The organism is Pseudomonas resinovorans NBRC 106553 (assembly GCF_000412695.1).
Lineage (GTDB): Bacteria > Pseudomonadota > Gammaproteobacteria > Pseudomonadales > Pseudomonadaceae > Metapseudomonas > Metapseudomonas resinovorans_A.
This window is the reverse complement of record NC_021499.1, coordinates 2,430,429-2,545,771: the sequence shown is the minus strand read 5'-3', so window position 1 is coordinate 2,545,771 and position 115,343 is coordinate 2,430,429. Positions and strand designations below refer to the sequence as shown.

Below are 115,343 nucleotides of genomic sequence, written 5' to 3'. Positions count from 1 at the left end.
TCCACACCCGGCAGAACGAAGAACTCAAGGCGGAGCTCGGCCCACTACTGGTGGAGCGCGCCTGCAGCCTTGCCAGCGACTTCCTCGGCAACCGCACCGACGCCGCCTGAGATGATGCCCCGGCGCCTGCGCTCAGGCGTAGGCACCGCCTCGTTGGGAGGGTTGCCGGACGAAATGACGCTTGTACAACGAGGAGAAATGGCTGGAGCCGTAGAAGCCGAGTTCGAGCGCCAGGTCGGTGATGTTCTGCTGCGGCTCCTGCTTGAGCCGACGGTGCGCCTCGGCCAGGCGCAGGCTGAGGAAGAACTGGTGCGGCGAGGTCTGGCACATCTGGCGGAAGCAGTAGTGCAGCGTGCGCTGGCTGGTATTCAGGCGCTTGCAGAGCTCCGGCAGCGACAGCGGATTGGCGAGGTCCGCCTGCATCCGCTCGATGGCGGCCAGCACCAGACGCCGCCTTTGCGGCAGGGAGCGCGGCAGGGCAAGCGCATCGCCAGGGACATCGTCGATTGCCTGCATCACCTGCCCCAGGGCGGACAGCGTGGCGTCCCTGGCCTGGCGCTGGTCGTCGGTTTGCCAATGGCCCCGCTCGAAGGCAGCGAGCGTCCCGCAGAGGTTGTCCCGCAGTAGCTGCGCAGCCTGTGGCGACAAGTGCAATAGGCCGTTGTCCAGGGCGCGCTCGAAGCTTTCCTGGTCCTGCTCGCCGAGCATTTCGCGGAGCAGCCCTCTGCCGAGGCCCAGGCCGATGGTGCGGAACTCGCCCGGCGCACAGATCTCCGCTTCCTCACCGCCCCGCAACAGCACCAGCGAGTCCAGGGTCATCGGCCGGCCGTTGTACAAAGGCTCGGCGGCGACGCCAAGCGGGATGGCCACGATCACCTGGTCCAACGGCGGGGCCATGGTCTCGTGCAAGTGCAGGTTGGATCGCTCGTAGATCAGCGAGGCTTCGGGAAGGGTCAGCTGCAGCAGCTCCGCCTGCAGACGGCCGCGGCCGATCTGGGTATAGGCCTGGCTCCAGCCGGCAAGGGCATCGGCCAACTCATCCGAGTCACAGGCCTGGTAGCGGGCAATGGCGGTCATGCGGTTCTTGTTCTCTCAGGCGGACTCGATGCGTGCGCGGCGGCCAGTATACCTGCGCAGGCGCCCGGCCGAACCGCCCCACGAGCCGTCGAACGAGGGTGCCGTCCGGTGGCCGACGAATGACCGGGAGCCCCCGTGTGCCATATCCGTTGGTTCGAACGGGGCCAGGGCCTGAGGCTGACGCGACTCCGAGATCTCAGCGTCTCGCCAGGGAAGAACTAGAACTGCCGGAAGAGAGCCGCCGCCAGTACGCCCGCCGCAATGGCCGGTAGCGGCTTCTTCAGCAGCAGCATGGTTGCCGCCGTGGTCAGGAGCGCCAGTCGCGCGGCGTTGTCGCCCTGCAACGCCATCGGGGCCAGAAGCGCCACCAGCACCGAACCCGACATGGCGCCGATGAACTGCCTGACCCGGTAGCCGATGGGCACGAAGGACATCACGTAGACACCGCCCCAGCGTGTCACCAAGGTCACGAACGCCATGATCAGCACCAATGCCAGGGCGCCCAGGCCTGTCGTCTCAATGCTCATGCTTGCTCTCCGTCCAGATCGTCCCGGCGATGCCACCGGCCACCGCACCCACGACCACGTGGCTGTTCTCGGGCAAGAATCGGTAGGCCAGGAGCGACGCACAGGCGGCGACGATCCAGATCACCAGCAGCCGCAGGTTCTTGTCCCCGCCAACCACCATGGCCAGCAGGAAACAGCCCATCACCATGTCCAGGCCCAGTGCCTTGGGACTCTGGATGGCACCACCGGAAAGGACCCCGAGCCAGGTGCCGATCACCCAGGACAACCAGATCGCAAGCCCTCCCCCCAGCAGCAGCCCGATACCGGGCTGACGGCTGCCGAATGCCTGCATGGATAGCGCCCAGTTGGCGTCCGACGCGACCAGCATCACGCCGTAGCGCTTGGCCAACGGGAGATGCTGCAACCACGGATAGAGCGTGGCCCCCATCAGCAAGTGCCGTGCGTTGATGGCGAATACGGTGATGACCAGGGTGATGAGCGAAACGTCCGGCCCCCACAGTTCCAGTGCGGCGAACTGCGACGCGCCGGCGAACACCAGGGTGCTCATCGCGACGATGACGGTGTCGCTCAGCCCCGCCTGGGTGGCCGCCAGCCCGAAGGCGGCGCCAAACACCGCCACGAACAGCGAGATAGGCGCCAGTTTGGCGAAGCCGACCCACACCATGTGGCGGTCGAACTCATGCAGCTTGTTGTCGACATCGATCATGTCGTGCTCGCTCCCGGGCTCCGTTCTGTTTCGATTTCAGTTGCCTGGTGCTGCATCGCGATGCGCGACGGTACCCGACCTGCCGGACACTATGCCTGCCCGGTCTTCTCGAGAAAATCGCATAAAACAGCGATAAGCTATCCGCTAATCGAATGACCGAGGCACGACCATGACCTTCCAGGACCTGCAGATCGATTGGCTGAAATGCTTCGTCGCGGTGGTGGATGCCGGATCGCTTTCCGGGGCCGCCCCTGAGGTACATCGGTCGCAGTCGGCGGTGAGCATGCAGATCAAGAAGCTGGAGGCGGCCCTGGCCTGCCAACTCCTGGTTCGCGGCCCGCGCCAGCACCAGCTCACGCCCCAGGGCCAATTGTTGCTGGGCTATGCGCGGCGAATGCTCGATCTGCATGCCGAAACCCAGGCAGCCTTTCATGGTGAGGAGTTGACGGGGCGGATTCGCCTTGGCGTCCCCGATGACTATGCCGCACGCTACCTGACCCCCGTGCTCAAGCGGTTCGCCCCGAATTTCGGTGCGGTGGAAATAGAGCTCAACTGTGAGCAGTCGACTTCCCTGATCCCCAGGGTGAAAAGCGGCGACCTGGATCTGGCCCTGGTTTCCCGCGACAGTCCTCGCCACGGAACCCTGTTGTTCCACGAGCCCATGGTATGGGTGGGCGACGCCCAGTTTCAGGTGTGGCGGCGCGACCCCCTGCCCATTGCCGTCTACGAAGATGCCAGCCTCGCCAAGCGCAGCGCCTTGCACTCGCTGGCGCTCCAGGGGCGCCGGTTCAAGGTGGTGTACAACAGCTCCAGCCTGGCGGGCCAGATCGCCGCCGTCGAAAGTGGACTGGCGGTGGCGGTGCTCACCCAGTGCAGCGCGCCACCCCACCTGAAGATCCTCGGGAGCGAGCAAGGCCTCGGCCCGCTGGAGCCGATGGAGGTCGCCGTGTTCCGCAGCCGGGCCTCTCGCGGCTCGAAAGCCGTCGACAGCCTCCATGACCTGTTGCTCAGGACGCTGCGACTTTCCGCGTCCCCTTGAAAAGACCGGCGGCCGGGCGCTGAACCCTGCCGCGCTACCCAACTTCGATCCTGGCGGTCACTTGTGCAGGGCCAGGCCCTTGATCGCCTTGTCCACCGCCTTCTTCGGGCCGCGCAAGGCCAAACCCACCAGGTCCATGTTCTCGGGGTCTTCGGCCAGGAATACCGCGCGATTGGCCTCGTCGTGATAGGTGGAGAACATCGCGGAGACGTAGGGAAGGATCGTCAAATCACGCGCGATGCCGGCATGCCGTGCCTTCTGCAAGCCGGCGATATCGCCCTCGAAGATCAGCATGGGTTGCCCGGAAAGCTTGCCGTACTGGTGGCCGGCCGCATCGACATAGGGTGCCCCCATGATCTCCGGGGCCTCCGTGGCAATGCCGGTGGCGAGGAACGCGACCACATTCAGGCGCTGCCAGGTCGGCAGGTCGTCGCGGACGATGAAAGCTACTTTGGTGTCGAACATCGGAATCTCCTTTCAGTGCTGAAGGGCCATGATTGGAGATGGCGGCAGCTCAGTCTGTAAGGTTCGTGCACTGCCGCTGATAGGCAGCGGGCGTGAGCCGATAGGCGCGGCGGAACCAGACACCCAGGTGGCTCTGGTCGGAGAAGCCCACCTCGGCCGCCACCTGCGAGGGCGCCATGCCCGTCGCGAGCAGTGCCCGAGCGGTGCGCAGACGAAGCCGCACGAGGTAAGCGTGGGGCGACTGACCGAAGGCTTTCTTGAATTGCCGCGTGAGCCTGAAGCGGTCGATTCCCGAGTAGGTGGCCAGTTCTTCCAGGCCGATGTCATCGGCCATCCGCGCATGGAGAAAGTCCCGCGCGCGGTGCATTTCCGCATCTGAGTCGCGCTTGAGGGATGGCGCCCTCAGGCACAGGTGCCGGGAGAGCAGTCCCAGCAGGTGATCCAGGCTCTGGTCACGGGCCAACCGGCCTTCGCCGTTGTGGATGGCCAGGAAGGCCTGATGTATAGCGCCGATCAACTGGGCATCGTCGCTCAGCGTGTGCTGGAAGGCCGCCTGGAGATTGGACGCATCACCCAGGCCCAGGCGCTCAGTCATACCGGAGACGTATGCCTGGGGGATGTAGAGCATCCCGTAGGTGAAGCCCTCCTCGTCCGGCGCATGCCCATCGTGCAACGCCCCCGGCTCGATGAGCATCGCGCTGCCCGGTGTGCTGGTATGCACGGCCTTGTGGCAATTGAACTGCTGCACGCCCTGGAAGGTGACCCCCACCAGCAGCTCGTCGTGATCGTGCGGGTCATAGGCATGGCCCTGGAAATGCGCATGCAGGCTCTCGATACCGGTGTCCTGGTCACGGCGAACATGAATCCAGTCGGAGCCAGAAGTGTCATTCAGTTCAAGCGTCATGGGTGAAACCAGCGGTCGGTCTCGGAGGGGCATCGAGCGCGGTAGCCGCCTGCTCGGCGAGGTTGCTCCTGAAAAAATACATCCCGTAATCTGCTTGCTCAAGCCGCGTCGATGAACGTCACAGGACAGGAGGACACATGATGGAAGCTGCAAGCGGAGCCAAACCGCTCTACCTGGACGACCTCGCGGTGGGCGACGTTTTCATCAGCGATACCCACCCACTGGATGCCCAGCAGATCGTCCAGTTCGCCTCGCAGTTCGACCCGCAACCGTTCCACCTGGACGCCGACGCGGCACAAGACACCTTTTTCCAGGGCCTGGCCGCGAGCGGCTGGCACACGACGGCGATCACCATGCGGCTCATCGTGCAGAGCCTGCCCCTTGCCAGAGGCGTGATCGGCGCCGGCGCCGAAGTGTCCTGGCCACAACCCACCCGTCCCGGTGATGTGCTCCAGGTCACCAGCCGGATAATCGAGATCATCCCGTCTCGTTCCAAGCCTGACCGTGGACTCATCGTCGTCGAGTGCATCACCTCGAACCAGGCCGGCCAGGTGCTGCAGCGCATGGTTACCAAGGTGCTGTGTTTCCGAAAGGAAGGCTGAGGAATCGAGGCAGCCATGACCCGCCGCGAGGGCGCGGTTCGAGCCGGCGTAGGTTGGCGTAGAGCGCAGCGAAACCCAACATGCGGTCTGCAACGCCCGCTGCTCGCCACGCCCGAAGCCCGCTTCAGATCTTCACCCTGGCACACCTCGACGCACCGCCACCCGAGCCCCTCAAGAGTCAGGTTCTACAAATGGTGGTGGACTACTTCCCCTGACGGTGAATCCGGGTCATCGGACACCGCCTAGAGCTTGAGGTTGAGCGACACGTAGGCGGTGCGGCCCGGCGCCGGCGAGAACATGGGTTGGTCGTCGCCGCCCCAGAAGAAGTTGTCGTACCAGACGTACTCGTACTCGCGGTCGGTCAGGTTCTTCACCTGGAGGTCCACGCTGGCGGCCGGCGAGAGGGTGTATTCCACGCTCGCGTCCAGCACCGCGAAGCCACCGAACTTGCCCTGCTCATTCAGCTCGTCGATGTAGTAGTCGCCCTGGGCCCGGGCCTGGAGGCCGAAGCGCCAGGCCTGGTCGAACTGGTAGTCGGTGCCGAGGTTGGAAATGTGCCGCGGGGTGGCAAAAACCTCGTTGCCGGCCAGGGACTGGCCGCCGGCGGTGAAGGCGCTCCTCACCTTGGCTTCCTGGTAGGCGTGGGAGGCCCAGACGCTCCAGCGTTCGTTGATCCGCGAAGCGACCTGCAGGTCGACCCCGCGCCGCCGGGTTTCCCCGAGGCCCACGGTGGTGCCGGTGCTGGGCATGTTCGCCACTTCGTCGGTGGCGTCCTGCTGCCACACGGCGATGCGCGCCTCGGTGCCGTCCACCGGCGTGAACTTGATGCCCACTTCCTTGCCGGTGTTGATGGAGGGGTCGAAGCTGGCCTGCCCGGGGGTCATGTAGGCCGGCGCCGTGGAGCCGGTGAGGATCTGGAAGGTGCGGCCCCAGTTGGCGTAGAGGCTGATCTCCGGGGTCAGGCTGTACACCACGCTGAGCTTGGGCTGCAGGATCGAACCGTAGTCCTGCAGGTCGGCCTCGACGCCGTTCGGCAGCTCGGTCTCGCCGTAGAAGCGGTCCACGCGGTAGGCCGGAATGATCTTCAGCGACTCGATGGGCTCGATCACCGCCTGCACATAGGCGCCGACGTTGTCGAGGGTGTAGGCGTCGTCGTTCTGGACGCGCGCCGGCGTGACGTCGAAGTCGGTCGGTACGCTGTAGTTGTAGCGAAAGCGGCGGTACTCGTTGTCCTGATGCTCGACGTTCAGGCCGCCTTCCAGGGTCAGCCAGTCGCTGGTGAGCCAGGCGAGGCTGCCGAGCATGCCGGTCTGGCGCTCGTCCCACTGGCGGCGCTGGCGCGGGGCGTTGCCCACCGGGTAGCTCGTGAAGGTCACCTTCCGGTCGTCTTCATAGCTGTTGTAGTAGAACTTGTTGCTCAGGCTCAGGTCGTCGCGCATCTGCCAGTCGAAGTGCACCGCCACCTGCTTCATGTCGCGGTCGTCGCCGTCGTTGGCGTTCTTCGGGTCGGAGCGGGTGCGGCTGGCGGCGAGTTCCTCGCGGGTCAGGAAGCCGGGCTCGTCTGCCTCGTGGTGATAGAGGCGGGTCACCAGGCCCAGTTTCATCAGGCCCTCGTCGTCGGTGTAGAACCACTTGCCGCCAAGCGAGTACTTGTCGGACTCGTCGTGCTCGCGATAACCATCGGAATACTGCTTGGCGAGGAAGTAGTTCTGCGCGAAGTTGCCCGATTCGCGGCCCACCGCCAGTTGCACCTCGCGGGTGTTGAAGCTGCCATAGGTCAGGCGGCTGTCGGTGTAGTTGCCGCCCTGGCGGGTGACGAAATTGATGTTGCCGGCGATGTTGTGCAGGCCGTAGCGCGGATCGTTGGTACCGCGCACCACCTCGATGTATTCGAGATCGAGGGGGAACACCATGTCGATGAAGCGCTGGTTGCCGCTGTTGACGTTGCTCGGCACGCCATCGATCAGCGTCTTGATGCCATTGATGTAGCCCTCGCCATTGAAGGCCCGGAAGGTGGCCTTGCCGGACTCGGCGCCCTGGCGGGTCTCGGTGAGCTGGATGCCGGGCATCTGGCCCAGCAGTTCCCAGCTGTTGCGCACGTTTTGCCTTTCGATCCTGTCGGCGCCGAGAACATCCACCGAGGTCAGGACGCTGCTGCTGCCGGCCTGCAGCCGTTGACCTGCGCTACCGTCCACCTGGACCTCGCCGAGGGTGATGGTGGATTCACCGTTCTCTTCAGCGTGGCTGCCCGTGCTGGCGAGCGCGGCCAATACCGCCAGGGGAACGAGTTCGTACTTCATCCTGTGTCCTTGCATGTCTGTCGAGGTGATCCGGGGAGTGCTGCGAAGCGGCTGGAGCGGTCAGCTCCGCAAGCAGCGGAGTACTGCGCGAAGCTGGCAGTCGGATGGCGTGATACGTAATAATATTACATTACCTATTCCAACAGTAGTTTTCCATGACGGAGACAGCTTCCTCCCGACTGCACTCCATCGATGCCCTTCGCGGCCTGGTGATCCTCTTCATGCTGCTCGACCACGTCCGCGAGACCTTCTACCTGCACATGCAGGTGAGCGATCCGATGGACGTGGGCCAGACCGAACCCGCTCTGTTCTTCAGTCGCACCCTGGCGCACCTGTGCGCGCCGGCCTTCGTCTTCCTCACCGGCCTCTCGGCGTTCCTCTATGGGGAGAAGCACGAAGGCCGGGCGGCGGTCTCGAGCTTTCTCTTCAAGCGCGGGCTGTTCCTGGTGGCGCTGGAAATCACCCTGGTGAACTTCGCCTGGACCTTTCAGCTGCCGCCCAGCGTCCTCTACCTGCAGGTGATCTGGGTCATCGGCCTGAGCATGCTGGCGCTCTCGGTGCTGGCCTGGCTGCCGCGCGCCGTACTGGCGGGCCTCGGCCTGTTGCTGGTGGCAGGTCACAACCTGCTGGATGGTTTGCACTTCATGCCGGGCGACTGGGCGTACGTTCCCTGGGCGATCCTGCATGACCGTGGCTGGATCGAAGTCGGTGACGTCCTGCGTTTGCGAACCTCCTACCCGTTGCTGCCATGGATCGGCGTTATCGCGCTGGGCTATGCCGCCGGTCCCTGGTTCGGCCGAATGGCGGACGCCACCCAACGCCGGCGCAACCTGCTGCTCTGTGCCGCCACCGGGCTGGGTGGCTTCGTGCTGCTGAGGCTGTTCAATGGCTACGGCGAAAAGCCCTGGACCATGGGGGAGACTGCGCTGCAGACCGTGATGGGTTTCCTGAACATCACCAAGTACCCGCCGTCGCTGCTCTTCCTGGCGCTGACCCTGGGCATCGGCCTCCTGCTGCTGGTGTTCTTCGAACGTCGTGGCGAGCGTCCCCTGGTACGCCTGCTGGCCGTGTTCGGCGCGGCGCCGATGTTCTTCTACCTGCTGCACCTCTATGTGCTGAAGCTGCTGTATCTCGCCTGCGTGGCGACCTGGGGGCTGAACCACGGGCAGCATTTCGGCTTCGACTCGATGGGAGCCATCTGGCTGTGTTCGTTGCTGTTGATCGTCGCGCTCTACCCGCCCGTACGCTGGTTCGCCCGGCTCAAGGCACGTCGCCGCGACATCGCCTGGCTGAAATACCTCTGAGCCGGGAACGCTTGACGTTGATGTATGCGATGTCCCTGCAGATCCCTTTCCTCGAACTGCGCCAGGCCTTTGCCGACCGGCGTTTCGTCGGCGCCCTGCTCCTGGCCAACTTCGTGCTGCTGGCCCCTACCCTGGGCGCCTTCAGCGCCCGACTGTTCGGGCTGGCCGCGCCCGCCGCCCGGGCGGTGGCGTTCAGTTCGGCCACGCGCAATTCCCTGGCGGTGCTGCCGCTGGCCCTGGCGCTGCCGGAGTCCATTCGCGGGCTCGCGGCGGCGGCGGTGATCACCCAGACCCTGGTGGAGCTGGTGGGTGAGCTGATCTACCTGCGGGCCATTCCGGCCCTGGTGCATGGCCGCCGGGAAAACACCCGGTCCGGCCGCGTTCAATCCGGCAGGAAGCTCATCTCGCGGCTTTCCCCCAGGAGGAACGCGCGATTGTGCTCGGCGCTGTCGCGCAGGTACTCCGCCGCCAGGGCGATGCGTTTCAGCTTGCGCAGGTCTTCCCGGTAGTACATCCAGAACTGCCGGGTGACCTCCACCTGCCCCGGCAGCACTTCCACCAGGCGCGGATCGGGTCCGGCGAGGAAGCACGGCAGGATGGCCATGGCGCGGCCCTGCAGGGCCGCGTGGTACTGGGCGATCACGCTGGTGCTGCGCAGGTGGGTGACGGCGCCGGGGATCACGTCCTCCAGGTAGAGCAGCTCAGGGCTGAAGGCCAGGTCATCCACGTAGGTGATGAAGGCGCGCCCGGCCAGGTCCTCGCGGCGTTCCACCGGCCCCTGGCGCTCCAGGTAGCCGGGGGTGGCGTAGAGCCGCAATCGGTAGTCGCACAGCCGCGAGCAGACATAGGGGCCGCGCTCGGGGCGTTCCAGGGCGATGGCGATATCCGCGTCGCGGCGCGACAGGCTGATGAAGTGCGGCACCGGCAGGATGTCCACCGAGATATGCGGGTAGCGGTCCTGGAAGCGGCTCATCTGCGCCGTCACGAAATAGGAGCCGAAACCCTCGGTGGCACCGATGCGCAGGTGCCCCGACAGCGCCAGGCTGGTGCCCGACACCTGCTCGCAGGCCGCCTGCAGGGTGCTCTCCAGGGATTCGGCGTAGCTCAACAGGCGCTGCCCTTCCGGCGTCAGCACGAATCCGGCATTGCGTGACTTCTCGAACAACAGCGCGCCCATGCCCTGCTCCAGGGCGCGGATTCGCCGCGATACGGTGGTGTAGTCCACGTCCAGGCGCCGGGCGGCGGTGCTGGCGGTGCGGGTACGCGCCACTTCGAGGAAGTACTTGAGGTCGTCCCAGTTCAGGCGGCCCACTGAGTTAGGAGTTTTTTGCATATCCAACCGGCTTTTTTGGCTGTTCCATAGTGAAATTCTGCCTATCTATACTCGCTCAAACGCCCCCTGGCCAGATCCGGGGAGCAGCCGCCAGACAACAACAAAGGAACGGCGAGCATGAGCGACACCCTGCACCCCTTCGTAGCTGCCCGAGACTTCCTGCTGGCTCACCGTACCGACTACGACACCGCGGTACGCCACTTCAAATGGCCGGAGCTCGGTTCGTTCAACTGGGCGCTGGATTACTTCGATGTCATGGCCAGGGGCAACGATGCCCCGGCGCTCTGGATAGTCGGCGACCAGGGCCGCGAACAGCGCTTCAGCTTCCAGGACCTGTCCACCCGTTCCAACCGCGTGGCCAACCACCTGCGCCAGCTTGGCGTGAAGCGCGGCGAGCGCATCCTGCTGATGCTCGGCAACGAGGTGGCGCTGTGGGACATCATGCTCGCCGCCTTCAAGCTCGGCGCCGTGCTGATCCCGGCCACCGCCCTGCTCACCGCCGACGACCTGCGCGACCGCCTGGAGCGCGGCCGGGTCAGCCATGTGATCGCCGGCAGCGCCAGCACCGGCAAGTTCGACGGCCTGGCCGACAGCCTGGGCCGCATCGCCGTCGGCGAGCAGGTCGCAGGCTGGGCCAGCCACGCCGATGCGCTGGCCTGCTCCGACGAGTTCGTCGCCGATGGCCCGACGCAGGCCAGCGACCCGCTGCTGCTCTACTTCACCTCCGGCACCACCTCCAAGCCCAAGCTGGTACTGCACAGCCACCAGAGCTACCCGGTGGGCCACCTCTCCACCCTCTACTGGATCGGCCTGCAACCCGGCGACGTGCACCTGAACATCTCCTCCCCCGGCTGGGCCAAGCACGCCTGGAGCTGCTTCTTCGCCCCCTGGAACGCCGGCGCCTGCGTGTTCATCTACGACGTCCCGCGCTTCTCCGCCAAGGGCCTGCTGGAAACCCTGGCCAGCCACCGCGTCACCAGCCTCTGCGCGCCGCCCACGGTGTGGCGCATGCTGGTGCAGGAAGACCTCGCCGCGTACCGGTCGCGCCTGTCCCTGCGGGAACTGGTGGGCGCCGGCGAGCCGATGAACCCGGAAATCATCGAACACATCCGCGAGGCCTGGGGCCTGGACCTGCGCGACGGCTTCGGCCAGACCGAAACCACCGCGCAGATCGGCAACACGCCGGGGCAGGCGCTCAAGCCCGGCTCCATGGGCCGCCCCCTGCCCGGCTACCGCGTGGTGCTGCTGGACGGCGACGGCAACCCCCGCGAGGAAGGCGAAGTGGCCCTGCAACTGGCGCCGCGTCCCCTGGGCCTGATGACCTGCTACGAAGACAGCCCGGAGAAGACCGCCGAGGTCACCCGTGGCGGCCACTACCGCACCGGCGATACCGCCATCCGCGACGCCGACGGCTACATCACCTTCGTCGGTCGCGCCGACGACGTGTTCAAGTCCTCGGACTACCGCATCAGCCCCTTCGAGCTGGAGAGCGCGCTGATCGAGCATGAAGCGGTGATGGAAGTGGCCATCGTGCCCAGCCCCGACCCGGTGCGCCTGGCGGTGCCCAAGGCGTTCCTCATCCTCGCGCCGGGCCATGCGCCCAGCGCCGAACTGGCCGCCGCGCTGCTCGCCTTCGCCCGCGAACACCTGGCGCCCTACAAGCGGGTGCGGCGCCTGGAGTTCGTCAGCGAACTGCCCAAGACCATTTCCGGAAAGATCCGCCGCGTGGAGCTGCGCCGGATCGAGCTGCAGCGCAGCCAGGAAAAGACCCGGGTCGAGCTGGAGTTCTTCGAGGAAGACTTCCCGGCCCTGCGTGGCGACACCGCCCGCTGAATCCATTGTTCATAAACCGGGGGCGCCTGCGCCCTGACATCACTCGAGACAGGACCCACTCCATGAGCCAGAACACCTCCACCCCCACCGTCAAGCTGCTGATCGGCGGCGAGCTGGTCGAGTCCCGCAGCAGCCAATGGCGCGACGTGGTCAACCCGGCCACCCAGGAAGTCCTGGCCCGCGTGCCCTTCGCCACCGAGGACGAGATGAACGCCGCCGTGGCCAGCGCCAGGGAAGCCTTCAAGACCTGGCGCAAGACCCCCATCGGCGCCCGCGCCCGGGTCTTCCTCAAGTACCAGCAACTGATCCGCGAGAACATGAAGGAGCTGGCGGCGCTGCTCACCGCCGAACAGGGCAAGACCCTGCCGGACGCTGAGGGCGACATCTTCCGAGGCCTGGAGGTGGTGGAGCACGCCGCCAACATCGGCACCCTGCAGATGGGCGAGCTTGCCAACAACGTCGCCAGCGGCGTCGACACCTACACCCTCAACCAGCCCCTGGGCGTCTGCGCGGGCATCACCCCGTTCAACTTCCCGGCGATGATCCCGCTGTGGATGTTCCCCATGGCGATCGCCACCGGCAACACCTTCGTCCTCAAGCCCTCCGAGCAGGACCCGATGGTGACCATGCGCCTGGCCGAACTGGCCATGGAAGCCGGCGTTCCGCCGGGCGTGCTCAACGTCATCCACGGCGGCGCCGACGCGGTGAACCTGCTCTGCGACCACCCGGATATCAAGGCCGTGTCCTTCGTCGGTTCGACCAAGGTAGGCACCCATGTCTACAACCGCGCCACCGCCAACGGCAAACGCGCGCAATGCATGATGGGCGCGAAGAACCACGCCATCGTCCTGCCCGACGCGCACAAGCAACAGACCCTCAACAACCTCGCCGGTGCCGCCTTCGGTGCGGCCGGCCAGCGCTGCATGGCGCTCTCGGTGGTGATCCTGGTGGGTGAGGCGCAGAACTGGCTGCCGGAGCTGGTGGAGAAGGCCAAGAGCCTGAAGATCGGCGCCGGTGTCGAAGCCGGTACCGATGTCGGCCCGGTGGTCTCCTGCGCCGCGCTGGATCGCGTCAGCAGCCTGATCGCCGCCGGCGAGAAGGATGGCGCGAAGCTGGTGCTCGATGGCCGCGACCCGCAGGTGTCCGGCTACGCCAACGGCAACTTCGTCGGACCGACCATCTTCGCCGGCGTCACCCCGGAGATGACCATCTACCGCGAAGAGATCTTCGGGCCGGTGCTCTGCGTCGTCAGCGCCGCCACCCTGGACGAGGCCATCGCCTTCATCAACGCCAACCCCAACGGCAACGGCACCGCCCTGTTCACCCGCTCCGGCGCCGCCGCGCGGCACTTCCAGGAAGAGATCGACGTGGGCCAGGTGGGCATCAACGTGCCGATCCCGGTGCCGGTGCCGCTGTTCTCCTTCACCGGCTCGCGCGCCTCCAAGCTCGGCGACCTCGGCCCCTACGGCAAGCAGGTGGTGCAGTTCTATACCCAGACCAAGACCGTCACCTCGCGCTGGTTCGACGAGGACGAAGTCGGCACCGCCGTGAACACCACCATCACCCTCAAGTAATCACCGGACTCCGTAGGTTGGGTAGAGCGCAGCGAAACCCAACGCCCCTTGTTGGGCTTCGCTGCGCTCAGCGCCAACCCAAGAGAGCGAGAACTCATCTATGAATATCGGTTTTATCGGACTCGGCAACATGGGCGGCCCCATGGCCCTCAACCTGGCGAAGGCGGGCCATCGGCTGCACGTCTTCGACCTTTCGCAGCTGGCTGTGGCGCAATTGGTGGAGGCCGGCGCGCGCTCCCTGGACTCCCCCGCCGCCGTGGCCCGCGCCGGCGTCGAGGTGATCATCAGCATGCTGCCGGCGGCGCAGCATGTGAAATCCGTCTACCTCGGCGAGGACGGCCTGCTGGCCAACGTTCCCAAGGGTGTGCTGCTGATCGACAGTTCCACCATCGACCCCCACAGCGCCCGCGAAGTGGCCGCCGCCGCCAGCAAGCAGGGCAACCCGATGCTCGACGCGCCGGTCTCCGGCGGCACCGGCGGCGCCGCGGCCGGCACCCTGACCTTCATGGTCGGCGGCGCCGCGGCGGACTTCGACCGCGCCCACCCGGTGCTCAGCGCCATGGGCCGCAACATCGTGCACTGCGGGGATTCGGGCAACGGCCAGGTCGCCAAGGTGGCCAACAACATGCTGTTGGGCATCTCCATGATAGGCGTGGCCGAAGCCATGAGTCTGGGCGTGTCCCTGGGCATGGATGCCAAGACCCTGGCGGGCATCCTCAACACCTCCAGCGGCCGCTGCTGGAGCTCGGAGATCAACAACCCCTACCCCGGCGTGCTGGAAAACGCCCCGGCCTCGCGCGGCTACAGCGGCGGCTTCGGCAGCGACCTGATGCTCAAGGACCTGGGCCTGGCCACCGAGGCGGCCAAGCAGATCCGCCAACCGGTGATCCTCGGCGCGCTGGCCCAGCAGCTCTACCAGAGCTTCAGCCTGCAAGGCCATGGCGGCCTGGACTTCTCCGCGATCATCAAGCTCTACCAGAAGGACCTCTGAACGGCGCATTGCACCTTTCAGATCGCTCGATGACGATTGGCGCGGGGCCCAGGCCCTGCGCCTTTTTTTCAGGCTTTGGCAATCTGGTGTGAGGATTCGTTGCCCAGCTCATTGCCATGCGGGCCTTGGCTTTCTGTTTCGCCCTCCCGGGCGAGTCACTTCTTTCAAACGCCAAAGAAGTAACCAAGAACGCTTGCCCCGACATCCGGGTTTGGCTACGCCAAACTCCCCTCCTGAAGGGGCGCTTTGCGCGGCGTCATCTTCCTTGCTTCGTTTCAGGTTGGTATGGGCATCAGCTTCGTAGGATGGGTTGAGCTTGCGATACCCATCAGCTTTGTCCGCATGGGTATCGCTCCGCTCAACCCATCCTACGTCACTGGTATGGGCATCAGGACTGCCTGGCACTTGCCGGCGCGAGTCACCCCTCGCCCGCTTGCGGGAGAGGGGCGGGGGAGAGGGAAGCTTTCGCAGGCAGGAAGACATGGCAATCACACAAAATTGCCAACCCAGCACCCTCGCACCACTCCCTCGACATTCCGCGAAGAACGACTCCTCGCCTCAGCCCACCGATTCCAGCAACCCGCCCAGCGCCTGCAACGGGCGCACCGCGCGCGGCAGCGACTCGCGGCGCTTGCCGGCGAACTGATAGACCGACTGGGCGATGTCGTCGGCGCGCACCGGCAGTACCGACAGCAGGGTATCGCTGAGGCCATGGCTCGCCTGGCAGAAGCCCTGCATGTAGACGGCGGGCTTGAAGCGCGCATCGGTGACCACGCGGTAGTCGCGACCCACCTCGAAGTCATTGAGGTATTCGGCCACCGGCGCCAGCAGTTCGCGGTGCATCTGTCGCTCGTAACCGGTGGCCAGCACCACCGCGTCGTAGACATGGGCTTCCACCTCGCCGCTGGCCGTGTTGCGCAGGGTGATGGCGATGCCGGCGCCGCTGGCCTCCACCTTCTCCACCTTGCGCAGGCAGCGGAACGCGTGGCGCTGCCGACCGGAGACCTTCTGCCGGTAGAAGATTCCGTAGATGCGCTCGATCAGGTCCAGGTCCACTACCGAGTAGTTGGTGTTGTGGTACTCACCGATGATGCGCTCGCGGTCGGCGCTGGGCTGGCGGAACACCAGGTCGGTGAAGTCCGGGGAGAAGATCTCGTTGACGAAGGGGCTGTCGTCCGCCGGCTTGAGGGACGAACCGCGCAGGATCATGTCGACCTTGACGCAGGGGTAGCTGTCATTGAGGTCGATGAAGGCCTCCGCCGCGCTCTGCCCGCCGCCGATGATGGCGATGCGCATGGGCGTGCCCCCCACGCAGGGCTGCTGGGCCATGCGCTCCAGGTACTGGGCGTGGTGGAAAACCCGGCCATCGTTGCGCAGATGCACGAAGGGCGCCGGAATGCGCGGCGTGCCGCCCACGCTGACCACCACAGAACGGGTGCTGCGCGCGATCTCGCGGCCGTCGGCGTCCTGGGAAATCACCCGCAGGCTGTCCACGTTGCCGCCGTTGACCAGGGGCTCGACCCGCACCACCTGCTCGCCATAGCTGGCCTGTTCGCTGAAGTGGCTGGCGACCCAGCGCAGGTAGTCGTTGAACTCCATGCGGCAGGGATAGAAGGTGCCGAGGTTGATGAAGTCCACCAGGCGGCCGTGCTTGTGCAGGTAGTTGACGAAGGAGTACGGGCTGGTGGGATTGCGCAGGGACACCAGGTCCTTGAGGAAGGAAATCTGCAGTTCGCTCTGGGCCACCAGGGTGTTGCCATGCCAGCGGTAGTCGGCCTGGCGGTCGATGAACAGGGAACGCAGCGCGCCGTGCTCGCCGGACAGTTCTTCCAGCGCGATAGCCAGGGCGATGTTCGAAGGGCCGAATCCTATACCGACCAGATCCAGGTCGGTCGGGGTGTGAATCGGGGTCATCTCGTAGTCCTCTGAGTCGTGGGCCGGGCCAGGCGTTGGGGCATGCCGGCGGCATGCGTGCTCAGAAGTAACGAGATGTGTTCCGGGAAATTTAGAGGAAGGGGGAGTCGTGTTGTAGGAGTGATTTCAATCGCGATGGACGGCGCAGCCGTCCCGCTTGAGCCCGGGCAGGACTGTGTCCTGGTTCGCGAATGAATTCGCTCCTACCCCTCGCGAACCTTCGCGAGCAGAGCTCGCTCCTACGTGATGCGCCGATCTGAGCGGGTGCGCCGTCAGCCGCCCCACTCCTGGATACGCAGGCGGCAATGCTTCATGGCGTTGACGATGTGCTTCTCCACCATGCCCTTGGAGATGTCCAGGCGCTCGGCGATCTCGCCGTGAGCCATGCCCTCGATCTTGCGCAGCAGGAACGCATCGCGGCAGACGGCGGGGAGTTCTTCGAGGGCGCGCTCGACCATATCCAGGCGCTGCTTCTGGTAGAGGGTGGTCTGCGGCGAATGGACGCGCGGCCCCTCCTCCTGCTCCAGCACTTCCAGTGGCTCGCTGCGACGCACCAGCCGGCGCCGGTGCTCGTCGATGGAGAGGTTGATGGCGGTGCGATAGAGAAAGGCCCGTGGCTGCTCGATGGCGTCCTGTCGCGCCCGCTCCAGCACCCGCAGATAGGCGTCGTGGGCGACGTCGGAAGCCAGATGACGATCGCCCAAGGTCGACGTCAGGTACTTCACCAGTTCCCGGTAGTAAGAATCCACCATCAGTTACCCGCCTTACCGCCGAAATACTTCCTGGAACCGGTGAAAATGTGAACAATGCCCGGTACTGGCACTTAGACCTCGCCAAATTTATAATAATTCTCATGAACATTTGAAGCCTGCTCGCCGATTTACTCCCACATCGCTGGCCCGCACTGGATCGACTCTCCCTATGAACACGCCGACGCCCGCCACCTCCCAGGGCGAAAAGCTCACCGAAGATGCCGCCTACTGGTGCATGCGCCTGCACGACGAGGACTGCACCGACGAGGAGCGCCTGGCGTTTCAGCGCTGGGTGGAAGCGGATCCGGAGCACGCCCGCGAGTTCGCCGAGATGCTGGAGATCTGGGAGATTTCCTCCGCGCTGCCGAGCAGCGCCAGCCCCCTGGCGCGGGAGCCGGCCAGCGTCATCGAGTTCCCCAGGCCGATGCCGCGCCAACCGAGCCGCCTGCGCCGCTTCGCGGTGGCCGCCGCCGTCGCCTTCTTCGCCCTGCCGGTGATCGGCTACACCGGCTGGTCCCTGGGCCTGCTGCCCAACGACTACCGCCGCTATGAAGCCGAGAACAGCCGCCGACACGTGGAGCTGCCCGACGGCAGCGAGGTGGACCTGAACCTGGGCACCCGCCTCACCTTCGCCAATTTCAAGAACCGTCGCAGTGTGTCCCTGAGCGAAGGCGAAGCCTACTTCCACGTCAGCCACGACACCCAGCACCCCTTCGTGGTCAGCGCCGGCAGTGGCACCGTCACCGTCACCGGCACCCGCTTCAACGTCTGGAAGTACCAGGACGAGGTGGTGGTCACCGTCACCGAAGGCTCGGTGCGGGTCAGCAGCGACGACCAGCACAACCAGGGCAGCACCCTCACCCCCGGCATGCAGGCGCGCTACCACAGCCAGGACTACCTGCCCGCCGTGGGCCCGGCCGACACCGCCGCCATCCTGGCCTGGCGCGACGGCAAGCTGATCCTCGACGACATGAGCCTGGCCGAGGCCCTGCCGCTGATAAACCGCTACCTCGACCAGCCGGTGCTGCTGGCGGACCAGTCCACCGCGCGCCTTCGCGTCGGCGGCATCTACAACACCGACGACATCGCCGGCCTGGTCAACACCCTGCCCAAGGTCCTGCCGCTGAGCATCAGCAAGAACGAAGAAGGCAGCACGGTGATCGGCCTGCGCTGAGCCCGGGCAAGCCGTTCCTCCAGGTGTAGGGGCGATTTCAATCGCCAAGGGCGACGCAGTCGCCCCTTCAAGGCCGCTGCGCCCCCCCGGCCCGCGAGCGGCGCCACGGCCAAGGCAGCACCTCCTCCTTAAATTCCCCTCGCCTCCCTTCGTCCAGACAGGGATGCGCCATTCCCATCACTGACGCCGGACGCCGTTGCATGCGAAGTAGCCGTACCAAAGCCTGGGCCCTCACCCTTCTCCCCCTCGCCGCGCTGAGCCTCGCCGGCTGGCAGGCCTTCGCCCCCGGCGAGGCGCAACCGACCACCGTCGCCGCCGCCCGCGCCGACCTGGAAAGCAGCGTCACCGCCCTCGGCACCCTGCAACCGCGTCGCTATGTCGATGTCGGCGCCCAGGCCTCTGGGCAGGTGCTGCGCCTGCACGCGGAAGTGGGCGACGAGGTGAAGGAAGGCCAGTTGCTGCTGGAGATCGACCCCTCCACCCAACGCGCCAAGGTCGACGCCGGCCACGCCCAGATCGACAGCCTCAAGGCGCAGCTCGAAGAGCAGCATGCCCAGCACGACCTGGCCCGCCAGCAGCACCAGCGCCAGACCCTTCTGGCCAACAGCGGCGCCACCCGCGACGAAGACCTGCAGGCCGCGCAGGCGCAACTGCGCGCCACCCAGGCCAAGCTGAAGATGCTCAAGGCGCAGATCCGCCAGGCCGAGGCCACCCTGCGCAGCGACGAGGCGGAACTCGGCTACACCCGCATCTACGCGCCCATCTCCGGCACAGTGGTGGCCCTCGACGCCCGCGTCGGCCAGACCCTCAACGCCCTGGAACAGACGCCCCTGGTGATGCGCATCGCGCGGCTCTCGCCGATGACCGTCTGGGCCCAGGTATCCGAAGCGGACATCGGCCGGGTCAAGCCCGGCATGACCGCCTACTTCACCACTCTCGGTGGCGAGGGCCGGCGCTGGCAGGGCAAGGTCCGGCAGATCCTGCCGGTGCCGCCCCGTCCGCTGGAGCAGATGAACCAGGGCGGCGGCAGCCCGGTCAGCGGCACCGGCCAGGGCGCGGGCAGCGGTCGCGTGGTGCTCTACAGCGTGCTGCTGGACGTGGACAACGACGACCACACCCTGCTGCCGGAAATGACCGCCCAGGTGTTCTTCGTGGCCGCCAGCGCCAAGGACACCCTCAGCGTGCCCCTGGCCGCGCTGCAGCCCATCGACGGCAAACCCGGCACCTACCAGGCCCGCGTGCTCGACGAGGACGGCAACGCCCAGGCGCGGGAAGTGCGCACCGGCGTGCGCGACCGACTGCGCATCCAGGTGCTGTCCGGCCTGGAAGAAGGCGAACGCCTGCTGGTCGGCCCCGTCGCCGACGAAAGCTGAGGCCGGCCATGAGCGAACCGCTGATCCAGCTCGAGGGCATCCGCAAGCGCTATGGCGGCGACAACGGCGCGCCGCAGACCGACGTGCTGCGCGGCGTGTCCCTGTCCATCCGCACCGGCGAATTCGTCGCCATCGTCGGCACCTCGGGCTCCGGCAAGTCGACCCTGATGAACATCCTCGGCTGCCTCGACCGCCCCAGTGACGGCAGTTACCGCTTCGCCGGCCAGGACGTCGCCGACCTGGACGACGACCAACTCGCCTGGTTGCGCCGCGAGGCCTTCGGCTTCGTGTTCCAGGGCTACCACCTGATCCCCTCGGCCTCGGCCCGGGAGAACGTGGAAATCCCCGCCATCTACGCCGGCACCCCGGCCGAGCAGCGGCGCCAGCGCGCCAGCGAACTGCTCACCCGGCTCGGCCTGGGGCAGCGCCTGGAGCACCGTCCCAACCAGCTCTCCGGCGGCCAGCAGCAACGGGTATCCATCGCCCGCGCGCTGATGAACGGCGGCCACATCATTCTCGCCGACGAACCCACCGGCGCCCTGGACAGCCACAGCGGCGCCGAGGTCATGACCCTGCTCGACGAGCTGGCCGACCAGGGCCACACCATCATCCTCATCACCCACGACCGCGAAGTGGCGGCACGGGCGCGGCGGGTCATCGAGATCCGCGACGGGCAGATCCTCAGCGACAGCGGTGCCACGCCCACCCCGGGCAGCGACGCCAAGGGCATGGCCGAACGCCTGGCCCGGGGCGACAGCGGCGGCGCCTCGCTGCTGACGGACATACGCGAAGCCATGCAGGCCGCCTGGCGGGTCATGTGGGTCAACCGCTTCCGCACCGCGCTCACCCTGCTCGGCATTGTCATCGGCGTCGCCTCGGTGGTGGTGATGCTGGCAGTGGGCGAAGGCAGCAAACGCCAGGTGATGAACCAGATGGGTGCCTTCGGCTCCAACCTCATCTACCTCTCGGGCCTCTCCGAAACCCCGCGCAGCCCGGCAGGGCTGGTCACCCTGGACGACGTCCGGGCCCTGGCCACCCTGCCCCAGGTGAAGATGATCATGCCGGTCAACGGCGGCGACACCACGGTGCGCTACGCCAACGTCGACCACCAGGCCTATACCCGTGGCAACGGCGTCGACTTCCCGCACATCCTCAACTGGCCGGCGGCCGAAGGCAGCTTCTTCACCCAGGCCGACGAAGACAGCGCCGCCGCCGTGGCGCTGATTGGCCCCAAGGTGAAGGAAAAGCTCTTCCGCAATGGCGAAGACCCGTTAGGAAGCTACATCCTGATCAACAACGCGCCCTTCCAGGTGATCGGCCTGCTGGCGGCAAAAGGCGCCAGCTCGGGCGACGAAGACGCCGACAACCAGATAGTGGTGCCCTACTCCTCCGCCAGCGTGCGCCTGTTCGGCCAGCCGAACCCGGAGTTCGTGATCATCGCCGCCGCCGACGCCGAGCGCGTCCACGAGGCCGAGCAGGCCATCGACGCGCTGATGCTGCAACTGCACCGGGGCGTGCGCGACTACGAGCTGACCAACGACGCGGCGATGATCCAGGCCGAGGCGCGCACCCGCAACAGCCTGTCGCTGATGCTCGGCGCCATCGCCGCCATCTCCCTGGTGGTGGGTGGCATCGGCGTGATGAACATCATGCTGATGACCGTGCGCGAGCGTACCCGCGAGATCGGCATCCGCATCGCCACCGGCGCCCGCCAGCGCGACATCCTCCGCCAGTTCCTCACCGAAGCGGTGCTGCTGACCCTGATCGGCGGCCTGGTGGGCCTGGTGCTCGCGCTGCTCATCGGCGGCGTCCTGCACCTGGCCGAGGTGGCCCTGGTGTTCTCCCTTCCCGCCGTGCTCGGCGCCTTTGGCAGCGCCCTGTGCACCGGCGTCCTGTTCGGCTACATGCCGGCACGCAAGGCTGCGCAACTCGCACCCGTGGTGGCCCTTTCCAGCGAATGATCCCGATGACGACCCGCCTCACCCTGCTCTCCTTCTGCATTGCCCTGGCCGGCTGCGGCAGCCCCCTGGAAAAACCCGCCGGCCAGCTGGAACCCCCGGCGGCCTGGCAAGGGCCCCGGATGGCCCACGGCACGGTCATCGACAGCCAGTGGTGGCGGAGCTTCGGCAGCGCCGAACTCGGCCAACTGGTGGAACAGGCCCGCGTCGCCAACCAGGACCTGGCCTCCGCCCTGGCCCGCGTGCGCCAGGCCGAAGCCTCGGCGCGCATTGCCGGCGCAGCATTGCTGCCCAGCCTGAACGCCAACCTCGATGCCAACCGGCAAGGCCTGATGAGTGGCGACGGCTTCAGCCAGATCGACGCCAGTGACGAAGACTCCCGCATCGACTTCTTCAGCGCGGCACTCAACGCCAGCTACGAAGTGGACTTCTGGGGCGCCAACGCCGCCGCCCGCGACGCCGCCCTGCAACGCCTGCGCGCCAGCGAGGCGGACCGCGCCACCCTGGAACTGACCATCAGCGCCGGCGTGGCCAGCACCTATATTCAGGCCCTGGCCCTGGCCCGGCAGCTGGATATCGGCCGACAGAACCTGGCCAACGCCGAACAGGTGCTGGAGCTGGTCCAGTCCCGCCAGGGCGCCGGTGCCGCCACCCGCCTGGAGCTGGCCCAGCAACGCAGCCTGGTGGCCGCGCAACAGCGCCAGCTGCCACTGCTGGCCCAGCAACAGCGGGAGGCCCTGATCGCCCTCGCCCTGCTGCTCGGCCAGCCGGTCCAGCAGTTGCAGTTGCACGGCCGCCTGGAAGACCTCGGCAATCCGGCCATCGCCGCCGGCCTGCCCAGCGACCTGCTCACCCGCCGCCCGGACATCGCCGCGGCCGAGGCACAACTGGTGGCCGCCGACGGCGACCTCAAGGTGGCCCGCGCCGCCATGCTGCCCAAGCTGACCCTGACCGCGAGCCTCGCCACCGGCGCCGACCGCTTCCACGACACCCTGCGCAACCCCTACTACAACCTCGCCGCCGGACTCGCCGCGCCGATCTTCAGCGGCGGCCGCCTGAGCGCCGAGCGGGACCGCAGCCAGGCACGTCAGGACGAACTGCTGGGCAGCTACAACACCGCGATCCTCAATGCCCTGGCGGACGTGGAGAAGGCCCTGAACAGCGCCGACGGCCTCGACCAGCAACGCCGCTGGCAGACCGAGGAAGTGGAACAGGCGCGACTGGCCTTCGACCTGTCCGAAACCCGCTACCAGGCCGGCGCCGAAACCCTGCTCACGGTACTGGAAACCCAGCGCACCCTGTTCCAGGCCCAGGACCAGCAGGTGCAATTGCAGCAGGCGCGCCTGCAGGCGTCGGTGAGCCTGTATCGGGCATTGGGCGGGGGCTGGAAACCATAGGATGGGTCGCGCTAGCACGACCTGCTTCCTGTAGCGAACTCATTCGCGAAGGCCCGCGCAGCGGGCCGTGGCCGCGTATCGCGCGGAATCTCTTTGTAGGATGGGTTGAGCTTGCGATACCCATCAATCCGACCCGCATGGGTATCGCTACGCTCAACCCATCCTACGCGGTCCGCCCCATGCTCCGCGCATAGAAGGGCCGGCGCGGCGCGCGTTTCAAAAGGTCGGGGACCTCCTGGTCGGCGCTGAAGGCGATGCGCAGGGCCAGTTTCATGGTCTCGATATCGGTTTCCACCGTGGTCACCTCGGCGTCGTGCAGCCACTGGCCGCAGCCATGGGTGGTCGGGCCGAGCCAGGGTTCGTCCACTTCCACCCACTTGCCCGGGGCGAACCAGGGCACGCCATTCACCTCGCGGCGCACCACCTCCCCCGGATGGGCGCGCTCGTGGGCGCGGAACCAGTCGTCCAGGCGGTCGTCGATCCAGCCGTGGAAATACCAGAACACCGGGTTCACATGGGAGGAGAAGGGGTCGCCCAGGTAGTCGTTCTCCGCTCGGAACCAGCGCGGCGAGAAGTCCACCGGGTCGCGGTCGAAGACCACCGGCATGCCATTGGAGGGGTCGCGGGTCACCGCCGCCCAGCGCATGTGCAGCCAGTCGTGCATGCCCAGCTCCAGCTGCGAGCCGAACTCGCCGAGCTTGAGCCTGGCCAGGTATTCCGGGTCCTGGTACTGCGCTTCCCACATCTGGAAGTTGGCGTGGAAGGCCTCGTTGCTCTTGATGTCCAGCAGCCAGCGGTTGAACTCCTCGTCCTCCGGGGATTCCCAGGCCGGCGGCACGGAGAAGCCGTCCTGGTTCACCGTCTTCGCGGCGAAGTCCTCCAGGCCGTAGCCGATGTACTGGCGCGGCAACGGCAGGCTGGTCCAGGACGGTAGCGGCTGCAAATTGCGCGCGGCCATCAGCATGTGCCGATGCATGAACAGGAAGTCCACCCCGGAGCCGTTGCGGTGCTTTTCCTTGCCACGGGCGTCGCGCTCCTCGCCCTGGGGCCCGGGCTGCCAGCCGAGGCCGCGCAGGGCGTCGCGCTTGTCCTCGGCCAGGTCGTCCCACTTGTCCCGCGAGGCGTGCCAGAGCTGGTGGAACAGGCGGTGCCCGGGGGAGACCAGCCAGGCCAGGGTCTGCGGTTCCAGGGCCACGCGCTCGCGGGCCTCGGGGAAGGCCTGCTTCACCGCGAGAAAGGTCAGCGGCGTGCGCAGCGGCAGGTCCAGCCAGGCCAGGCGGCCGCTCAGGGAAGCGCTGTTGCCGTCGTTCTGCCAGGCGCCCCAGACCTCATCCAGCACCGCGGTGCATTCATAGGCCGCCGGGCTGCCGGCCTCGGCCAGGCGCCAGCGCACGCGGGTCTGCTGGCTGCTGGAGAGGTCCCCCAGCACCTGATAGCTCGTACCGTCCGGGGTACGCAGCACGCCACGGATGGAACGACCGGCGGCGGCCACGTCCAGCAGCAGCTCGCACTCGCCGTCCAGGCCGGGCAGCACGGCATCCACCAACTGGAAGCGCCAGCTGCCGCGCAGGCGGTTGCCCAGGTGGCTTTCCGTGGTTTCCGGCAGCGTCAGGCTGGCTTCGTCCGGGGTGATGCGGGCGGCCTCCCGGCGTTCCCGCTCCTGGTTCCATGCGTAGAGGGACGTGGGCAGGACCACCGCGCTGGTGGCCGCCAGCCCCGCCATGAAGCGTCGTCTGGTGAAGCGCATAACCTGTCGTCTGACCTCGTGAGCCGTGCTCTATCAAGGCAAGGACGAGCCGTCGCCGGGGAAATTTAGCGTGCCTAAATTTCCCCGGCGCCCAGCCGTCCTGAAGCAAAACCCATTCGTTCGAGGACACCATGCTGCGCTCCAGAAAACTCCTGCTGACCGGCGTTGCCCTGTTCGTCCCGGCCCTGGCCGCGAGCGTGTTCTTCGGCCAGAAATACCTGTTTGAAGAAGGCCCCGCCTACCCGCCCAAGGTGATGAAGCACGCAGCGGAACTGCAAGAGCGCATGCTCTCCTTCGACAGCCACATCAACGTGCCCATCGACTACGGCACCCCGGGCTCGGAAGCCGACAAGGACAGCGGCACCCAGTTCGACCTGCCCAAGGCCGCCCGTGGGCGCCTCTCCGGCGCGGCGCTGACGGTATTCGCCTGGCCTGAGCTGTGGAACGGCCCCAATGCCCCGCACCGCCCCACCCCGGCCTTCCTGCCGGAGGCGCAGAAGGAGCAGGAAGCGCGCTACCGCATCATCACCGGCATCGCCCGCGACTTCCCCAACCAGGCAGCCATCGCCTACACCCCCGAGGACTTCAAGCGCCTGGCCGGCGAAGGCAAGTTCGCCATCGTCATCAGCATGCTCAACGCCTACCCCCTGGGTAACGACATCAGCCGCCTCGACCACTGGGCCGCGCGCGGCATGCGCATCTTCGGCTTCAGCTACGTGGCCAACAACGACTGGGCCGACTCCTCGCGCCCGATGCCCTTCTACAACGACACCCCGGACGCCCTCGGCGGCCTCTCCGACACCGGCCGCCAGGCCGTGCGGCGGCTCAACGAACTGGGCGTGGTGATCGACGTGTCGCAGATGTCGCGCAAGGCGGTGGAAGAAGTCACCCGCCTCACCCGCGCCCCGGTCATCGCCTCCCACTCGGCCGTGCGCGGCCTGGTGGACATCGACCGCAACCTCAGCGACCAGGAGCTGAAAGCCATCAAGGACACCGGTGGCGTGGTGCAGGTGGTGGCCTTCCCCACCTACCTCAAGCCGCTGACCCAGAAGACCCGCGAGCGCCTCAACGCACTGCGCGCCGAGCACGGCCTGCAACCCCTGGAGAACCTCAACCAGGCGCTGATGCCCGCGGACCCGGTGATCGCCATCTGGCCGGAGCGGAAGTTCGGCGAATACGCCGGCGCCCTCTACGGCATCCTCGAGGAAGAGCCCAAGGCCACCCTCCAGGACTATGTCGACGCCATCGACTACACGGTGAAGAAGGTCGGCATCGACCACGTCGGCATCAGCTCCGACTTCAACGACGGTGGCGGCGTGATCGGCTGGGAGAACGCCGCCGAGGCCCGCAACGTCACCGCCGAACTCATCACCCGCGGCTACTCCGACCAGGACATCGCCAAGCTCTGGGGCGGCAACTTCCTGCGCGCCTGGGGCGAGGTCCAGAGACTCGCCACTGTCGCCGCCGCGCCCTGATCACCCCCTTCCATCGGATGCCGTCATGACCGATCGCCGTACCTTCCTCAAACAGGCCGGCCTGCTCGCCGCCAGCCTGCCCCTGCTCTCCGTCGCCGAACCTGTGCCCGCCGCCAGCGGCGACAAGTGGCTCGACTTGCGCGCCCTGTTCCAGCTGGACCCGGACTACCTGCACTTTTCCAACTTCCTCCTCACCTCCCACCCACGCCCGGTGCGCGAGGCCATCGCCCACTTCCGCGCGCGCTTCGACGAGAACCCCGGCGAAGTGGTGGACTGGCACCGCGAGGAACTCTGGAAGTACGAAAACCAGGTGCGCGCCGAGGTGGGCCGCTACCTGGCGGTAAAACCCGCCCAGGTGGCGCTCATCGGCAGCACCACCGAGGGCCTGGCCATGGTCTACGGCGGCCTGCAGGTGCGCCCGGACCAGGAGATCCTCACCACCGTCCACGAGCACTACTCCACCTACACCACGCTGGAATTCCGCCAGCAGATGATGGGCACCCAGGTGCGCAACATCAGCCTGTTCAAGGACCCCCACCAGGTGTCCGAGGACGAGATCCTCGGCAACATCGCCCGCGCCATCCGCCCGCAGACCCGCGTGCTGGGCATGACCTGGGTGCAGTCCGGCAGCGGCGTGAAGCTGCCGGTTGGCGCAATCGGCAAGCTGGTCCACGAGGCCAACCGCAACCGCGACGAAAAGGACCGCATCCTCTACGTGGTGGACGGGGTCCACGGCTTCGGCGTGGAAGACGTGACCTTCGCCGACCTGGACTGCGACTACTTCATCGCTGGCACCCACAAGTGGATGTTCGGCCCGCGCGGCACCGGCATCATCGTCGCCCGCAGCGAGCAGCCGGTGGGCCTGACCCCCACCGTGCCCACCTTCACCGAAGGCGACAACTTCGGCACCCTCTTCACCCCCGGCGGCTACCACGCCTTCGAGCACCGCCTGGCGCTCGGCGAAGCCTTCAAGCTGCACATGCAGCTGGGCAAGGCCGATGTCCAGGCGCGCATCCACCAGCTCAACAGCTACCTCAAGCAGCGCCTCGGCGAATACGCCAAGGTGCAGCTGGTGACCCCGACCAGCCCGGCCTTCTCAGCCGGCTTCACCTTCTTCCGCGTGCAGGGACGCGATTGCGACGCGGTGGCCAACCACCTGATGCAGCACAAGGTGATCGCGGATGCCGTCGAGCGCGACGTCGGCCCGGTGGTGCGCCTGGCCCCCAGCCTGCTCAACGACGAGGCGCAGATCGACCAGGTCATGCAGATCCTCGCCCCGCAGCTTTCCTGATCCCAATTCCTGCAAGGACATTCCATGCGCGTTTCCCCCCTGATCCTCGCCAGCCTGCTGGCGACCGCCGCCTGGGGCGCCCAGGCCACCGCCAAGCGCGAACCCGGCCAGGTATTCAAGGACTGCAAGCACTGCCCCGAAATGGTCGTGCTGCCCGCCGGCAGCTACGCCATGGGCACCCCGGAGAGCGAAGTGGGCCGCCAGCCCGACGAAGGCCCGCAGCGCCGGGTGACCTTCGCCAAGCCCTTCGCCATCAGCCGCTTCCAGGTCACGTCCGAGGAGTGGGATGCCTACCTCAAGGCCAGCGGCGCGACGATCGCCGACGGCGACACCCGCCCCGGCCGCGAGTGCATCGCCAGCAAGCCGCGCTACCAGCAGGGCCCGCGCCAGCCGGCGGTGTGCATGAGCTATGCCGACGTGCAGGCCTATGTCGCCTGGATCTCCAAGCAGACCGGCAAGCCCTACCGCATGCTCAGCGAAGCCGAACGCGAGTACGGCGCCCGCGCCGGCAGCGAAGGCCCCTTCCCGTTCCCCTTCGATGAAGGCGAGCCCTACAGCATCGCCAAGCACGCCAACGTCTACGGCGCGGCGGACGGCTACAACTACAGCGCCCCGGTGGGCAGCTTCGAGCCCAACGCCTTCGGCGTCTACGACATGCACGGCAACGTCTACGAATGGGTCGCCGACTGCTGGCACGACAACTACAACGGCGCCCCCAGCGACGGCAGCGCCTGGATGGAAGAGAAGTGCGAGCTGGTGCAGATCCGCGGCAACGACTGGGGCGAACCGCCGATCTTCTCCCGCTCCGGCAACCGCAACAACGCCTACCCCACCGACCGTGGCGACTGGATCGGCTTCCGCGTGGCGCGGGAGCTGTAACTCCCCGGGCGTGATTGGCACAGCCCGTAGGATGGGTCGGGCGGCGTACCGCGAGCCTGCGATACCCATGCTGTCCGTGGCAGAGCTGATGGGTATCGCTTCGCTCAACCACATCCTACCGACCGTAGCGGCGAATGAATTCGCCCCCACAACGCCCGCCCCACCCTAAATCCCTCCCCATCCCGCTCGTCTTCCCCTGTGTCAGCCATTGCCCTGGCCATCGAGGAATCCCCATGACCACCCGTTCCCCCAGCGCCCTCGGCGAACTGTTCAAGCTGCTCAAGCCCTACTGGCCGATCGTCCTGGTGTCCACCCTGCTGGGCATGGTCGGCGGCCTGTCCGTCACCGCGTTGCTGGCCACCATCAACAAGGGCCTGCATGCCGACGGCGGCCTCAGCGACGCCCTGGTCCTGGCGTTCGCCGGCTTCTGCGTGCTGGCCCTGGTCAGCTCGATCATTTCCGACATCGGCAGCAACTTCGTCGGCCAGAACATCGTCGCCAAGCTGCGCAAGGAACTCGGGGCCAAGGTGCTGTCCGCGCCCATCCAGCAGATCGAGCGCTACCGCACCCACCGGCTGATCCCGGTGCTGACCCACGACGTCGACACCATCAGCGACTTCGCCTTCTCCTTCGCGCCGCTGGCCATCTCGATGACCGTCACCCTCGGCTGCCTGGGCTACCTGGCGGTGCTCTCGCTGCCGATGTTCCTCATCACCCTGCTGGCCATCGCGGTGGGCTCGTTGATCCAGTACGCCGCCCAGGCCCGCGCCTTCCAGGGCTTCAACGACGCCCGCGACGCCGAGGACCAGTTGCAGAAGCACTATCGCGGCATCGCCGAAGGCGCCAAGGAACTGCGCATCCACCGGCCGCGCCGCCTGCGCATGCACGAGCGGAACATCCAGGGCACCGCCGAACGCATCTGCCGGCTGCAGATCGGCTCGATCAACACCTACGTGATCGCCAAGAGCCTCGGCTCGATGCTGTTCTTCGTGGTCATCGCCATCGCCCTGCTGGTGCAGTCCTTCTGGCCGGCGGCGGACAAGGCGGTGGTCAGCGGCTTCGTGCTGATCCTGCTGTACATGAAAGGGCCGCTGGAACACCTGATCGGCGTACTGCCCCTGGTGGGCCGCGCGCAGATCGCCTTCCGCCGCATCGCCGAGCTGAACAGCCAGTTCTCCTCCCCCGAGCCTGCGCTGCTGGAGGCCGCAGCCGATACCCAGCCGCGCAGCATCCACAGCCTGGCGCTGCGCGACCTGCGCTACGCCTACCCCCAGGCCGAGGGCGCCGCGCCCTTCCAGATCGGCCCGGTGAACCTGACGCTGCAGCAGGGCGACATCCTGTTCATCGTCGGCGAGAACGGCTGCGGCAAGACCACCCTGATCAAACTGCTGCTGGGCCTCTACACCCCGACCCAGGGCGAGATCCTGCTGGACGGCAAGCCGGTGGACGCCGCCAGCCGCGACGACTATCGCCAGCTGTTCACCACGGTGTTCGCCGACTACTACCTGTTCGACGACCTGATCCAGGGCTCCGGCAGCATTCCCGCCGACGCCAGCCGCTACCTGGAACGCCTGGAGATCGCCCACAAGGTCCAGGTCGAGGACGGCGCCTTCAGCACCACCGACCTCTCCACCGGCCAGCGCAAGCGCCTGGCCCTGGTCAACGCCTGGATCGAGGAACGCCCGGTGCTGGTGTTCGATGAATGGGCCGCCGACCAGGACCCGACCTTCCGCCGCATCTTCTACACCGAGCTGTTGCCGGAGCTCAAAGCACTGGGCAAGACCATCATCGTCATCTCCCACGACGACCGTTACTTCGATGTGGCAGACCACCTGCTGCGGCTGGAAGGTGGCCAGGTGGTGACCTGTGAGGACATTGAAGAACCCGCCTGATCTTTTGTAGGGGCGATTTCAATCGCCATGCGGACCGCAGGTCCGCCGTTCAGCATCGAAGGGGCAGCTACGCCGCCCTTGGCGAATGAATTCGCCCCTACAGGAAAGCACTTGCCAACCGCCATCGAAATACCCGGTTACACCTCCCCTGGCGGATTCCGCCTTCTCATCCGTCCTTACCAGACAAGCCCCGCAAAAAACGGATTTCCCATGCGTTCCATCGCTACCCTCCTGCACCGCTGGGTTGGCCTCGCCACCGCCGCCTTCCTGTTCATCACCGGCCTGACCGGCGCGATCATTTCCTGGGACCACGAGCTGGATGACCTGCTCAACTCGCACCTGACCCAAGTGAGCAGCCAGGGCCCGGCCCTGGACCCGCTGGAACTGGCGCGCCAGGCCCAAGCCCGCGACCCGCGCGCGGTGGTGACCTATGTACCGCTGGCGCCGGAGCCCGGTGGATCGCTGGACCTGGGCGTCACCGGCCGGCTCGACCCGGCCACCGGCAAGGCCTTCGAGCTGGGCTACAACCAGGTCTTCGTCGACCCCATCACCGGCGCCGAACTGGGCAAGCGCGACTGGGGCGCGGTGTGGCCGGTCACCAGCGAAAACCTGGTGTCCTTCCTCTACGTGCTGCACTACAGCCTGCACATCCCGGAATTCTGGGGCATCGATCACTGGGGCCTGTGGCTCCTGGGCATCGTGGCGATCTTCTGGACCCTGGACTGCTTCGTCGGCCTCTACCTCACCCTGCCCGCCCGGCGCCGCCAGGCCGCCGCCAAGGCCGCCAGCCAGGCCGGCGGACCCTCCTGGTGGCAACGCTGGAAACCGGCCTGGAAAGTGCGCTGGAGCGGCGGCTCCTACAAGCTCAACTTCGACCTGCACCGCGCCTTCAGCCTCTGGACCTGGGTCCTGCTGCTGATCCTGGCCTTCACCGCCTTCTCCCTGAACCTCTACCGGGAGGTCTTCTTCCCGGCGATGCAGCTGGTCACCGACGTCACCCCCGGCCCCTTCGACAAGCGCACGGAAACCCCGGAAGACCAGCCCATCGAACCGCGCCTGGACTTCGCCGAGGCCATCGCCATCGCCAAGGTCGAAGCCAGCCACCGTGGCTGGGAGGAGCCCGCGGGCAGCGTCTTCTATGCGCGCCACTTCGGTATCTACGGGGTCAGCTTCTACCACCCCGGCGACGACCACGGTAACGGTGGCGTGGGCCCGGCGGCGCTGTACTTCGACGGCCAGGACGGCAGCCTGCTGGGCGACAGCCAGCCTTGGAAAGGCACCGCCGGCGACATCTTCGTGCAGGCCCAGCTGCCCCTGCACTCCGGGCGCATCCTCGGCCTGCCGGGGCGCATCCTGATCTCCGCCATGGGCTTGGTGATCGCCATGCTTTCGGTCACCGGCGTGGTCATCTGGTGGCGCAAGCGCGCGGCCCGCGTGCGCTCCCAGCTGAACAAGGCGCAACGCCAGGCCGACGCCACCGACAGCGAAATACTGCCCTCCTCCTGAGTCATCCCCTTGCACGGACCCGGCCTTGGCGGCCGGGTCTGTCGCCCGCAGAAATATTTTTCGCGAATTCGTTCCGGTTTCCCCTGCCTCGTTCGTTTAATTCCAAACAAGAACGAAACTCAATTGCCAAAAACACTACGAATCGAGATCAGGAAGATGTCCTTCAACCCCGTGCTGTCCCCCTTCACCAAAGCCTTGTTGATGCACCGCGCCCTGCAGCGCCAGATCGCCGCCGTCTCCCTCGGCATGGCCATGACCCTGCCGTTCCCGGCCATGGTGCAGGCCCAGCAGGTCAGCCTGGACATCCCGGCACAGTCACTGGCCGGCGCCCTGCGCCAACTCGGCCAACAGGCCAACCTGCAGATCCTCTACAGCCCCAACGACGTGGCCAACCTCCGCAGCCCAGGCGTACGCGGCAACCTCGAGCCCGCCGCGGCCCTGGCCGCCGTCCTCGCCGGCAGCGGCCTGCGCTACAGCGTCGACGGCAACACCGTGACCCTGATCTCGCCCAACGACAGCAGCGCCATGGAAGTGGCGCCCACCAGCATCAACAGCACCGGCCTCGGCGAGTCCACCGAAGGCACCGGCTCCTTCACCACCGGCGTGACCCGCACCGCCACCAAGCTGCCGCTGTCCCTGCGGGAAACCCCGCAATCGGTCACCGTGGTCACCCGCCAGGTGATGGACGACCAGGCCGCCAGCAGCATCGGCGACGTGCTGCGCAACGCCCCCGGTATCTCGGTGCAGGCCTACGACAGCGACCGCATGGAGTTCTCGGCCCGGGGCTTCGCCATCACCAACTACCAGTACGATGGCGTCAACACCATCTACGACGGCGTCTACGACCAGGGCACCACCCACACCGACATGGCCATCTACGACCGCGTCGAGATCATCAAGGGCGCCACCGGCCTGATGACTGGCTCCGGCGACCCCTCGGCCACCGTCAACCTGGTGCGCAAGCGTCCGACCCAGGAGTTCCAGTCCTCCATTACCGGCCTGGCCGGTTCCTGGGACAACTACCGCGCCGAAGGCGACATCGGCGGCCCGCTGAACGACGAAGGCACCCTGCGCGGCCGCCTGGTCGGCGCCTACCAGGACCGCAACTCCTACCTGGACCACTACTCGCAGGAAAAGGATGTGCTCTACGGCATCCTCGAAGCCGACCTCACCCCGGACACCCTGCTGACTTTCGGCCTCGACCACCAGAACGTGAAGCCGCGCGGCACCTCCTGGACCGGCAACCCGGTGTTCGCCAGCGATGACAGCAAGCTTGACCTCAGCCGCTCGTTCAACCCGGGCACTGACTGGAGCCGCCGGGATTTCAAGTCCTACACCGCCTTCACCTCCCTGGAGCAGCGGCTGCAGAACGACTGGAAGGCCAAGCTCAGCCTGAACCACATGCGTAACAAGCACGACACCCAGCTCGGCTCCCTGAGCTCCGGCAACCCGGACCCGGTCACCGGCCAGGGCATGGGTTTCTACTGGGGCCGCTGGGAAGGCGATCGCGAGCAGAACACCTTCGACGCCAACGTGACCGGCCCTTTCGAGCTGCTGGGCCGCGAGCATGAGCTGGTCGCCGGCTTCATGGCCGCTGCCGCAAAGACCACTGGCGACCTGTTCGAGTCGGTTCCCTCGCCCCTCTACCCGGGCAATTTCTTCGAGTGGAACGGCGACTTCCCCAAGCCTGATTTCCCGGTCAACGGCGACTACGAAACCAACCAGCGGCAGAACGGCGCCTACCTGGCCGCGCGCTTCAAGCCGATGGACGACCTGGCGCTGATCCTCGGTACCCGCGTCAGCAACTACCGCTATGACACCAGCGACCGAAACCTCGCCGGCACCACCACCTCGCGCACCAGCTACAAGGAAAGCGGCGTGGTCACGCCCTATGCCGGCGCGGTCTACGACCTGGACGACACCTACTCGGTCTACGCCAGCTACACGTCCATCTACCAGCCGCAGAGCAACGAAGACGTCAACGGCTCGACCCTCGACCCGGTGGAAGGCTATGCCTACGAGGCCGGCCTGAAGGCCGAGTACTTCGGCGGCAAGCTGAACGGCACCCTGGCCTTCTTCCGCATCGAGCAGGACAACGTGGCGGAACAAGTCGGTATCGATGGCAACAACGACCCCTTCTACCGCGCCGTCGAAGGCGTCACCACCAAGGGCCTGGAACTGGAACTGGCCGGCCAGCTGATGGAAGGCTGGAACCTCACCGGCGGCTACACCTACGCCCGCACCCGCGACAAGGACGACCAACTGGTCAAAGGCTTCCCGCTGATGACCACCAAGCCCGAACACCTGTTCAAGCTGTTCACCACCTACCGCCTGCCGGGCGACCTGAACAAGATCACCGTGGGTGGCGGCGTGGACTGGCAGAGCAAGTTCTACGGCAACACCTACCTGCCCTCGACCTTCGCCGACTACGAGCTGAAACAGGGCAGCTACGCGCTGGTCAACCTGATGACCCGCTACCAGCATGACGAGCACCTGAGCGTCAGCCTCAACGCCAACAACGTGACCGACAAGAAGTACTACAGCGGCCTCGGCAACTTCTGGACCACCTTCTACGGCGAGCCGCGCAACCTGATGCTCACCACCAAGTGGGACTTCTGAGGTCCTGACCCGGAAAAGACAAAGGCGCCGAAAGGCGCCTTTGTCTTTTGTGGTGCGGATAAATCAATGCGGGTGCTGCAACTCCCGCAATGCTGCTGTGGCCAGGAACCCCGACCGCGACGCATAGCGATGGTCACTTTTCACTCGCTCGTCGATGCGTCGCAGCAAGTGTTCCGGCAGAGTCGCATTGAAACGCACGGAGCTGCCCAGATAGGGCGCGATATCGAACTCCACGACAGCCCAGACACCACCGGCGTAGTCCGGATTGGCCAGGTGAACATCCACCTCCTGCGGCTGGGGAATGGCTTCACCGTCCGCCATCAGCCCCTCGAAATGCAGGGCCAGCGCCTCATTGAGGTTGTCCAGCGCTTCGCTGACGGTCTCGCCCGCGGAGAAACAGCCCGGCACATCCGGAACCGTCACGCCATAGTCGGAGCCTGGGTCCTTGTGCAATACGACTGGAAATTTCATGGATACCACCACCTGCTTGCCAATTCCGGTTCCAGACATCATCTGAGGCCGGCCTGCTTGAGAATGTTGCGGACCGTACCCTCCGGTAGATCGCTCTTGGGATGAGGCACGGTGACCCGCCCCTTCTTGGCTGGATGCTTGAACTGGTGATGACTGCCTTTGACATCCACCTCAAACCAACCATCCGCCTCGATCAACTTGATCAACTCCCGACTTCGCATCCTTGCGCTCCGTGGCGTACGCCGCAATGTGTACCGTACACACCGACATCTCGACGGTCAATTTCACGAAATAGCGCTGGCAGACGAAGCACGCCTCCACAGCGCACCGCTCTTGCGTAGGGGCGAATTCATTCGCCAAGCAGCCCGCAGGGCTGCCTGTGGGCGGCAGAGCTGGCTCAGGCTTCCAGCTTCTGCGCCAGCCAATCCACCAGTTCCCGGTGAACCCCCTCCACTTCGCAGAGCAACCCCGCCATGCGCAGGAAGTCGTGGGTCATGCCGGGCTGGCTCAGCAGCTTCACCTCATTGCCCGCCTGTTCCAGCTTTTGCGCATAGACCAGACCTTCGTCGTGCAGCGGATCGTGCCCGGCGAGGTACACCAGGGCCGGGGCCAGGCCGCCGAGATCGGGCGCCAGCAAGGGCGAGCAGCGCCAGTTGGCGAGGTCTTCCGGGGTGCGCGCGTAGTGCTGGTAGAACCAGTCCAGTGTGGCGGTTTCCAGCAGGTAGCCCTCGGCGAAATCGCGGTGGGAAGGTCGCTTGGTAGTAGCGTCGGCCACCGGATAGACCAGCACCTGCGCCTTGGGCACCAGGGCCAGCTGCGCCGGCTCGCGGGCGGCGATGATCGCCAGCACGGTGGCCAGGCTGGCGCCGACGCTGTCGCCGGCAAAGGCTGCCCGCGCAGGGTCGAGATCATGGGCGGCGCCTTCGCGCAGCAGCCAGTTGGCCGCGTCGCAGGCGTCTTCCACGGCCGTGGGGAAGCGCCACTCCGGAGCCAGGCGATAGTCCACCGTCAGCAGGGCAAAACGGCCATGGGCGGCCAGGCGCCGGCACAGAGCGTCGTGGGAATCCAGGCTGCCGACCACATAGCCGCCGCCGTGGAAGTACAACAGCGTCGGCTGCGGCCCGGCGCCCAGGGTCGGCGCCCGATACAGGCGCGCGGGCAAGGTCCAGCCATCACGGGCGGCGATGCCCAGGGCCTGGCACTGTATGTGCTCCAGCGGCTGGTCCAGGGCCAGGGAGGCCAGTTCGAAGTCGGCGCGGGCCTGCTCCGGGGTCTGTTGGTGCATGGCCCGGCTCTTGCCGGTAAGGCGGCCGAATTCGACCAGTTCGAGGAAGGCTTCGAGTTCAGGCACGAGGGCCATGGGATGTCCTTGCATGGAGGGTCACAAACCTAAGGAACGATTCCCGCAAGCCCACATTTAGCCCCGTACCGCACTGAATCGTAGGTTGGGTCGGGCGGCGCTCCGTAGAGCCTGCGAAACCCAACAAGCGGACTCACCGCCGAAACGTTGGGTTTCGCTTCGCTCTACCCAACCTACAAGAGCGTAACCACCTCCGGCGCCAGCAGCGACTCCAGCTCGGCCAGCAGCGCCTCCTTTTGCAGCAACTCGTAGTGCCCGCCCGGCAGCACCTGGTCCTGGGCGCGGTTGACCTGCCCATCGAACACCTGGCGCTCGCCTTCGCGCCCGGCCACCCACCAGCAGTGAGCAGCCACGGCGGTGGCCGGCAGGTCGCGCTGGCCCAGGGACAGGGCCTTGAGCCGCGAACCCACGGCGAAGATCTGCCCCAGCTCGCTGGCACCCAGCAGGCCGTGGTCGCCCTCGCTGCTGCGCGGTGCGTCCATGGCAGCCTCGATCACCCGTGCGGCGCCTTCTGCCTCGGCCAGGTTGGCGCCATGGGCGGCGATCAAACCGTCGGCCTCATCCGCCGCCATGCCCAGCACGAAGACCAGGAAGTCCCGCAGGTCCTCGCGCCAGTTCCCCGCCTCGGCCACGCCGGCCACGTAGCTGTCCACCAGGCCGGCGAAGGCCACCTGCTGGCCCTCGCTTTCCAGCTCGCGGGCCACCAGCAGCGCCAGGGCGCCGCCGAGGGACCAGCCCAGCAGGTGGTACGGCCCCTGGGGCTGCTGTTGGCGAATCCGCGCGGCATAGGCCTCGGCCATCCCCTGCAGGGAGGCGTCCTGCCAGGCCGGGTCGAGCAGCATGCGGCATTGCAGGCCATAGACGCTGCGGCGGCCATCGAGTCGGCGCGCCAGCGGCTCGTAGTCGAACACGGTGCCGAAGCCGGCATGCAGGCAGAACAGCGCCGGCACCCCGGCGATACGGCTGTTCAGTGGCAACAGCGGGTCCGGCGCCTGCGCCTGGGCCGCCTGCTCGAAACCGGACAGCTCGGCGATGCAGGGCTTCTGCATCAGGTCGCGGAGCTTCAGCTCGAAACCGAGCTGCGGCTGGCTGCGCACCCGCGAGATGACCTTGAGCACCTGCAGCGAATCGCCGCCCAGCTCGAAGAAGTTGTCGTCGATGCCCACCTTGGGCACGCCCAGCACCTCCTGCCAGATGGCCACCAGGGCCCGCTCCAGGGCATTGCGCGGTGCGCGGTGGCTGCCGGCGCTCCATTGCGGCTCGGGCAGCGCGCGGCGGTCCAGCTTGCCGTTGGCCGAAAGCGGGAAGCGCTCCAGCACCAGGATGCGCGCCGGCACCATGTAGTCCGGCAGCTGGGCCTGGAGGTCGGCCTTGAGCTGGCGCTCCAGCCCGACTCCCGCGCTGGACACCACATATCCGGCCAGCTGCTTGCCGGTGGCGCTTTCGCGCACTACCACCGCGGCATCCTGGACATCGGCGCAAGCCCGCAGGCGCGCCTCGATCTCGCCCAGTTCGATGCGGAAGCCGCGAATCTTCACCTGCTGGTCGAGGCGGCCGAGGTAGTCCACCAGGCCATCCTCGCGCTGGCGCACCAGGTCGCCGGTGCGGTACATGCGCCCGCCGCAGGCCGAGAAGGGGTCCGGCACGAAGCGTTCGGCGGAGAGGCCGGGACGCTGGTGGTAACCACGGGCCAGGCACTCGCCGCCCAGGTACAGCTCACCGGCCACCCCCACCGGCAGCGGGTTGAGGTCGGCGTCCAGCACATACAGGCCGCGCCCGGCCACGCCACGGCCGATGGGCGCGTAGGCGGCGTCGCAGGTTTCGCTGGCCTCGGCGCGCCAGAGCAGCGGCGTGACCACGGTTTCCGTGGGGCCGTAGCCGTTCACCAGACGACGCGGACGCAAGGCACGCTTGACCTGCTCGAAGCTGGCCTCGGGCACGGCGTCACCGCCGAAGCAGTAGACCTCCACCGCCGGCGCCCGGCCCTGGCTCGCCGCCACCTCGGCCAGCTGCTGCAGGTAGGCCGGCGGGAAGCAGGCCACGGTGACGCCGTGCTCATGCATCGCCGCCAGGGTCTGCTCCGGGGTCCACAGGCTGTCGTCGCGCAGCACCAGGCTTCCGCCGGCCAGCAACACGCTGAGCCAGCGTTCCTGGGCACCGTCGAAGGCGAAAGACATGAAGTGCAGCTCGCGGCTGGCGCTGTCCAGCTCATACAGCTCGATGATGCCCTGGCAGTGCCGCTGGATCGGCCCGCGCGCCACGGCCACGCCCTTGGGCAGGCCAGTGGAACCGGAGGTGTAGATCAGGTACGCCAGCTGCCCCGGCAGGTGCGCCACCTGCGGTGCGGCGCTGCTGCCCTGCTCCGCCAGGCGATCCAGGTGCAGGCGCGGGGTATCGCCAGCCAGGGCCACGCGCTGGTCCAGGTCACTGTCGCAGAGCAGCAGGCTGGCGCCGGAATCGGCCAGCATGAAAGCCAGGCGTTCGGCCGGGTAGTCCAGGTCCAGCGGCAGGTAGGCGGCGCCCGCCTTGAGCACCGCGAGGAAGGCCAGCACCAGGCGCTCGGAGCGAGGCAGCGCCACCGCCACCAGGCTTTCCGGGCCGACGCCGCGCTCGATCAGTTGCCAGGCCAGGCGGTTGGCCGCACGGTCCAGCTCGGCGTAGCTCAGCTCGCGCCCGGCGCAGACCAGCGCCACCTGCTCCGGCTGCCGGCGCACCTGGCGCTCGAAGGCCGCCAGCAGGTCGCCGTCCCCGGTTTGCGCCGTGGGCAGCTCGACACGCGCACCCGGCAGGCCGAACTCGCCCAGGGGCCGCGCGGCGTCCAGACCGATCACCGCCAGCAGGCCTTCGAGCTGGGCGCGGATGCGCAGCACCTCGGCATCGCTGAAGCGCTCGCGCAGGTAGAGGTATTCGATCTCCAGGCCCTGCTCGGTGGCGCTCACCATCAGGTCCATGGGGAAGTTGGTGACTCCGCCGCTGCCGACTTCGGCAAAGCGCAGCGCGCCATCCTGCTGGCCGCGCAGGGCGCGATCCACCGGGTGGTTCTCGAACACGATGATGCTGTCGAACAGGCCCTGCCCGCCCTGCCCGGCCCAGCGCTGGATATCCGACAAGGGCGTGTGCTCGTAGTCGCGTATCGCCAGGTTGTAGGCCTGCAGGTCGCGCAGCCAGTCGCCCAGGGGCTGTTCGGCATCCAGGGTCTGGATCACCGGCAGGGTGTTGATGAACAGGCCGAGCATGTCCTGGGCCCCGGCGAGGTTGGCCGGGCGCCCGGCCACCGTGGCGCCGAAGGCCAGGCTGCGCTGGCCGCTGTGGCGTTGCAGCAGGAGCAGCCAGGCGGCCTGCACCAGGGTGTTGAGGGTGACCCGCTGGGCCTTGGCGAAGGCATGCAGGCCACGGGTGGCCTCGGCGTCGAGGTAGCTGTAGATCACCCCGTGGCCGCTGCCGCCGGCACCGGCGGCCTTGGCCAGGATGGTCGGCTCGTCGAGCACCGCCAGGTGCTCGCGCCAGAAGCCTTCCGCCGCGCCGGCGTCCTGGCGGCCGAGCCAGGCGATGTAGTCGGCGTAGCGGCCAGGCAGTGCCGGCAGTTGTTCACCGGCATAGAGACGGAGCATCTCGCCCAGCAGGCGCGAGGCGCTCCAGCCGTCCAGCAGCAGGTGGTGGTAGGTCCAGATAATCTGGTAGCGGTCGTCGCCCAGGCGTACCAGGGTGAAGCGCATCAGCGGCGGCCGGGCCAGGTCGAAACCACGGGCCTGGTCCTCGGCGGCCAGGGTCGCCAACGCCGCTTCGGTATCGGCCCGCTCGCGCCAGTCCAGCTCGCTGATGGGCAGCTCCACGCCGCGATGCACCGCCTGCAGCGGATCGGCCTGGCCATCACGCCAGAGGAAGGCTGCACGCAGCACTTCATGGCGCTCCAGCAATTCGGTCCAGGCGGCGCGGAAGCGCGCCGGGTCCAGACCGTCGACGGAGACACTGAGCTGGTTGACGTAGAGGTTCAGCTCCGGCGAATCAACGCAGTGGAAGAGCATGCCCTGCTGCATCGGCGACAGCGGATAGAGGTCGTCCAGCCCCTCGCGCGGGGCCCGGCTCGGCGCCAGGGCGAAGGCCGGGGTATCCAGGGCCACTTCCAGGGCAGCTTCGCGGCGCTCGGCCACGGCGGCCAGGGCGCGGATGGTCTGCTGCTCGAACAGCTGCTTCGGGGTGAAGGTCAGGCCGCGCTGGCCGGCACGGCTCACCGCCTGCAGGGAGATGATGGAATCGCCGCCCAGCTCGAAGAAGTTCTCGGTGACGCCGATGCTCGGCAGGCCCAGCAGCTCTTGCCAGATATCCACCAGCAGCGCTTCGGCCGGGGTGGCCGGTGCCACGCGCTCGCGGTCGTCGCGGGCCTCCTCCGGTGCCGGCAGGGCCTGGCGGTCGAGCTTGCCATTGGGAGTCAGGGGGAAGGCCGCCAGGCACATCAGGTGCGCCGGCAGCATGTGCGCCGGCAGGCTGGCGCGCAGGTGCGCGGTCAGCGCATCGCGCAGGGCCTGCTCGTCGGCCAGCGGGTCGCGGGGCACCAGGTAGCCCACCAGCTGGCGGCCGGCGGGGCCTTCGCGGTCCACCACCCAGGCTTCGCGCACGGCTTCGTGCTCCAGCAGGCTGGCCTCGATTTCGCCCAGCTCGATGCGGAAGCCACGGATCTTCACCTGCTGGTCGATCCGCCCCAGGTACTCCACCACGCCGTCGGCGCGGAAGCGCGCCAGGTCGCCGGAGCGGTACAGGCGCGCGCCGGGCACGAAGGGATCGGGCACGAAGCGTTCGGCGGTCAGACCCGGACGCTGGTGGTAGCCACGGGCGACGCCCTCGCCGCCCAGGTACAGCTCACCGGGCACGCCCACCGGCAGCGGTTGCAGGTTGGCGTCGAGGATGTAGGCGCTGCGTCGGCCAACCGGGCGGCCGATGGGCAGGAAGGCGGAGTCGAAGCTGGTGCCCGGATAGGCGCGCCAGATCAACGGGGTGATCACCGTTTCGGTGGGGCCGTAGCCGTTGATGATGCGCGGCGGCTGCAACACCCGCTGGACCTCGTCGAAGGCATGCTTGGCCATGCCCTCGCCTCCCACCGTGTAGGAACGGATCGGCAGGTCGCGGCCGGACTCGCCGGCGTGATCGGCCATCTGCAGCAGGTAGCTGGGGGTGAAGCAGGCGACGGTGATGCCGTGGCGTTCGATCTCGGCGCAGGTGCGCTCCACGCTCCACAGCTCGTTGTCCCGCGGCATCAGGGCCGAGCCGTAGACCAGCGGGGTGAGCCAGCGCTCGTGGGCGCCGTCGAAGCTGATGGAGGCGAATTGCAGCTCGCGGTCGTCCGGGGTCATGCCGTAGAGCGCGCCGATGGCCAGGCAGTGCATGGCCAGCGGGCCCTGGGCCACGCTGACGCCCTTGGGCCGGCCGGTGGAGCCGGAGGTGTAGATCAGGTAGGCGAGGTTTTCCGGGTGGCTGAGGTTGGCCGGGTTGTCCTCGCCCAGGTGGGCCAGGGGCTCGCTGTCCAGGGCCAGCAGCGGCAGGCCCTCCGGCAGCGGCAGGCTGGCCCGCAGCCAGGACTGGGTCAGCAGCAGGCCGATGCCGCTGTCCTCCATCAGGTAGCGCAGGCGCTCGGCCGGGTAGGCCGGGTCCAGCGGCACGTAGGCGCCGCCGGCCTTGAGGATGGCCAGCAGGCCCAGCACCATTTCCGGCGAACGCTCCACCGCCAGGCCGACCCGAACTTCCGGGCCAACGCCCAGCTCACGCAGGCGATGGGCCAGGCGGTTGGCGCGACGGTTGAGCTCGGCGTAGCTCCATTCCAGCTCGCCGAAGATCAACGCGGTGGCGTCGGGGCGCAGGGCGGCCTGGGCCTCGATCAGCTGGTGCACGCAGGGGCGCGATTCCGGCTCGGGATGGGCCGGGTTCCAGGTCTCCAGCTGCTGGCGGCGCTCGTCGATGGTCAGCAGGTCCAGCTCGCCGAGGGCGGCGTCCGGCGCGGCCACCATGGCCTCCAGCAGGCAGGCCAGGTGCTGGCTCATGCGGGCGATGGCGGCGGCGCCGAAGTGGCTGCGCAGGTAGCTCCAGGTCAGGCTCAGGCTGCCCTCGTGCACGGCCGCCAGGGTCAGTGGGTAGTTGGTGCGTTCATGGTTGTCCGGCACGGAGAACGCCAGCCCCGCCGGCGCGCCCTGCTGCAGGGCGCTGGCGATGGGGAAGTTCTCGAACACCAGCAGGCTGTCGAACAGCGGCTCGCCGCTGCGGCCGGCCCAGCGCTGGATATCGGCCAGGGCGGTGAACTCGTGCTCGCGCAGTTGCAGGTTCTGTCCCTGCAACTGCGCCAGCCAGCCGGTCACGCTCAGCGATGCCGACGGCGCGGCGATCACCGGCAGGGTGTTGATGAACAGGCCCAACTGACCTTCGGCGCCGGGCAGGTCCGCCGGGCGACCGGAGACGGTGGCACCGAAGGCAACGCAGTGCTGGCCGCTGTAGCGCTGCAGCAGCAGCACCCAGGCGCCCTGCACCAGGGTGTTGAGGGTGACCTTGTGGGCTTTCGCGAAGTCGGCGAAGCGCTGGCTGGTGGCGGCATCGAACAGCTGGCGGTGGTCGGCGTAGCCGCCCTGCTGCGCTTCTTCCACTGCGCCGTGGGCCAGGCTCTGGGCCAGCAGCGTGGGGTTGTCGAGCTCAGCCAGTTGCTGGCGCCAGAAGGCCTGGTCGGCTTCGGCATCCTGCGCTTGCAGCCAGCCGATGTAATCGGCGAAACGTCCGGCCGGGGTGGCTACCGGCTCGCCGGCGTAGCGCTGCAGCACCTCGCCCAGCAGCAGGGAGTTGCTCCAGCCGTCCAGCAGCAGGTGGTGGTGGGTGTAGATCAGTTGCCAGCGTGCATCGTCCAGGCGTACCAGGGCCAGGCGCAGCAGCGGCGGTCGCGCCGGGTCGAAGCCCAGGCGCTCGGCCTCGCCAAGTGCCGCCAGGGCATCGGCCTGATCGGCGCGGGCGCGCCAGTCCAGCACCTGCAGGGGCAGGCGCAGGCCGCGCTCCACCAGTTGCAGCGGCGCACTGGCGCCTTGCGGCCAGTGGAAGCCGCTGCGCAGGATCGGATGGGCGTCCAGCGCCGCCTGCCAGGCCTGGGCCAGGCGTTCGGCATCCAGCCCACGCACTTCCACGCTGAGCTGGTTGACGTAGGCGCCGGCCCGGGGCTCGTAGAGGCTGTGGAACAGCAGGCCGCTCTGCATCGGCGAGAGCGGATAGAGGTCTTCGATGCGCGTCGGCGGCAGCGGCAGCGCGTCCAGCTGAGCCTGGTCGATGCGCGCCAGGGGGAAGTCCGCCGGGGTCACGCCACCGGCACCGGCTTCCTGGCAATGGGCGATCAGCGCCAGCAGCTCGCCACGGAAGGACTCGGCCAGGGCCTGGATGTCCTGGCTGGCGAAGCACTGGCGGCTGAAGCTCCAGTCCAGCTTGAGTTCGCCGCCGTACACCTGGCCGTCCACCGCCAGCCAGTTGATCAGCGGCGCGTCACCGTGTTGCGCGGCGCCGCTGGGTTCCCTGGCCGGGGCGAACAGCGCGTCATCACTGAAGCTCTGGTCGAACTGGCCCAGGTAGTTGAAGGTCAGGCGCGCCTGGGGCAGCGCGGCCAGGGTGGCCCGCGCCGAGTCATCGCCCAGGTGGCGCAGCAGGCCGAAGCCCAGGCCCTTGCCGGGCACCTCACGCAGTTGCTGCTTGATGGCCTTGATGGAGCCGGAGAGGTCCGCCGCCGGGGTCAGCTTCAGCGGATAGAGGCTGGTGAACCAGCCCAGGGTGCGGGTCAGGTCGATCTCGTCGAAGAGTTCCTCGCGGCCGTGGCCTTCCAGTTGCACCAGGGCCGAGGCCTGGCCGGTCCAGGCGCAGAGCGCGCGGGCCAGGGCGGTGAGCAGCAGGTCGTCCACTCGGGTGCGGTAGGCCGCCGGCGCTTGTTGCAGCAGGCTGCGGGTCTGTTCGCGGTCGAGGCCGATGCTGACGCACTGGCGATGGCGCAGGGCCTGGCTGGCGGCGGGTTTGGCGGCCGGCAGCTCGCCGCTGGCATCGGCCAGTTGGCCCTGCCACCAGGCCAGTTGTTCGTCCAGGGCGCCGGAGCGCGCGTACTGCTCCAGGCGCGTGGCCCAGGCCTGCAGCGAACTGGTCTTCTCCGGCAACGGTTGGCCGGCGTAGGCGGCCTGGAGGTCTTCCAGCAGTACCCGCCAGGACACGCCGTCCACCACCAAGTGGTGGACCACCAGCAGCAGGCGCTGGCTGCCGTCGCCATGGCTGACCAATGCCGCACGCAGCAGCGGGCCATCGTGCAGGGAGAGGCTGCGCTGGGCTTCGTCGCACAGGGCTTGCAGGGCGTCGTCACCGCTGGCGCGGCCGGTCCACAGCAGGTCGGTGGCGGCGGTGCTGTCCAGCGGCAGGTAGCGGGCGCGCCACTGGCCGTCGATTTCGCGGAATTGCAGGCGCAGCGCATCGTGCTGGGCCAACAATTTTTGCAGGGCGGCTTGCAGGCGGCCCAGCTCGATGGGCTCGCGGGGTTGCAACAGCACCGCCTGGTTCCACTGCTGGCGCTGGGGAATGGCCTGTTCGAAGAACCAGTGCTGGATCGGGGTCAGCGCCTGGCTGCCTTCCACCGGGCCCTGCTGGGCCTGGCTGGTTTCCTGTTCGCGGGCAACCGCGGCCAGGGCCGCCAGGCTCTGCTGCTGGAACAGGTCGCGCGGAGAGAGTTTCAACCCCGCACGACGGGCACGGCTGACCACCTGGATGGAAATGATCGAGTCGCCGCCCAGCTCGAAGAAGTTGTCCTGCCGCCCTACCCGCTCGACGCCCAGCACTTCCTGCCAGATGGCCGCCAGCAGTGCTTCCCGCTCACCGACCGGTGCCTCGAACTCGCGCTGGCTGACGCTGGCCTCGGGCTTGGGCAGCGCCTTGCGGTCGAGCTTGCCGTTGGGGCTGAGCGGCATGCGCTCGATGAGGATGTTCTGCGCGGGCACCATGTAGTCCGGCAGGCTGGCCAGCAGGTATGCCTTCAGTGTCTCGCGCCAGGGTGCCTGGGCGTCCGCCCGCAACAGCTCGACGCGCTCGGGCACCAGGTAGGCCACCAGTTGCTTGCCGCCGGGGCCGTCCAGGGCCAGCACCACGGCTTCCTGCACGTCCGGGTGTTCCTGCAGGCGCGCCTCGATCTCGCCCAGCTCGATGCGCAGGCCACGGATCTTCACCTGGTGGTCGATACGCCCGCAGTACTCGATGGCGCCGTCGGCGCGGTAGCGCGCCAGGTCACCGGTACGGTAGAGGCGTTCGCCGCTGCCGAAGGGGTCCACCACGAAGCGTTCGGCGGTGAGGCCGGGACGACGATGGTAGCCACGGGCGAGGCCGACGCCGCCCAGGTACAGCTCACCCACGGCGCCCAACGGCAGGGGTTGCAGCTCGGCATCGAGGACATGGGTACGCAGGTTGGCGATGGGCCGGCCGATGGGCACGGCGTCGCGCCCTTCTTCCAGGCAGGTCCAGTGGGTGACGTCGATGGCCGCCTCGGTGGGGCCATAGAGGTTGTACAGGCCGGCCCCGGGCAACAGGCGCAGGGTCTGGCGCTGCAATTCCACCGGCAGGGCCTCGCCGCTGCAGATGATGCGGGTCAGGGAGGTGCAGCCGGCGGCTTCGTCGGCCGTGACGAAGGCCTGCAACATGGAGGGCACGAAATGCAGGGTGGTGACGCCCGCCTCGCGGATCAGCGCCGCCAGGCCCTGGGGGTCGCGGTGCAGGCCGGGCTCGGCCACCACCAGGGTGGCGCCTTCCATCAGCGGCCAGAAGAACTCCCACACCGAGACGTCGAAGCTGAACGGGGTCTTCTGCAGCACCACATCGCCTGCGCCCAGCTGGTAGGTCTGCTGCATCCAGGCCAGGCGGTTGTACAGGGCGACGTGGCGGTTGCCGGCGCCCTTGGGCTTTCCGGTGGAGCCGGAGGTGTAGATGACGTAGGCAAGGTTCTCGGCGCTGGCGCGGTTGTCCAGGTTGTCGCCGGACTCCTCGCTCAGCCAATCGGCCTCGGCGCCCAGGCACAGGCTGCGCACGGAGTCCGGCAGCGGCAGCGCGGCCAGCAGGTGCTGTTGGGTGAGCAGCAGCCCGATGCCGCTGTCCTCGATCATGTAGGCCAGGCGGTCGCTGGGGTATTCCGGGTCCAGCGGCACATAGGCGCCACCGGCCTTGAGGATCGCCAGGAGCGCCACGACCATTTCCAGGGAGCGCTCGCAGGCCACGCCCACCAGGCTTTCCGGGCCTACGCCCTGCTTGCGCAGGTGACGGGCCAGGCGGTTGGCGCGCTGGTTGAGTTCGGCATAGGACAGGCGCTGGCCGTTGAACACCAGGGCGGTGGCGGCGCCGTTGGCGGCCACGCGGGCCTCGATGTGCTGCTGCACGCAGACCGGGCCGGGGTAGTCGGTAGCGGTGGCGTTGAGCCCGGCCAGGGTGTCCGCGCGTTCGGCGGCATCCAGCAGGGGCAGCTCGGCGATGGGCGCATCCGGGTTGGCCAGCAGGCCGCCCAGCAGGTTGCGCCAGTGCCGCGCCAGGCGCTCGATGCGCGACGCGTCGAACAGGTCGGTGGCGTAGGTGAGGCTGGCCAGCAGGCGCTCGCCTTCCTCATGGGTGTCGAGCTGCAGGTCGAACTGGGTGGTGCGACCGCTCCAGTCCAGGCCCTGCACCTGCAGCCCCGGCAGCGCGCTGTCCAGCGCCCCCGGCTTGGACTGCTGGTGGTTGACCATGACCTGGAACAGCGGGTTGTGGCTCAGGCTGCGCCCGCCTTGCAGGGCCTGCACCAGGCGCTCGAAGGGCAGCTCCTGGTGGTCCTGGGCGCCCAGCACGGCGTCGCGGGTGCGCTCCAGCAAGCGGGCGAACGGCAGGCGGCCGTCCAGCTCGGCGCGCAGCACCTGGGTGTTGACGAAGAAGCCGATCAGGCCGCGGGTTTCCGCGCGGTTACGGTTGCCCACCGGCACGCCGACGCAGAAGTCGCGCTGGCCGCTGTAGCGGTGCAGCAGGGTCTGGAAGCTGGCCAGCAGGAGCATGAACAGGGTCACGCCGCGCCGTCGCGCCAGGGCCTTGAGGCCGGCCACGGTGGCGGCGTCCAGGGCGAAGTCCAGGCGCGCGCCACGCTGGCTCGGCTGGGCCGGGCGCGGGCGGTCGGTGGGCAGCTCCAGCAGGGTGCGCTCGCTGCCCAGTTGCGCTTTCCACCAGTCCAGCTGGCGCTCCAGCTCGCCGGCTTCCATCCAGCGACGCTGCCAGAGGGCGTAGTCGGCGTACTGGATCGGCAGCGCCGGCAGTTCCACCTCGCGGCCCTGGCTGTAGCCGGCGTAGAGCTGGGAGAACTCTTCCACCAGCACGCCCATGGACCAGCCGTCGGCGACTATGTGGTGCAGGGTCAGCACCAGTACGTGGTCTTCCTCGGCGAGCTGCAGCAGGGCGACCCGCAGCAGCGGGCCGCTGGCGAGGTCGAAGGGCCGCTGGCTCTGCGCTTCCACCTGGCGCAGGGCGGCGTCCAGGCGCTGGCCTGCGGGCTCGCCGCGCAGGTCGACCCGTTCCAGCGGCGGGATGAAGGCCGGCTGCAGCTGTTGCAGCACCTGGCCGTCCTCTTCGAGGAAACGGCTGCGCAGGCTGTGATGACGCTCCACCAGGGCCGCGAAGCTGCGCTGCAGGGCGGCGACGTCCAGCTGGCCGGTGAGGCGCAGCGCCGCCGGGATGTTGTAGGCACTGCCCTGGGGGTCGAGCTGCCAGAGGAACCACTGGCGTTGCTGGGCATAGGACAGCGCCTGCGGCTCGCCGCCCTCCGCGCTCGGCGGGATGGGCAGCTGGCCGAAGCTGACGCCCTGCTCGGCCATGCGTTCGAGGAAGACGCGGCGCTGCTCGGGGGCCAGGCCGGCGAAACGGGTGGCGATACGCCAGGCGGTGGTGTTTTCCATCAAAGGGTCTCCATCTCGTCCAGCAGCGACTCGAGCGCATCCAGACGTGCATCGTTGTCAGCCGGGGCCTGTGCCCCGGCCAGGGCCGCGTAGGCCGCAAGATCGGCGGCCTCGAACAGCGCGCGCAGCGGCAGTTCCAGGCCGAGTTCCAGTTCCACCCGGGCGCTGGCTTGGGCCGCCAGCAGGGAATGCCCGCCCAGGTCGAAGAAGTTGTCGCCGCGCCCCACCCGCTCCACCTCCAGGACCTCGGCCCAGATGCTCGCGAAGCGCTCTTCCAGCTCGCCCTGCGGGGCCTCGTAGGGACGTTGCCAGGCGTCCGCCTCGGGGGGCGGCAGGGCCTTGCGGTCGAGCTTGCCGTTGCCGGTCAGGGGCAGTTGGTCGAGCAGCAGCAGGTGCGCCGGCACCATGTAGTCCGGCAACCCGGCCTTGAGCGCATTGCGCAGGGCCTCGCGCCAGGCCAGCGGGTCGGCTGGCGGAGCCTCGGGCACCACGTAGGCGCACAGCTGTGCCCCTGCCGCGCCCTGCTGCACCGCCAGGGCCGCCTGGCGCACGCCGGATTGCTCCAGCAGGCGCGCTTCGATTTCCCCCAGCTCGATGCGGAAGCCGCGAATCTTCACCTGCTGGTCCTTGCGGCCCAGGTAGTCGATACCGCCATCGGCGCGCTGGCGCGCCAGGTCGCCGGAGCGGTACAGGCGTTCGCCACGGGCGAAGGGGCTGGGCACGAAGCGTTCGGCGGTCAGCGCCGCGCGCTGGTGGTAGCCACGGGCGAGGCCCGCTCCCGCGATGTACAGCTCGCCGCTGGCGCCCACCGGCACCGGGTTCAGGTTGGCGTCCAGCAGGTACCAGGCGAGGTCGCGGATCGGCCGGCCGATGGGGCTCTGCGCCGGGCCGGCGAGGTCGGCCAGACGGATCGGGCGATAGGTGACATGCACCGTGGTTTCGGTGATGCCGTACATGTTCACCAGGGTCGGCTGCTGGTCGCCGAAGCGCTCGAACCAGGGCTTGAGGCTGGCCAGCTCCAGGGCTTCGCCGCCGAAGATCACCACCCGCAGGGCCAGTTCGCGGGAGCTTCCGCAGGCCAGCGGCAGCAGTTGGCGGAACGCGGTCGGGGTCTGGTTGAGCACCGTCACCCGCTCATCCGCCAGCAGTTGGTGGAAGGCTTCCGGCGAGCGGCTGACGAAGTACGGCACCAGCACCAGGCGGCCACCGGTGCAGAGCGCGCCGAACAGCTCCCACACCGAGAAATCGAAGGCGTAGGAGTGGAACAGGGTCCAGACGTCGTCGGCGCCGAAGCGGAACTCCTCGGCCGTGGCGCCGAGCAGGCGGGTGACGTTGCCGTGGCTGAGCAGCGCGCCCTTGGGCTTGCCGGTGGAGCCGGAGGTGTAGATGACGTAGGCGAGGTTGTCCGGCACCGTGCGGTTGTGCGGATTGGCGTCGCTGTAGCCGGCCAGGTCCAGCTGGTCCAGGCAGAGGGCTTGTACGCCGGTGCCCAGAGGCAGGCCCGTCTTGAGCCGGGACTGGGTCAGGACCAGGCCGATGCCGCTGTCCTCGACCATGTAGGCCAGGCGTTCGGCGGGGTATTCCGGGTCCAGCGGCACGTAGGCGCCGCCGGCCTTGAGGATCGCCAGCAGGCCCACCACCAGTGGCAGCGCGCGCTCGGTGGCGATGCCCACCCGCACTTCAGGGCCGACGCCCAGTTCGCGCAGCTTGTGGGCCAGGCGGTTGGCCTGGGCGTTTAGCTCGCTGTAGCTCAGGCTCTGCTCCGTGCAGCGCAGGGCGATGGCCTGGGGCTGGCGGGCCGCCTGCGCCTCGAACAGCTGGTGCAGCGCGGGGGAAGCCGGCTGCGCCTGGAACCCGGGGTTCCACTGTTGCAGCAGGCCGTCGCGCTCGGCCGCCGGCATCAACGGCAGCTCACCGACGCGGCACTGCGGGTCGCTGACCACCGCGTGCAGCAGGTGCTGCCAGTGTCCGGCCAGGCGCTGGATGCTGGCGGCGTCGTAGAGGTCGCTGGCGTAGGTCAGGCTGGCGTGCAGGGTATCGCCCTGCTCCTCGGTGTCCAGCGCCAGGTCGAACTGGGCGCTGTGCTGGCGCCAGTCCAGGCGCTGCACCTTGAGCCCCGACAGCTCGCGCTCGACGCTCGCCCCCAGTTGTTTCTGGTGGTTGTAGAGCACCTGGAACAGCGGGCTGTGGTTGAGGCTGCGCTCCGGTTGCAGGGCTTCCACCAGTTGCTCGAAGGGCAGCTCCTGGTGCGCCTGGGCGCCGAGGGCGGCCTGCTTGACCTGTTGCAGCAGCGCGCTGAACGGCTGCTGGCCATCCACCTCGGCGCGCAGCACCTGGGTGTTGATGAAGAAGCCGATCAGGCCTTCGGTTTCCAGGCGCGAACGGCCGGCGTTGGGTACCCCGACGCGGATGTCGTCCTGGCCGCTCATGCGGTGCAGCAGGGCCTGGAAACTGGCCAGCAGGAGCATGAACAGGGTCACTTGCCGCTCCTGGGCCAGGCGGCGCAGGCCGGTCACCAGCTCGGGCGCCAGGCTCAGCTCCAGGCGCGCGCCACGCTCGCTGCGGCGCGCCGGGCGGCTCAGTTCGCTGGGCAGTTCCAGCAGCGGCTGGTGGCTGCCCAACCGGGCCTTCCACCAGTCGAGTTGGCGCTCGCCCTCGCCGGCGCCCAGCCAGTCGCGCTGCCAGCGGGCGTAGTCGGCATAGCGCACCGGCAAGGCCGCCAGTTGCGCGTCGCGACCCTCGACCCGGGCCTGATAGAGCTGGGCGAACTCCTCCACCATCAGTTGCATGGACCAGCCATCGGCGGCGATGTGGTGCACGGTGAGTACCAGCACATGTTCAAAGGCGGCGACCTTGAGCAACAGCACCCGCAGCAGCGGTCCGTTGCGCAGGTCGAAGGGCTGGCGCATCTCCTCTTCCACCAGGGCGTCGATCTGCGCCTGGCTCGGCACCTCCAGGCTCAGCTCGCTGAATTGCAGCGGCAGGCTGGCGTGCAGCACCGGGCGGGCCTCGATACCGTCCTGGATGAAGGTGGTGCGCAGGGTGTCATGGCGTTGCTGCAGGGCAGCGAAGCTGGCCAGCAGCGCGGCGCGGTCCAGGCGCCCGGACAGGCGCAAGGCGGCGGGAATGTTGTAGGCGGCGCTCTGCGGGTCCAGCTGCCAGAGAATCCACTGGCGCTGCTGGGCAAAGGAGAGCAGCGCCGGGGCGTCGACGGGCTGCGCCTTGAGTTGCGGTTGGCCACTGGTGCCGGCCTGGGCCACGCGGGCGGCGAAGGCGGACAGCTCGGCGGCCTCGAACAGGCTGGCCAGGGGCAGTTCGATGGCTAGCTGCTGACGCACCCGGGAAATCACCTGGGTGACCAGCAGGGAATGGCCGCCCAGCTCGAAGAAGTTGTCGCCGCGGCCCACCCGCTCGACCTTCAGCACTTCGGCCCAGATGGCCGCCAGGCGGGCTTCCAGGCCCTCGCTGGGCGCCTGGAAATCACCTTGCCAGTCGCTCGCCTCGAAACGCGGCAGGGCCTTGCGGTCCACCTTGCCGTTGGCGTTCAGCGGCAGGCGTTCCAGCAGCAGCCATTGCAGCGGCACCATGTATTCCGGCAGCTGGGCCTTGAGGGCGTTCTTCAGCCGCTCACGCAGGGCGGCCGCGTCCTCGGCCTCGATGTCCGGCACCACGTAGGCCACCAGGGCCTTGCCGGTGGGGCTTTCCTGCACCAGGACCACGGCTTCGCGCACGTCGTCGTGGTCGCGCAGGCGGGATTCGATTTCCCCCAGCTCGATGCGGAAGCCGCGAATCTTCACCTGGGAGTCGATCCGGCCGACATATTCCAGCAAGCCGTCCGGACGGCGGCGGGCCAGGTCACCGGTGCGGTACAGGCGCGCGCCCGGCTCGCCGAACGGGTCGGGGATGAACACCGCGGCGGTACGCTGGGCGTCGCCCAGGTAACCCCGGCCAACGCCGGTGCCGGCCACATAGAGCTCGCCCACGACGCCGGTAGGCACTGGTTGCAGGCGCTCGTCCAGCACATACAGACGGTTGTTGTCGGTGGCGCTGCCGATGGGCAGGAAGGCGCTTTCGGCGGAGGCCGCGTCGACCTGGAACAGCGCCACGTCGTCCGAGCATTCCGCCGGGCCGTAGGCGTTCACCAGGCCGATGGCCGGATAGCGTTGCAGCCAGCGGCGCGCCAGTTCCGGCGGCATGGCTTCGCCGGTGGGCAGCATCCAGCGCAGGGTGCCGAGGCTGCCGGCCGGTTCGTCCAGCAGGCCCTGGATCAGCGAGGGCACGCTCTCCAGCACCGTGATGCCGCGCTGGCGCACATGGGCCAGCAGCGCCGCCGGGTCATGGGCGATGACGTTGGGGACTATGTCCACGCAGGCGCCGAACAGCGGCGCGGTGAGGAACTGCCAGACCGAGATATCGAAGCTCTGGGAGGCCGTCTGGGCGATCACGTCGGCTTCGCCGAGGGCGAGGTAAGGCACCTTGCTCAGCTGGTTGTTGAGCATGCCGGCCTGCTCGATCATCACACCCTTGGGCGTGCCGGTGGAGCCGGAGGTGTAGATGACGTAGGCCAGGTGCTGCGGGCCGGTGTGGATACCCGGCTGGGTATCCGAAAGGCCGGCGGACTGGACCTCATCCCAGAGCAACAGCGCCGGACGGCAGCCTTGCGGCAGCCTGGCGATCAGCGCCTGGGCCTGGGCGCGGCAGCCAGTGCTGGCCAGCAACGCCGGCACGCGGCCCAGCTCCAGCAGATTGAGCAGGCGCTGCTCCGGTAGTTGCGGGTCCAACGGCAGGTAGCCGGCGCCGGCCTTGAAGGTGCCGACCATCATGCCCAGCAACTCCAGGCTGCGCTCGGCCAGCAGGGCCACCGGCTGGTCGATGGCGACGCCAGCGGCGATCAGCCCGTGGGCGATGCGGTTGGCCTGCTGGTCCAACTGGCGGTAGGTCCAGGCCTGATCCAGGCAGGTGGCCACGACCGTCGAAGGCTGCGCCGCCACCTGCGCCTCGAACAGGCGCACGTAGCCCTGCTCCAGGGGGTAGGCGCGCTCGGTGCGGTTGCCCGCTTCCAGCAGGGCGCGGCGTTCGTCCTCGGCCACCAGCGGCAGGTCGGCGAAGTCGCCGTTGAAGCCTTCGCCGATTGCCAGCAGCAGGCGTTTGAAATCGCCCAGCAGGCGGTCGATGGTGGCTTCGTCGAAGTAGCGCTGGTCGTAGGACAGGTGCAGGCCGAGGGCGTCGCCCGGATAGACCACCACCGTCAGCGGGTAGTTGGTGTGGGTACGGGCGCTGTCGGACTTGGCGCTGATCTCCTTCGCCCCGCTCTCCACCGCGCTTTCCACCGGGGCGTTCTCGTAGACGAAGAGGCTGTCGAAGATCTGCTGGCCCTTCTCCAGGGCGCTGCACGCCTGGATCTTCACCAGGGGCAGGTGCTCGTGCTCGCGCAGGGCCAGGTTGTGCTCGAACAGCGCCTGCAGCCACTGGCGCACGCTGACCTTCTCACCGGGCTGCGGCAGGCGCATGCGCAGCGGGATGCTGTTGATGAACAGGCCGACGGTGTCCTGCATTTCCGGACGGCTCACCGGGCGCCCGGCGACGGTGACGCCGAACAGCACCTCGTTGAGCCCGCTGTAGCGTTGCAGCACCAGGGCCCAGGCCGCCTGGGTCAGGGTGTTGACTGTGAGCTGGTAGCGCTGGGCCAGTTCGCGCAGGGCGCGGCCCTGGGAGGCCTCCAGGTCGGCATAGCGGTCGCCGATCACCGAGAAGCCGCCCTGGCGGCGCACAGGCCGGTCGTAGGGCAGCGGCGTGGGTTGCTCGAAGCCGGCCAGCTCAAGACTCCAGGCCTCCAGCGCGGCACGCTCGCCCTGCTCCTGCAGCCAGGCGATGAAGTCGCGGTAGCGGGCCGCCGGCGCCAGGGCGTGGCTGCCGCTGTAGAGGGCGAAGAAGTCCTGCAGCAGCAGCGAGCGGCACCAGGCGTCGATGAGGATGTGGTGGTTGCTGAGGATGAACCAGTACTGGCCGGCGCCACGACGGATCAGGCGCAGGGCGAAGGGCGGTTTGTTGAGCAGGTCGAAGCCCTGGGCGCGGTCGTCGGCCAGCAGCGCCTGCAGGGCAGCCTCGTGCTCGGTTTCCGGGCGCTCGGACCAGTCGCGGAAATCCACTTCCGGTGCGGCGTCGCGATGGATGATCTGCAGCATCTGGCCGTCGTCGTCCAGGCTGAAGGAGGCGCGCAGGGCGTCGTGGCGGCGGGCCACGTCGCGCCAGGCGGCGGTGAAGCGCGGCAGGTCGATCTCGCTGTCGATGATGTAGCGGTCCTGCATGAAGTAGATGCCCGAATGGGGCTCCAGCAGGGTGTGCACCAGCAGGCCTTCCTGCATGGGCGACAGCGGGTAGATGTCTTCCACATCAAAGGCCGGCACCGGCAGCGCGTCGAGCTGGGCCTGGGTCAGGCGCGCCAGGGGGAAGTCGGACGGGGTGAAGCCGCCCGCGTCGGTTTCGAGGCAATGCGCGATCAGGGCGTCCAGCTCGGCGCGGTAGGCCTCGGCCAGGGCCTCGATGGTCTCGCGGCGGTACATTTCGCCGCTGTAGCCGAACTGCAGCGACAGCTCGCCGCCGTATACCTGGCCTTCCACGCTCAGCCAGTTGGCCAGCGGCGCGTCGTCGGCCTGGGCCTTGCCGCCGCCCTCGCCCGCCGGCACGAACAGCGCCGCTTCGTCGAACTGCGCATCGAACTGGCCGAGGTAGTTGAAGGTGACGCGGGGTTGCGGCAGCGCGGCCAGGGCGGCGCGCGCGGCGGCATCGCCCAGGTGGCGCAGCAGGCCGAAGCCCAGGCCCTTGCCGGGCACCGCGCGCAGTTGCTCCTTCACCGCCTTGAGGGAGCCGGCCAGATCAAAGGCCGGGGTCAGGCGGACCGGGAACAGGCTGGTGAACCAGCCGACGGTACGGGTCAGGTCGACGTCATCGAACAGCTCCTCGCGGCCATGGCCTTCCAGTTGCACCAGCACCGACTCGTCACCGCTCCAGCGGCACAGCACGCGGGCCAGGGCGGTGAGCAGCAGGTCATTGACCTGGGTGCGGTAGGCGGCTGGGGCTTCCTTGAGCAGCTGGCGGGTGCGTTCGGCGTCCAGGCAGATGCCGAGCTTGTCGCCGTGGCGGTTCTGCAGGCCGCCCTCGGGGTTGTCGCGGGGCAACTCGGCCGCTGCGCCCGAAAGCGCCACCTGCCACCAGGCCAGCTCGGCTTGCAGGGGCGCGCTGCGGGCGTGCTCCTCCAGGCGGCGGGCCCAGGTCTGATAGGAGCTGGTCTTGGCCGGCAGGCGCAGGGTCTCGCCGGCTTGCAGTTGCCGATAGACCGCTTGCAGGTCTTCCAGCAGCACGCGCCAGGACACGCCGTCCACCACCAGGTGGTGGATCACCAGCAACAGGCGCTGGCCGCCGTCGTGGTCGATCAGCGCCGCGCGCAGCAGCGGGCCTTCGGCCAGGTCGAGGCTGCGCTGCACCTTTTCGCAGAACGCCGCCAGCTCGGCGCCGGCGGCCTGGCCTTGCCAGAGCAGGGTCTGGGGGCCTTCGGCGTGGGTCTGCCGCCACGCGCCGCCCGCCTCGGTGAAGCGCAGGCGCAGGGCGTCGTGCTGGCGTACGAGTTGTTGCAGGGCGCTTTCCAGCAAGACCGGGTCCAGCGGTTGGCGCGGCGCCAGCAGCAGGGACTGGTTCCAGTGGCCGCGCTCGGTCATGGGCAGCTCGAAGAACCACTGCTGCACCGGGGTCAGCGGCGCGGCGCCGACCACCGGGCCCTGGTCTATGCTGCTGGCCTCGCTGCATTCGGCGACAGCGGCCAGGCTCTGCACCGTCTGGTGCTGGAACAGGTCGCGCGGGGTGAAACGGATGCCGGCCTGGCGGGCGCGGCTGACCACCTGGATGGAGACGATGGAGTCGCCGCCCAGCTCGAAGAAGTTATCGGTGAGGCCGACCCGCTCGACCTTGAGCACGTCCTGCCAGATGCTCGCCAGTTGCTGCTCCACGGCGCTGCGCGGGGCCTGGTATTCCTGGCGGAGCTGCTGCTGGTCGGGCTTGGGCAGGGCCTTGCGGTCCAGCTTGCCGTTGGGGCTCAGGGGCATGGCGGTCAGCAGGACGAACTGCGCCGGCACCATGTAGTCCGGCAGCGTGGCGCCCAGGTGAGCCTTGATCGATTCGCGCAGCGCGCCTTCTTCCGCACCGGCCTCGGCCGCCACCAGGTAGGCAACCAGTTGCTTGCCGCTGGCGCCATCAACGGCCACCACCACGGCCTCGCGGACGCCGGCATGGCTTTGCAGGCGGGCTTCGATTTCGCCCAGTTCGATGCGGAAGCCGCGAATCTTCACCTGATGGTCGATACGACCGAGGTACTCGATCACCCCATCGGTGCGATAGCGCGCCAGGTCGCCAGTGCGGTACATGCGCTCGCCAGGGGCGAAGGGGTTGGCCACGAAGCGCTCGGCACTGAGGCCGGCACGGCGGTGGTAGCCACGGGCCAGACCGGCCCCCGCGAGATAGAGTTCGCCGGCCACGCCCACGGGAACCGGGTTGAGGCGCGCGTCGAGGATGTGGGTAGCCAGGTTGGCGATGGGCTGGCCGATGGGCACGCTGTCGCGGCCTTCTTCACGGCAGGTCCAGTGGGTGACGTCGATGGCCGCTTCGGTGGGGCCGTAGAGGTTGAACAGGCCAACCCCCGGCAGCTCGGCGAAGACCTGCCCCTGCAGTTCCGCCGGCAGGGCTTCGCCGCTGCAGACGATGCGCTTGAGGCTGGCGCACTGGCGAGCGCCCTGCTCTTCCAGCGCCAGTTGCGAGACGAAGGCTTGCAGCATGGACGGCACGAAATGCAGGGTGGTGACCCGGTGCGCCTCGATCAGCGCCAGCAGGCGGCTCGGGTCGCGGTGGTCCCCCGGCGCGGCCACGGCCAGGCGCGCACCCACCATCAGCGGCCAGAAGAATTCCCAGACGGACACGTCGAAGCTGAAGGGGGTCTTCTGCAACACGCTGTCGCCGGCGTCCAGGGCGTAGGCCTCCTGCATCCAGGCCAGGCGGTTGTGCAGCGCGCCGTGGGTGTTGCCGGCGCCCTTGGGCTTGCCGGTGGAGCCGGAGGTGTAGATGACGTAGGCCAGGTTGTTCGGCGCTAGCGGCACCTCGGGGTTGGCCCCGCTGAAGGCTTCCAGGGCGTCGCTGTCCTGGTCCAGGCAGAGGCTGGTGACGCCCTCCGGCAGTGGCAGTTCACCCAGTAGATGGCTCTGGGTCAGCAGCAGGCGGATGGCGCTGTCGTCAAACAGGTAGGCCAGGCGGTCGCGGGGGTATTCCGGGTCGAAGGGCACGTAGGCGCCGCCGGCCTTGAGCACCGCCAGCAGCCCCACCACCAGCTCCACCGAGCGCTCGCAGGCCACGCCTACCAGGCTTTCCGGGCCCACGCCGAGGCTGCGCAGCTTGTGCGCGAGGCGGTTGGCACGGGCGTTGAGCTGGGCATAGCTGAGGTGCTCGGTGCCGAAGGCCAGGGCCGGGGCATCCGGCTGGGACGCTACCTGGGCCTCGAACAGCCGATGCACCGTCTCACAGCCGTAATCCCGGGCGGTGGCGTTCCAGCCTTGCAGTTGCTGGCGCAGTTCCTCGGCATCCAGCAGCGGCAGCTCGCCCACCGCCAGCTCGGGGTTGGCGACGATGCCGCGCAGCAGGTTCAGCCAGTGGCGCACCATGCGCTCGGCGGTGGCGCGCTCGAAGAGATCGGTGGCGTAGGTCAGCGCCGCTTCCAGGCGGCCGGATTTCTCCAGGGTGTCCAGGGCCAGGTCGAACTGGGTGGTACGCCCTTCCCATTCCTGGCGGCTGAGCTTCAGGCCACCCAGGCTGTCCAGGGCCGTGACATCGGCCACGAACGGCTGATGGTTGTAGAGGGCCTGGAACAACGGGTTGTGGCTGAGGTTGCGCTCCACCCCGAGGGCTTCCACCAGTTGCTCGAAGGGCAGCTCCTGATGGGCCTGGGCGCCCAGGGCGGCCTGCTTCACCTGTTGCAGCAGCGTGGCGAACGGCAGCTGGCCGTCGACTTCGCTGCGCAGCACCTGGGTGTTGACGAAGAAGCCGATCAGCCCCTCGGTTTCAGCGCGATTGCGGTTGGCGATGGGTACGCCGACGCGGATCTCGCGCTGGCCGCTGTAACGCGCCAGCAGCACCTGGTAGCTGGCCAGCAGCAGCATGAACAGCGTCACCCCCTGCTGCCGGGCCAGGCCGCGCAGTTGCTCGGCCAGCTCCGGCTCGATGACGAACTCCAGGCGCACGCCCTTGTAGCTGGGGCTGGCCGGGCGCGGATGGTCGGCCGGCAGTTCCAGCAGGCTGTGCTCGCTGCCCAGGTGGGCCTTCCAGTAGTCCAGCTGGCGCTCCTGCTCGCCGGCTTCCAGCCACTGGCGCTGCCAGAGTGCGTAGTCGCGGTACTGGATGGGCAGCGCGGCCATCGCCGGGGTTTCGCCGGCGCTGAAGGCGCGATAGAGGCGAGAGAATTCGTCGATCAGCACATTCATCGACCAGCCGTCGGAAACGATGTGGTGCAGCGTCACCAGCAGCAGGTGCTCGTCGGCGGCCAGCTTCACCAGCTTCAGCCGCAGCAGCGGGCCGTGCTCCAGGTCGAACGGCTGCAGCGCCTGCTCCTCGGCACTCTGCCGGGCGCGGGCCTCGCGGGCGGCGGCGGGCAACAGGGTCAGGTCTTCGTGGGCGACCGCCACCGTCACCGACTCGTGAATGCGCTGCAGCGGCACGCCATCCACCAGATAGAAGGTGCTGCGCAGGGTTTCGTGGCGCCCCACCAGGGCGGCGAAGGCCCGTTCCAGCGCATCGACATCCAGCGCGCCATGCAGGCGCACGGCGCCCGGCAGGTTATAGGCCGCGCCCTGCGTGTCCAGCTGCCAGAGGAACCACATGCGCCGCTGGGCGTAGGACAGTCGCTCGCGCTCGGCCACCTCGACGCCGGCGGGGATGGGGAACAGGTTGAAGTCGACGCTTTCCTTGCGCAGCCCTTCGAGGAAGAGCCGACGCTTCTCCACGGGCAGCTCGATGAACCGATGGGCGAGTCTCAGGGCGTCTTGGGCATTCATCTGTCTTTCCATCCAACCAGTCATTGGGAAGCGTTCGCTTTCCGCCATACCCAGTCAGACGAAACAGGCAGTTACGCATTTAGCGTGGTTTGGGAAATTCAGCGGCCCCTTGCTGGCACTCTTTCAGCATGCCGAAATCCTCTTTTCGCTCAGATTGCCTACCGTTTAAGTAGCGGACCGGGAGATTGGGTGATGTACGAACCGATCAATGCAGTGGTGATCATGGGCGTTGCCGGCAGCGGCAAGTCCGCCGTGGCGCGGGCGCTGGAGGTGCGCACCGGGGCGAGGCTGATCGAGGGGGATGCCTTTCACCCCGACCGCAACATCAAGAAGATGAGCGCCGGCCAGCCGCTGAGCGACAAGGATCGCGCCGGCTGGCTGCACGCCCTGGAGAAGCAGTTGAAACGCGCCTATGACGCCGGCGAGCGGCCGATCCTCACCTGTTCCGCCCTCAAGCGCGACTATCGCGACGGCCTGCGTCACGCCCTGCCGGGGTTGGGTTTCGCCTACCTGCAACTCTCCCCGGAGGCCGCTGCCGAGCGCATGGCGCAGCGGCGAGGGCATTTCATGCCGACCAGCCTGCTGGACAGCCAGTTCGCCGACCTGGAAGAACCCCTGGACGAGCCCTTCACCCTGGTCCTCGACGGCAAGCTGTCGGTGGGCGAGCTGGCCAGCGCCATCCACCAGTGGTGGCAGCAGCACGCGCCGGCCTGAGGCGAAGAGCCGTAGCCCGGATGCAATCCGGGAGCGGTGGTTGGGTTGTTCCGCGGAATTCATCCGGACTACCGACGGGGCCTGGCACCAATCCGCCAGCATCCAGTCTTCACGCAAAAGCGCTTAGAATCCCGCCCTTTGTTGTGGTTACAGGGATCGATCCAATGTTGTCTGCCATGAAACGTGCCCTGGCGCGTTACTTCCCGCGTACCACCGAGTACCTGCGTGCCGAGAGCGAAGCGGCCGCCCAACTGCGCAAGCCCACGCCACGGGCGAAGAAGCCGGCCAACGCCGGCAAGGCCAAAGCCCCCGGCAGCAAGAAGGCCGCCGCCGGCGATGGCCCCGCGAAGCCCGACAAACCTGCCGATGACGGCATCTACGCCGGCGCCCGGATGAAGGCCACCGATGCCCAGCTGCAAGCCATGCGCGAGCGCGTGGCCCAGGCGGTGGCCGCCGGCGTGGTCAGCCCGCCTTCCGATGAGCAGTGGGCGATGATCCTCGGCCGTGCCCCGCTCACCCGCATCTTCGCCGGCGCCGGTTCCGGCAAGTCCACCACCCTGGTGTTGCGGGTGGTGTTCATGCTCTGCCACATGGGCGTGACGCCGGAGCGGCTCACGGTGATTTCCTTCACCAACGCCTCCTGCGCCCAGCTGCGCGAGCAGTTGCTGAAGGTCCTGGCCTTCTGGCAGTTCCCCTTCGACGCGGCCCAGGCACGCCAGTGCGTGCGCACCTTCCACTCGGCCATGGGCACCCTGGCCAAGGACCTGCTGGGCAACCCGCGCTGGTTCGAGCAGCTGGACGAGGCCGCCGCGGGCGAGCTGGACAACCCTCTGCTCGCTGGCCGTCTGCGCCCGGCCCAGCAGCGCGTGCTGCAACAGGCCTACCAGGCCTGCTATGCCGAGGACGCCGCATTCCGCGAGCGGGTCCACCAACTGCTCGACCTGCCGCCCCTGCCCGCCCCCGCCGAAGGCCAGCCACAGCGGATTCCCAAGGCGCCGCTGGACGGTTTCAAGCTGGCCGGCGAGTTCACCCCCTTGCCGTTGTTCGAGTCCTTCTACCAGCAGGCCGGGTTCATGGAGAGCATCGGCCTGCCTCCGGCCCGGCTGAAACCCCGCGAGCTGGCCTGCTCGGCGCGCGAGCGACTGTTCGCCGAAGCCCTGGTGCGCTTCTGGTCGCAGTTCGAGGCCCTGCTGCAGCAACAAGGGCTGATGACCTTCAACGGCGCGTTCCAGCGCCTGGGCGACGTGCTGGCCAAGGGCGACGGCGCTGCCGGCGATGCCCTGGCGCCCTTCAGCCACTTGCTGATCGACGAGTTCCAGGACATCTCGCCGCAGATCGTCCAGTGGCTCCAGGCGCTGCACCGTGCCCTGGCACGCCAGGGCGCGGCGGTGAGCCTGATGGCCATCGGCGACGACTGGCAGTCCATCTACGGCTGGCGCGGCAGCTCGCCGGAACTGTTCATGGACTTCGACCGGCACTTCCCCAGCAAGGGCAAGACCCGCAAAAGCGCGGTGCTGACGCTGGAAACCAACTACCGCTCCATCGAACCCGTACTGCGCGACGGCGAGGCGGTGCTGGCCGGCGTGGCCTTCAAACAGGCCAAGGCGAGCAAGGCCTTCAAGGCCATGCAACCGGGCGACCACGGCGTGAAGCTGGTGTCCCGCTTCGACCTCAAGGCCCGCCTGCCGGAGCTGGTGAAGGACATCCAGGCCCAATGCGCCCATGTGGCCACCCGCGCCAATGCCGACCGCAACGCGGTCCTGCTGCTGTCCCGGCGCAACGAACCACTGCGGCAGATCCAGGCCCAGCTCGATCCGGCGCTGCCGGTGCGCGCCTACAGCATCCACCGCGCCAAGGGGCTGCAAGCGGAGGTGGCGATCATCGTCGACGACTGCGCCCCGCCGGAAAAACACCCGCTGCGCAACGCGCTCTACGCCCGCTCCGGGTTCTTCCGCAACAGCTACGACCAGGCCATGGCGGATGAAAGCCTGCGCCTGGCCTATGTGGCCATTACCCGTGGCGTGAGCCGGGTGATCTGGTACACCAACAAGGTGCAGGGCGCCACGCAGGTGTTCGCCGGGCGGGGCTAAGGGGTCGCGCTGATTCTTTGTGGGGGCGATTTCAATCGCCAAGCAGGCCGAAGGCCTGCCCAGCGGAACTGAAGGGGGCAGCTTCGCCGCCCTTGGCGAATGAATTCGCCCCCACAGCGTCCTGCCGCCCTCAGGCGCGGCGAGCCAGCAGGTCCAGGGCCACGTCGACGATCATGTCCTCCTGGCCACCAACCATCCGCCGTTTGCCCAGCTCCACCAGGATGTCCAGGGTCTTCAGGCCGTACTTGGCCGCCGCCACTTCGGCATGGCGCAGGAAGCTCGAATACACCCCCGCATAACCCAGGCCCAAGGTCTCGCGGTCGACCCGCACCGGGCGGTCCTGTAGCGGGCGCACCAGGTCGTCGGCGGCTTCCATCAGGCGGTAGAGGTCGGTGCCGTGGTTCCAGCCCAGGCGTTCGGCGGCGGCGATGAACACCTCCAGCGGCGCATTACCGGCACCCGCGCCCATCCCCGCCAGGCTGGCGTCGATGCGGTCGCAGCCCTCCTCCACCGCGACCAGGGAGTTGGCCACGCCGAGGCTGAGGTTGTGGTGGGCGTGCATGCCGGTCTGGGTTTCCGGCTTCAGCACCGCCTTGAAGGCACGCATGCGCTCGCGGATGTCCTGCATGTTCATCGCGCCGCCGGAGTCGGCCATGTAGATGCACTGGGCGCCATAGTTTTCCATCAGCTTGCCCTGGGCGGCCAGCTCTTCGGCCGGGATCATGTGGCTCATCATCAGGAAGCCCACGGTGTCCATGCCCAGCGAACGGGCGTATTCGATGTGCTGCCTGGACACATCCGCCTCGGTGCAGTGAGTGGCCACCCGCACGCTGCGAGCGCCGGCATCAAAGGCGGCTTTCAGGTCGTGCACTGTGCCGATGCCGGGCAACAGCAGCACGGTGAGGCGCGCGTGCTGGATCACGTCGGCGGCGGCTTCGATCCACTCCAGGTCGGTGTGGGCGCCAAAGCCGTAGTTGAAGGATGAGCCTTGCAGGCCGTCGCCCTGGGCAACTCCTTGCCGCGATTTCCGAGCGTTTCACCAGCAGCTTTCAACTTTCTGTGCTTGGTTAAATCAGGGTGTTGCGGCCTCGTAGAGAGACATGCGCCGACCAAGGAGACGCGAGAATGTCAGAACCGACACAGAAGCTTCGTTTGGGCGCATTGATTGCCCTGGTCGTGGGGTCGATGATCGGTGGCGGGATTTTTTCCCTGCCGCAGAACATGGCCGCGCGCGCCGATGCCGGGGCCGTGATCATCGGCTGGGTGATCACCGCGGTGGGCATGCTGACCCTGGCGTTCGTATTCCAGACGCTGGCGAACCGCAAGCCGGAGCTCAACTCCGGGGTGTATGCCTACGCCAAGGCCGGGTTTGGCGACTACATGGGCTTTTCTTCTGCATGGGGCTACTGGATCAGTGCCTGGCTGGGCAATGTCGGCTACTTCGTCCTGCTGTTCAGTACCCTCGGCTTTTTCTTCCCGGTATTCGGCCAAGGCAACACGCCCATCGCCATCGCCTGCGCGTCGGTGCTGCTGTGGTGCGTGCACTTTCTGGTGCTGCGTGGGATCAAGGAAGCGGCGTTCATCAATCAGCTGACCACCGTGGCCAAGGTGGTGCCCCTGGTCACCTTCATCGCGATTGCCGCGGTGGCCTTCGATGCGGACATTTTCACCCGCGATATCTGGGGGCGCAGCAACCCGGACTTCAACGGCGTGATGGATCAGGTGCGCAACATGATGCTGGTGACGGTGTTCGTGTTCATCGGCATCGAAGGCGCCAGTGTCTATTCGGCCAGGGCCGAGAAGCGGGCCGACGTCGGCCGCGCCACGGTTATCGGTTTCCTCGGCGTATTGGCGCTGCTGGTGCTGGTGAACCTGCTGTCGCTCGGGATCATGAGCCAACCGGAACTGGCCGCCCTGCAGAACCCATCGCTGGCGGGGGTGCTCGAACGTATCGTCGGTCCGTGGGGGGCGTTGTTCATCAGCCTCGGCCTGGCCATTTCATTGCTCGGCGCCTTGTTGTCCTGGGCGCTCCTGTGCGCGGAAATCCTGTTCGCCACCGCCAAGGACAAGACCATGCCGGCGTTTCTCAGAAAGGAAAACGCCAACCATGTGCCGGTCAATGCGCTATGGCTGACCAATGTAATGATTCAGCTTTTCCTGTTGATCACGCTGTTTTCTGAAGGCACTTACACCAGCCTGATCTACCTTGCCTCGTCGATGATCATGGTGCCGTACCTATGGTCGGCGGCCTACGCGCTGCTGCTGACCCAACGTGGCGAAACCTACGAGCAGTCCGGGACAGAACGCACCAGGGATCTGCTCATCAGCGGCGTCGCACTCGCCTATGCAATCTGGCTGTTGTATGCCGGTGGGGTTAAGTACCTGCTGCTATCCGCCTTGCTCTATGCGCCGGGCGTGGTGCTGTTCGCCAAGGCAAAACGTGAGCAAGGCGAGCCGCTGTTCACGCATATCGAAAAGGGAATCTTTGCCTGCGTCGTCGTCGCAGCGGGTTTAGCCGCCTATAGCTTGTATAGCGGCGTGCTGTCGCTGTAGGCGGCCGGCAGGACCATGCCGAACGCTACGAGCGTTTCTTCCATGACACCCGCATCGCCCAGCGCATGCTGAGCCAGAAGACCGAGCAGCACGAGGCGGTGCGCGCGGCGCACCCTACCGCGATTTCCCATGCACGATGCACCGCCGTAGGAGCCGTGACTTACTCAAAGGCCACAAGCTTGCGACCTCGCCGCCGACACACTGGCGGCTTTTTTGGTGTGCGGGAATGTCTGCGCCTGGTCGTCGAAGCTGGCTCCGGAATTTCACCAAAGCCCCGACAACGGGAATTACCGGATCTCCCTGTTGTAAAGTCGCCCCATCTCATCCCTGAACGCCTGGATCAATGGCTCGCGCAATCTTCCATTCTTGATTATCAATGAGAACTCCGCCTGATATCCGAAGCTTTCCGGAAGCAATCTCAACAGGCGCCCTTCTGTCTCCCAGCTACGTGCCAGGTGATCGGGGAGATACCCAATGTAGCTGCCGGACAGCGCAAGAATGAGCGCTGCCTCCATGCTTTCCACTGTCGCGGAACACTCCTTGAAGCCATGCTTCAGAATCTCTGAACTTGACCAGTACCCTCTATTGATGAGCGCGTACTGGCGAACCCTGTCAGCATCGACTTCCGCTTCCTTGGACAACGGATGCCTATCGCTGCAGTAAAGCCAGTGTTGCTCGATGTACAGATGTATGTACTTCAACCCACTCATCTTGGTTGGCAACGCCCCGATCGCCAGGTCGATCTTCCCTTCCAGCACTTCTCTTTGCAGTTCGAAAGGGCTGAGCATTTTCAAGTTGATATGAACCTTGGGATTCTTCGATGTGAAGTCGCCAAGTAGATCGACTATGTTGACCTGCTTGTCAGTCAGCATCGAATCCAGTATCCCAACGGATATGGTTCCTCGCAGCTCACCTTTCAGTTCAATGACGTAGTTCTCGAAATTATCGATCTGACCAATCAGGAACTGCGCCTCATCGAGTATGAGCTGCCCTTTACTGGTGAGACTGAAGCCTGATCGCCCCCGGCTGCACAACTGCATGCCCAGCTGCTCTTCCAGCTGACTCATATAAGAGCTGATAGCCGGCGTAGACATATTCAGCTCTTGTTGGGCAGCTGAAAAACCCTTGTTTCTTGCCACCGCGATAAAAATGCGCAACAGGCGAATGTTATAAATGCTCTCTTTCATGACCACCACCAGCCAGAACCTGTGCCCGCACCTTCATACCGGATAATCAAGCCCTGGGCAAACCTCCTGGCATTATGTTCATAATTTCATTAACTGAAGATCTGGGCTTCAAGGATTTATCCAAGCCCCCACTCAAGAATCAAATAGAGAGGAACATTCCAGGAAACCCTGCAGCCAGGAACCGAGGCGACTCATGTCTGATGCCAAACTCAAGAAAGACCTGATAGACGGGACACTGTATGACCCTCAGAAACGGCCGCGTTTCAACGAAATTGCAAGTTTCATGCGCGCGCCTGTGGCCGAATCGCTGGATGGCGTAGATATCGGCCTGATTGGTGTGCCATTTGACGGTGGAACTTCATTCAAACCCGGCGCGCGTCTGGGGCCTCGGGGGATTCGTCAGCAATCCTGCCTCATGCGGACCAGGAACCACTCTTCCGGCATCGCCCCATTCGAGATATGCAATATTTTCGATCTCGGCGATGTTTATCTCGAGAAGATGTACAACATCGAGGATGCCCATAGGTGCATCGAGCATTATTACCGCGAAATCTGCGCTCGAAACATCATGCCGCTAACAGTCGGTGGCGATCACTCCATCACCTATCCGATCTTCAAGTCCCTCGCGAAGGACGGGCCGATCGGCATGGTCCATATCGATGCCCACACCGATACCTGGGACAGCCTGTATGGCTCCAAATTCTTCCATGGCGCTCCGTTCAGGCGAGCGGTAGAAGACGGCCTGCTGGATCCCCGGCGCACCATTCAGATCGGCATTCGTGGGTCGGAACATTCCGGAACGCCCAACTACAGCCTGGAATGCGGCATGCGCGTGATCTTCATCGATGAGTTCGACGAACTGGGTGTGGATGGGGTCCTGCAAGAGGTGCGTCGTGTCGTTGGCGATGGAAAGACCTATGTCTCGTTCGACGTTGATGGCCTTGACCCTGCCTTCGCGCCTGGTACCGGGACACCTGAGTCAGGCGGAATCTCCATGAGGGAGGCCCTTCGGCTGATCAAAGGGTTGCGTGGGTTGAACCTGATCGGCGGTGACGTCGTCGAGGTCGCTCCGGACCTGGACCCTTCCGGCATGACGGCACTCAATGCCGCAACGCTCATGTTCGAGATGCTGTGTGTGCTTGCGGACGCCCGAGCCAACCGCTGACTCGATTGGAAAAAGGCACCGACTCGTTCTCATCGCCCTGACCGCCCGCGTCTGAGCTGAAACCTCTGAAGCGGACGACGGGCGTACCCGATCGGGGGGATCGCTGCGGGCGCCCTCCCCCTTGTAACCGCGACTCACGGCTATCCTCCACTCGGCCTCCGTAGCCCTACGGATGGCCGACCCGCGAGAGCACAAGGCATGATGGCGGCCGTGAAGCCCCTGACGATTCCCCGCACCCTCCTCTGGCTGCTCCTGTTCTGCCCCGTTGCGGCCTGGATCGGCTGGCAGGAGCATACCGACCGCTACGAGCGCTTCTTCCAGGACACCAGCATCGCCCAGCGCATGCTCAGCCAGAAGACCGTGCAGCACGAAGCGGTGCTGGCCACCCTCGCCGCCCTCTCCCACCCACCGATTCCCGAACGCCTGCTGCCCAGCCTGCAGCCCTCGATGCCGCAACTGCTTGGGCTGGGCCACCTGCAGGACGGCGCCTGGGCAGGTAGCACAGCGGCGCCGGCGGGGCTCGTGGAGGCGGTCGAGCGTGCTCGCGAGATGGAACGCCCCATCACCCTGGCGCTGGATGAGGCGCGCTACTGGCTAGTGGCGCCGTCGAGTTGGAGCCTGCTGCTGGACGCACGACTGTTCATTCCGGCCGCCGACTTCCCGCCGTCCCTCGCCATGCTGACCCTGGATGTGGGTGGCGGCCCGCTCACCCTGCTGGCACGCCAGGGCGCAGCCCCTTTCTCAGTGTCGGAGATCGACCTGCACAAGCCCCTGGGGGCCAGCAGCCAGCCCTTTCCCCTGCACAGCTGGCGCGCGCTCACCCTAGCCGACTGGCCCTGGGCGCAGTGGCTGGCCTGGGCGCTGGCCAGCGCATTGCTGGCGGCCGGTGCCGCCGCCTGGCAACGCTCCCGTGCCGAGGCCCGGCGCCAGCAGGAAGCCGTGCGCCTGGCGGCGATGACGCGGCTGAGCACCCTGGGGGAAATGGCCGCCGGCATCGCCCATGAGCTCAACCAGCCGCTGACCGCCATCCTCGCTCAGGTGCGCGCCGCCGAGCGCCTGCTGGATGACGAAGACGAGCGCCCCGCCGTGCGCCAGGCCCTGCTGGCCAGCGCCGGCCAGGCCCGCCGCGCGGCCGATATCATCCAGCGCATGCGCGAGCTGGTGACGCCCAGCTCGCCTGCGCCGCGTACGCCGGTGGACCCGGACGCCCTGGCGGCCTCCCTGCTGTTCCTGCGCCAGGACGAGCTGGCCGGGCGCGGCATTCGCCTGACCTGGAGCAACGCCACCCCCGGCGCCCGCCCCCTGGCCGACCGGGTGGCGCTGGAGCAGATCCTCCACAACCTGGTGCAGAACGCCGCCGATGCCCTGGCCGAAACGCCGGGTGCCCGCAGCATCCTGCTGCAAGGTGGCCTGGACGACGGCGAGTATGTCTTTCGCGTGAGCGACAATGGCCCGGGCATCGCAGCCGAATCCTTGCCGCGCCTGTTCGAGCCGTTCTACAGCACGCGGCCCCAGGGCATGGGGCTGGGCCTGGCGCTGTGCGAGACCCTGGCCGGCGCCATGGATGGCCGCATCACTGGCCGCAACCTCGAATCCCGGGGCGCCTGCTTCACCTTGCGCCTGCCGCTCGCCGGAGCCACCCCATGAGCATCCCCGCCCATTCCCCGCTGGTGTACCTGGTGGACGACGACGAGGCCGTGCGCGACGGCCTGGCCCTGCTACTGCGCAGCGTCGGCCTGCGCAGCGAGGGCCATTGCGACCCCCAGGCCTTCCTCGCCGCGTTGTCAGCGCAAGCGGTGGGCTGCGTGGTGCTGGATATCCGCATGCCGGGCATCGGCGGGCTGGATGTGCTGGACAGGCTGGCGGCGTGTTCCGACCTGCCGGTGGTGATGCTCACCGGTCACGCCAACGTCGATCTCTGCCGCCGCGCCTTCAAGGGCGGCGCCATGGAGTTCCTGCAGAAGCCGGTGGACGATGACGTGTTCCTCGATGCGGTGCAGGCCGCCGTGCGCAGCCATGTGGCCAGCCGCGAGCGCCAGGCGGTGACCCAGGCCGCCACCGAACGCCTGGCACGGCTGTCCGGGCGCGAGCGGGACGTGCTGGTGCGCATCGTCCAGGGCCTGAGCAACAAGGAAATCGCGCGGGAATTCGAGCTGTCGCCGCGCACCGTGGAAACCTACCGGGCCAACGTCTTCGCCAAGCTGGAAGCCGACTCCCTGGCGCAGCTGATCCGCCAGTACGCCAGCCTGCTGGATGCGCCTTCTCCGTAGCGCTACGGAGGCCGGGGCGTAGTCGGGCGAATACCGCGCGGCAGGCGAGCGGCAGACACTGGCTACTCCTGCAATCGATTGAAAAAGGACGTAGCCATGTCTCGTGTCTCCCTCGCCGCCCTGCTCTGCACCCTGACCTTCGCCGGCGCCGCCAGCGCCGAAGTGCTGAAGGAAAGCAACCTCTCCAGCGCCGATGCGCAGAAGCTGGCCGCCGCCACCGTCGCCGCCTGCCAGGCCAAGGGCTACAACGTCAGCGCGGCGGTGGTGGACCGCGCGGGCCTGCTGAAGGCCTTCGCCCGCGCCGACAACGCCGGCCCCCACACCATCGAGGCCAGCCGCGCCAAGGCCTTTACCGCCGTATCCGCCAAGACCGCGACCCTGACCATCATGGAGAACGCCCAGAAGAACCCGGGCGCCGCCAACCTGACCGACATTCCCGGCTTCCTGCTGTTGGGCGGCGGCGTACCGGTGAAGGCTGGCGATGCGGTGATTGGCGCCATCGGCGTGGCCGGCGCCCCGGGCGGTCACCTGGATGCCCAGTGCGCCGACGCCGTGCTGGCGGAGAACGCCGCGCTGTTCAAGTAAGCGAAGCGCAAAGCGCGGAAGGTATCCGGACGATGGCCAAAGCATCGTCCGGCAGCCGCCACTTCCTCCAGGCGCGCTTAACAGGGGGGTTCGGCTCGTGCTCGGTGTTGTTCTGGCGAAGCGACGGCGGCTACGCAGATGTGCTCAGCGGATAGCGGCCCATCACCCAGGACAACGCGAACAGCAGAAAGCAAAAACCCCTGACTTCTCTAGGAAATCAGGGGTTTTGCTTGAATCGGAAAGTGGCGGTGAGGGTGGGATTCGAACCCACGATACGGTTTCCCGTATACACACTTTCCAGGCGTGCTCCTTCAACCGCTCGGACACCTCACCGGATCTCTCTGAGGCGTTGGCCCCGTCGAGGTGCGCTAATTTAGTGGAGTACCTTTTGGAATGCAAACACTTTTTTCATAAATTTCATGCGTTTATGAAAAAACTTTGCGCCTGCCAATTTCCCCTTCCGCTGTCAAGGGTCCGCCGGGGGCTTTAGTGGGCTTCCGGCGTGATGCGGTTGGTTCCCCGCGCCCGCACTGACTCACCAGTCAGTCTCAGTCCTTTACCTCCACGGTGGCGCTCGCTAACGTCGATCCACTTCTTAACAAGGAACCTGCCATGAGTGAGCTGATCTCCTACCAACTCGAAGACGGCATCGCCACCCTGACCCTCGCCAACGGCAAGGTGAACGCCATCTCCCCGGATGTGATCGCCGCCTTTAATGCCGCACTGGATCGTGCCGAACAGGACCGCGCCATCGTGATCGTCACCGGCCAGCCGGGCATTCTCTCCGGCGGCTATGACCTGAAGGTCATGACCTCCGGTCCGCAGAACGCCATCGCCCTGGTCGCCGCCGGTTCCACCCTGGCCCGCCGCATGCTGTCCCACCCCTACCCCATCATCGTCGCCTGCCCGGGCCATGCGGTGGCCAAGGGCGCCTTCATCCTGCTGTCGGCGGACTACCGCATTGGCGTCGAAGGGCCGTTCAACATCGGCCTGAACGAAGTGCAGATCGGCATGACCATGCACCATGTCGGCATCGAGCTGGCCCGTGATCGCCTGCGCAAGTCGGCCTTCCACCGCTCGGTGATCAATGGCGAGATGTTCGACCCGCAAGGCGCGCTGGATGCCGGCTTCCTCGACAAGGTGGTGCCCGTCGAACAACTGCAGGAAACCGCGCGCGCCGCAGCCCTGCAGCTGAAGAAGATCAACATGACCGCCCACCGCAACACCAAGCTCAAGGTACGCAAGGCGCTCCTGGACACCCTGGACGCGGCCATCGAGCTCGACAAGCAGCATCTGGTCTGAATCCAGCCCCATGAAAAAGCCCCGCATCGCGGGGCTTTTTTGTCGAGGGTGACGCTACAGGGCTCCGCCGTTGTCGTCGCCCGCTTCTGTCCCGGCATGCTGGCCGTGATCGTCGCCCACATCATGGTCGGCGCCGTCGTCGGCACCATGACCAACGCCATGGGCTTCACCGACATCATGATCCGCGCCGTCGTCCGCGCCGTGACCAACGCCATGGGGTCCGCCGACGTCATGGCCGGCGCCATCGTCGGCACCGCGATCACTGTGGGAACTGCCGGAGCCGCTGTTGCTGGCGTGACCACCGCCATCACCGCTGTGGCCGCTTCCGCTTCCGCCTCCACCGCTGCCACTGCCGCTTCCGCCACCACCACTACCGCTGCCACTACCTCCGCCGTGGCCTCCTCCGCCACCTCCACTACCACCTCCACTACCGCCGCCGTGGCCACCACCACCGCCACCGCTGCCACCGCCGCCACCACCACTGCCACCGCCTCCTCCACCGCCGCTACCGCCTCCGCCACCACCGCCGCCACCGCCGCCGCCCCCATCCTTGGCGTAGGCAACCGATGAGCTGGAAAGGTCGCCCGGCACAACAGTGAACGACAGGCTCAGGACCGAGCAGATCGCAACTGCCAGTACGCATTTCTTCAACTGCATTTCAGGCCTCCCGGTGCTTTCTTATGGGTTACAACCTGAACCCTAGTGCCTGTAACAGAATATTTCAGACAGCCTGACCGGTGGCGATCCGGCGGGAAAACGCCGCCAATCCGCTGACAACGGCCTCGACCATGGTTGCGGGTGCGCGCAGCCAGGCGCTGTGGGGATTCTCCGAAGCGGGACGCGGCGACGGCAGAACACGCAGGGTGGGCTGCGCCTGGATCAGCGCCGCCAGACCCAGGGTCGAGGCAGGTGGAGCGAAGGGGTCGTTGCGCACACCGATGAACAGCGAGGGTGTCGGATTGTTGCCGGGGTGAGCCAAATCCAGCCCCAGGTGATCGAAGTTGCCGCTCCAGGCAACCCGCCCCCAGTCGCGCATCAATCGACGCGCCTCATGGCCACCAAAACCAATGGTCTTGCCCGGCAGGTAGCCGAACAGCGCGGTCAGGATGTTGAAGGTCAGCGCCACGCAAGGCGTCAGCAACCGCTTGCGACCCTGCCAGTTGCGGTAGTGGATATTGCCGCAGGCCACGCCCACCACCGCCACGTCGGCCTCGGGATTCGCGGCGGCGAACAGCGTGGCGATATGCCCGCCCAGGCTATGGCCCAGCAGCACCGGGCGCCCCGTGGGGAAATGCTCGCGGGCGGCCGCCAGCAGGCTCGGCACGAACTCCTCGACCAGGTCCCGGTAGCCGTAATCCAGTTGGCGATTCGGTCGCGGAACGCTTTCCCCCTGGCCGGGCCAATCCACCGTCAGCACATGGTTGCCGGCCGCCACCAGGCCAAGGGCGAAGGCCTCGTACTTGCGCGCCGCCACGCCGAGGGCCGGCAGCAGGATCAGCACCGGCCCGGCAACCGCCGAGCGATGAACCTGATAGGGGCAACGGAAACGTCCTGCACAAAAGCTGAAGGCCTCGGTCATGCCTGTTCTCCTTGTTGTGATCGCCGGGCGGGAAGACTCTAGAGCCAATACTCTACCCATGTCATTGAGAACCTTGGCCTTCGGCGAGACTCAGAGAATCAGGCGGGTTAATCTCCGCCTCAGATTGAATGGATGAAGGGACAGTCGAACCATGGGTCGAGTCGTTGCAGCCGCCGTCTACACCAAGGGCCGAAAGGTCACCGACATAAGCCTCGATGAAGGTAAGCAGTGGGCCGGCAAGCCGGGGCACTTCGTCTGGATCGGCCTGCATGACCCCGGCACGGAAGAACTCGGCAACCTGCAACGGCAGTTCGACCTGCACGAACTGGCCCTTGAAGACGCCCTCACCCGGCACACCCGACCCAAGCTGGAAACCTTCGGCGACGCCCTGTTCCTGGTGGTCTATTCGCCGATCGAGGTGAACGGCGAGTTGCAGTTCATCGAGACCCAACTGTTCACCGGCAAGGGCTACATCATCAGCGCCCGCTACGGTGAATCCACGCCCTACTCTCGTGTTCGCCAGCGCTGCGAGGCGCGTCCGTTGCTGCTGGAGCATGGCGAGGACTTCGTCCTCTATGCGCTGCTCAGCTTCGTGCTGGAAAACTACCGGCCGATGATGGATGACTTCCATTCGGAGCTAGAAGAGATCGAGCAGAACGTCCTGAAGCGCCCCCTGACCCAGGCCGATGTCGAGCGCATCCACTGCCTGCGCCGCGACCTGCTGCGCCTGCGGCGCTACATCGGCCCCATGGGCGAGATCTGCGAAGAACTGCAGCGCCTGGACTTCCCCTTCATCGACAAGCAGATGCGCCCCTACTTCCGCGACATCGCCATCCACGTCAATCGCCTGCTGGAAGACCTCACCGGGCTGCGCGAGATGGCGGACCACGCCATCGAGATCGGCCTCTTGCTGGAGTCCTCGCGGCAGAGCGTGGTGCAACGCAAGTTCGCCGCCTGGGCAGCGATTCTCGCCTTCCCGACGGCGATCGCCGGTATCTACGGGATGAACTTCCAGTACATGCCGGAACTCACCTGGCACTACGGCTACTTCGGGGTGATGGGGCTGGTGGTCACCGGCTGCACCGCGCTGTTCGCCAGCTTCAAGTACTACGGCTGGCTGTAGAGGCGCGCAGCAGGGCCGTCGTGATGGGTATCGCCGCGCTCAACCATCCTACGCGGGGCAGTCGCTGCGCCATGAGTTCAAATGAAAAAGCCCGCCTGATGGCGGGCTTTTTGTTGACGGCTGGCGTCAGGCGGCGCGATCGCGGGTGATGAAACGCATCATCCACTCGGCGACGGCGGCGCCCTGGTGGTCACGGTCCAGGCTGCTCACGCCCTGCTGGTAGACGTCCTTGCCGAGGGAGTCCTGGCGCAGCTCCAGCAGCGCGCGGGAGTAGTCGTGGACGAACTCCGGGTGCCCCTGGAAGCACAGCACCTGGTCGCCCACCGCATAGGCGGCGTTCGGGCAGAAATCGCTGGAAGCCAGCAGGGTCGCGTTTTCCGGCAGCTCGGTAACCTGGTCCCGGTGGCTGATCAGCAGGGTCAGGTCGTCCAGCGCGGGGGTCATCCACTCCGGCTTCTGCTTGAGCTGGTAACTGTGGGTGCCGACACCCCAGCCCTGGGTCGCGCGCTCGGTGCGCCCGCCCAGCAGCAGGGCCAGCAGCTGATGGCCGAAGCACACGCCCAGCAGCTTGTCGCCCGCCTCGTAGCGCGCCAGCAGGAACTCCTTGAGCGTGAGGATCCACTCGTCGTCGCCGAAGGAGTCGGCCTTGCTGCCGGTTACCAGGTAAGCGTCGAACCGCTCCCCTTCAGGCGGGTAATGCCCCTGCACCACGTTGTAGACACTGAACTCCGCAGGGATCGGCTGTTTGGCGAACAGCTGCTCGAACATCAGGCCGTAGCCTTTGTATTGGTCGACCAGTTCGGGGCGGAGAATGTCAGTTTCGAGAATGCAGATGCGGAGTGACATTAGCTCATGATTCCTGAGGGGGGCTCGTGTTGGGGAAAATGTGCGTTTTATTTAACACAGCACACGAGTGATTGAAATACCGCTCGCCCCACCCTTTGTCCTCTACCGCCCCATCAGGCGACAAGCTGCTCGCCAGTCCAGCCTATCCCTCCCGCCACCGCCCCCTGGCTCGGGGCTTTCGAGCCCCCGTAAAGCAAAACCTACAGCTCGCTGATCAACTATCGCCGGCATCGATACTCACCATGCTCGAAGGTCGTTTTTGCCGCGACGGGATTTTCGCGAATCTACGCCCACCCCAAGCCCCTGGACGCGGAGACCCGACATGAGCAACCCCACCGTCAAGTACGCACGCAACGGCGCCCTCGCCAGCCTCGGCCTGTATTTCGTCGTGACGATGGTGGTCCTGGCGGTGAGTTTCGGTTACGAACGCGGCCGTATCGGCGCAAGCCCGGCGGACGCCTCCATGAGCTTCTACCAGCAACTCAGCCAGAGCATCCCGGTGCTGTTGGCGAGCAAGAAGAAAACCGGCTGACACCAGATACAGGCACCCGCACCATGAAACAGCACAAGAACCGCCTCTACTTCCTTACCGCCCTGGCAGTCATGACCAACGGTTTCTCGCTGATCGGCTGCGCCCACGGTTCGGTGGGAGCGGTGGCCAAGAACATCGAGGCCAATCACAACATCGCCCGTGGCATCACCAACGAACGGGCTCTGCCCGGGCTTTCCGGCAACCCGCCGACCGACCGGGAATCGCGTCTGCCGGCCGCTTTCGACATGAGTTCGCTGAAGTGCTACAGCAGCTACCTGGCATGAAAGACAACCACGCCGGGCAACTTACGTTAGACTGCCGCCCCCGTTTTTCACTCAAGGGTGCGCCACAGTGTTCATCAAGGCAGTACGAGTCGGCCTGGGCCAACTGATTATTTTCCTCGACTTCATCACCCGCCCGCGCAAGCTGCGCCGCAGCCCCGAGGCGCAAGCCCAGGTGGCGGAGGCGACCACCGGCCTCGCGCTGTACCAGTTCAACGCCTGCCCCTTCTGCGTGAAGACCCGCCGCGCCATGCACCGGCTGAACCTGCCGATCGCGCTGCGTGACGCGAAGCATGACGAAACCCATCGCGCCGCCCTGCTGGCCGGCGGCGGCAAGATCAAGGTGCCCTGCCTGCGCATCGAGGAAAACGGCGAAAGCCGCTGGATGTACGAGTCCAACGACATCATCCGCTATCTGGATAGCCGTTTCGCCAAGGTGTAAACCGCGCGGACAAAAAAGCCGGCTCGTATGAGCCGGTTTTTTTATGCGGGGCCGAAAGCTAGAAGTTCTCGCCCTTGGCCGCCTTCTCCAGCAACAGCGCCGGCGGCTCGAAGCGTTCGCCATACTGCTCGGCCAGGTAACGGGCACGGGCGACGAAGTCGCGCAGGCCGTACTGGTTGATGAACTGCAGCACGCCCCCGGTCCAGGCGGCGAAGCCGATGCCGAAGATCGAGCCGATGTTGGCGTCGGCGACGGAATGCAGCACGCCCTCCTCCACGCAACGCACGGTCTCGATGGCCTGGATGAAGAGGATGCGGTCGCGCACATCGATCGCCGGTATCTGCCGGTCGGCCTTCTCGAAGCGCGCCTTCAGCTCCGGCCAGAGCCGCTTGCGGCCATTTTCCGGGTAGTCGTAGAAGCCGCCGCCCGCCGCCTTGCCGGGCCGCTTGTACTCATTGACCATCAGGTCGATCACGGCGAAGGCCGGGTGCTGCGGCAGTGCCTTGCCCTCGGCCTTGAGGTCCTCGGCCGTCTGGTTGCGGATGTGGGTCATCAGGCCCATGGAGACTTCATCGGAAATCGCCAGCGGCCCCACCGGCATGCCGGCCTGGCGGGTCTCGTTCTCGATCATCGCGGCGGATACGCCCTCGCCGAGCATGGCGATGCCTTCGTTGGTGAAGGTGCCGAACACGCGGGAGGTGAAGAAGCCACGGCTGTCGTTGACCACGATCGGCGTCTTGCGGATCTGCAGGACGTAGTCGAAGCCACGGGCCAGGGTCTCGTCCGAGGTTTTCTCGCCGCGAATGATCTCCACCAGCGGCATGCGATCCACCGGGCTGAAGAAGTGCAGGCCGATGAATTTCTCCGGTTTGGACACCGCCTGGGCCAGGCCGGTGATCGGCAGCGTCGAGGTGTTGGAGGCGATCACCGCATCCACCAGCGCATGGGTTTCGGCGGCGGCGCTGACCTTGGCCTTCAGCTCGCGGTTCTCGAACACGGCTTCGATGATCAGGTCGCAACCCTCGAAGTCGGCGTCACTGGCGGTGGCCTTGATGCGGGCGAGGATGGCGTCGCGCTTCTCGGCGGGCATGTGGCCGCGGCTAACCAGTTGCTCGAGCAGGCCCTGGGAGTAGGCCTTGCCCTTCTCGGCCGCCTCCAGGGAAACATCCTTGAGCACCACCTCGATGCCGGCGATGGCCGAGACATAGGCGATGCCGGCACCCATCATGCCGGCGCCGAGCACGCCGACCTTCTTCGTCACATAGGGTGCCGGGCCCTTGGGCCGCGAGCTGCCCGCGTTGATCTCGTTGAGCTGGAACCAGAAGGTGCCGATCATGTTCTTCGACACCTGGCCGGTGGTCAGCTCGGTGAAGTAGCGCGCCTCGATCAACTGCGCGGTGTCGAAGTCCACCTGGGCGCCTTCGACGGCGGCGCACATGATCTTCTCCGGCGCCGGGAAGCAGCCCTTGGTCTTGTCACGCAGCACCGAAGGAGCGATGGCCAGCATCTGCGCCACGTTCGGGCTTGCCGGGGTGCCGCCGGGGATCTTGTAGCCGGGGGTGTCCCAGGGCTGGGCTGCCTTGGGGTTGGCGGCGATCCAGGCGCGGGCCTTGGCCAGCATCTCGTCGGGGGTCTGCGCCAGGTCGTGGATCAGGCCTGCCTTGAGGGCCTGGTCCGGACGCACCTTCCTGCCTTCGGCGAGATACGGCAGCGCCTTCTCGATGCCCAGCAGGCGCACCATGCGCACCACGCCACCGCCACCCGGCAAGAGGCCCAGGGTCACTTCCGGCAGGCCGAGCTGCACGGCGTTGTCGTTCAGGGCGATACGGTGATGGCAGGCCAGGCAGATTTCCCAGCCACCGCCCAGGGCCGCGCCGTTGATGGCGGCCACCACCGGCTTGCCGAGGGTTTCCAGGCGGCGCAGCTGGCCCTTGATGCCCAGCACCATCTGATAGAAGGCATTGGCGTCGGCCTTGGTGACCTTGATCAGTTCATTGAGGTCGCCGCCGGCGAAGAAGGTCTTCTTGGCCGAGGTGATGATCACCCCGGCGATGGCGTCCTTCTCGGCTTCCAGGCGTGCGACGATCTCGCCCATGGCCTCGCGGTACAGGGCGTTCATGGTGTTGGCGCTCTGGCCAGGCATGTCCATGGTCAGGACGACGATATTGTCCTGGCCTTTCTCGTAACGGATGGCGTCTGTCATTTTTCTTCTCCGCCTCAAACCTTCTCGATAATGGTCGCGATACCCATGCCGCCGCCCACGCACAGGGTGGCCAGGCCGTAGCGCAGGTTGCGCGCCTCCAGCTCGTCCAGCAGGGTGCCGAGGATGGCGCAGCCGGTGGCGCCCAGCGGGTGGCCCATGGCGATGGAGCCGCCGTTGACGTTGACCTTCTCCTCCGCCACGCCCATGTCCTTCATGAACTTCATCACCACCGAGGCGAAGGCTTCGTTGACCTCGAACAGGTCGATGTCGGCCACGGTCAGGCCGGCCTTGGCCAAGGCCTTGCGGGTGGCCGGCGCGGGGCCGGTGAGCATGATGGTGGGGTCGGTGCTGGTCACCGCCGTGGCGACGATGCGCGCGCGCGGCTTCAGGCCCAGTTCCTTGCCCTTGGCGGCGGAGCCGATGAGCATCGCGGCGGCGCCGTCGACGATCCCGGAGCTGTTGCCCGGGGTATGCACGTGTTCGATGCGCTCGACATGGCTGTACTTGCGCAGGGCGGTGGCGTCGAAGCCCATCTGCCCCATCATCTCGAAGCTGGGCTTCAGCGCGCCGAGGCCTTCCAGGGTGGAGTCGCCACGGATGAACTCGTCATGGTCCAGCAGGACGATGCCGTTCTGGTCGGTGACCGGCACCAGGGATTTGTTGAAGGCGCCATTGCCACGGGCCTTGGCGGCCTTCTGCTGGGAGCGCAGGGCGAAGGCGTCGACGTCCGCGCGGCTGAAGCCTTCCAGGGTGGCGATCAGGTCGGCGCCGATGCCCTGGGGCACGAAGCTGGTGTGGAAGTTGGTTTCCGGGTCCATGGCCCAGGCGCCGCCGTCGGAGCCCATGGGTACACGGGACATGGACTCCACGCCGCCGGCCACCACCAGGTCCTCGAAGCCGGAGCGCACCTTCATCGCCGCCAGGTTCACGGCTTCCAGGCCCGAGGCGCAGAAACGGTTGATCTGCTGGCCGGAGACGGTCTCGTCCCAGTCGGCGACCAGGGCGGCGGTCTTGGCGATGTCGGCGCCCTGGTCGCCCACCGGGGTCACGCAGCCGAGGACGATATCGTCCACCTGGCTGGTATCCAGGTCATTGCGCTCGGCCAGGGCACGCAGCAGCCCGGCGATCAGGTTGACCGGCTTGACGCTGTGCAGAGCGCCGTCCTTCTTGCCCTTGGCGCGGGGTGTACGCACCGCGTCGAAAATGAATGCTTCGGTCATGGCGTCCTCTTGAGGCAGCTGATGGCACCGCGGGTGCCTGTTGTTCTTCTGGCTCGACCACCGGTGTCCCGGCAGGCTTTAGCTACCTTAGCGCCGTGGGCCAGGGGCTCAATGACGGAAGTGCTCACCCACATTGACCGCTGCGCTCAGACGAACGGTCAGTTGATGGCCAGTTGCCAGCCAGAGTGAAAGGGACGTGTCTGGCCTCGGGGCCGCTCGCTGGCTGCGTGCCACCTTCAATAGCCCGTCGCTTCTAGCAGCGCCCCGTTAGCTACCAACGGATATAAGCGATATGTGATGGCAGCCCTAGAGTTTGAAATGCAAGTAGCCGCAGCCGGGTTTTGCCGGGGCGGTCTTTGTCCAAAGCCACGGAGGAAGGTGGGGTTCCGGGCCGGCCGTAGGGAGTCTGGAACGACACGCCTCCAACAACAAAAAAGGCAGTTGGCCATGTTCAAGCAGCCGAAAATGCGGCAAGCGAGCCTGATCGTCTTTGCCACCACCGTCATTCTCATCCTTCCCAACCTGACCCGACTGGTCAGCTGATCCCACCACTCCACTGGTGTTCCTGTGCTGCGTACCGCCCCATGCGGTCAACGCAGCGCGGGTAGCCACCATGCCAGCAGCAGCGGAATCAGCACGAACGACAGCAGGGTCGAGCACATCACCAGGCTGGCCACGGCTTCCGGCGACCTGCCCGCACGCACCGCGAACAGGTAGTTGAACACCGCCACCGGCATGGCCGACTGCATCACCAGCACGCCCTGGGCCAGCGGCGGCAAGCCGAGTCCCAGGCCCACCAGCCAGCCCACGGCGGCGCCGCAGAGAATCCGCAGCCCGCCCAGCAGCATGCCGCTGCCCAGGTGATGCACGCGGATGCTGGCGAGCGACACGCCCAGGGTCAGCAACATGAGCGGGATGGTCATGCCCCCCAGCAGGTTGAGGGTGTTGGCCAGCCAGAGCGGCAGGTGCAGGTCCCAGATCACCAGCGGCAGGGCCAGCGCCAGGCTGATCAGGATCGGGTTGGCCAGGAGTTTCTTCGGTGAGCGTTCGCTGCCGGAAAGCAGCAGGCCGAGGCTGAAATGCCCCACCGAGAGCACCAGGAAGAAGGCCACGGCCAGCGCCAGGCCCTTCTCGCCGAAGGCATAGAGGGCGATGGGCAGGCCCATGTTGCCGGAGTTGGGGAACAGGTAGGCCGGGACCAGGATGCGCCAGTCCTGCCGGAACGCGCGGCTGAGCACGCTGCCGATCACGCCCATGGCCAGCAGCACCAGCAGGCAGGCGATGGCCAGTTGGCCGAAGGCGTGGCGGTCGATCTCGGTGCGGCTGAGGGTGGAGAGCACGAGGCAAGGTGTGCCGATGTTCAGCACCAGGCGCGCGATGAATTCGGTGGGATAGGGCTGGCCGGAACGCGCCCAGCCGTAACCCAGGCCGGCGGCTATCAGCACCGGCGCCATGACTGCGAACAACTGGGCCAGCATGGCCACTCCTCAAGGGCCGGGGACGTCCGCGAGGGGCGCCGAACAGGCTCTGGCAATGATGAAAACCCGCGATCCTAACGGCCCCGCCAGCTCCAGGCAATTGTGCTAGGTTGCCAGGACAACCCTCATGGGAGTTGCCATCATGCGTACTCTGTTTGCCGTACTCGCCTTGGCGCTCAGCCTGCCGACCGCCGCCGCTGAAACCGACCAGGCGGCCGCCGTGATCGCCATGCAGCAACCGAACGCCGTGCTGATCGACGTGCGTACCCCGCAGGAAGTGGCCGAAGGCACCATCCCCGGCTCGCGCAATATCGGCTACGAGGATATCGCCGCGCGAATCGCCGAAGTCGCCCCGGACAAGAACACCCCCATAGTGCTCTACTGCCGCAGCGGTCGCCGCTCGGGCATCGCCCAGGACAGCCTGCGGGAACTGGGCTACAAGCAGGTCATCAACGGCGGCGGCTACCTGGACCTGAAAACCGCGTTGCACAAGGACTGATAGATGCGCCAAGCGCTGCTTGCCCTGCTCTTCTGCTTGACCCCGCTCCACGCCGCCGAGCTGACCCTGGAACTGCCCGGCGGCACCCGCACCTGGGACACCGTCGCGCTGCTCGCGCACCCCAAGGCGCAGAATGTGACCATTGCCGATGATGTCTCCTACAAGAAGACCATGGCCTACCGCGCCGTGCCCCTGGCCGCACTGCTGGAAGGCGTGACGCCGGACCAGCACCTGCAGGCGGTGGCCCTGGACGGCTTCGCCGCCGAACTCGGCGCCGCGCCGCTACTGGCCACACAAGGCGCCCGCGCCTGGCTGGCCATCGAGGACCCGGACGAACCCTGGCCGCCCCTGGCCCGGGGCAAGCCCAGCGCCGGCCCTTTCTACCTGGTCTGGACCAATCCCCGCGCCGGCAATATCGGCCCGGAGCAATGGCCCTTCCAGGTGGCGCGCATCCGCTACCTGCCCGCCGTGGCGGAGCGCTTCCCCGCCCTGCTCCCGGCCGCCGATGCAGGCGCCGAGGTGCAGGCCGGCTTCGCCCAGTTCCAGAAGAACTGCCTGGCCTGCCATCGCCTCAACGGTGCCGGCGACGCCCAGTTCGGCCCCGACCTGAACATCCCCCACAACCCCACCGAATACCTGGCCGGCGATTTCCTGCCGCGCTACATCCGCGACCCGCAAAGCCTGCGGCGCTGGCCCGAAGGCAAGATGCCGGGGTTCTCGAAGGATGTGCTCAGCGATGCGGAGCTCGGACAGCTAATCGGCTACCTGCGGCATATGGCGGGGCGCAAGGTGGCGCCGTGACGGGCTGTCCTTGGCGGGACTCCATGTCGATCGGATACCCGTAGGTTGGGCCAAGCGCAGCGCGGCCCAACGATTGGGTTGTGGGCTCGGATGTTGGGCTTCGCGTCGCTCAGCCACAACCTACGGCCAGGCCTCCGTGCCATGATTGCGGCACACACAGCCCCCCTCAGACGTTGTACTCCACCGGCGGCGGCGGCAGTTCGTCGATCAGGTCCCGCAGCCCCTCGGCCCATTGCTTGCGGATGTCGGCGAAGTAGGCGTCTTCCTCCGTCACCCGATAGCCGGCCGGCAGGATCAGGCTGTCGCGGTGATAGACCAGCAGGTCCAGGGGCATGCCCACGGACAGGTTGGAGCGGATGGTGGAGTCGAACGACACCAGGGCGCAGCGCAGGCCCTCTTCCAGGCTGGTGTCGAATTCGAGATTGCGGTCGAGGATCGGCTTGCCGTACTTGCTCTCCCCCAACTGCAGGAATGGTGTGTCCTCGGTGGCCTGGATGAAGTTGCCCTGGGGATAGATGCTGTAGAGGTCCGGCGGGCTGCCGGCGATCTGCCCGCCCACCAGGAAGGAGCAGGTCAGGTCGGTGTTGCCGGCCAGCGGCGCGCCATCGCGGGCGACGACTTCGCGGATGGTCTCGGCCACCAGGGCGGTGGCGTCATAGAGCGTGGGCACGCTGTGCAGGTTCGCCACCGGACCGTCCAGGCGCTGCTTGAGCAGGTTCGCCACCGACTGCGACGTGGCCAGGTTGCCGGCGGTCTGCAGCACGATCAGCCGTTCTCCGGTGACGCCGAAGGTATAGAGCTTGCGGAAGGTGGCGATGTGGTCGATGCCCGCGTTGGTCCGCGAGTCGGAAACGAACACCAGGCCGTCGGCCAGGTGCATGGCGACGCAGTAGGTCATGCCGGTTCTCCTTGTTGAAGTTCCCCGCGTCGTGCTTCCGGCCGCCGGCCCTTCCGGGCTGGCAGTAAGCAGCGGCCGGCGCCGCGGGGAACCGTGGGGGCCTTACTGCTCCTGGACCAGCAGCAAGGGCGGCGCATCGACCTTGGCGTGCATCTGCTCGCCACCGCCGCCACGGCGCATGCCGCGCACCGGGCAGGCATCCAGGTAGTCCAGGCCCACCGCCAGCTTGAGGTGGCGTTCGGGGCGGGCCAGCTTGTTGGTCACGTCGAAGCTGTACCAGGCGTCCCCGAGCCAGGCTTCGGCCCAGGCGTGGCTGGCCAGGTTCTGGTCATTGCCCTGGTACAGGTAGCCGGACACGAAGCGCGCCGGAATCCCCAGGCTGCGGGCGCAGGCGAGGAAGGCATGGCTGTGGTCCTGGCAGACCCCGGCGCGGCCGGCGAAGGCTTCGGCGGCGGTGCTGTCGACGCCGGTCACGCCCTTCTTGAAGGGCATCTGCTCATGCAGGGCTTGCATCAGGTCGATCAGCCCGTGGCGGTCACGGCGCGCGCCACACTCGCGCGCGGCGAACTCGCGCAGGGCCTCGTCTGCCGTGGTCAGGCGGGTGAAGCGCAGGAAGGGCAAGGCCGACTGCTTGTCATGTTCGGCTTCGCGCTGCTCGTCGATCTCCACCTGGCCGCGGGCGCTGATGACGATGGACTCATGGGGCTCGTCCAGGGTCAGCACATGGAAGATGTTGCCGAAGGGGTCGATCTGCGCGCGCACCGGGCGCGGCAGGGTCAGCTGCCAGCTGAGCACATGCTGGCGCTCGCTTTCCTGGGGCGTCAGGCGCAGGTACTGGATGCTCGCGCGGACCTGGTCTTCATAGCGGTAGGTGGTGTCGTGGCGAATGGAGAGTCTCATACAGCCTCCAGATACGAGCTGTGGATGGCCCGGGCCAGTTGCCGGACCAGCAGGATGAAATCGGTGAGCCAGGTATGCAGGCCTTCGTCGAGGATCTCGCCGATGGCGGTGTAGCGCAGCCGCGCGTCCAGTTCCGCGGCCAGGCGCTGGGCCGGCCTGCCGTTGTCACCGGGCAGGCTGGCGAGGATATGGTTCAGCTCCTCCATGCAGGCGCGCAGCGAGCGCGGCACGTCGGCGCGCAGCAGGAGCAGCTCGGACACCTGGTGGGCGCCGGGCGAGCCCCGGTAGATCTCCGTGTAGGCCTCGAAGGAGGACAGCGCGCGGAGCAAGGCGCTCCACTGGTAGTAGCCACGGGCCGAGGTATCGCTCACCTCTTCCGCTTCCTCGCCGAGCATCTCGTAGCGGGCATCCAGCAGGCGCAGGGTGTTGTCGGCGCGTTCGATGAAGGTACCCAGGCGGATGAAGCGATAGGCCTCGCCACGCATGATGGTGCCGTAGGTAGCGCCACGGAACAGGTGCGAGCGCTCCTTCACCCATTCGCAGAACCGGCTGATGCCGTAGCGGCCGAGGCCCTCGTTGGCGATGCTGCGCACTTCCAGCCAGGTGGCGTTGATGTTCTCCCAGATATCGGCGGTGATCCTGCCGCGCACCGCATGGGCGTTGATCCGCGCGGCCCGCAGGCAGTTGTAGATGCTCGCCTGGTTGTCTTCGTCCAGGGCGAAGAAGTGCAGCATGCGCTCGGCATGCAGCTGGCCGTGGCGCTCGAGATAGGTTTCCAGGGTGCCGGTGATCAGGAGCGGCATGGCCAGCTCTTCCAGACCATTGCCGCGCCCGTCCTGGGGCATCAGCGACAGCGAATAGCTGACGTCCAGCATGCGCGCCAGGTTCTCCGCGCGCTCCAGGTAGCGCGACATCCAATACAGTTCGGAGGCAGTTCTGCTCAGCATGGTCAGTCTTCCACTATCCAGGTGTCCTTGGTACCGCCGCCCTGGGAGGAGTTGACCACCAGGGAGCCTTCACGCAGCGCGACGCGGGTCAGGCCGCCGGGCACCAGGCGGGTTTCCCGCCCGGAGAGCACGAAGGGCCGCAGGTCGATATGGCGCGGGGCGATGCCCTGCTCGACGAAGGTCGGGCAGGTGGACAGGCACAGGGTCGGCTGGGCGATATAGGCCTCGGGGCGTGCCTTGAGGCGCTCGCGGAATACCTCGATCTCCTTGGCGCTGGCGGCCGGCCCAACGAGCATGCCGTAGCCACCGGAGCCCTGGGTCTCCTTGACCACCAGCTCGGGCAGGTTGGCCAGCACGTGGGACAGCTCCTCGGGCTTGCGGCACTGCCAGGTGGGCACGTTCTTGAGGATCGGCTCCTCGTCCAGGTAGAAGCGGATCATGTCGCAGACATAGGGATAGATGGACTTGTCGTCCGCCACCCCGGTGCCGATGGCATTGGCCAGCACCACGTTGCCGGAGCGATAGGAGGCCAGCAGGCCGGGCACGCCGAGCATGGATTCGGGGTTGAAGGTGAGCGGGTCGAGGAAGGCGTCGTCCAGCCGGCGATAGATCACGTCCACCGGCTGCGGGCCCGAGGTGGTGCGCATGAACACCTTGTCGTCACGGACGAACAGGTCGGCGCCCTCCACCAGCTCCACGCCCATCTCGCGGGCGAGGAACGCGTGCTCGAAGTAGGCACTGTTGAAGCGTCCCGGGGTCAGCACCACCACGCGGGGGTTATCCAGCGGGCTGGAACTCTTCAGGGTGTCCAGCAGCAGGTTCGGGTAGTGGTCGATGGGGGCGACACGCTGGGCGGCGAACAGCTCGGGGAACAACCGCATCATCATCTTGCGGTCTTCCAGCATGTAGCTGACGCCGCTGGGGGTGCGCAGGTTGTCTTCCAGTACGTAGTAGGTGCCGTCGCCGTCGCGCACTAGGTCCACGCCGGCGATGTGGGCGTAGATGTCGCGGTGCAGGTCGAGCCCCTGCATGGCGATCTGGTAGCCCTCGTTGGCCAGCACCTGCTCGGCGGGAATGATCCCCGCCTTGATGATCCGCTGGTTGTGGTAGAGGTCGGCGAGGAACATGTTCAGCGCCTTGACCCGCTGGATGCAGCCCTTCTCCACCACGCGCCATTCGCTCATGGGGATGGCGCGGGGAATGGTGTCGAAGGGAATCAGCCGCTCGGTGCCCTGCTCGTCGCCGTAAAGGGTGAAGGTGATCCCCGCGCGATGAAACAGCAGGTCGGCCTCACGTCGGCGCTGGGCCAGCAGCTCCTGGGGCGTGTCCGCCAGCCAGCGTGCGAATTCCCGGTAGTGCGGACGGCATTCGCCACTCGCGTCGTACATTTCGTCATAAAAAGTGCGGGACATGCCTAACTCCTTGTCGCCACGGGCCAACTTGCAGTCGCAAGCCCCGTGCCATCGCAACAACCGTTTGCATTTCAACAACTTGCAGCACACGCACAGTCGTCACGCCCCAGTCTGGTGCAGCCCGCCACGCGTAACTGCCGACGCCGCCCTATTTGGCGGCGGTACAGGTTTGGACGGATAGCAACGGCGAGGTGTTCCCCCGCTTGCGTCCGGGGCACTGCCATCCTTGGATCAGACAGTCTAGCCCCGCCGCGCACAGCCATTAGGGCTCGATTGTTCTATACATATGTTGCGATTTGGAATTTGCCCTATAACTCGACGACCTATGCTCATGGAGCCGTCCTGTGGGCGACATAGCCGGGGTGTATTTCAAAGGGCCCGAGAGCCTTCCATAATTGCCCCAACCCAGTGCCTCCGCACCCTGCCACCGGAGGAAGACCATGCTCACCATTGGCGACAAACTGCCCGCGTTCGACCTGCTGGCGGTGGACCATGATTCGGAACACGCGCCCAACCCGGAAAACGCCTTCAAACGGGTCAACCAGGACAGTTTCCTCGGCAAATGGAAGGTGCTGTTCTTCTGGCCCAAGGATTTCACCTTCGTCTGCCCCACCGAGATCAAGGCCTTCGGCGACCTGCTGGAGCAGTTCAACGACCGCGACACGCTGCTGATCGGCGCCTCCACCGACAGCGAGTTCGTCCACCTCGCCTGGCGCCACGACAACCAGGACCTCAAGGGCCAGAGTTTTCCCTGGCTGGCCGACATCCGCCACGAGCTGGCCGATGGCCTGGGCATACTCGACCGCCATGCGGGCGTCGCCCTGCGTGCGACCTTCATCATCGATCCGCACAACGTCATCCGCCATGTCTCGGTGAACGACCTGTCGGTGGGCCGCAACCCCCAGGAAACCCTGCGCCTGCTCGACGCCCTGCTCACCGAGGAGCTCTGCCCCTGCAACTGGCACAGGGGGGAGGCGACCCTGCATATCTAGGCGAGGCTTCCTTCCTCTCTTGTAGGGGCGAATTCATTCGCCAACCGGACCGCAGGTTCGGCCCATGGCATTCAATCGGGAAACGACCTTGCCCTTGGCGAATGAATTCGGCCGTGCAACAAGCGCGGCGCCATGGTCGCCTGTGCCCTCCCAGCCCCTTCCTTGTAAGCCCGCAGGCCCCGAACTACGCTGCTGAATACCCCCGCCAACGGCATGCAGTTCCGCCGAACAGGCTCCGCACGTCATGTACAACAGGAGTCGACAATGCCTTCGCTCAAACCCGTTTTCCTCTCGTTCGGCGTCAGTTGCGCCTGCCTCATCGCCTCCGCCCAGGCCGCCGAACCGCTGAAACAGCTCGGCCAGGGGGAAGGCCAGCTCGACATCATCGCCTGGCCCGGTTACATCGAACGCGGCGAGTCCGACAAGAACTACGACTGGGTGACCCAGTTCGAGAAAGACACCGGCTGCAAGGTCAACGTGAAGACCGCCGCCACCTCCGACGAGATGGTCAGCCTGATGACCAAGGGCGGCTACGACCTGGTCACCGCCTCCGGCGACGCCTCCCTGCGCCTGGTGTTCGGCAAGCGGGTGCAGCCGATCAACATCGACCTGATCCCCAACTGGAACACCCTCGACGACCGCCTCAAGGACGCCCCCTGGCACACCGTGGGTGGCGTGCACTACGGCACCCCCTACCAATGGGGCCCGAACCTGCTGATGTACAACACCAAGCTGTACAAGCAGGCGCCGGATAGCTGGGCCGTGGTCTTCGAGCCCCAGGACCTGGCCGATGGCAAACCCAACAAGGGCCGCGTGCAGGCCTACGACGGCCCGATCTACATCGCCGACGCCGCCCTCTACCTGAAGTCCGCCAAGCCGGAACTGGGCATCCAGGACCCCTATCAACTCACCGAAGCGCAGTACGCCGCCGCCCTCGAGTTGTTGCGCCAGCAGCACCCGCTGGTGCACCGCTACTGGCACGACGCGACGGTGCAGATGAGCGACTTCAAGAATGAAGGCGTGGCCGCCTCCAGCACCTGGGGCTACATGGCCAATACCCTGAAGGCCGAAGGTCAGCCGGTGGAAACCGTGTTCCCGAAAGAAGGGGTCACCGGTTGGGCCGACACCACCATGCTGCACGTGGACGCCAAGCACCCCAACTGCGCCTACAAGTGGATGAACTGGTCCCTGCAACCCAAGGTCCAGGGTGACCTGGCCGCCTGGTTCGGCTCCCTGCCCGTGGTCGCCAAGGGCTGCACCAGCAGCGAACTCCTCGGCCCCGGCGGTTGCGCCACCAACGGCTACGACCAGTTCGACAAGATCGCCTTCTGGAAAACCCCGGACGCCCAGGGTGGCAAGTTCGTGCCCTACAGCCGATGGACCCAGGACTACATATCCATCATGGGCGGACGCTGAGTAATCACTCAGCCCGCTGCTGCGCGTGCCTGATCCGCACTCGGGCAGTGCTCGGAATCCTCACGTACGTCCGTACGCTCCGGTTCCTGCGCGCTGGCCGAGCACAGCTGAGGCCCGCTCGCGACGTGGGCTGAGCGATTACCGCCGAAGACATCCCTGGAGCCCTGCATGACCACAGCCGTCCAGTTCACCGATGTCTGCCGCCATTACGGCGATGTGAAGGCGGTCGACCGGGTGTCCATCGAGATCAGGGACGGCGAGTTCTTCTCCATGCTCGGGCCGTCGGGCTCGGGCAAGACCACCTGCCTGCGCCTGATCGCCGGTTTCGAGCAACCCACCTCGGGTTCCATCCGCATCCACGGCGAGGAGGCCGCCGGCCTGCCGCCCTACGAGCGCGACGTGAACACCGTGTTCCAGGACTACGCCCTGTTCCCCCACATGAACGTGCGCGACAACGTCGCCTACGGCCTGAAGGTGAAGGGCGTGGCCAAGGGCGAGCGCCTGTCCCGCGCCGAGGAGGCCTTGGGGATGGTCGCCCTGCCCGGCTATGGCGAGCGTAAGCCGGCGCAGCTCTCCGGTGGCCAGCGCCAGCGCGTAGCCCTGGCCCGCGCCCTGATCAACCGCCCGCGCGTGCTGCTGCTGGACGAACCCCTGGGAGCACTGGACCTCAAGCTGCGCGAGCAGATGCAGGTGGAGCTGAAGAAACTGCAACGCCAGCTGGGCATCACCTTCATCTTCGTCACCCACGACCAGGGCGAAGCGCTGTCCATGTCCGACCGCGTGGCGGTGTTCAACAAGGGCCGCATCGAACAGGTGGACAGCCCGCAGAACCTCTACCGCAAGCCGCTCACCCGCTTCGTCGCCGAGTTCGTCGGCACCGCCAACGTCCTCCACGGCGACCTCGCCCAGCGCCTCACCGGCAGCGGCGGCGCGTTCTCCCTGCGCCCGGAACATGTGCGCTTCGGCAGTGCCGGCAACGGCGAGTTGCAGGTCAGCGGCACGGTGCACGACGTGCAGTACCTGGGCGCCAGCAGCCGCTACGAACTCAACCTGGATGGAGGTGGACGCCTGGCGCTGAGCCTGCCCAACGGCGAAGAAGCGGACAGCGCACGCCCTCAACCCGGCCAGCAGGTGCAGGCCTGCTGGGCCCGCAGCGCGATGGTCGCGCTCAGCGAGTAGGCCATGAGCGCCGTCGTCGCCAGCCACCAGAGCGGACCACTGCGCGGGTTGTCCAACCTGCTCTACCGGCGTTCCACCCTCTACCTGCTGTTGCTGCTGACTCCACCGCTCCTGTGGTTCGGCGTGGTCTACGTGGGCTCACTGTTCGCCCTGCTCTGGCAGAGTTTCTACACCTTCGACGATTTCACCATGGCGGTGTCGACGGACCTGACCCTGGCCAACTACGCCGCCCTGTTCAACCCGGCCAACTACGACATCATCCTGCGCACCCTGACCATGGCCGTCGCCGTGAGCCTGGCCAGCGCGGTGCTGGCCTTCCCCATCGCCTACTACATGGCGCGCTTCGCCTCCCCACGGGAAAAGGCCTTCTTCTATATCGCGGTGATGCTGCCCATGTGGGCCAGCTACATCGTCAAGGCCTATGCCTGGACGGTGATCCTGGCCAAGGGCGGCATGTTCTACTGGCTGATCCAGCAACTGCACCTGGAGGGCCTGCTGGGCAGTGTGCTGACCATTCCCGGCGTGGGCGGCAACACCCTGTCCACGTCCCACCTCGGGCGCTTCCTGGTGTTCACCTACATCTGGCTGCCATTCATGATCCTGCCGATCCAGGCCTCCCTGGAGCGCCTGCCACCATCCCTGCTGCAGGCCTCGGCCGACCTCGGCGCCCGGCCGCGGCAGACCTTCGCCCAGGTGATCCTGCCGCTGGCCTTCCCCGGTGTGGTGGCCGGCTCCATCTTCACCTTCAGCCTGACCCTGGGGGACTTCATCATCCCGCAGCTGGTGGGCCCCAGCGGCCTGTTCATCGGCACCATGGTCTACGTGCAGCAGGGCTCGGTGGGCAATATCCCGCTGGCGGCGGCCTTCACCCTGGTGCCCATCGTGCTGATCGCCATCTACCTGTCCATCGCCAAACGGCTGGGGGCCTTCGATGCACTCTGAGCAAGCCTCCTGGGGCCTGCGCCTGGCGGCCTGGGGTGGGCTGGTGTTCCTGCACTTCCCGATCCTGGTGATCCTGCTCTACGCCTTCAACACCGAGGAGTCGGCCTACAGCTTCCCGCTCAGGGGCTTCACCCTGGAATGGTTCGCCGTGGTCGCCGGCCGCGAAGACGTGCTGCAAGCCATCATCCTGTCAGTGAAGGTGGCCTGCCTGGCCACGGCTCTCGCCATGGTCCTCGGCACCCTGGCGGCGGCCGCGCTGTACCGGCGCGACTTCTTCGGCAAGGAGAGCATCACCCTGATGCTGATCCTGCCCATCGCCCTGCCCGGCATCATCACCGGCATCGCCCTGCTCTCGGCGTTCAAGAGCCTGGGTATCGAGCCGGGCATCTTCACCATAGTGGTGGGCCACGCGACCTTCTGCGTGGTGATCGTCTACAACAACGTGATCGCGCGGTTCCGCCGCACCTCCCACAGCCTGATCGAAGCCTCCATGGACCTGGGCGCTGACGGCTGGCAGACCTTCCGCTACATCATCCTGCCGAACATCGCCACCGCCCTGCTGGCCGGCGGAATGCTGGCCTTCGCGCTGTCGTTCGACGAGATCATCGTCACCACCTTCACCGCCGGCCACGAACAGACCCTGCCCCTCTGGCTGCTCAGCCAGCTCAGCCGCCCACGGGACGTCCCGGTGACCAACGTGGTGGCCCTGCTGGTGATGCTCGCCACCATGCTGCCCATCCTCGGCGCCTACTACCTGACCCGCGGGACCGAGACGGTGGCGGGGGGTGGGAAGTGAACACACCTGCATGCCCTCTCCCGGCTTTGCTCCCCTCTCCCTCCGGGAGAGGGGCCGAGGGCGGGCCGCGATCGGATGAGGGTAGTCCGAGCCGCACCCAACTTCCCTCACCCCAACCCCTCTCCCAGGGGGAGAGGGGCTAGAACGCACGAGGACCTGTTCCATGCAAACCAAGCTGCTGATCAACGGCCAGTTCGCCGCCGGCGAAGGCGAGCCCCTGGACGTACTGAATCCCGCCACCGGCGAGGTGCTGGTGGAAATCCCCGAAGCCAGCGAAGCCCAGGTGGACGCCGCCGTGCGTGGTGCCGATGCCGCCTTCGAGGGTTGGGCGCGGACCTCCCCCCGCGATCGCGCCACCCTGCTGCTGAAGCTGGCCGACCTGATCGAAGGCCACGCCGAAGAACTGGCGAGGCTCGAGTCGGACAACTGCGGCAAGCCCTACGCCTGCGCCCTGAACGACGAGATCCCGGCCGTCGCCGATGTGTTCCGCTTCTTCGCCGGCGCCAGCCGCTGCCTCACCGGCTCCGCCGCCGGCGAGTACCTGCCCGGCTTCACCTCGATGATCCGCCGCGACCCGGTGGGGGTGATCGCCTCCATCGCGCCCTGGAACTACCCGCTGATGATGGCCGCCTGGAAGCTCGGCCCGGCGCTGGCCGCGGGCAATACCGTGGTGCTCAAGCCCTCGGAGCAGACACCGCTGACCGCCTTGCGCCTGGCCGAATTCATCAATGAGCTGTTGCCGCCTGGGGTGGTGAACATCGTCCTTGGTCGCGGCCCCACCGTGGGCAGCCCGCTGGTGTCGCACCCGCTGGTGCGCATGGTGTCGCTGACCGGCTCGGTGGGCACGGGCAAGGCGATCATCCGCAGCGCCGCCGACAGCGTGAAGCGCACCCACATGGAACTGGGCGGCAAGGCCCCGGTGCTGGTCTTCGATGATGCCGACCTCGCCGACGTGGTGGCCGGTATCCGTACCTTCGGCTTCTACAATGCCGGGCAGGACTGTACAGCCGCCTGCCGCATCTACGCCGGCAAGAAGATCTACGACAACTTCGTCGCCGACCTGGCCAGTGCCGTGTCCAGCCTCAAGACCGGCCTGCAGAACGACCCGGCCACCGAGCTCGGCCCGCTGATCACCCAGAGCCAGCGCGAGCGGGTGGCCGCGTTCGTCGACCGCGCCCGCGCCCAGCCCCATATCCAGATCGCCACCGGCGGCAATCCCGTGGCCGGCAACGGCTTCTTCTACCAACCCACGGTGGTGGCCCACGCCGGGCAGGACGACGAGATAGTGCGACGGGAAGTCTTCGGCCCGGTGGTGACCGTCACGCCATTCAGCGACGTGGACGAGGCGGTGCGCTGGGCCAACGACTCCGACTACGGCCTGGCCTCATCGGTCTGGACCCGCGACGTGGGCCGCGCCGCCGCGGTGGCCTCGCGCCTGCAGTACGGCTGCACCTGGATCAACACCCACTTCATGCTCACCAACGAGATGCCCCACGGCGGCTTCAAGCAGTCCGGCTATGGCAAGGACCTCTCCATGTACGGCCTGGAGGACTACACCGTGGTGCGGCATGTGATGATCAAGCATTAGCAGCCAAGCGCAGGAACCCCTTGTGGGGGCGAATTCATTCGCCAAGCAGGTCGAAGGTCTGCCAAGGAGATCTGCAGGGGGCAGCTGCGCTGCCCTTTGCGAATGAATTCGCACCCACAGAGAAGGCGTCCCCGCAACCGCACTAACCGAACGCCAGGTCCAGCCAGCGCCGGTAGAAGCCTTCCGCCACCTGGTTCAGGTCCGCCACCTTGGCCGGCAGGTCGGTGAGCATGCGGGTCTTCGACTGCTGGCTGGCCTGGGTCTCGTCCAGCAGATGGCCCCAGTCGGTGAGCCAGCTGCGCACCAGTTCCTCGGTCATTTCCGGGTGGCCTTGCAGGGCCAGCAACTTGTCGCCCCAGGAGAACCCCTGGTTGGGGCACCAGGGGCTGTCCATCAGCCACTGGGCGCCTTCGGGCAGGTCGAAGGTATCGCTGTGCCACTGGTAGATGGAGAACTCCCGAGGCAAGTGCGCCAGCCAGGGGTTGTCGCTGGCCTGGGCGCGCTTTTCCAGCGGCTGCCAGCCGATTTCGGTGTAGGGCATGCGATGCACGGCGGCACCGAGGGCGCGGGCCAGCAGTTGCCCGCCCAGGCAGTGGCCGATCAGGGGCACATCGCGCGCGATGAAGTGCCGCAGCGCGGCGATTTCCTCGCCTATCCAGGGCAATGGGTCATTCACGCTCATGGGCCCGCCCATGATGGCCACGGCCTTCGGCCGGTCCAGGTCGTAGCCGTCCAGTTCGCCCTGGTCGGCACGCAATACGGTGAAGTCGCGATGCTCGCGGTCCAGCACGGCGGCCAGGTGGCCGGGCGAGCAGAAGTCCGCGTGGACAAGAATCAGGATATCGGTCATGGGGTCCCCTCCGTTGACGGAGTCTGAGGCAAAGGCCATGCCGTGGTCGAGTAAAGGAAGTCTATGAGTTTGCGGGGAATAGGCGCGCCAGAGGGCGGAGGGAAAAGCAGCCGGAGAATTGTCCGGTTTGCCCGATTCGCAGCGGCGGGGCCGCCACGAACCGGGAGGGTTTCAAGGATGGCTGGCAGGCACTTCCTGGGTCACGCCCCAGCCATCGAGCACACCACCGAGGGGGACCACCAGGGCCTCCAGGTCGTGCTCGAAATCACCGATTCCCACATGGGTGGCATACATCACCTTGCTTACCTGCAGGTGCCAGGCCCCATCGGAGCGCACCGATACCTGTGCATTCAAGGACTCACCCCGAAAATTTTTCGCCGCCAGTCGCGCCCGGTCCTCGTCGGGGAAGATGGCGTAGAACTCGATCGGATGGACACGGGCAAAATCGAAACCGCCCTCTTTCATGCGGCGCAACAGGTTGCTGCTGACATCATCGTGGAAGGCTGTGCTCATGAAACGACCTCCTCTTAGCGATGGATGAGAGTTCCGCTTTTTCCGCTTATTCCGAGAAGCCGCTGGATCCGGCTTCGCGACACCGTGCGGTGCCGCCCCGGGGCCGGCCCTGCAGACACAGCGCCAGACCCTGGCCAGGCCCCGCGCGGACCCAGCCACTGACTCACTCAACGAGTGAACTTTTTCAGCTTTCATTCAGCAGGGTAGCGCCACCACGCCGGGTCTGCCGGAAAGCTAGACAAATAGTAATAAAAGTAGCGACAAGCGGTGCCCGTGCGAAATCCGCCCAGGCATTTGCCTCTTCGCCCCTCTTACTGCCCCACTAGCAAGACCGCGCCCGGCGTTCAGGCCCCGCTGAGGAGCTTCATGATGCCCCGGTTGACCCAGGCCGGGGACAACTGCCCCGCCCCGTACATCAGCCGGAACAGCCAGCTCACCGGCCGGTGCACCGCCGCCCCCCGTGCTTGCCGCCAGGCCGCCTGGGCGATGTCCTCGGCGTTCAGGTTCACCCCCAGGCGACGCAGCACCGGTGGCTCGAAGCGCTGGCTGCTGACCATGGGGGTGCGCACGAACGGCGGCATCAGGTCGCCGACGCGGATGCCATGGTGGCGCCACTCGAGCTCCAGGGCCTCGGTGAAACCCCGCACCGCGAACTTGGACGCCGAGTAACTGGCCATGTGCGGCGTGCCGTACACGCCCGAGGCCGAGCCCATGCTGATCACCTGGGCGCCACGGGTAGCCTTGAGGTAGGGGAAGGCCGCATGGGTCACCTGCACCAGCCCCAGCACGTTGATGTTGAGAATGCGCGCGTGCTCGGCCATGTCGATCTCCTCGAAATGACCGAAACGCAGTACCCCCGCGCAATTGAACAGTAGCCGCAACTGGCCGTCGTAGATGGAGCAGAAGTCCGCCAGCGCCGCCTCCACCGCCGCCAGGTCGGTGACATCCAGCGCCCGCTGCCAGACGCCGCCCAGGGCCTGCGCCTGGGTCGCCAGGGCCTCGGCGTCGCGGTCGATCAGCCCCACCTGCCAGCCACGCTCATGGAATAGCCGGGCGGTGGCCGCGCCGATGCCGGAAGCGGCACCGGTAATCAGGATGTTGTTCATCTCAGGCGTCCTCTTCCACATGCTTGCAGATGAAGTCCGCGGCACTGGCCAGGGCCTGGTCGGCGGTACGCAGCACGCCGGTGTGCGCCTGGAACACGTGCCAGAGGCCCGGATAGCGCTCCAGGCGCACCCAGCCACCCGCCGCACGCACGCGCTCGGCGAGGCGCAGGCTGTCGTCGCGAAGGATCTCGTCCTCGGCCACCTGCACCAGCATCGGCGCCAACCCGGCCAGATCGGCGAACAGCGGTGACAGCGCCGGATCGCGGCGATCCAGGCCGGGCGGGCAATAGAGGTCCATGGCCTGCTCCACCCAGGCCGGATGGATCAGCGGGTCGCCCGCTGGCGGATTGTGCTGCGCCGTGCCGCTGAGGTCGGTGGCGGGCGAGAAGCAGATCAGCCCGGCGGGCTGCGGCAAACCCAGGCGGCGGATCTGCAGGGCGGTCACCAGGCTCAGGTTGCCGCCGGCCGAATCGCCGCCGATCACCAGGCGCGACGCCGGATAGCCCGCCTCCAGCAGCGCCTGGTAGGCGGCCACGGCATCGTCGCGGCCGGCGGGAAAGGGATGCTCCGGGGCCAGCCGGTAATCCAGGGCGCACACCGCTACCCCGGCGCGCTTGGCCAGGCTGGCGGTGATGGCCCGGTGGGTGGCCGGCGAGCCGGTGATGAAGGCGCCGCCATGCAGGTAGAGCACCACCACATGGCTGCCCCCCTCGGGCCGGTGCCATTCGCAGGGTCGTCCGCCGATCTGGCCGCCTTCGCGCAGCACGCCCCGGGGCGCCAGGGTGCTGGCGGTGAGCCCGCGCAGCACCAGCCGTTGCAGGCCCACCGGCAACGGTGGCCGCATCAGGCCACGGAACAGCAGGCGAAGGGCACCGCGCAGGGTCGCGCGCAGCACCGGCTGGCCGGGCTCGGGGGCGGTGAACTCAACGGGTGCATTCATAGTGCGCTAGCTCCAGGCGGCGGGTCTGTTGGCGGTAACGGAAGGTGAAGCCCGGCCAGTTGTTGGTGTTGCGGCCGTCGGCGGTCTTGTACCAGCTGTGGCAACCCTGCTCCCAGATGGTATGGCGCACGTCCTTTTGCAGGCGCTGGTTGAAGTGGCGCTGCACCTCGGGCTTGAGGTCGAGGTAGCGCAGGCCGTCCAGCGCGCGGATGCCATCCAGCACATAGGGGAACTGGCTCTCCAGCATGTAGAGGATGGAGTTGTGCCCCAGGTTGGTGTTGGGCCCGTAGAGGATGAACAGGTTGGGGAAACCGCTGACGCTGACGCCCAGGTAGGCTTCGGCCCCCTCGCGCCAGGCATCGTTCAACTCACGCCCGCCGAGCCCGCGGATGCTCATGGGGGCCAGGAAGTCCGTCGCGGCGAAGCCGGTGCCGAGGATGATGGCGTCCACCTCATGCCGCTGGCCGTCCTGGGTCACCACGGCGTTCGCGGTGACTTCGCGTATGGCCTGGTCCATCACCGTCACATTCGGCCGGGCCAGGGCCGGGTAGAAGTCGTTGGAGATCAGGATGCGCTTGCAACCCATCGGGTAGTCCGGCAGCAGACGCCGACGCAGCGCCGGGTCGGCGATGCCACGGGCCAGGTGCAGGCGAAAGCGCAACTGCATCATCTTCATCAGCGGCGGGAACACCGAGAACGCCAGGACCCGCGATTCGTGCTGGATGTACTTGAGCACCCGGTCGACCTTCTGCAGCCAGGGCAGGCGCCGCAACAGCGCCAGCTCCCAGGCGCGGTAGGCGCGGTCCGGCTTGGGGATCACATAGGCCGCCGAGCGCTGGAACAGCGTGAGCCGGGCCACCTTCGGAGCGATCTGCGGGACGAACTGGATGGCGCTGGCGCCCGTGCCGATCACCGCCACCCGCTTGCCTTCCAGCGGGTAGTCGTGGTTCCAGCGGGCCGAATGGAACAGCTCGCCCTTGAACTCGTCCAACCCGGGGATGCGCGGCCAGGCCGGCCGATTCAACTGGCCACAGGCACTGACCAGCGCCTTGCTGGAGAAGTGCTCGCCGCTGCGGGTATGCACCTGCCAGGTGCCGCTGGCGGCATCGAACTCGGCCCCCGCCACTTCGCAGTCGAAACGGATGTGCCGACGCAGGCCGTACTTGTCCGCGCAGTGGCGCTGGTAGGCGAAGATCTCCGCCTGGGGCGCGTACTTGCGCGACCAGTCGGCCTTGGGCTCGAAGGAAAAGGAATAGAGGTGCGAGGGCACGTCGCAGGCCGCGCCGGGGTAGCTGTTGTCGCGCCAGGTGCCACCGACGTCGCTGCCCTTCTCGAGGATCAGGAAGTCGTGGATACCGGACTTCTGCAACTGAATGGCCAGGCCCAGGCCGCCGAACCCGGCACCGATGATCAGCACCTGCAGGGGCGCCGACCGCTGGGGATTGTTATGCATTGTTATCTCCCGCCTCGTGACGGGAGATGCTAGCCCGCCTTTGCCCGAACGAGAATGACGTCGCGAGCCACGGAGGTGGGAAATTGGGACACAAGTACCACTGTCGACGAATAAGCTGTCCCCGTGGGCGCGCGATCAACGCCCCACGGGTGAAGGCGCAGCCCGGCTCAGCGACCGGCGCGCGACTCGCGGATGTAGAAGCGCGCCTTCTCGGCCTTGCTGGTACAGCCCTCGAAGCCTTCGAACTGCTGCTCGGTCTTGGCGGCGGTGAGCAGGCTCAGGGCCTTGGAGTAGCTGACCGCGCCGGAAAAGCCCTCCGCCTTGGCCATGTCCAGTTCCTTCCAGGCCGCGTCGAGTTCCGTGGCGCAACTATCGCGATAGGCCGTCTTGGCGGCGCAACCGGCAAGCAACAAGGCGATCAGGGGCAGGCTGATCCAGGCTTTCATGGATAAAACTCCTTTGTTGAAGATCGACTGAGTCTAGTGCCTGGTCAGACGCTTCGACACCCGGAAGATTCAATGTCGTGGACTGCTTGGCAAGTGCCTGCCGCCGGGGCTCGAAAGCCGCGCCGCGCACCCTGGCGCGGGCCAGGTCACGAGCGTATCGTCAACGCATCCTAGGTGGGGGAATTGCCCATGAGCAAACGCGTGGCATTGGTACTGGGATCGGGGGGCGCGCGTGGCTACGCGCATATCGGGGTAATCGAGGAAATCGAGGCGCGCGGCTACGAGATCGCCTGTATAGCGGGCTGTTCCATGGGCGCGGTGGTGGGCGGCATCTACGCCGCCGGCAAGCTCCGGCATTACCGCGAATGGACCGAGAGCCTGGACTATCTCGACGTGCTGCGCCTGCTGGATGTGAGCTTTCGCCTCGGCGCCATCCGTGGCGAAAAGGTCTTCGGGCGCATCCGCGAGATAGTCGGCGAGATCAACATCGAAGACCTCTCCATTCCCTACACGGCGGTCGCCACCGACCTCACCAACCAGCAGGAAATCTGGTTCCAGGAGGGTTGCCTGCACCAGGCCATGCGCGCGTCGGCGGCCATTCCCAGCCTGTTCACCCCGGTGGTCCAGGGCAGCCGCATGCTGGTGGACGGCGGTCTGCTCAATCCGCTGCCGATCATTCCGGTGGTGTCCCGGCACTGCGACCTGATCATCGCGGTCAACCTCAACGCCACCACCCCACGGGAATACCAGTTGCCGGTGATCGAACGCCCACCGGCGATCAAGAGCCGCGTCGACCTGCTGATGGCCTCCCTGCATTCGCGGCTGCCCTTCCTCAAGCGCAGCGGCTTCGAGGCCCACGATGTGCTCGATCCGGAGAGCCTGCCCGGCGGCAACCCCTGGCTGGAAGACGCGGCCCCGCAGATGCAGCAGCCGGCCGCCGCACCGCAAGCCGACGGCGCGCCCAAGTCCGCCAGCGGCTCGGAAGTGATCGCCAGCATCGGCCCCGCCTCGCTTCTGGACCTGGTGAACCAGAGCTTCGAGGTGATGCAGACCTCCCTCGCCCAGTACAAGATCGCCGGCTACCCGCCGGACATCCTGATCAACGTGCCCAAGCGCGTGTGCCGCTTCTTCGAGTTCTACAAGGCGCCGGAGTTGATCCAGCTGGGCCGGCAGATCGCACGGGAAACCATGGAAAGGTACGAGCAGGGCAACTGATCGGGATGCTTGGCCCGCTCTGCTTAGGGGCGAATTCATTCGCCAAGGGTGGCGCAGCCGACCCACGCACGCTCCCGGCCAAACCTGCGGTCCGGTTGGCGAATAAATTCGCCCCTACAAGTGTGCTTCGGTAGCCCGGATTTCATCCGGGCTACCGATCTCGCGAACGTTAGCGCTCGGGCTGTTCGCGAGCAGAGCTCGCTCCTACGGGATAGCGTCTCCCACCTAGAAAATCGACCAGTCGATCCGCTCGGAGAGTTTCTCCAGTGCCGCCATGCCGGCCAGCGAGTTGCCGGCCGGGTTGAGCTCCGGCGACCAGACGCAGACGCTGAAGCGCCCCGGCACCACCGCGACTATGCCGCCCCCTACCCCGCTCTTGCCCGGCAGGCCGACGCGGTAGGCGAAGTTGCCGGCTTCGTCGTAGAGCCCGCTGGTGGCCATGATGGCGTTCACCTGCTTGGCCTGGCGTGGCGTCAGCACCCGCTCGCCGCTGTGAGGGCTGACCCCGTCGTTGGCCAGGAAGCTGAAGGCCAGGGCCAGGTCGGCGCAGCTCATGCGGATGGCGCAGTGGTGGAAGTAGCTGTGCAGCACCGCTTCCACGTCGTTGTGGAAGTTGCCGAAGGACTGCATCAGGTAGGCCATGGCGGCGTTGCGCGCGCGGTGCTGGTATTCGGAGCGGGCCACCACCTCGTCCGAGACCAGCAGGCGGTTGCCCGACAGGCGCCGCACGAAATCGCGCATGGACAACGACGGCGCGGCGAAGCGCGACTCGTTGATGTCGCAGATCACCAGGGCGCCGGCATTGATGAAGGGGTTGCGCGGCACGCCACGCTCGAACTCCAGCTGCACCAGGGAATTGAACGGCTGGCCCGACGGCTCATGGCCCAGGCGTTCCCAGATGCCCTCGCCCGAATGCTGGATGGCCTGCACCAGGCTGAAGACCTTGGAGATGCTCTGGATGGAAAACGGCGTCAGGCCATCCCCGGCGTAGTACAGCTCGCCGTCGTTGCTGTAGACGGCAATCCCGAGCTGGTCGGGGCTGACGCAGGCGAGCGCGGGGATATAGCTGGCGACCTTGCCCTGTCCAATCAGCGGGCGGATCTCGTCGAGGATTTCATTCAACAGCTGCTGCATGCCGGTTCTTCCATTGGGTGGCGCCATCGCGCCCGTGCAGCACTGGACGCTCGCCGCCTGCCCCGTGGCACAGGGCGATCAGTTCTCTTTCAGACGATAGCCAACGCCGGCCTCGGTGACGATGTATCGCGGGTCGGCCGGGTCGTCGCCGAGCTTCTGCCGCAGGTGCCCCACCACCACCCGCAGGTAGTGGCTGTCCTCGACATGGGTGGGGCCCCAGATGTCCTTGAGCAGTTGCTGCTGGGTCACCACCCGGCCGAGGTGGCGGGCCAGTTGCGCGAGCACCGCGTACTCCTTGCGGGTGAGCTGCACCTCCTCTCCGCCCAGGGTCACCCGGCGGTAGGCGAAATCCAGCTGCAACGGACCGCTGGCGACGCTGGCCTGTTGCTGTTCGCCGGGCCCGGCCTGGCGCAGCATCACCCGTACCCGGGCGAGGAACTCCTGGATGCCGAAAGGCTTGGTCACGTAGTCGTTGGCGCCGCCGTCCAGGGCCAACACCTTCTCGCCCTCGCTGGCGCGCACCGAGAGCACCAGCACGGGCACCTGGGACCACTCGCGCAGCTCGCGGAGCACCTCCTGGCCGTCCATGTCCGGCAGGCCGAGGTCGAGCACCAGCAGGTCGGGCTTGGCCAGCGCGGCCTGTTCCAGGCCCTCGCGGCCGTTGGCGCCCTCCAGCACCCGGTAGCCCTGGGCCGCCAGGCTGATGCGCAGGAACTTGCGGATCTGCGCTTCGTCGTCGATGACCAGGATGGTCGGTTGGTTGGATGTCATGGTTGGTTCTTCAAACTCATTGCAGGGAGGGGCTTCTCTGTAGGGGCGAATTCATTCGCCAACCGAACCGCAGGTTCGGCCCTCGATGCCTCTGGGGCCGCTTCGCGTCCCTTGGCGAATGAATTCGCCCCTACGATGTTTCATTCGGCCGAATGCGCTCATTCTTCCTCCAACTGCGGCTGCGGATGCAACGGCAGGTGCAGGGTCAGGGTGGCGCCGCGGTGGTCCAGGCCTTCGCCCACGGTCACACGGCCGCCGTGGGCGCCGACCATGCCCTGGCAGATGGCCAGGCCGAGGCCCGTGCCCTGCCCGCCCCGGTCGCCACGGGCGGCGGTGTAGAACATGTCGAAGATCCGCTCGCGCTCATCCGGCGGAATGCCCGGCCCCTGGTCGGCAACGGAGAAACGCAGCTCGGCCTCGTCGGCCTCCACCGCCACCCGCAGGCGGCCGCCACTGGGGGAGAAGCGCGCGGCGTTCTCCAGCACGTTGACCAGCGCCTGCTCGATCAGCGCGGCATGCACATAGAGCAGCGGCAGTTGTTCCGGCACCCCGGTTTCCACCTGCAACGGCGCCAGCACCGGGCGCAAGCGCTGCAGGGCGCTGGCGACTATGTCCACCGGCGCCACCCAGTCGCGGGCGAGCTTGAGCCCGCCGTGGCCCAGGCGGGTCATGTCCAGCAGGTTCTGGATATAGCGATCGAGCCGCTCGGCTTCATCGCGAGTGCCCTCCAGCAACTCGCGGCGATCGTCCATGGGAATGGCTTCGCCCAGGGAAAGCAGACTGTCGATGGAGCCACGCATGGCGGTGAGCGGCGTACGCAGGTCATGGGAGACGGACGCCAGCAGCGCGCTGCGCAGTTGTTCGGTTTCCCCATGCAGGCGCGCCGCTTCCAGCTCTTCGGCCAGCTGGGCGCGGGCCAGGGCCTGGGCCAGCGGCTGGCCGAGGGCGGCGATCAACCGGCGACGGCCCACCGGCAACGGCGCCTCGTCACGGGGGCTGACCCCCAGCAGTACCAGCGGCCCCTCCTCTCCCGACAGCGGCAGCCACCACCAGCGGCCGCCCGGCAGTGTATCGGTGCCCAGGCCGGCCGGCTGGTCATGCTGCCAGGACCACTCCGCCGCCGCGCGTTCCTGGTCGGCCAGCAGGCGCTGGGCGCCCGCCTCCACCTTCCACACGCCATCGCGGCCACGGGACAGCAGGCAGACCTCCACGTCGCGCCAGGTCTCGAACTGCTGCACGGCGACATTGAGCACAGCCTGGCGGTCGGTAGCGGCGGTGAGCTTGCGCGACAGATCGAGCAGCGCGGTGGTTTCCGACTGGGTATCGCGCAGGGCGTCCAACTGGCGACGCTGACGCGAAGCAAGGTTACCGGTGAGCCCGGCCATCAGCAGGAAGAACAGCAGGGTCAGCACGTCTTCCTGGCGCGCGATGGTCAGCGAGAAGGTCGGCGGGATGAACAGGAAGTCATAGGCGATGAACGATAATCCGGCGCAGAGCAGTGCCGGCCCCAGGCTGCTGCGCACCGCCACCAGCAACACGGCGGCGAGGAACACCAGGGAGATGTTCGGCAACTCCAGGGTATGGGCCACCGCCCAGGCAACCAGGCTGGCGGTGATCGCCGCCACTACCGCCAGGCCGTAGTCCAGCAGGCGGGTGTGGTGAGTGGCCCTGGGGCTGGGCGGACGTCGGTCGACCTCGGTGTCCAGCACGCTCACTTCCAGGCCTTCGCCCAGGCGCAGCAGGCGTTCGGCCAGGCCTCGTCCCAGCAGGCGCCGGCGCAGGCGCTGACGGCTGCGGCCCACCAGCAGCAGGCTGGCGCGTCGCTCGGCTGCGTGCTGCACCAGCCCCTTGGCCACGGACTCGCCACGCAAGGTCACCACCTCGCCGCCCAGGCGCTCGGCCAGTTGCTGGGCGCCTTGCAGGCGCGAGCGGACTTCCTCGGAACGGGCACCTCCGGTGTCCACATAAACCACCGACCAGGGCAGGTGGCGTCGTTCGGCCACCCGGCTGGCATGGCGCACCAGCCGTTCGGCCTGGTGGTCGCCATCGATTCCCACCAGCAGCCGGCCACGCACGGCGGGGGCTTCCAGGCCGCGCTGGCGGTAACGCCGGTTGAGGTCGGCATCCACCCGCGCGGCGGCGGTCTGCATGGCCAGCTCGCGCAGGGCGGTGAGGTTGGTCTGGGAGAAGAAGGCGTCGATGGCCGCACGGGCCTGTTCGGGCACATAGACCTTGCCCTCGCGCAGGCGCTCCAGCAGCTCCCGGGGCGGCAGGTCGATCAGGAGGATCTCGTCGGCCTCCTGCAGCACCCAGTCCGGCAGGGTCTCGCGCACCTGCACGCCGGTGATGTCGTGGACCTGGTCGTTGAGGGCTTCCAGGTGCTGGACGTTGACCGTGGTGTAGACGTCGACGCCGGCGTCGAGCAGCTCCTCGACGTCCTGCCAGCGTTTGGCGTGGCGGCTGCCGGGGGCGTTGGTATGGGCCAGCTCGTCCACCAGCACCAGCTTCGGCGGCTGGGCGAGGATGCCGTCCAGGTCCATCTCGGTGAGGGCCATGCCGCGATAATCGAAACGCCGCAGCGGTTGCTGCGGCAGTCCGGCGAGCATGGCCTCGGTTTCCGCCCGGCCGTGGGTTTCCACCACCCCGGCGCGCAGGTCGACGCCCTGGCGCAGTTGCGCCTGGGCGGCCTGGAGCATGGCGTAGGTCTTGCCCACGCCCGGTGCCGCGCCGAGGAAGACCTTCAACCGGCCGCGCCCGCCTTGGGGCATGTCCGCCAGAAGCGCGTCGGCACGCCGGGTATCACTCATCGAGTCATCTCATTCAATGCCGTGTTCAGGGCCAGCACATTGACCACCGCCGGCCCTACGAGAGGTCGCTCGGTGCTCTGCTCCACCAGGCGCACCAGGCCCTCGGCCGGCAGCCCGCGTTCAGCGGCGATGCGCGGGATCTGGTAGCGCGCGGCGGCCGGCGGCAGGTGCGGGTCGAGGCCGCTGCCGGAGGTGGTCACCAGGGCCATGGGCACCGGGCCGCGACCTTCGGTGGCCAGGCGATGGGCTTCCTTGTTGATGCGCTCGGCCAGGGCCGGGTTACTCGGTGCCAGGTTGCTGGCGCCGCTGGCCACGGTGGCGAAGCTCGCGACCGAGGGGCGCGGCTGGAACCATTCGGGGCCTTCGAAGTTCTGTGCCAGCAGGGCGCTGCCACGCACCTCGCCCTTGGCATCGTGCACCAGGCTGCCGTTGGCCTGCTCGGGGAAGGCCAGTTGGGCGATGCCGGTAACGGTCAGGGGATAGGCGACGCCAGTGATCAGGGTCATCAAGGCCAGGAGGCTCAAGGCGGGACGAAGTTGGCTAAGCATATTCAGTTCCTCTCGGGAAATCTAAGTTGGAGAGAGGTTCCAGCCCTCTCCCCTAGCCCCTCCCCCGCAAACGGGAAAGGGGAGAAAGTCACACCAGTCCCACTGCGGTGAGCAGGACATCGATCACCTTGATGCCGAAGAACGGCGCGACTATGCCGCCCAGGCCGTAGATCAGCAGGTTGCGCCGCAGCAGGCTGGCGGCGTCCGTGGCCTGCACCCGCACCCCACGCAGGGCCAGGGGGATCAGCGCGACGATGATCAGCGCGTTGAACACGATGGCCGAGAGGATCGCGCTCTGCGGGCTGGCCAGCTGCATGATGTTGAGCACGCCCAGCTGCGGGTAGATGCCGGCGAACAGCGCGGGCAGGATGGCGAAGTACTTGGCCACGTCATTGGCCACCGAGAAGGTGGTCAGCGCGCCCCGGGTCACCAGCAGCTCCTTGCCCACCTGCACCACGTCCAGCAGCTTGGTGGGGTCGGAGTCCAGGTCCACCAGGTTGGCGGCCTCGCGAGCGGCCTGGGTGCCGTCGTTCATGGCCAGGCCGACGTCGGCCTGGGCCAGCGCCGGGGCATCGTTGGCGCCGTCGCCGCACATGGCGACCATCTTGCCCTCCCCTTGCTCCTGGCGGATGCGCGCCAGCTTCTTCTCCGGCGTGGCTTCGGCGATCACGTCGTCCACCCCGGCTTCGGCGGCGATGGCGGCGGCGGTCAGCGGGTTGTCGCCGGTCACCATCACGGTGCGGATGCCCATCTGGCGCAGCTCGGCGAAGCGGTCGCGGATGCCCGGCTTGACCACGTCTTTCAAATGGATGGCGCCCAGCAGCTTGCCGTCGGCCGCCACCAGCAGCGGGGTGCCGCCGCTCTGGGCGATCTTCTCGATTTCCCGGGCCAGCGGCGCCGGCACCTCGGCACGGGGCATGCCGACCCACTCCAGCACGGCGTCCACCGCGCCCTTGCGGTAGCTGCGGCCGGCCCAGTCGGCGCCGGAGAGGCGGGTCTCGGCGGTGAAGGGAATCGCGGTGACTTCCTCGCGGGCCGGCTCCTGCATCGAGTGCAGCGCACGCAGGTACTCGACTATGGACTTGCCTTCCGGGGTCTCGTCGGCCAGGGAGGCCAGCAGCGCGGCGTCGGAGAGTTCCTTGCCGGCCACGCCGGGGGCCTTGATCATCGCGCTGCAACGGCGGTTGCCGAAGGTGATGGTGCCGGTCTTGTCCAGCAGCAGCACATGCACGTCACCGGCGGCTTCCACCGCCCGGCCGGACTTGGCGATCACGTTCAGGCGCACCAGGCGATCCATGCCGGCGATGCCGATGGCCGAGAGCAGGCCGCCGATGGTGGTGGGGATCAGGGTCACCAGCAGCGCCACCAGGTACACCAGCGGCAGGTCGCCACCGGCGAAGCGGGCGAACGGCTGCAGGGTGGCCACCACCAGCAGGAAGATCAGGGTCAGGCCGATCAGCAGGATATCCAGCGCCACCTCGTTGGGGGTCTTCTGGCGCTTGGCGCCTTCCACCAGGGCGATCATCCGGTCCAGGGTGGACTCGCCCGGGTTGGCGGTGATCTTCACCAGCAGCCAGTCGGAGACGATGCGGGTGTTGCCGGTAACGGCGGAGCGGTCGCCGCCGGACTCGCGGATCACCGGCGCGGACTCGCCGGTGATGGCCGCTTCGTTGACCGCGGCGATACCCTCGATCACCTCGCCATCGCCTGGGATCAACTCGCCCGCCTCCACCCGCACCAGGTCACCACGACGCAGGCTGGCGGCCGGCACGGTCTCGAATTGGCCATTGGCCTTGCGGCGCCGGGCGGTGAGGCCCTGGCTGCCGGCCCGCAGGCTGTCGGCGCGGGCCTTGCCGCGCCCCTCGGCCAGGGCTTCGGCGAAGTTGGCGAAGAGCACGGTGAACCACAGCCAGAGGGCGATCTGCACGGCAAGGCCGGTGCTCACTGCAGGATTCGGGATGAAGCAGAGCACAGTGGTCAGCACCGCCGTCAGCTCGACCACCAGTATCACCGGCGAGCGCACCAGCTGACGCGGGTCGAGTTTGACGAAGGCCTGGCGCAGCGCCGGTTTCCACAGCGCGGCAAAGGAGGTCTTGGGTTGCTGGGTGGCGCCTTTGAGCGCCTGCATGGGGGCATTCATCATGGTTCTCCGTTAGAAGCCCTGGATTTGCATCAAGTGTTCGGCGATCGGCCCAAGGGCCAGCGCCGGCAGGAAGGTCAGGCCGCCCACCAGGAGGATGGTCAGGGTCAGCAGGGTGACGAACAGCGGACCATGGGTAGGGAAGCTGTTGGCCCCCAGCGGTGCGCGGTTCTTCATCGCCAGGCTGCCGGCGATGGCCAGTACCGGCAGGATGTAGCCGAAGCGGCCGAGGATCATCGCCAGCCCGATCAGCACGTTGTGGAACGGCGTGTTGGCGCCGAATCCTGCGAAGGCCGAGCCGTTGTTGGCGGTGCCCGAGGTGTAGGCGTAGAGGGCCTGGCTGAAGCCGTGGGCGCCAGGGTTGGTGATGGACGCGGCCGGGCCGGCGAGGCTGATGGCCAGGCCGCAGAACACCAGCACGCCCACCGGCATCACCAGCAGGGTGGCCACCAGCAGGCGCACTTCGCGGGCTTCCAGCTTCTTGCCGAGGTATTCGGGGGTGCGGCCGATCATCAGGCCGGCGAGGAACACCGCGATCAGCACGAACAGCAGCATGCCGTAGAGCCCGGCGCCGACACCGCCGAAGATCACCTCGCCGAGCATCATGTTGAACATCGGGACCATCCCGCCCAGGGCACTGAAGCTGTCATGCATGGCGTTCACCGAGCCGTTGGAGGCGGCCGTGGTGGTCACCGCCCAGAGGGCCGAGGCGGCGATGCCGAAGCGGCTTTCCTTGCCCTCCAGGGAACCGGACTGCTCGATGGGCAGTGCGGCCAGGGCCGGGTTCGGCTGGTACTCGCTGTAGAGGGTCACGCCCAGGCCGATGACGAACAGCAGCAGCATGCAGGCCAGCAGCGCGCGGCTCTGGCGCAGGTCCTTGACGTAGTGGCCGAAGGTGAACAGCAGGGCCGCCGGGATCAGGATGATCGAGGCCATCTCCAGCAGGTTGCTCCACGCGGTGGGGTTCTCGAACGGGTGTGCCGAGTTGACGCCGAAGAAGCCGCCACCATTGGTGCCCAGCTGCTTGATGGCGATCTGGCTGGCCGCCGGGCCGAGGGGGATGCTCTGCTCGGTGCCCTGCAGGGTCACGGCGTGGGCGTAGTCGGTCAGCGTCTGCGGCACGCCCTGCCAGACCAGGAACAGCGCCAGCAGCAGGCCCAGCGGCAGCAGGCCGTAAAGGGTGCCCCGGGTCAGGTCGACCCAGAAGTTGCCCAGGCGATCGGTGCTGCGGCGGCTGATGCCACGGGCGAAGGCCACCAGCACGCACAGGCCGACGGCGGCGCTGACGAAGTTCTGCACGCCAAGGCCGACCATCTGGCTGAAGTAGCTCAGCGACGCTTCGCCGCTATAGGCCTGCCAGTTGGTATTGGTGACGAAGCTGACGGCGGTGTTGAACGCCAGGCTCCATTCCAGGCCGGGTAGATTCTGCGGGTTCAGCGGCAGCGCGCCCTGCAGCATGAGGATGGCGAACAGCAGCGCGAAGCCGGCCAGGTTGAAGGCCAGCAGGGCCACGCAGTAGCCCTTCCAGTCCTGCTCGCGCTCGGCGTCGACGCCGGCGATGCGGTAGCAGAAGCGCTCGACGGGCGCGAATACCGGACTGAGGAAGGTACGTTGCCCCTCCATCACCCGGTAGTAGAAGCGCCCGAGCAAGGGTGCCGGCGCCAGCACCAGCACGAAAAAGGCCAGGATCAGCCCGATGTCCTGAAGTTGCATGTGGCCTCCTAGCCGCGATCGGCGCGCAGCAGCGCCACCAGCAGATAAATGAACAGTCCCATGGCCAGAACCAGGGACACCCCGTCGAGAACGCTCATTGCCTGTGCTCCTAGATGCGGTCTATGCCGCCGTGGAGCCATTGTCGGAAGGGGGCGCGTAAAGGAACGAGCCGCAGGGCGGGGCCGTGGCATAAAAAACGCGTAAAGAATCGGGAACCGAGCTCGATGCTCCCTGCGGCACGGCCGGCTCGATGCAGGAGCGAATTCATTCGCGAAGGGCCGCGAGGCCCGTGGGTCCGGTTGGCGCATGAATTCACACCCCATGTATCCACCCCGATACAAAGCCGACACGCCGCCGATACCCGGCTGCGCCAGCCTTGCCCGCCCATGGCTAGCGCGCCGCGCTCGCGCTAGCATTCGCCCCTGTGATTCCCGGGGGCGGACCATGCCCGCCCTCCTTTCGGCCAGAGCTCCAACATGCAATCGACCCCTGCTTCGGACACGCCCTTCTCCCGGAACCGCTGGAGCGTCCGCGCGCTGATAGTCGACGACGACGCGCCCATCCGTGAGCTGCTCTGCGATTACCTGGCGCGTTTCAACATCGAAGCGGTGGGCGTGGATGACGGCCAAGGCATGCGCCAGGCCCTGGCCGACTCGCGCTTCGACGTGGTGGTGCTGGACCTGATGCTGCCCGGCGAGGACGGCCTGTCCCTGTGCCGCTGGCTGCGTTCCGGGTCGGACATTCCCATCCTGATGCTCACCGCCCGCTGCGAACCGGCGGACCGCATCATCGGCCTGGAGCTGGGTGCCGACGACTACATGGCCAAGCCCTTCGAGCCCCGCGAACTGGTGGCGCGCATCCAGACCATCCTGCGCCGCGTACGGGACGACCGCGAAGGCCCACGCGCCGACAACCGCAGCAGCATCCGCTTCGATGGCTGGTGCCTGGACAGCGTGCTGCGCCAACTGCAGTCCCCCGAGGGGCTGCTGGTGCCGCTGTCCAACGCCGAATTCCGCCTGCTCTGGGTCTTCCTCGAACGGCCGCGGCGGATACTCAGCCGCGAACAGTTGCTGGACGCCGCGCGGGGCCGCTCGATCGAGGCCTTCGACCGCAGCATCGACCTGCTGGTCTCGCGCCTGCGGCAGAAGCTCGGCGACGACCCGCGCTCGCCGCGCCTGATCAAGACGGTGCGGGGCGAAGGCTACCTGTTCGACGCACGGGACATCGGCTGATGCGCCAGGCCGACACCCTCTTCGCGCGGCTGTTCGGCATCTTCCTGCTGGCCATCGTCATCGCCCACCTGCTGGCCTTCATCTGGTTCAGACACTACGGCGGCCCGCCGCCCCCTCCTCCTCCGCCACCGCCGTCCGGCCAGGCCTTCGCCGGCCCGCCACCACCGCCACCGCCACGCTTCGGCGGGCCCTGGGTGCTGCTGGCCTTCCAGTGCATCACCCTGGTGGCTGCCGCCTGGCTTGGCGCACGCTGGCTGGCGCGGCCCATCCAGCGCCTGTCGGAAGCCGCCGAGCGCCTGAGCGACGACCTGGAAAGCCCGGCCCTGGAAGAACGCGGCCCGCAGGAAGTACGCCAGGCCGCCCACGCCTTCAACCGCATGCAGGAGCGAATCCGCGCCCAGGTCGCCCAGCGCAGCCGCATGCTCGCGGCGGTTTCCCACGACTTGCGCACCCCACTGGCACGCATGCGCCTGCGGGTGGAACAGGTCGAAGACCAGGCCCTGCACGGGCGCCTCTCCCAGGACCTGGGCGAGATGTCGGGCATGCTCAATGCCACCCTCAACTACTTCAACGAACAGCGCGCCCACGAGGAACTGCAATGGTTCGACCTGCAGGCCCTGGTGGAATCCCTGGCCGAGGACGCCCTGGACCATGGCGTCGAGGTGACCGTCAGCGGACACTGCGCGCCCCTGCGGGCCCAGCCGCTGGCGATGCGCAGCTCTATCGCCAACCTGGTGGACAACGCCCAGCGCTATGCCGGGCATGCGCACATCCACCTGGAGGACAGTCCGACGCAGGTGATCGTCGAAGTCCGCGACCAGGGGCCGGGCATTCCCGAGGCCATGCTTGACGCGGTGTTCGAACCCTTCTACCGCCTGGAAGGCTCCCGCAACCGCAACTCCGGCGGCATCGGCCTCGGCCTGACCATCGCCCGCGAAGCGGCCCGGCGCCAGGGCGGCGACCTGCAACTGCTCGCCCCCGAAGGCGGCGGCCTCCTCGCCCGCCTGACTCTGCCGCGCCGTTGAGCCAAGAGCCCTCGTAGGATGGGGCGGGCGGCGTTCCGCTGAGCTTGCGATACCCATCGGCTGATGTGATGGGTATCGCTTCGCTCAACCCATCCTACGATTGATGCCACACCGTAGGGTGCGCCATGCGCACCGCCCCGCTCTGTCAGCGCACCGATACAAACTCCACACAGCCTGGACAACTGCACGGTTGAGACTGCCAAGGCCGGAAATCCCCTTCCGGTACCCACCCGCACAGGAGTGCCCCCATGATCAGTGGAGTCGGCAGTTACTCGAGTTACAACTACACCTCAAGCTCGGCCACAGCCTCGACGCGTCCGCAAGGCTGCGGCGCGACGGACCAGAACAAGGCCCAGGAAAAGCTCTTCAGCTTGCTGGACGCCAACGGCGACGGCAGCGTGGCCAAGGACGAACTGGCCACCGCCCTCGAATCCGCCAAGGAGAGCGACAGCGGTCTGGAGATCGATCTGGACGAGCTGTTCAGCCAGCTGGACGCCAACTCGGACGGTGCCATCGACCTCGATGAAACCGCCGCCCTGGCACCACCACCGCCGCCACACGGCGGTCCGAACCCCGAGGAGCTGTTCGCCAGCCTCGATACCGACGGCGACGGCGTGCTCGGCCTGGAAGAGCTGACCAGTGCCGTGGGCACCGACAGCGAGCTGGATGTGGACGCCCTGTTCGGCGAGCTGGACAGCGACGGCGACGGCAGCCTGAGCCAGGAAGAAACCGCCGCCCTCGCCCCACCGCCTCCGCCGCCCGGCCAGGGCCCGGAGGGCCTGCAGTTCGGCCAGTCGCAAGAGGTCGCGAGCAGCGCTACCGGGCAGGACCAGGGCTATGGCCGCCTGGTGGCCGCCCTGCTCAAGCAATACGAAGCCGGTGCCGGCTACGTCGGCAACCAGGTGGGCAGCCAGTTGAGCCTGTCGGCCTGACGGGTGCCGGCCATCCTCGGATGGCCGGCTCACCCGCCGCCGGGCCGTTGAATATCGCTTTTCTTCCCACCGCCGCCTCCCTATGATCGGCGCAGGCTGATGCTGCCTGCCGCTCGCACCCGCAAGGGACTGGTGAAAGCATCGCTCGATGATCACTCCCCATTGCACCTCTATGACCGTCGAAGATCGGCAACGCGAGCCCCCCAAGGCTTCGACCTCTGGAGGAAAGCATGTCATCCATCGAACAGGCCAAGCAGATGGCCAAGCGGTTGCGGGCCCTGCTTGCGCAACGCGATCAGGAAATCTCCCACTCCACCGCCCTCGAACTGGTCGCCAACCAGCTCGGCTACAAGGACTGGAACACCGCCTCGGCGAAACTCCCCGGCGAACCCGCCCCCGAGACCATCGCCTTCGAGCGGGCCATCCCCATCCTGCGGATCTTCGACGAGACCAAGGCACGGGAATTCTATTGCGGCTTCCTCGGCTTCGACGTCGAGTTCGAGCACCGCTTCGAACCCGACCTGCCGCTGTACATGGGCATCAACCGGGCCGGGCTGCACCTGCACCTGTCCGAGCACCATGGCGACGCCAGCCCGGGGGCGACCCTCTTCGTGCCGATGCGCAACATCCAGGCCTTCAACGATGAGCTGCTCGGCAAGCGCTACGGTTACGGCCGCCCCGGTGTGGTCCAGGAGGACTGGGGCAAGGTCATGGAAGTCTACGACCCCTTCGGCAACCGCATCCGCTTCTGCCAGTACTGACCGCGACACGGCGGAGCCGGGCCCTCCGGCTCCGCCCAAAAAAGTGTGACGAACCCTGCAAAACGGCCCTCCAGCCCTTACAATCAGGCGCGTCTACCGCAAGCACAGCACCCTCCGTATATGCCGCTCGATCCACTCACGATGCTGACCCTCTCCGTCGCCCTCGCCGCAGCCGCCGCGCTGTACCTGGCGGTGGAATGGGGCAGCATTCGAGAGCCCTCACTGCTGTTCTGGAGTGCGGGTTTCGCCACCATCTCCGTGGGTTCCACCCTTGCCCTGCTGCGGAGCAACGGCTACTTGCTCATCGGCATCTGGTTCGCCAATGGCCTGCTGGTGCTGGCCCACTGGCTGTTCCTGCTGGGTGTCGCACGCTTCACCGGGACGCGGCTGTCCCGCGCCTGGTACCTGATCTTCGTCGCCTGGACAGCCCTGCTGTTGCTGCCGGAAGGGCCGCTGTGGTCGAAGCTGATGTTCCTGGCCAACTCCCTGCTGGTGGCCTTGCTGGCGCTCAGGGCCAGCGCTCTGCTGCGGCCCCACGGCCGGTCGCTGAGCGTGGGGGCCGTGCAGCTGCGCTACGTGCTGCTGGCCCACGGCCTGTTCTATATCGCCAAGTCCCTCACGGTTGTGGTGCCCGGCACCCTGCTGGACCTGACGGCCTTCCGTGGCGAGATCATCCAGATCTCCCTGGTGGAGGGCACCATGGCCATCATGCTGATCGCCCTCTCCATGACCGGCACCGAGCGCCATCGAAGGGAGAAACGCATCGCGCGACTGGCCGCCCGCGACCCCCTGACCACCCTCTACAACCGGCGCGCCCTCGAAGCCCGCGCACCGCGCCTGCTGGAAGACGTCTCCAGTGCGCGACCGGGCGCCCTGCTGCTGATCGATATCGACAACTTCAAGCTGGTCAACGACCTGTTCGGCCATGGCGCCGGCGACCGCCTGCTGGTGGCCCTCAGCGAGATGATTCGCTCCGCGCTGCCAGAACGCGCCCTGGCGGCCCGGCTGGGCGGCGACGAGTTCGTCATCCTCCTCGGCGAGACCTCCAGCGAGCGCCTCCTGGCGCTGGGCAACGCCTTGCGCGAGCAGTTCAACAGCACCGCCGCCCAGACCTTCTCCACCCCCGAGCCGGTGACCCTGAGCATCGGCGCCAGCCTCTTCGACCAACCTCCGGCCAGCCTGGCGGCGCTGATCGAACAAGGCGACGCCGCGCTCTACGAATCCAAGCGCGGCGGCCGCGACAGCATCCGCCTGGTCGACCGCTCCAGCGGCGAGCCGCTGCGCACGAGCTGATTCGCCGAAGCAAGTGCGACCTCGCCGGGGTAGGCCCGGCAAGGCGCATCAGTCCTCCCGCCGCCCCTTCAGCTGCCGCACGAACAAGGCGAGCAGCTCGGATTGGCTGCCGACCTGCAGTTTTTCGTAGAGGCTGCGCCGATGCACCTTCACCGTGCCCGGGGCGATCTGCAGCCGCTGCGACGCCGACTGGTTGGAATGCCCCTCCAGCAGCAACCGCGCCACCTCGCACTCCCGTGCGGTGAGCACGCCCTGGCCGAAACGCTCGAACTCATCGCCCACCCGCTGATCCAGGTCATGGGTAATGCACGGGTCACCCGGCCGATGCACCGCCCAGGCCGAACGCAGCACCTGCGCTACCACCGGCATCGCGCTCTGCAACAGCCCCCGCTCCTCCTCGCTGAACGCCGCCAGATCCCGCCGCCGCACCAGCCAGAGCACCGCCCGGCTCCCCTCCCCCAGGCTGACGATGTAGCCCAGCTTCTCGGCCAGCTGCAGATGGCGGTAGTAGGTGCGGAAATACTCAGTGGTCTCGAAGCGCTCCGGCGCCAGCCGCCGCATGCTGTACAGCCCATCGGCCTGGCCGAACAGGCAGGCCAGGTGGAAGGGGTCCAGCAGGTAGGGCCCAGCCTGGTAGTCCGTCACGAAAACCGGCCGCAACGCTGGCGCAAAGGTATCGAACAACACCAGCGGCGGGCCGCAGCCTTCATGAACGAACAGCGCCAGGTGCTCCGGCGCGGCCAGGTGCTGGAGCCAGGCGGTCAGCGCATGCAGCTGGGCCTGGCCCGGGGGCTGGATCAGGACCTGGGTGATTTCCCGGGCCCATTGGGTTAGCTGTCCGTGCAATGGCGTGCCCTCGAAACAGAAATTGCCAAAGACAAGCGCCCGAGAGTGGTGCCCGGAAACCTTTCGATCGCCTCTTCGATAAGCCAATTGGGTCGTAAATGCCGTGGCCGTACAGGCATCTTAGCCCGCAGATTTTCGCAATGGCAAGAATATCGGCATTACAAGACAACGACGGCAGCCTGCTCAGGC

Annotated in this window: 84 protein-coding genes, 1 tRNA gene, 1 other RNA gene and 3 pseudogenes (2 of these 89 cut by a window edge); 48 read left to right on the top strand and 41 right to left on the bottom strand. The window is 67.1% G+C overall.

What is annotated here, in order from left to right:
• Positions 1-110, top strand: partial view of a phosphotransferase enzyme family protein gene (locus PCA10_RS11455; protein ID WP_016492239.1) — the 3' end only. The gene continues 922 nt to the left of window position 1, outside the view; 110 of the gene's 1,032 nt are visible here — the last part of the coding sequence; its start codon lies off the left edge, out of view; the stop codon is at positions 108-110.
• 22 nt (positions 111-132) lie between these two features.
• Here PCA10_RS11455 and PCA10_RS11450 read toward each other — a convergent pair whose 3' ends face one another.
• The 3 genes from PCA10_RS11450 to PCA10_RS11440 form a co-directional block, all read right to left on the bottom strand.
• Positions 133-1,077, bottom strand: coding sequence for an AraC family transcriptional regulator (locus PCA10_RS11450; RefSeq protein ID WP_016492238.1), 945 nt, complete (start codon positions 1,075-1,077; stop codon positions 133-135).
• A 218-nt stretch (positions 1,078-1,295) separates the two neighbouring features.
• On the bottom strand, positions 1,296-1,604 hold the full coding sequence (locus tag PCA10_RS11445) for an AzlD family protein (RefSeq protein ID WP_016492237.1): 309 nt from the start codon (positions 1,602-1,604) through the stop codon (positions 1,296-1,298).
• Complete coding sequence (locus PCA10_RS11440; RefSeq protein ID WP_016492236.1) at positions 1,594-2,310, bottom strand: AzlC family ABC transporter permease; 717 nt, start codon at positions 2,308-2,310, stop codon at positions 1,594-1,596. The genes PCA10_RS11445 and PCA10_RS11440 overlap by 11 nt, the downstream gene beginning before the upstream one ends.
• Positions 2,311-2,479: 169 nt before the next feature.
• On the opposite strand from PCA10_RS11440, the gene PCA10_RS11435 reads away from it, so the two are divergent.
• Positions 2,480-3,349 carry a LysR family transcriptional regulator gene (locus PCA10_RS11435; RefSeq protein WP_016492235.1) on the top strand — a complete coding sequence of 290 codons (870 nt, stop codon included), beginning with the start codon at positions 2,480-2,482 and terminating at the stop codon, positions 3,347-3,349.
• A gap of 57 nt (positions 3,350-3,406) precedes the next feature.
• On the opposite strand, the gene PCA10_RS11430 is transcribed toward PCA10_RS11435, so the two are convergent.
• Both PCA10_RS11430 and PCA10_RS11425 read right to left on the bottom strand, forming a co-directional pair.
• A complete protein-coding gene (locus tag PCA10_RS11430; protein WP_016492234.1) occupies positions 3,407-3,814 on the bottom strand; it encodes a DUF2000 domain-containing protein in 408 nt (135 codons plus the stop codon).
• A gap of 49 nt (positions 3,815-3,863) precedes the next feature.
• Positions 3,864-4,718, bottom strand: a complete 855-nt coding sequence (locus tag PCA10_RS11425) for an AraC family transcriptional regulator (protein ID WP_016492233.1) — start codon at positions 4,716-4,718, stop codon at positions 3,864-3,866.
• A gap of 137 nt (positions 4,719-4,855) precedes the next feature.
• On the opposite strand from PCA10_RS11425, the gene PCA10_RS11420 reads away from it, so the two are divergent.
• On the top strand, positions 4,856-5,320 hold the full coding sequence (locus PCA10_RS11420; RefSeq protein WP_016492232.1) for a MaoC family dehydratase: 465 nt from the start codon (positions 4,856-4,858) through the stop codon (positions 5,318-5,320).
• A 128-nt stretch (positions 5,321-5,448) separates the two neighbouring features.
• Positions 5,449-5,529 (top strand): annotated as a pseudogene (locus tag PCA10_RS30945) (GNAT family N-acetyltransferase); the annotation flags it as partial.
• A gap of 33 nt (positions 5,530-5,562) precedes the next feature.
• On the opposite strand, the gene PCA10_RS11415 reads toward PCA10_RS30945, so the two are convergent.
• Entirely contained in the window at positions 5,563-7,620 is a 2,058-nt protein-coding gene (locus PCA10_RS11415; protein WP_016492231.1) for a TonB-dependent receptor, read from the bottom strand.
• A 155-nt stretch (positions 7,621-7,775) separates the two neighbouring features.
• Here PCA10_RS11415 and PCA10_RS11410 point away from each other — a divergent pair, with 155 nt between their 5' ends.
• A complete protein-coding gene (locus tag PCA10_RS11410; protein ID WP_016492230.1) occupies positions 7,776-8,924 on the top strand; it encodes an acetyltransferase domain-containing protein in 1,149 nt (382 codons plus the stop codon).
• A gap of 110 nt (positions 8,925-9,034) precedes the next feature.
• A pseudogene (locus tag PCA10_RS29570) lies at positions 9,035-9,271 on the top strand (arsenic resistance protein); the annotation flags it as partial.
• 35 nt (positions 9,272-9,306) lie between these two features.
• Here PCA10_RS29570 and PCA10_RS11405 read toward each other — a convergent pair.
• Positions 9,307-10,257 (bottom strand): LysR family transcriptional regulator, encoded by a 951-nt coding sequence (locus tag PCA10_RS11405; RefSeq protein WP_016492228.1) that lies wholly within the window; start codon positions 10,255-10,257, stop codon positions 9,307-9,309.
• A 117-nt stretch (positions 10,258-10,374) separates the two neighbouring features.
• Between PCA10_RS11405 and PCA10_RS11400 the strand changes: the two genes are divergently transcribed.
• From PCA10_RS11400 to mmsB, 3 genes are all read left to right on the top strand, one after another.
• Entirely contained in the window at positions 10,375-12,090 is a 1,716-nt protein-coding gene (locus PCA10_RS11400; RefSeq protein WP_016492227.1) for an AMP-binding protein, read from the top strand.
• Between the two features lie 62 nt (positions 12,091-12,152).
• A complete protein-coding gene (locus tag PCA10_RS11395; protein ID WP_016492226.1) occupies positions 12,153-13,664 on the top strand; it encodes a CoA-acylating methylmalonate-semialdehyde dehydrogenase in 1,512 nt (503 codons plus the stop codon).
• A 100-nt stretch (positions 13,665-13,764) separates the two neighbouring features.
• Positions 13,765-14,655: a 3-hydroxyisobutyrate dehydrogenase gene (gene mmsB / locus PCA10_RS11390; RefSeq protein ID WP_016492225.1), complete on the top strand. Its 891-nt coding sequence runs from the start codon at positions 13,765-13,767 to the stop codon at positions 14,653-14,655.
• Positions 14,656-15,213: 558 nt separating this feature from the next.
• On the opposite strand, the gene PCA10_RS11385 is transcribed toward mmsB, so the two are convergent.
• Positions 15,214-16,569: a lysine N(6)-hydroxylase/L-ornithine N(5)-oxygenase family protein gene (locus tag PCA10_RS11385; RefSeq protein WP_016492224.1), complete on the bottom strand. Its 1,356-nt coding sequence runs from the start codon at positions 16,567-16,569 to the stop codon at positions 15,214-15,216.
• A 272-nt stretch (positions 16,570-16,841) separates the two neighbouring features.
• The gene (locus PCA10_RS11380) at positions 16,842-17,321 is read right to left on the bottom strand and encodes a sigma-70 family RNA polymerase sigma factor (RefSeq protein ID WP_016492223.1); all 480 of its coding nucleotides are present in this window, start codon (positions 17,319-17,321) and stop codon (positions 16,842-16,844) included.
• Positions 17,322-17,490: 169 nt separating this feature from the next.
• Between PCA10_RS11380 and PCA10_RS11375 the strand changes: the two genes are divergently transcribed.
• From PCA10_RS11375 to PCA10_RS11360, 4 genes are all read left to right on the top strand, one after another.
• Positions 17,491-18,495: a FecR family protein gene (locus PCA10_RS11375; RefSeq protein ID WP_016492222.1), complete on the top strand. Its 1,005-nt coding sequence runs from the start codon at positions 17,491-17,493 to the stop codon at positions 18,493-18,495.
• Positions 18,496-18,695: 200 nt separating this feature from the next.
• Complete coding sequence (locus tag PCA10_RS11370; RefSeq protein WP_016492221.1) at positions 18,696-19,868, top strand: efflux RND transporter periplasmic adaptor subunit; 1,173 nt, start codon at positions 18,696-18,698, stop codon at positions 19,866-19,868.
• Between the two features lie 8 nt (positions 19,869-19,876).
• Positions 19,877-21,829 carry a MacB family efflux pump subunit gene (locus PCA10_RS11365; RefSeq protein WP_016492220.1) on the top strand — a complete coding sequence of 651 codons (1,953 nt, stop codon included), beginning with the start codon at positions 19,877-19,879 and terminating at the stop codon, positions 21,827-21,829.
• 5 nt (positions 21,830-21,834) lie between these two features.
• Complete coding sequence (locus PCA10_RS11360) at positions 21,835-23,223, top strand: efflux transporter outer membrane subunit (RefSeq protein ID WP_041770219.1); 1,389 nt, start codon at positions 21,835-21,837, stop codon at positions 23,221-23,223.
• A gap of 163 nt (positions 23,224-23,386) precedes the next feature.
• Here PCA10_RS11360 and pvdP read toward each other — a convergent pair whose 3' ends face one another.
• Positions 23,387-24,970, bottom strand: coding sequence for a pyoverdine maturation tyrosinase PvdP (gene pvdP, locus PCA10_RS11355; protein ID WP_041770217.1), 1,584 nt, complete (start codon positions 24,968-24,970; stop codon positions 23,387-23,389).
• Between the two features lie 131 nt (positions 24,971-25,101).
• On the opposite strand from pvdP, the gene PCA10_RS11350 reads away from it, so the two are divergent.
• The 6 genes from PCA10_RS11350 to PCA10_RS11325 all read left to right on the top strand — a co-directional run bounded on the left by PCA10_RS11350 (position 25,102) and on the right by PCA10_RS11325 (position 34,632).
• The gene (locus PCA10_RS11350) at positions 25,102-26,445 is read left to right on the top strand and encodes a dipeptidase (RefSeq protein ID WP_016492217.1); all 1,344 of its coding nucleotides are present in this window, start codon (positions 25,102-25,104) and stop codon (positions 26,443-26,445) included.
• 25 nt (positions 26,446-26,470) lie between these two features.
• Positions 26,471-27,736, top strand: coding sequence for a pyoverdine-tailoring periplasmic protein PvdN (pvdN, locus tag PCA10_RS11345; protein ID WP_016492216.1), 1,266 nt, complete (start codon positions 26,471-26,473; stop codon positions 27,734-27,736).
• A 24-nt stretch (positions 27,737-27,760) separates the two neighbouring features.
• Complete coding sequence (gene pvdO / locus PCA10_RS11340; protein WP_016492215.1) at positions 27,761-28,615, top strand: dihydropyoverdine dehydrogenase; 855 nt, start codon at positions 27,761-27,763, stop codon at positions 28,613-28,615.
• A 233-nt stretch (positions 28,616-28,848) separates the two neighbouring features.
• A complete protein-coding gene (locus PCA10_RS11335; protein WP_016492214.1) occupies positions 28,849-30,507 on the top strand; it encodes a cyclic peptide export ABC transporter in 1,659 nt (552 codons plus the stop codon).
• 210 nt (positions 30,508-30,717) lie between these two features.
• Positions 30,718-32,013: a PepSY-associated TM helix domain-containing protein gene (locus PCA10_RS11330; RefSeq protein WP_016492213.1), complete on the top strand. Its 1,296-nt coding sequence runs from the start codon at positions 30,718-30,720 to the stop codon at positions 32,011-32,013.
• A 156-nt stretch (positions 32,014-32,169) separates the two neighbouring features.
• Entirely contained in the window at positions 32,170-34,632 is a 2,463-nt protein-coding gene (locus PCA10_RS11325) for a TonB-dependent siderophore receptor (protein WP_016492212.1), read from the top strand.
• Positions 34,633-34,695: 63 nt separating this feature from the next.
• Here PCA10_RS11325 and PCA10_RS11320 read toward each other — a convergent pair whose 3' ends face one another.
• The 5 genes from PCA10_RS11320 to PCA10_RS11300 all read right to left on the bottom strand — a co-directional run bounded on the left by PCA10_RS11320 (position 34,696) and on the right by PCA10_RS11300 (position 59,489).
• A complete protein-coding gene (locus tag PCA10_RS11320; RefSeq protein WP_041770650.1) occupies positions 34,696-35,103 on the bottom strand; it encodes a type II toxin-antitoxin system HicB family antitoxin in 408 nt (135 codons plus the stop codon).
• A gap of 38 nt (positions 35,104-35,141) precedes the next feature.
• Positions 35,142-35,324: a type II toxin-antitoxin system HicA family toxin gene (locus PCA10_RS11315; RefSeq protein ID WP_016492210.1), complete on the bottom strand. Its 183-nt coding sequence runs from the start codon at positions 35,322-35,324 to the stop codon at positions 35,142-35,144.
• 176 nt (positions 35,325-35,500) lie between these two features.
• On the bottom strand, positions 35,501-36,463 hold the full coding sequence (locus tag PCA10_RS11310) for an alpha/beta hydrolase (RefSeq protein ID WP_016492209.1): 963 nt from the start codon (positions 36,461-36,463) through the stop codon (positions 35,501-35,503).
• Positions 36,464-36,636: 173 nt separating this feature from the next.
• Positions 36,637-48,402: a non-ribosomal peptide synthase/polyketide synthase gene (locus PCA10_RS11305; RefSeq protein ID WP_016492208.1), complete on the bottom strand. Its 11,766-nt coding sequence runs from the start codon at positions 48,400-48,402 to the stop codon at positions 36,637-36,639.
• Positions 48,402-59,489, bottom strand: coding sequence for a non-ribosomal peptide synthetase (locus PCA10_RS11300; RefSeq protein ID WP_016492207.1), 11,088 nt, complete (start codon positions 59,487-59,489; stop codon positions 48,402-48,404). Before PCA10_RS11300 ends, PCA10_RS11305 begins: the two co-directional genes overlap by 1 nt.
• 192 nt (positions 59,490-59,681) lie before the next feature.
• Here PCA10_RS11300 and PCA10_RS11295 point away from each other — a divergent pair, with 192 nt between their 5' ends.
• Together PCA10_RS11295 and PCA10_RS11290 are read left to right on the top strand one after the other, a co-directional pair.
• Positions 59,682-60,203, top strand: coding sequence for a gluconokinase (locus PCA10_RS11295; RefSeq protein ID WP_016492206.1), 522 nt, complete (start codon positions 59,682-59,684; stop codon positions 60,201-60,203).
• Positions 60,204-60,367: 164 nt separating this feature from the next.
• The gene (locus PCA10_RS11290; protein WP_016492205.1) at positions 60,368-62,293 is read left to right on the top strand and encodes a DEAD/DEAH box helicase; all 1,926 of its coding nucleotides are present in this window, start codon (positions 60,368-60,370) and stop codon (positions 62,291-62,293) included.
• A gap of 130 nt (positions 62,294-62,423) precedes the next feature.
• Here PCA10_RS11290 and dmpG read toward each other — a convergent pair.
• Positions 62,424-63,305 (bottom strand): annotated as a pseudogene (dmpG, locus tag PCA10_RS11285) (4-hydroxy-2-oxovalerate aldolase); the annotation flags it as partial.
• Positions 63,306-63,418: 113 nt separating this feature from the next.
• Here dmpG and arcD point away from each other — a divergent pair.
• Positions 63,419-64,846, top strand: a complete 1,428-nt coding sequence (gene arcD / locus PCA10_RS11280; protein ID WP_016492203.1) for an arginine-ornithine antiporter — start codon at positions 63,419-63,421, stop codon at positions 64,844-64,846.
• A 287-nt stretch (positions 64,847-65,133) separates the two neighbouring features.
• On the opposite strand, the gene PCA10_RS11275 is transcribed toward arcD, so the two are convergent.
• On the bottom strand, positions 65,134-66,033 hold the full coding sequence (locus tag PCA10_RS11275) for a LysR family transcriptional regulator (RefSeq protein ID WP_041770216.1): 900 nt from the start codon (positions 66,031-66,033) through the stop codon (positions 65,134-65,136).
• Between the two features lie 193 nt (positions 66,034-66,226).
• On the opposite strand from PCA10_RS11275, the gene speB reads away from it, so the two are divergent.
• From speB to PCA10_RS11255, 4 genes are all read left to right on the top strand, one after another.
• On the top strand, positions 66,227-67,198 hold the full coding sequence (gene speB / locus PCA10_RS11270) for an agmatinase (protein WP_016492200.1): 972 nt from the start codon (positions 66,227-66,229) through the stop codon (positions 67,196-67,198).
• Between the two features lie 201 nt (positions 67,199-67,399).
• Positions 67,400-68,845, top strand: coding sequence for a sensor histidine kinase (locus PCA10_RS11265; RefSeq protein WP_016492199.1), 1,446 nt, complete (start codon positions 67,400-67,402; stop codon positions 68,843-68,845).
• On the top strand, positions 68,842-69,468 hold the full coding sequence (locus PCA10_RS11260; protein WP_016492198.1) for a response regulator transcription factor: 627 nt from the start codon (positions 68,842-68,844) through the stop codon (positions 69,466-69,468). Before PCA10_RS11265 ends, PCA10_RS11260 begins: the two co-directional genes overlap by 4 nt.
• A 96-nt stretch (positions 69,469-69,564) precedes the next feature.
• A complete protein-coding gene (locus PCA10_RS11255; RefSeq protein ID WP_016492197.1) occupies positions 69,565-70,053 on the top strand; it encodes a GlcG/HbpS family heme-binding protein in 489 nt (162 codons plus the stop codon).
• Between the two features lie 243 nt (positions 70,054-70,296).
• Here PCA10_RS11255 and PCA10_RS11250 read toward each other — a convergent pair.
• Positions 70,297-70,386 (bottom strand) — tRNA-Ser (locus tag PCA10_RS11250).
• A gap of 279 nt (positions 70,387-70,665) precedes the next feature.
• Here PCA10_RS11250 and PCA10_RS11245 point away from each other — a divergent pair.
• The gene (locus tag PCA10_RS11245; protein WP_016492196.1) at positions 70,666-71,355 is read left to right on the top strand and encodes a crotonase/enoyl-CoA hydratase family protein; all 690 of its coding nucleotides are present in this window, start codon (positions 70,666-70,668) and stop codon (positions 71,353-71,355) included.
• 39 nt (positions 71,356-71,394) lie between these two features.
• Positions 71,395-71,925, top strand: coding sequence for a hypothetical protein (locus tag PCA10_RS31245; protein WP_158491041.1), 531 nt, complete (start codon positions 71,395-71,397; stop codon positions 71,923-71,925).
• Positions 71,926-72,076: 151 nt separating this feature from the next.
• On the opposite strand, the gene PCA10_RS11235 is transcribed toward PCA10_RS31245, so the two are convergent.
• A complete protein-coding gene (locus PCA10_RS11235; protein ID WP_016492194.1) occupies positions 72,077-72,934 on the bottom strand; it encodes an alpha/beta fold hydrolase in 858 nt (285 codons plus the stop codon).
• A 151-nt stretch (positions 72,935-73,085) separates the two neighbouring features.
• Here PCA10_RS11235 and PCA10_RS11230 point away from each other — a divergent pair, with 151 nt between their 5' ends.
• Positions 73,086-74,057, top strand: coding sequence for a magnesium and cobalt transport protein CorA (locus PCA10_RS11230; protein WP_016492193.1), 972 nt, complete (start codon positions 73,086-73,088; stop codon positions 74,055-74,057).
• Positions 74,058-74,183: 126 nt separating this feature from the next.
• Here the strand turns inward: PCA10_RS11230 and PCA10_RS11225 are convergent, their stop codons facing one another.
• Complete coding sequence (locus tag PCA10_RS11225) at positions 74,184-74,903, bottom strand: amidotransferase (protein ID WP_016492192.1); 720 nt, start codon at positions 74,901-74,903, stop codon at positions 74,184-74,186.
• A gap of 322 nt (positions 74,904-75,225) precedes the next feature.
• Between PCA10_RS11225 and PCA10_RS11220 the strand changes: the two genes are divergently transcribed.
• From PCA10_RS11220 to PCA10_RS11210, 3 genes are all read left to right on the top strand, one after another.
• Positions 75,226-75,435 (top strand): hypothetical protein, encoded by a 210-nt coding sequence (locus tag PCA10_RS11220; protein ID WP_016492191.1) that lies wholly within the window; start codon positions 75,226-75,228, stop codon positions 75,433-75,435.
• A gap of 23 nt (positions 75,436-75,458) precedes the next feature.
• Positions 75,459-75,719 (top strand): hypothetical protein, encoded by a 261-nt coding sequence (locus PCA10_RS11215; protein ID WP_016492190.1) that lies wholly within the window; start codon positions 75,459-75,461, stop codon positions 75,717-75,719.
• A gap of 67 nt (positions 75,720-75,786) precedes the next feature.
• Positions 75,787-76,158, top strand: a complete 372-nt coding sequence (locus PCA10_RS11210) for a glutathione S-transferase N-terminal domain-containing protein (protein WP_016492189.1) — start codon at positions 75,787-75,789, stop codon at positions 76,156-76,158.
• Positions 76,159-76,216: 58 nt separating this feature from the next.
• Here PCA10_RS11210 and PCA10_RS11205 read toward each other — a convergent pair whose 3' ends face one another.
• The 3 genes from PCA10_RS11205 to PCA10_RS11195 all read right to left on the bottom strand — a co-directional run bounded on the left by PCA10_RS11205 (position 76,217) and on the right by PCA10_RS11195 (position 81,059).
• Positions 76,217-78,361, bottom strand: a complete 2,145-nt coding sequence (locus PCA10_RS11205; RefSeq protein WP_016492188.1) for a 3-hydroxyacyl-CoA dehydrogenase NAD-binding domain-containing protein — start codon at positions 78,359-78,361, stop codon at positions 76,217-76,219.
• A gap of 14 nt (positions 78,362-78,375) precedes the next feature.
• Positions 78,376-79,581 (bottom strand): acetyl-CoA C-acetyltransferase, encoded by a 1,206-nt coding sequence (locus PCA10_RS11200; RefSeq protein WP_016492187.1) that lies wholly within the window; start codon positions 79,579-79,581, stop codon positions 78,376-78,378.
• Positions 79,582-80,171: 590 nt separating this feature from the next.
• Positions 80,172-81,059 (bottom strand): AEC family transporter, encoded by an 888-nt coding sequence (locus PCA10_RS11195; RefSeq protein WP_016492186.1) that lies wholly within the window; start codon positions 81,057-81,059, stop codon positions 80,172-80,174.
• A gap of 142 nt (positions 81,060-81,201) precedes the next feature.
• Between PCA10_RS11195 and PCA10_RS11190 the strand changes: the two genes are divergently transcribed.
• Both PCA10_RS11190 and PCA10_RS11185 read left to right on the top strand, forming a co-directional pair.
• Positions 81,202-81,558 carry a rhodanese-like domain-containing protein gene (locus tag PCA10_RS11190; RefSeq protein WP_041770644.1) on the top strand — a complete coding sequence of 119 codons (357 nt, stop codon included), beginning with the start codon at positions 81,202-81,204 and terminating at the stop codon, positions 81,556-81,558.
• A gap of 3 nt (positions 81,559-81,561) precedes the next feature.
• Positions 81,562-82,359, top strand: coding sequence for a c-type cytochrome (locus PCA10_RS11185; RefSeq protein WP_016492184.1), 798 nt, complete (start codon positions 81,562-81,564; stop codon positions 82,357-82,359).
• 166 nt (positions 82,360-82,525) lie between these two features.
• On the opposite strand, the gene PCA10_RS11180 is transcribed toward PCA10_RS11185, so the two are convergent.
• The 4 genes from PCA10_RS11180 to PCA10_RS11165 form a co-directional block, all read right to left on the bottom strand.
• Complete coding sequence (locus PCA10_RS11180) at positions 82,526-83,257, bottom strand: proteasome-type protease (protein ID WP_016492183.1); 732 nt, start codon at positions 83,255-83,257, stop codon at positions 82,526-82,528.
• Positions 83,258-83,359: 102 nt separating this feature from the next.
• Complete coding sequence (locus tag PCA10_RS11175; RefSeq protein ID WP_016492182.1) at positions 83,360-84,157, bottom strand: transglutaminase family protein; 798 nt, start codon at positions 84,155-84,157, stop codon at positions 83,360-83,362.
• Positions 84,154-85,104 carry an alpha-E domain-containing protein gene (locus tag PCA10_RS11170; protein WP_016492181.1) on the bottom strand — a complete coding sequence of 317 codons (951 nt, stop codon included), beginning with the start codon at positions 85,102-85,104 and terminating at the stop codon, positions 84,154-84,156. The genes PCA10_RS11175 and PCA10_RS11170 overlap by 4 nt, the downstream gene beginning before the upstream one ends.
• A gap of 2 nt (positions 85,105-85,106) precedes the next feature.
• Entirely contained in the window at positions 85,107-86,516 is a 1,410-nt protein-coding gene (locus tag PCA10_RS11165; protein ID WP_016492180.1) for a circularly permuted type 2 ATP-grasp protein, read from the bottom strand.
• Positions 86,517-86,956: 440 nt separating this feature from the next.
• Between PCA10_RS11165 and PCA10_RS11160 the strand changes: the two genes are divergently transcribed.
• From PCA10_RS11160 to PCA10_RS11135, 7 genes are all read left to right on the top strand, one after another.
• A complete protein-coding gene (locus tag PCA10_RS11160) occupies positions 86,957-87,508 on the top strand; it encodes a peroxiredoxin (RefSeq protein ID WP_016492179.1) in 552 nt (183 codons plus the stop codon).
• 264 nt (positions 87,509-87,772) lie between these two features.
• The gene (ydcS, locus tag PCA10_RS11155; RefSeq protein ID WP_016492178.1) at positions 87,773-88,924 is read left to right on the top strand and encodes a putative ABC transporter substrate-binding protein YdcS; all 1,152 of its coding nucleotides are present in this window, start codon (positions 87,773-87,775) and stop codon (positions 88,922-88,924) included.
• Between the two features lie 62 nt (positions 88,925-88,986).
• Positions 88,987-89,061: non-coding RNA, sX9 sRNA (locus tag PCA10_RS29365), on the top strand.
• 31 nt (positions 89,062-89,092) lie between these two features.
• Complete coding sequence (locus tag PCA10_RS11150; RefSeq protein ID WP_016492177.1) at positions 89,093-90,103, top strand: ABC transporter ATP-binding protein; 1,011 nt, start codon at positions 89,093-89,095, stop codon at positions 90,101-90,103.
• Between the two features lie 3 nt (positions 90,104-90,106).
• Positions 90,107-91,045: an ABC transporter permease gene (locus PCA10_RS11145; RefSeq protein ID WP_016492176.1), complete on the top strand. Its 939-nt coding sequence runs from the start codon at positions 90,107-90,109 to the stop codon at positions 91,043-91,045.
• Positions 91,035-91,841: an ABC transporter permease gene (locus tag PCA10_RS11140; RefSeq protein WP_016492175.1), complete on the top strand. Its 807-nt coding sequence runs from the start codon at positions 91,035-91,037 to the stop codon at positions 91,839-91,841. Before PCA10_RS11145 ends, PCA10_RS11140 begins: the two co-directional genes overlap by 11 nt.
• Before the next feature lie 163 nt (positions 91,842-92,004).
• Complete coding sequence (locus tag PCA10_RS11135) at positions 92,005-93,429, top strand: gamma-aminobutyraldehyde dehydrogenase (RefSeq protein ID WP_016492174.1); 1,425 nt, start codon at positions 92,005-92,007, stop codon at positions 93,427-93,429.
• Between the two features lie 142 nt (positions 93,430-93,571).
• Here PCA10_RS11135 and PCA10_RS11130 read toward each other — a convergent pair whose 3' ends face one another.
• From PCA10_RS11130 to PCA10_RS11105, 6 genes are all read right to left on the bottom strand, one after another.
• On the bottom strand, positions 93,572-94,279 hold the full coding sequence (locus PCA10_RS11130; protein ID WP_016492173.1) for a type 1 glutamine amidotransferase: 708 nt from the start codon (positions 94,277-94,279) through the stop codon (positions 93,572-93,574).
• Between the two features lie 171 nt (positions 94,280-94,450).
• A complete protein-coding gene (locus tag PCA10_RS11125; protein ID WP_016492172.1) occupies positions 94,451-94,792 on the bottom strand; it encodes a ribonuclease E inhibitor RraB in 342 nt (113 codons plus the stop codon).
• Positions 94,793-95,136: 344 nt separating this feature from the next.
• Entirely contained in the window at positions 95,137-95,898 is a 762-nt protein-coding gene (locus PCA10_RS11120; RefSeq protein WP_016492171.1) for an SDR family oxidoreductase, read from the bottom strand.
• 1 nt (position 95,899) lies between these two features.
• Positions 95,900-96,838, bottom strand: a complete 939-nt coding sequence (locus tag PCA10_RS11115) for an alpha/beta hydrolase (RefSeq protein ID WP_016492170.1) — start codon at positions 96,836-96,838, stop codon at positions 95,900-95,902.
• A complete protein-coding gene (locus tag PCA10_RS11110; protein ID WP_016492169.1) occupies positions 96,822-98,291 on the bottom strand; it encodes a flavin-containing monooxygenase in 1,470 nt (489 codons plus the stop codon). Before PCA10_RS11110 ends, PCA10_RS11115 begins: the two co-directional genes overlap by 17 nt.
• A 167-nt stretch (positions 98,292-98,458) precedes the next feature.
• Entirely contained in the window at positions 98,459-98,737 is a 279-nt protein-coding gene (locus PCA10_RS11105; protein ID WP_016492168.1) for a hypothetical protein, read from the bottom strand.
• 189 nt (positions 98,738-98,926) lie between these two features.
• Between PCA10_RS11105 and PCA10_RS11100 the strand changes: the two genes are divergently transcribed.
• Positions 98,927-99,952: a patatin-like phospholipase family protein gene (locus tag PCA10_RS11100; protein WP_016492167.1), complete on the top strand. Its 1,026-nt coding sequence runs from the start codon at positions 98,927-98,929 to the stop codon at positions 99,950-99,952.
• Between the two features lie 225 nt (positions 99,953-100,177).
• Here the strand turns inward: PCA10_RS11100 and glsB are convergent, their stop codons facing one another.
• The 7 genes from glsB to kdpF all read right to left on the bottom strand — a co-directional run bounded on the left by glsB (position 100,178) and on the right by kdpF (position 109,163).
• Positions 100,178-101,086, bottom strand: coding sequence for a glutaminase B (glsB, locus tag PCA10_RS11095; protein ID WP_016492166.1), 909 nt, complete (start codon positions 101,084-101,086; stop codon positions 100,178-100,180).
• A 78-nt stretch (positions 101,087-101,164) separates the two neighbouring features.
• A complete protein-coding gene (locus PCA10_RS11090) occupies positions 101,165-101,857 on the bottom strand; it encodes a response regulator (protein WP_016492165.1) in 693 nt (230 codons plus the stop codon).
• Positions 101,858-102,015: 158 nt separating this feature from the next.
• Positions 102,016-104,664, bottom strand: a complete 2,649-nt coding sequence (locus tag PCA10_RS11085) for a sensor histidine kinase (RefSeq protein WP_016492164.1) — start codon at positions 104,662-104,664, stop codon at positions 102,016-102,018.
• Positions 104,661-105,212: a potassium-transporting ATPase subunit KdpC gene (gene kdpC, locus PCA10_RS11080; protein WP_016492163.1), complete on the bottom strand. Its 552-nt coding sequence runs from the start codon at positions 105,210-105,212 to the stop codon at positions 104,661-104,663. Before kdpC ends, PCA10_RS11085 begins: the two co-directional genes overlap by 4 nt.
• Positions 105,213-105,300: 88 nt before the next feature.
• Positions 105,301-107,352, bottom strand: a complete 2,052-nt coding sequence (gene kdpB, locus PCA10_RS11075) for a potassium-transporting ATPase subunit KdpB (protein ID WP_016492162.1) — start codon at positions 107,350-107,352, stop codon at positions 105,301-105,303.
• A gap of 12 nt (positions 107,353-107,364) precedes the next feature.
• Entirely contained in the window at positions 107,365-109,065 is a 1,701-nt protein-coding gene (kdpA, locus tag PCA10_RS11070) for a potassium-transporting ATPase subunit KdpA (RefSeq protein WP_016492161.1), read from the bottom strand.
• Between the two features lie 8 nt (positions 109,066-109,073).
• Entirely contained in the window at positions 109,074-109,163 is a 90-nt protein-coding gene (kdpF, locus tag PCA10_RS11065) for a K(+)-transporting ATPase subunit F (RefSeq protein WP_041770214.1), read from the bottom strand.
• Positions 109,164-109,541: 378 nt separating this feature from the next.
• On the opposite strand from kdpF, the gene PCA10_RS11060 reads away from it, so the two are divergent.
• The 5 genes from PCA10_RS11060 (at position 109,542) to PCA10_RS11040 (ending at position 114,308) form a co-directional block, all read left to right on the top strand.
• Positions 109,542-110,297: a response regulator gene (locus PCA10_RS11060; RefSeq protein ID WP_016492160.1), complete on the top strand. Its 756-nt coding sequence runs from the start codon at positions 109,542-109,544 to the stop codon at positions 110,295-110,297.
• Positions 110,294-111,322 (top strand): ATP-binding protein, encoded by a 1,029-nt coding sequence (locus PCA10_RS11055; RefSeq protein ID WP_144277034.1) that lies wholly within the window; start codon positions 110,294-110,296, stop codon positions 111,320-111,322. The genes PCA10_RS11060 and PCA10_RS11055 overlap by 4 nt, the downstream gene beginning before the upstream one ends.
• A 248-nt stretch (positions 111,323-111,570) precedes the next feature.
• The gene (gene xopAW, locus PCA10_RS11050) at positions 111,571-112,254 is read left to right on the top strand and encodes a XopAW family type III secretion system calcium-binding effector (RefSeq protein ID WP_016492158.1); all 684 of its coding nucleotides are present in this window, start codon (positions 111,571-111,573) and stop codon (positions 112,252-112,254) included.
• Between the two features lie 230 nt (positions 112,255-112,484).
• The gene (locus tag PCA10_RS11045; RefSeq protein ID WP_016492157.1) at positions 112,485-113,015 is read left to right on the top strand and encodes a glyoxalase superfamily protein; all 531 of its coding nucleotides are present in this window, start codon (positions 112,485-112,487) and stop codon (positions 113,013-113,015) included.
• Positions 113,016-113,135: 120 nt separating this feature from the next.
• On the top strand, positions 113,136-114,308 hold the full coding sequence (locus PCA10_RS11040) for a GGDEF domain-containing protein (RefSeq protein ID WP_081663932.1): 1,173 nt from the start codon (positions 113,136-113,138) through the stop codon (positions 114,306-114,308).
• A 48-nt stretch (positions 114,309-114,356) separates the two neighbouring features.
• Here PCA10_RS11040 and PCA10_RS11035 read toward each other — a convergent pair whose 3' ends face one another.
• Positions 114,357-115,154 carry a helix-turn-helix transcriptional regulator gene (locus tag PCA10_RS11035; RefSeq protein ID WP_016492155.1) on the bottom strand — a complete coding sequence of 266 codons (798 nt, stop codon included), beginning with the start codon at positions 115,152-115,154 and terminating at the stop codon, positions 114,357-114,359.
• Positions 115,155-115,294: 140 nt separating this feature from the next.
• Between PCA10_RS11035 and PCA10_RS11030 the strand changes: the two genes are divergently transcribed.
• On the top strand, positions 115,295-115,343 hold the beginning of the coding sequence (locus PCA10_RS11030) for a helix-turn-helix domain-containing protein (protein WP_016492154.1). Its footprint extends 197 nt past the window's final position; the window shows 49 of its 246 coding nt (coding positions 1-49); the start codon lies at positions 115,295-115,297; its stop codon lies off the right edge, out of view.

Excerpts from the sequence above, each read along its gene's own strand:
- PCA10_RS11450 (WP_016492238.1), bottom strand. The coding sequence starts at position 1,077 with ATGACCGCCATTGCCCGCTACCAGGCCTGTGACTCGGATGAGTTGGCC.
- PCA10_RS11445 (WP_016492237.1), bottom strand. The coding sequence starts at position 1,604 with ATGAGCATTGAGACGACAGGCCTGGGCGCCCTGGCATTGGTGCTGATC.
- PCA10_RS11440 (WP_016492236.1), bottom strand. The coding sequence starts at position 2,310 with ATGATCGATGTCGACAACAAGCTGCATGAGTTCGACCGCCACATGGTG.
- PCA10_RS11435 (WP_016492235.1), top strand. The coding sequence starts at position 2,480 with ATGACCTTCCAGGACCTGCAGATCGATTGGCTGAAATGCTTCGTCGCG.
- PCA10_RS11430 (WP_016492234.1), bottom strand. The coding sequence starts at position 3,814 with ATGTTCGACACCAAAGTAGCTTTCATCGTCCGCGACGACCTGCCGACC.
- PCA10_RS11425 (WP_016492233.1), bottom strand. The coding sequence starts at position 4,718 with ATGACGCTTGAACTGAATGACACTTCTGGCTCCGACTGGATTCATGTT.
- PCA10_RS11420 (WP_016492232.1), top strand. The coding sequence starts at position 4,856 with ATGATGGAAGCTGCAAGCGGAGCCAAACCGCTCTACCTGGACGACCTC.
- PCA10_RS11415 (WP_016492231.1), bottom strand. The coding sequence starts at position 7,620 with ATGAAGTACGAACTCGTTCCCCTGGCGGTATTGGCCGCGCTCGCCAGC.
- PCA10_RS11410 (WP_016492230.1), top strand. The coding sequence starts at position 7,776 with ATGACGGAGACAGCTTCCTCCCGACTGCACTCCATCGATGCCCTTCGC.
- PCA10_RS11405 (WP_016492228.1), bottom strand. The coding sequence starts at position 10,257 with ATGCAAAAAACTCCTAACTCAGTGGGCCGCCTGAACTGGGACGACCTC.
- PCA10_RS11400 (WP_016492227.1), top strand. The coding sequence starts at position 10,375 with ATGAGCGACACCCTGCACCCCTTCGTAGCTGCCCGAGACTTCCTGCTG.
- PCA10_RS11395 (WP_016492226.1), top strand. The coding sequence starts at position 12,153 with ATGAGCCAGAACACCTCCACCCCCACCGTCAAGCTGCTGATCGGCGGC.
- mmsB (WP_016492225.1), top strand. The coding sequence starts at position 13,765 with ATGAATATCGGTTTTATCGGACTCGGCAACATGGGCGGCCCCATGGCC.
- PCA10_RS11385 (WP_016492224.1), bottom strand. The coding sequence starts at position 16,569 with ATGACCCCGATTCACACCCCGACCGACCTGGATCTGGTCGGTATAGGA.
- PCA10_RS11380 (WP_016492223.1), bottom strand. The coding sequence starts at position 17,321 with ATGGTGGATTCTTACTACCGGGAACTGGTGAAGTACCTGACGTCGACC.
- PCA10_RS11375 (WP_016492222.1), top strand. The coding sequence starts at position 17,491 with ATGAACACGCCGACGCCCGCCACCTCCCAGGGCGAAAAGCTCACCGAA.
- PCA10_RS11370 (WP_016492221.1), top strand. The coding sequence starts at position 18,696 with ATGCGAAGTAGCCGTACCAAAGCCTGGGCCCTCACCCTTCTCCCCCTC.
- PCA10_RS11365 (WP_016492220.1), top strand. The coding sequence starts at position 19,877 with ATGAGCGAACCGCTGATCCAGCTCGAGGGCATCCGCAAGCGCTATGGC.
- PCA10_RS11360 (WP_041770219.1), top strand. The coding sequence starts at position 21,835 with ATGACGACCCGCCTCACCCTGCTCTCCTTCTGCATTGCCCTGGCCGGC.
- pvdP (WP_041770217.1), bottom strand. The coding sequence starts at position 24,970 with ATGCGCTTCACCAGACGACGCTTCATGGCGGGGCTGGCGGCCACCAGC.
- PCA10_RS11350 (WP_016492217.1), top strand. The coding sequence starts at position 25,102 with ATGCTGCGCTCCAGAAAACTCCTGCTGACCGGCGTTGCCCTGTTCGTC.
- pvdN (WP_016492216.1), top strand. The coding sequence starts at position 26,471 with ATGACCGATCGCCGTACCTTCCTCAAACAGGCCGGCCTGCTCGCCGCC.
- pvdO (WP_016492215.1), top strand. The coding sequence starts at position 27,761 with ATGCGCGTTTCCCCCCTGATCCTCGCCAGCCTGCTGGCGACCGCCGCC.
- PCA10_RS11335 (WP_016492214.1), top strand. The coding sequence starts at position 28,849 with ATGACCACCCGTTCCCCCAGCGCCCTCGGCGAACTGTTCAAGCTGCTC.
- PCA10_RS11330 (WP_016492213.1), top strand. The coding sequence starts at position 30,718 with ATGCGTTCCATCGCTACCCTCCTGCACCGCTGGGTTGGCCTCGCCACC.
- PCA10_RS11325 (WP_016492212.1), top strand. The coding sequence starts at position 32,170 with ATGTCCTTCAACCCCGTGCTGTCCCCCTTCACCAAAGCCTTGTTGATG.
- PCA10_RS11320 (WP_041770650.1), bottom strand. The coding sequence starts at position 35,103 with ATGAAATTTCCAGTCGTATTGCACAAGGACCCAGGCTCCGACTATGGC.
- PCA10_RS11315 (WP_016492210.1), bottom strand. The coding sequence starts at position 35,324 with ATGCGAAGTCGGGAGTTGATCAAGTTGATCGAGGCGGATGGTTGGTTT.
- PCA10_RS11310 (WP_016492209.1), bottom strand. The coding sequence starts at position 36,463 with ATGGCCCTCGTGCCTGAACTCGAAGCCTTCCTCGAACTGGTCGAATTC.
- PCA10_RS11305 (WP_016492208.1), bottom strand. The coding sequence starts at position 48,402 with ATGGAAAACACCACCGCCTGGCGTATCGCCACCCGTTTCGCCGGCCTG.
- PCA10_RS11300 (WP_016492207.1), bottom strand. The coding sequence starts at position 59,489 with ATGAATGCCCAAGACGCCCTGAGACTCGCCCATCGGTTCATCGAGCTG.
- PCA10_RS11295 (WP_016492206.1), top strand. The coding sequence starts at position 59,682 with ATGTACGAACCGATCAATGCAGTGGTGATCATGGGCGTTGCCGGCAGC.
- PCA10_RS11290 (WP_016492205.1), top strand. The coding sequence starts at position 60,368 with ATGTTGTCTGCCATGAAACGTGCCCTGGCGCGTTACTTCCCGCGTACC.
- arcD (WP_016492203.1), top strand. The coding sequence starts at position 63,419 with ATGTCAGAACCGACACAGAAGCTTCGTTTGGGCGCATTGATTGCCCTG.
- PCA10_RS11275 (WP_041770216.1), bottom strand. The coding sequence starts at position 66,033 with ATGAAAGAGAGCATTTATAACATTCGCCTGTTGCGCATTTTTATCGCG.
- speB (WP_016492200.1), top strand. The coding sequence starts at position 66,227 with ATGTCTGATGCCAAACTCAAGAAAGACCTGATAGACGGGACACTGTAT.
- PCA10_RS11265 (WP_016492199.1), top strand. The coding sequence starts at position 67,400 with ATGGCGGCCGTGAAGCCCCTGACGATTCCCCGCACCCTCCTCTGGCTG.
- PCA10_RS11260 (WP_016492198.1), top strand. The coding sequence starts at position 68,842 with ATGAGCATCCCCGCCCATTCCCCGCTGGTGTACCTGGTGGACGACGAC.
- PCA10_RS11255 (WP_016492197.1), top strand. The coding sequence starts at position 69,565 with ATGTCTCGTGTCTCCCTCGCCGCCCTGCTCTGCACCCTGACCTTCGCC.
- PCA10_RS11245 (WP_016492196.1), top strand. The coding sequence starts at position 70,666 with ATGAGTGAGCTGATCTCCTACCAACTCGAAGACGGCATCGCCACCCTG.
- PCA10_RS11235 (WP_016492194.1), bottom strand. The coding sequence starts at position 72,934 with ATGACCGAGGCCTTCAGCTTTTGTGCAGGACGTTTCCGTTGCCCCTAT.
- PCA10_RS11230 (WP_016492193.1), top strand. The coding sequence starts at position 73,086 with ATGGGTCGAGTCGTTGCAGCCGCCGTCTACACCAAGGGCCGAAAGGTC.
- PCA10_RS11225 (WP_016492192.1), bottom strand. The coding sequence starts at position 74,903 with ATGTCACTCCGCATCTGCATTCTCGAAACTGACATTCTCCGCCCCGAA.
- PCA10_RS11220 (WP_016492191.1), top strand. The coding sequence starts at position 75,226 with ATGAGCAACCCCACCGTCAAGTACGCACGCAACGGCGCCCTCGCCAGC.
- PCA10_RS11215 (WP_016492190.1), top strand. The coding sequence starts at position 75,459 with ATGAAACAGCACAAGAACCGCCTCTACTTCCTTACCGCCCTGGCAGTC.
- PCA10_RS11205 (WP_016492188.1), bottom strand. The coding sequence starts at position 78,361 with ATGACAGACGCCATCCGTTACGAGAAAGGCCAGGACAATATCGTCGTC.
- PCA10_RS11200 (WP_016492187.1), bottom strand. The coding sequence starts at position 79,581 with ATGACCGAAGCATTCATTTTCGACGCGGTGCGTACACCCCGCGCCAAG.
- PCA10_RS11195 (WP_016492186.1), bottom strand. The coding sequence starts at position 81,059 with ATGCTGGCCCAGTTGTTCGCAGTCATGGCGCCGGTGCTGATAGCCGCC.
- PCA10_RS11190 (WP_041770644.1), top strand. The coding sequence starts at position 81,202 with ATGCGTACTCTGTTTGCCGTACTCGCCTTGGCGCTCAGCCTGCCGACC.
- PCA10_RS11185 (WP_016492184.1), top strand. The coding sequence starts at position 81,562 with ATGCGCCAAGCGCTGCTTGCCCTGCTCTTCTGCTTGACCCCGCTCCAC.
- PCA10_RS11180 (WP_016492183.1), bottom strand. The coding sequence starts at position 83,257 with ATGACCTACTGCGTCGCCATGCACCTGGCCGACGGCCTGGTGTTCGTT.
- PCA10_RS11175 (WP_016492182.1), bottom strand. The coding sequence starts at position 84,157 with ATGAGACTCTCCATTCGCCACGACACCACCTACCGCTATGAAGACCAG.
- PCA10_RS11170 (WP_016492181.1), bottom strand. The coding sequence starts at position 85,104 with ATGCTGAGCAGAACTGCCTCCGAACTGTATTGGATGTCGCGCTACCTG.
- PCA10_RS11165 (WP_016492180.1), bottom strand. The coding sequence starts at position 86,516 with ATGTCCCGCACTTTTTATGACGAAATGTACGACGCGAGTGGCGAATGC.
- PCA10_RS11160 (WP_016492179.1), top strand. The coding sequence starts at position 86,957 with ATGCTCACCATTGGCGACAAACTGCCCGCGTTCGACCTGCTGGCGGTG.
- ydcS (WP_016492178.1), top strand. The coding sequence starts at position 87,773 with ATGCCTTCGCTCAAACCCGTTTTCCTCTCGTTCGGCGTCAGTTGCGCC.
- PCA10_RS11150 (WP_016492177.1), top strand. The coding sequence starts at position 89,093 with ATGACCACAGCCGTCCAGTTCACCGATGTCTGCCGCCATTACGGCGAT.
- PCA10_RS11145 (WP_016492176.1), top strand. The coding sequence starts at position 90,107 with ATGAGCGCCGTCGTCGCCAGCCACCAGAGCGGACCACTGCGCGGGTTG.
- PCA10_RS11140 (WP_016492175.1), top strand. The coding sequence starts at position 91,035 with ATGCACTCTGAGCAAGCCTCCTGGGGCCTGCGCCTGGCGGCCTGGGGT.
- PCA10_RS11135 (WP_016492174.1), top strand. The coding sequence starts at position 92,005 with ATGCAAACCAAGCTGCTGATCAACGGCCAGTTCGCCGCCGGCGAAGGC.
- PCA10_RS11130 (WP_016492173.1), bottom strand. The coding sequence starts at position 94,279 with ATGACCGATATCCTGATTCTTGTCCACGCGGACTTCTGCTCGCCCGGC.
- PCA10_RS11125 (WP_016492172.1), bottom strand. The coding sequence starts at position 94,792 with ATGAGCACAGCCTTCCACGATGATGTCAGCAGCAACCTGTTGCGCCGC.
- PCA10_RS11120 (WP_016492171.1), bottom strand. The coding sequence starts at position 95,898 with ATGAACAACATCCTGATTACCGGTGCCGCTTCCGGCATCGGCGCGGCC.
- PCA10_RS11115 (WP_016492170.1), bottom strand. The coding sequence starts at position 96,838 with ATGAATGCACCCGTTGAGTTCACCGCCCCCGAGCCCGGCCAGCCGGTG.
- PCA10_RS11110 (WP_016492169.1), bottom strand. The coding sequence starts at position 98,291 with ATGCATAACAATCCCCAGCGGTCGGCGCCCCTGCAGGTGCTGATCATC.
- PCA10_RS11105 (WP_016492168.1), bottom strand. The coding sequence starts at position 98,737 with ATGAAAGCCTGGATCAGCCTGCCCCTGATCGCCTTGTTGCTTGCCGGT.
- PCA10_RS11100 (WP_016492167.1), top strand. The coding sequence starts at position 98,927 with ATGAGCAAACGCGTGGCATTGGTACTGGGATCGGGGGGCGCGCGTGGC.
- glsB (WP_016492166.1), bottom strand. The coding sequence starts at position 101,086 with ATGCAGCAGCTGTTGAATGAAATCCTCGACGAGATCCGCCCGCTGATT.
- PCA10_RS11090 (WP_016492165.1), bottom strand. The coding sequence starts at position 101,857 with ATGACATCCAACCAACCGACCATCCTGGTCATCGACGACGAAGCGCAG.
- PCA10_RS11085 (WP_016492164.1), bottom strand. The coding sequence starts at position 104,664 with ATGAGTGATACCCGGCGTGCCGACGCGCTTCTGGCGGACATGCCCCAA.
- kdpC (WP_016492163.1), bottom strand. The coding sequence starts at position 105,212 with ATGCTTAGCCAACTTCGTCCCGCCTTGAGCCTCCTGGCCTTGATGACC.
- kdpB (WP_016492162.1), bottom strand. The coding sequence starts at position 107,352 with ATGAATGCCCCCATGCAGGCGCTCAAAGGCGCCACCCAGCAACCCAAG.
- kdpA (WP_016492161.1), bottom strand. The coding sequence starts at position 109,065 with ATGCAACTTCAGGACATCGGGCTGATCCTGGCCTTTTTCGTGCTGGTG.
- kdpF (WP_041770214.1), bottom strand. The coding sequence starts at position 109,163 with ATGAGCGTTCTCGACGGGGTGTCCCTGGTTCTGGCCATGGGACTGTTC.
- PCA10_RS11060 (WP_016492160.1), top strand. The coding sequence starts at position 109,542 with ATGCAATCGACCCCTGCTTCGGACACGCCCTTCTCCCGGAACCGCTGG.
- xopAW (WP_016492158.1), top strand. The coding sequence starts at position 111,571 with ATGATCAGTGGAGTCGGCAGTTACTCGAGTTACAACTACACCTCAAGC.
- PCA10_RS11045 (WP_016492157.1), top strand. The coding sequence starts at position 112,485 with ATGTCATCCATCGAACAGGCCAAGCAGATGGCCAAGCGGTTGCGGGCC.
- PCA10_RS11040 (WP_081663932.1), top strand. The coding sequence starts at position 113,136 with ATGCCGCTCGATCCACTCACGATGCTGACCCTCTCCGTCGCCCTCGCC.